At 39.0% G+C, this 115,343-nt stretch carries 94 protein-coding genes and 1 tRNA gene (1 of these 95 cut by a window edge); 60 read left to right on the top strand and 35 right to left on the bottom strand.

Going from position 1 to position 115,343, the window contains the following annotated elements; translation table 11 throughout:
* From nusA to VB797_RS06365, 4 genes are all read left to right on the top strand, one after another.
* Window positions 1-44: the 3' portion of a transcription termination factor NusA gene (gene nusA, locus VB797_RS06380; RefSeq protein WP_323236863.1), read on the top strand. The gene continues 1,276 nt to the left of window position 1, outside the view; the window shows 44 of its 1,320 coding nt (coding positions 1,277-1,320); its start codon lies beyond the left edge, outside the window; its stop codon occupies window positions 42-44.
* A 45-nt stretch (window positions 45-89) separates the two neighbouring features.
* On the top strand, window positions 90-353 hold the full coding sequence (locus tag VB797_RS06375; protein ID WP_323236816.1) for a YlxR family protein: 264 nt from the start codon (window positions 90-92) through the stop codon (window positions 351-353).
* A gap of 456 nt (window positions 354-809) precedes the next feature.
* Window positions 810-3,959, top strand: a complete 3,150-nt coding sequence (infB, locus tag VB797_RS06370) for a translation initiation factor IF-2 (RefSeq protein ID WP_323236815.1) — start codon at window positions 810-812, stop codon at window positions 3,957-3,959.
* A gap of 533 nt (window positions 3,960-4,492) precedes the next feature.
* Complete coding sequence (locus VB797_RS06365; protein ID WP_416350843.1) at window positions 4,493-4,696, top strand: hypothetical protein; 204 nt, start codon at window positions 4,493-4,495, stop codon at window positions 4,694-4,696.
* An 18-nt stretch (window positions 4,697-4,714) separates the two neighbouring features.
* Here VB797_RS06365 and VB797_RS06360 read toward each other — a convergent pair whose 3' ends face one another.
* Window positions 4,715-6,259, bottom strand: a complete 1,545-nt coding sequence (locus VB797_RS06360; protein WP_323236813.1) for a helicase C-terminal domain-containing protein — start codon at window positions 6,257-6,259, stop codon at window positions 4,715-4,717.
* 278 nt (window positions 6,260-6,537) lie between these two features.
* On the opposite strand from VB797_RS06360, the gene VB797_RS06355 reads away from it, so the two are divergent.
* Entirely contained in the window at window positions 6,538-7,497 is a 960-nt protein-coding gene (locus tag VB797_RS06355; protein ID WP_323236812.1) for a M48 family metallopeptidase, read from the top strand.
* Window positions 7,498-7,778: 281 nt separating this feature from the next.
* Here VB797_RS06355 and VB797_RS06350 read toward each other — a convergent pair whose 3' ends face one another.
* On the bottom strand, window positions 7,779-8,729 hold the full coding sequence (locus tag VB797_RS06350; protein WP_323236811.1) for an SDH family Clp fold serine proteinase: 951 nt from the start codon (window positions 8,727-8,729) through the stop codon (window positions 7,779-7,781).
* Window positions 8,730-9,132: 403 nt separating this feature from the next.
* Here VB797_RS06350 and lysS point away from each other — a divergent pair, with 403 nt between their 5' ends.
* From lysS to VB797_RS06335, 3 genes are all read left to right on the top strand, one after another.
* Window positions 9,133-10,656, top strand: coding sequence for a lysine--tRNA ligase (gene lysS, locus VB797_RS06345; protein ID WP_323236810.1), 1,524 nt, complete (start codon window positions 9,133-9,135; stop codon window positions 10,654-10,656).
* A gap of 104 nt (window positions 10,657-10,760) precedes the next feature.
* Window positions 10,761-11,456 carry a hypothetical protein gene (locus VB797_RS06340; RefSeq protein ID WP_323236809.1) on the top strand — a complete coding sequence of 232 codons (696 nt, stop codon included), beginning with the start codon at window positions 10,761-10,763 and terminating at the stop codon, window positions 11,454-11,456.
* A 75-nt stretch (window positions 11,457-11,531) separates the two neighbouring features.
* Window positions 11,532-11,990, top strand: coding sequence for a hypothetical protein (locus VB797_RS06335; protein WP_323236808.1), 459 nt, complete (start codon window positions 11,532-11,534; stop codon window positions 11,988-11,990).
* A gap of 353 nt (window positions 11,991-12,343) precedes the next feature.
* Here the strand turns inward: VB797_RS06335 and VB797_RS06330 are convergent, their stop codons facing one another.
* A complete protein-coding gene (locus VB797_RS06330) occupies window positions 12,344-12,928 on the bottom strand; it encodes a glyoxalase-like domain protein (RefSeq protein ID WP_323236807.1) in 585 nt (194 codons plus the stop codon).
* A gap of 205 nt (window positions 12,929-13,133) precedes the next feature.
* On the opposite strand from VB797_RS06330, the gene VB797_RS06325 reads away from it, so the two are divergent.
* Both VB797_RS06325 and VB797_RS06320 read left to right on the top strand, forming a co-directional pair.
* Complete coding sequence (locus tag VB797_RS06325; RefSeq protein ID WP_323236806.1) at window positions 13,134-13,772, top strand: sigma-70 family RNA polymerase sigma factor; 639 nt, start codon at window positions 13,134-13,136, stop codon at window positions 13,770-13,772.
* A 94-nt stretch (window positions 13,773-13,866) separates the two neighbouring features.
* The gene (locus tag VB797_RS06320) at window positions 13,867-14,955 is read left to right on the top strand and encodes a tetratricopeptide repeat protein (RefSeq protein WP_323236862.1); all 1,089 of its coding nucleotides are present in this window, start codon (window positions 13,867-13,869) and stop codon (window positions 14,953-14,955) included.
* A gap of 1,025 nt (window positions 14,956-15,980) precedes the next feature.
* Here VB797_RS06320 and VB797_RS06315 read toward each other — a convergent pair.
* On the bottom strand, window positions 15,981-16,829 hold the full coding sequence (locus tag VB797_RS06315) for a DUF2267 domain-containing protein (RefSeq protein WP_323236805.1): 849 nt from the start codon (window positions 16,827-16,829) through the stop codon (window positions 15,981-15,983).
* A 281-nt stretch (window positions 16,830-17,110) separates the two neighbouring features.
* The gene (locus VB797_RS06310; protein WP_323236804.1) at window positions 17,111-18,490 is read right to left on the bottom strand and encodes a sensor histidine kinase; all 1,380 of its coding nucleotides are present in this window, start codon (window positions 18,488-18,490) and stop codon (window positions 17,111-17,113) included.
* 1,075 nt (window positions 18,491-19,565) lie between these two features.
* On the opposite strand from VB797_RS06310, the gene VB797_RS06305 reads away from it, so the two are divergent.
* The 6 genes from VB797_RS06305 (at window position 19,566) to VB797_RS06280 (ending at window position 28,648) form a co-directional block, all read left to right on the top strand.
* The gene (locus VB797_RS06305; RefSeq protein ID WP_323236803.1) at window positions 19,566-20,141 is read left to right on the top strand and encodes a hypothetical protein; all 576 of its coding nucleotides are present in this window, start codon (window positions 19,566-19,568) and stop codon (window positions 20,139-20,141) included.
* A gap of 269 nt (window positions 20,142-20,410) precedes the next feature.
* Entirely contained in the window at window positions 20,411-20,956 is a 546-nt protein-coding gene (locus tag VB797_RS06300) for a hypothetical protein (protein WP_323236802.1), read from the top strand.
* A gap of 70 nt (window positions 20,957-21,026) precedes the next feature.
* Window positions 21,027-21,923 carry a molecular chaperone gene (locus VB797_RS06295; RefSeq protein WP_323236801.1) on the top strand — a complete coding sequence of 299 codons (897 nt, stop codon included), beginning with the start codon at window positions 21,027-21,029 and terminating at the stop codon, window positions 21,921-21,923.
* 182 nt (window positions 21,924-22,105) lie between these two features.
* Window positions 22,106-25,525, top strand: a complete 3,420-nt coding sequence (locus VB797_RS06290; protein ID WP_323236800.1) for a carboxypeptidase-like regulatory domain-containing protein — start codon at window positions 22,106-22,108, stop codon at window positions 25,523-25,525.
* A 348-nt stretch (window positions 25,526-25,873) separates the two neighbouring features.
* Window positions 25,874-28,090, top strand: a complete 2,217-nt coding sequence (gene ppk1, locus VB797_RS06285; protein ID WP_323236799.1) for a polyphosphate kinase 1 — start codon at window positions 25,874-25,876, stop codon at window positions 28,088-28,090.
* A 153-nt stretch (window positions 28,091-28,243) separates the two neighbouring features.
* A complete protein-coding gene (locus tag VB797_RS06280; RefSeq protein WP_323236798.1) occupies window positions 28,244-28,648 on the top strand; it encodes a response regulator transcription factor in 405 nt (134 codons plus the stop codon).
* Between the two features lie 264 nt (window positions 28,649-28,912).
* Here VB797_RS06280 and VB797_RS06275 read toward each other — a convergent pair whose 3' ends face one another.
* Window positions 28,913-29,080: a hypothetical protein gene (locus VB797_RS06275; protein ID WP_323236797.1), complete on the bottom strand. Its 168-nt coding sequence runs from the start codon at window positions 29,078-29,080 to the stop codon at window positions 28,913-28,915.
* 153 nt (window positions 29,081-29,233) lie between these two features.
* Between VB797_RS06275 and VB797_RS06270 the strand changes: the two genes are divergently transcribed.
* A complete protein-coding gene (locus VB797_RS06270) occupies window positions 29,234-29,800 on the top strand; it encodes a DUF2854 domain-containing protein (RefSeq protein WP_323236796.1) in 567 nt (188 codons plus the stop codon).
* A gap of 9 nt (window positions 29,801-29,809) precedes the next feature.
* Here the strand turns inward: VB797_RS06270 and VB797_RS06265 are convergent, their stop codons facing one another.
* The gene (locus VB797_RS06265) at window positions 29,810-30,067 is read right to left on the bottom strand and encodes a chlororespiratory reduction protein 7 (protein ID WP_323236795.1); all 258 of its coding nucleotides are present in this window, start codon (window positions 30,065-30,067) and stop codon (window positions 29,810-29,812) included.
* A 360-nt stretch (window positions 30,068-30,427) separates the two neighbouring features.
* On the opposite strand from VB797_RS06265, the gene VB797_RS06260 reads away from it, so the two are divergent.
* Both VB797_RS06260 and VB797_RS06255 read left to right on the top strand, forming a co-directional pair.
* Complete coding sequence (locus VB797_RS06260) at window positions 30,428-30,568, top strand: hypothetical protein (protein WP_323236794.1); 141 nt, start codon at window positions 30,428-30,430, stop codon at window positions 30,566-30,568.
* Between the two features lie 365 nt (window positions 30,569-30,933).
* Window positions 30,934-31,968, top strand: a complete 1,035-nt coding sequence (locus tag VB797_RS06255; RefSeq protein WP_323236793.1) for a PleD family two-component system response regulator — start codon at window positions 30,934-30,936, stop codon at window positions 31,966-31,968.
* 27 nt (window positions 31,969-31,995) lie between these two features.
* Here VB797_RS06255 and VB797_RS06250 read toward each other — a convergent pair.
* A tRNA-Thr gene (locus tag VB797_RS06250) sits at window positions 31,996-32,067 on the bottom strand.
* Between the two features lie 34 nt (window positions 32,068-32,101).
* Between VB797_RS06250 and VB797_RS06245 the strand changes: the two genes are divergently transcribed.
* On the top strand, window positions 32,102-32,386 hold the full coding sequence (locus VB797_RS06245) for a DUF3493 domain-containing protein (RefSeq protein WP_323236792.1): 285 nt from the start codon (window positions 32,102-32,104) through the stop codon (window positions 32,384-32,386).
* Window positions 32,387-32,471: 85 nt separating this feature from the next.
* On the opposite strand, the gene VB797_RS06240 is transcribed toward VB797_RS06245, so the two are convergent.
* On the bottom strand, window positions 32,472-34,133 hold the full coding sequence (locus VB797_RS06240; protein WP_323236791.1) for a DUF1565 domain-containing protein: 1,662 nt from the start codon (window positions 34,131-34,133) through the stop codon (window positions 32,472-32,474).
* A 590-nt stretch (window positions 34,134-34,723) separates the two neighbouring features.
* Here VB797_RS06240 and VB797_RS06235 point away from each other — a divergent pair.
* From VB797_RS06235 to VB797_RS06225, 3 genes are all read left to right on the top strand, one after another.
* Window positions 34,724-34,936: a DUF2839 domain-containing protein gene (locus VB797_RS06235; protein WP_323236790.1), complete on the top strand. Its 213-nt coding sequence runs from the start codon at window positions 34,724-34,726 to the stop codon at window positions 34,934-34,936.
* Window positions 34,937-35,840: 904 nt separating this feature from the next.
* The gene (locus VB797_RS06230; RefSeq protein ID WP_323236789.1) at window positions 35,841-36,188 is read left to right on the top strand and encodes a DUF1815 family protein; all 348 of its coding nucleotides are present in this window, start codon (window positions 35,841-35,843) and stop codon (window positions 36,186-36,188) included.
* 1,107 nt (window positions 36,189-37,295) lie between these two features.
* Window positions 37,296-37,793, top strand: a complete 498-nt coding sequence (locus VB797_RS06225; protein WP_323236788.1) for a thioesterase family protein — start codon at window positions 37,296-37,298, stop codon at window positions 37,791-37,793.
* A 162-nt stretch (window positions 37,794-37,955) separates the two neighbouring features.
* On the opposite strand, the gene VB797_RS06220 is transcribed toward VB797_RS06225, so the two are convergent.
* A complete protein-coding gene (locus VB797_RS06220) occupies window positions 37,956-39,152 on the bottom strand; it encodes a 1-deoxy-D-xylulose-5-phosphate reductoisomerase (protein WP_323236787.1) in 1,197 nt (398 codons plus the stop codon).
* A gap of 173 nt (window positions 39,153-39,325) precedes the next feature.
* Between VB797_RS06220 and VB797_RS06215 the strand changes: the two genes are divergently transcribed.
* The 8 genes from VB797_RS06215 to VB797_RS06180 all read left to right on the top strand — a co-directional run bounded on the left by VB797_RS06215 (window position 39,326) and on the right by VB797_RS06180 (window position 49,463).
* On the top strand, window positions 39,326-40,066 hold the full coding sequence (locus tag VB797_RS06215; RefSeq protein ID WP_323236786.1) for a class I SAM-dependent methyltransferase: 741 nt from the start codon (window positions 39,326-39,328) through the stop codon (window positions 40,064-40,066).
* A 38-nt stretch (window positions 40,067-40,104) separates the two neighbouring features.
* A complete protein-coding gene (locus tag VB797_RS06210) occupies window positions 40,105-41,064 on the top strand; it encodes a glycosyltransferase family 2 protein (RefSeq protein WP_323236785.1) in 960 nt (319 codons plus the stop codon).
* Window positions 41,065-41,199: 135 nt separating this feature from the next.
* Window positions 41,200-41,568, top strand: a complete 369-nt coding sequence (locus tag VB797_RS06205; protein WP_323236784.1) for an EamA family transporter — start codon at window positions 41,200-41,202, stop codon at window positions 41,566-41,568.
* 67 nt (window positions 41,569-41,635) lie between these two features.
* Complete coding sequence (locus VB797_RS06200) at window positions 41,636-43,027, top strand: DUF2079 domain-containing protein (RefSeq protein WP_323236861.1); 1,392 nt, start codon at window positions 41,636-41,638, stop codon at window positions 43,025-43,027.
* Between the two features lie 230 nt (window positions 43,028-43,257).
* Window positions 43,258-44,664 carry a DUF2079 domain-containing protein gene (locus VB797_RS06195; protein ID WP_323236783.1) on the top strand — a complete coding sequence of 469 codons (1,407 nt, stop codon included), beginning with the start codon at window positions 43,258-43,260 and terminating at the stop codon, window positions 44,662-44,664.
* Window positions 44,665-44,754: 90 nt separating this feature from the next.
* A complete protein-coding gene (locus VB797_RS06190) occupies window positions 44,755-46,014 on the top strand; it encodes a hypothetical protein (protein WP_323236782.1) in 1,260 nt (419 codons plus the stop codon).
* A 202-nt stretch (window positions 46,015-46,216) separates the two neighbouring features.
* On the top strand, window positions 46,217-47,470 hold the full coding sequence (locus tag VB797_RS06185; protein ID WP_323236781.1) for a hypothetical protein: 1,254 nt from the start codon (window positions 46,217-46,219) through the stop codon (window positions 47,468-47,470).
* Window positions 47,471-48,551: 1,081 nt separating this feature from the next.
* The gene (locus tag VB797_RS06180; RefSeq protein ID WP_323236860.1) at window positions 48,552-49,463 is read left to right on the top strand and encodes a polysaccharide deacetylase family protein; all 912 of its coding nucleotides are present in this window, start codon (window positions 48,552-48,554) and stop codon (window positions 49,461-49,463) included.
* A 408-nt stretch (window positions 49,464-49,871) separates the two neighbouring features.
* On the opposite strand, the gene gltB is transcribed toward VB797_RS06180, so the two are convergent.
* Window positions 49,872-54,551: a glutamate synthase large subunit gene (gltB, locus tag VB797_RS06175; protein ID WP_323236780.1), complete on the bottom strand. Its 4,680-nt coding sequence runs from the start codon at window positions 54,549-54,551 to the stop codon at window positions 49,872-49,874.
* An 843-nt stretch (window positions 54,552-55,394) separates the two neighbouring features.
* Between gltB and VB797_RS06170 the strand changes: the two genes are divergently transcribed.
* The 10 genes from VB797_RS06170 (at window position 55,395) to VB797_RS06125 (ending at window position 65,578) form a co-directional block, all read left to right on the top strand.
* Window positions 55,395-57,524 (top strand): phosphodiester glycosidase family protein, encoded by a 2,130-nt coding sequence (locus tag VB797_RS06170; protein ID WP_323236779.1) that lies wholly within the window; start codon window positions 55,395-55,397, stop codon window positions 57,522-57,524.
* A 335-nt stretch (window positions 57,525-57,859) separates the two neighbouring features.
* The gene (locus tag VB797_RS06165) at window positions 57,860-58,279 is read left to right on the top strand and encodes a phosphomannose isomerase type II C-terminal cupin domain (RefSeq protein WP_323236859.1); all 420 of its coding nucleotides are present in this window, start codon (window positions 57,860-57,862) and stop codon (window positions 58,277-58,279) included.
* Window positions 58,280-58,506: 227 nt separating this feature from the next.
* On the top strand, window positions 58,507-58,848 hold the full coding sequence (locus VB797_RS06160) for an iron-sulfur cluster assembly accessory protein (RefSeq protein WP_323236778.1): 342 nt from the start codon (window positions 58,507-58,509) through the stop codon (window positions 58,846-58,848).
* A gap of 336 nt (window positions 58,849-59,184) precedes the next feature.
* Window positions 59,185-59,562: a 30S ribosomal protein S12 gene (rpsL, locus tag VB797_RS06155; RefSeq protein WP_323236777.1), complete on the top strand. Its 378-nt coding sequence runs from the start codon at window positions 59,185-59,187 to the stop codon at window positions 59,560-59,562.
* Between the two features lie 352 nt (window positions 59,563-59,914).
* A complete protein-coding gene (locus tag VB797_RS06150) occupies window positions 59,915-60,043 on the top strand; it encodes a hypothetical protein (protein ID WP_323236776.1) in 129 nt (42 codons plus the stop codon).
* Window positions 60,044-60,242: 199 nt separating this feature from the next.
* Window positions 60,243-60,713, top strand: a complete 471-nt coding sequence (rpsG, locus tag VB797_RS06145; protein ID WP_323236775.1) for a 30S ribosomal protein S7 — start codon at window positions 60,243-60,245, stop codon at window positions 60,711-60,713.
* A gap of 147 nt (window positions 60,714-60,860) precedes the next feature.
* A complete protein-coding gene (gene fusA, locus VB797_RS06140; protein WP_323236774.1) occupies window positions 60,861-62,939 on the top strand; it encodes an elongation factor G in 2,079 nt (692 codons plus the stop codon).
* A 22-nt stretch (window positions 62,940-62,961) separates the two neighbouring features.
* Window positions 62,962-64,191 (top strand): elongation factor Tu, encoded by a 1,230-nt coding sequence (tuf, locus tag VB797_RS06135; protein ID WP_323236773.1) that lies wholly within the window; start codon window positions 62,962-62,964, stop codon window positions 64,189-64,191.
* 197 nt (window positions 64,192-64,388) lie between these two features.
* Window positions 64,389-64,706, top strand: coding sequence for a 30S ribosomal protein S10 (rpsJ, locus tag VB797_RS06130; RefSeq protein ID WP_015117212.1), 318 nt, complete (start codon window positions 64,389-64,391; stop codon window positions 64,704-64,706).
* Window positions 64,707-64,927: 221 nt separating this feature from the next.
* Window positions 64,928-65,578 carry an LON peptidase substrate-binding domain-containing protein gene (locus tag VB797_RS06125; RefSeq protein ID WP_323236772.1) on the top strand — a complete coding sequence of 217 codons (651 nt, stop codon included), beginning with the start codon at window positions 64,928-64,930 and terminating at the stop codon, window positions 65,576-65,578.
* Between the two features lie 146 nt (window positions 65,579-65,724).
* On the opposite strand, the gene pheA is transcribed toward VB797_RS06125, so the two are convergent.
* Window positions 65,725-66,624, bottom strand: coding sequence for a prephenate dehydratase (gene pheA / locus VB797_RS06120; protein WP_323236771.1), 900 nt, complete (start codon window positions 66,622-66,624; stop codon window positions 65,725-65,727).
* Window positions 66,625-66,852: 228 nt separating this feature from the next.
* Between pheA and VB797_RS06115 the strand changes: the two genes are divergently transcribed.
* Window positions 66,853-67,437, top strand: coding sequence for a DUF1997 domain-containing protein (locus VB797_RS06115; protein ID WP_323236770.1), 585 nt, complete (start codon window positions 66,853-66,855; stop codon window positions 67,435-67,437).
* Between the two features lie 251 nt (window positions 67,438-67,688).
* Here VB797_RS06115 and VB797_RS06110 read toward each other — a convergent pair whose 3' ends face one another.
* The 4 genes from VB797_RS06110 to VB797_RS06095 form a co-directional block, all read right to left on the bottom strand.
* Window positions 67,689-68,375, bottom strand: coding sequence for a ribonuclease HII (locus VB797_RS06110; RefSeq protein ID WP_323236769.1), 687 nt, complete (start codon window positions 68,373-68,375; stop codon window positions 67,689-67,691).
* 15 nt (window positions 68,376-68,390) lie between these two features.
* A complete protein-coding gene (locus VB797_RS06105) occupies window positions 68,391-70,493 on the bottom strand; it encodes an Rne/Rng family ribonuclease (RefSeq protein WP_323236768.1) in 2,103 nt (700 codons plus the stop codon).
* A gap of 563 nt (window positions 70,494-71,056) precedes the next feature.
* Window positions 71,057-73,651, bottom strand: a complete 2,595-nt coding sequence (locus VB797_RS06100) for a TIGR03960 family B12-binding radical SAM protein (protein WP_323236767.1) — start codon at window positions 73,649-73,651, stop codon at window positions 71,057-71,059.
* A gap of 179 nt (window positions 73,652-73,830) precedes the next feature.
* Window positions 73,831-74,157, bottom strand: coding sequence for an STAS domain-containing protein (locus tag VB797_RS06095; protein WP_323236766.1), 327 nt, complete (start codon window positions 74,155-74,157; stop codon window positions 73,831-73,833).
* Window positions 74,158-74,626: 469 nt separating this feature from the next.
* Here VB797_RS06095 and VB797_RS06090 point away from each other — a divergent pair, with 469 nt between their 5' ends.
* On the top strand, window positions 74,627-74,821 hold the full coding sequence (locus VB797_RS06090) for a hypothetical protein (RefSeq protein WP_323236765.1): 195 nt from the start codon (window positions 74,627-74,629) through the stop codon (window positions 74,819-74,821).
* A 296-nt stretch (window positions 74,822-75,117) separates the two neighbouring features.
* Here VB797_RS06090 and VB797_RS06085 read toward each other — a convergent pair whose 3' ends face one another.
* Window positions 75,118-75,474 carry a hypothetical protein gene (locus VB797_RS06085; protein ID WP_323236764.1) on the bottom strand — a complete coding sequence of 119 codons (357 nt, stop codon included), beginning with the start codon at window positions 75,472-75,474 and terminating at the stop codon, window positions 75,118-75,120.
* Window positions 75,475-75,716: 242 nt separating this feature from the next.
* Here VB797_RS06085 and clpS point away from each other — a divergent pair, with 242 nt between their 5' ends.
* Together clpS and VB797_RS06075 are read left to right on the top strand one after the other, a co-directional pair.
* Complete coding sequence (clpS, locus tag VB797_RS06080) at window positions 75,717-75,998, top strand: ATP-dependent Clp protease adapter ClpS (protein WP_323236763.1); 282 nt, start codon at window positions 75,717-75,719, stop codon at window positions 75,996-75,998.
* 125 nt (window positions 75,999-76,123) lie between these two features.
* Complete coding sequence (locus VB797_RS06075) at window positions 76,124-76,960, top strand: CPBP family intramembrane glutamic endopeptidase (protein ID WP_323236762.1); 837 nt, start codon at window positions 76,124-76,126, stop codon at window positions 76,958-76,960.
* 50 nt (window positions 76,961-77,010) lie between these two features.
* On the opposite strand, the gene VB797_RS06070 is transcribed toward VB797_RS06075, so the two are convergent.
* From VB797_RS06070 to VB797_RS06055, 4 genes are all read right to left on the bottom strand, one after another.
* Window positions 77,011-78,159 carry a WG repeat-containing protein gene (locus tag VB797_RS06070; protein WP_323236761.1) on the bottom strand — a complete coding sequence of 383 codons (1,149 nt, stop codon included), beginning with the start codon at window positions 78,157-78,159 and terminating at the stop codon, window positions 77,011-77,013.
* 335 nt (window positions 78,160-78,494) lie between these two features.
* Window positions 78,495-79,136 (bottom strand): pentapeptide repeat-containing protein, encoded by a 642-nt coding sequence (locus tag VB797_RS06065; RefSeq protein WP_323236760.1) that lies wholly within the window; start codon window positions 79,134-79,136, stop codon window positions 78,495-78,497.
* A gap of 105 nt (window positions 79,137-79,241) precedes the next feature.
* A complete protein-coding gene (locus VB797_RS06060) occupies window positions 79,242-80,648 on the bottom strand; it encodes a DICT sensory domain-containing protein (protein WP_323236759.1) in 1,407 nt (468 codons plus the stop codon).
* Window positions 80,649-80,758: 110 nt separating this feature from the next.
* Window positions 80,759-82,351 carry a photosystem II high light acclimation radical SAM protein gene (locus VB797_RS06055; protein ID WP_323236758.1) on the bottom strand — a complete coding sequence of 531 codons (1,593 nt, stop codon included), beginning with the start codon at window positions 82,349-82,351 and terminating at the stop codon, window positions 80,759-80,761.
* A 650-nt stretch (window positions 82,352-83,001) separates the two neighbouring features.
* Here VB797_RS06055 and VB797_RS06050 point away from each other — a divergent pair.
* The 3 genes from VB797_RS06050 to VB797_RS06040 all read left to right on the top strand — a co-directional run bounded on the left by VB797_RS06050 (window position 83,002) and on the right by VB797_RS06040 (window position 84,784).
* Window positions 83,002-83,397 (top strand): DUF1830 domain-containing protein, encoded by a 396-nt coding sequence (locus VB797_RS06050; RefSeq protein ID WP_323236858.1) that lies wholly within the window; start codon window positions 83,002-83,004, stop codon window positions 83,395-83,397.
* Window positions 83,398-83,655: 258 nt separating this feature from the next.
* A complete protein-coding gene (locus VB797_RS06045; protein WP_323236757.1) occupies window positions 83,656-84,117 on the top strand; it encodes a DUF4079 domain-containing protein in 462 nt (153 codons plus the stop codon).
* A 127-nt stretch (window positions 84,118-84,244) separates the two neighbouring features.
* Window positions 84,245-84,784: a hypothetical protein gene (locus VB797_RS06040; protein ID WP_323236756.1), complete on the top strand. Its 540-nt coding sequence runs from the start codon at window positions 84,245-84,247 to the stop codon at window positions 84,782-84,784.
* Between the two features lie 70 nt (window positions 84,785-84,854).
* Here the strand turns inward: VB797_RS06040 and VB797_RS06035 are convergent, their stop codons facing one another.
* The 3 genes from VB797_RS06035 to VB797_RS06025 form a co-directional block, all read right to left on the bottom strand.
* Window positions 84,855-85,289 (bottom strand): NUDIX hydrolase, encoded by a 435-nt coding sequence (locus VB797_RS06035; protein ID WP_323236755.1) that lies wholly within the window; start codon window positions 85,287-85,289, stop codon window positions 84,855-84,857.
* Window positions 85,290-85,298: 9 nt separating this feature from the next.
* On the bottom strand, window positions 85,299-85,751 hold the full coding sequence (locus VB797_RS06030) for a DUF3531 family protein (protein WP_323236754.1): 453 nt from the start codon (window positions 85,749-85,751) through the stop codon (window positions 85,299-85,301).
* 189 nt (window positions 85,752-85,940) lie between these two features.
* Window positions 85,941-86,864 carry a Sll0314/Alr1548 family TPR repeat-containing protein gene (locus VB797_RS06025; protein WP_323236753.1) on the bottom strand — a complete coding sequence of 308 codons (924 nt, stop codon included), beginning with the start codon at window positions 86,862-86,864 and terminating at the stop codon, window positions 85,941-85,943.
* Between the two features lie 270 nt (window positions 86,865-87,134).
* Here VB797_RS06025 and VB797_RS06020 point away from each other — a divergent pair, with 270 nt between their 5' ends.
* From VB797_RS06020 to VB797_RS05995, 6 genes are all read left to right on the top strand, one after another.
* A complete protein-coding gene (locus VB797_RS06020; protein WP_323236752.1) occupies window positions 87,135-87,809 on the top strand; it encodes an energy-coupling factor ABC transporter ATP-binding protein in 675 nt (224 codons plus the stop codon).
* Window positions 87,810-88,079: 270 nt separating this feature from the next.
* The gene (locus VB797_RS06015; RefSeq protein WP_323236751.1) at window positions 88,080-88,280 is read left to right on the top strand and encodes a hypothetical protein; all 201 of its coding nucleotides are present in this window, start codon (window positions 88,080-88,082) and stop codon (window positions 88,278-88,280) included.
* 179 nt (window positions 88,281-88,459) lie between these two features.
* A complete protein-coding gene (locus tag VB797_RS06010; protein ID WP_323236750.1) occupies window positions 88,460-89,197 on the top strand; it encodes a phycocyanobilin:ferredoxin oxidoreductase in 738 nt (245 codons plus the stop codon).
* A gap of 786 nt (window positions 89,198-89,983) precedes the next feature.
* The gene (locus VB797_RS06005; RefSeq protein ID WP_323236857.1) at window positions 89,984-91,393 is read left to right on the top strand and encodes an HlyD family efflux transporter periplasmic adaptor subunit; all 1,410 of its coding nucleotides are present in this window, start codon (window positions 89,984-89,986) and stop codon (window positions 91,391-91,393) included.
* A 91-nt stretch (window positions 91,394-91,484) separates the two neighbouring features.
* Entirely contained in the window at window positions 91,485-92,636 is a 1,152-nt protein-coding gene (gene devC, locus VB797_RS06000; RefSeq protein WP_323236749.1) for an ABC transporter permease DevC, read from the top strand.
* Window positions 92,637-92,804: 168 nt separating this feature from the next.
* Window positions 92,805-93,506: a DevA family ABC transporter ATP-binding protein gene (locus VB797_RS05995; RefSeq protein ID WP_323236856.1), complete on the top strand. Its 702-nt coding sequence runs from the start codon at window positions 92,805-92,807 to the stop codon at window positions 93,504-93,506.
* Between the two features lie 234 nt (window positions 93,507-93,740).
* Here the strand turns inward: VB797_RS05995 and VB797_RS05990 are convergent, their stop codons facing one another.
* Entirely contained in the window at window positions 93,741-94,553 is an 813-nt protein-coding gene (locus VB797_RS05990; protein ID WP_323236748.1) for a hypothetical protein, read from the bottom strand.
* A 165-nt stretch (window positions 94,554-94,718) separates the two neighbouring features.
* Between VB797_RS05990 and VB797_RS05985 the strand changes: the two genes are divergently transcribed.
* Complete coding sequence (locus VB797_RS05985; protein WP_323236747.1) at window positions 94,719-95,519, top strand: HAD family hydrolase; 801 nt, start codon at window positions 94,719-94,721, stop codon at window positions 95,517-95,519.
* A 9-nt stretch (window positions 95,520-95,528) separates the two neighbouring features.
* On the opposite strand, the gene VB797_RS05980 is transcribed toward VB797_RS05985, so the two are convergent.
* Complete coding sequence (locus VB797_RS05980; RefSeq protein ID WP_323236746.1) at window positions 95,529-95,690, bottom strand: hypothetical protein; 162 nt, start codon at window positions 95,688-95,690, stop codon at window positions 95,529-95,531.
* A 70-nt stretch (window positions 95,691-95,760) separates the two neighbouring features.
* Entirely contained in the window at window positions 95,761-97,455 is a 1,695-nt protein-coding gene (locus tag VB797_RS05975; RefSeq protein WP_323236745.1) for an NAD-binding protein, read from the bottom strand.
* Between the two features lie 1,037 nt (window positions 97,456-98,492).
* On the opposite strand from VB797_RS05975, the gene VB797_RS05970 reads away from it, so the two are divergent.
* From VB797_RS05970 to VB797_RS05960, 3 genes are all read left to right on the top strand, one after another.
* The gene (locus tag VB797_RS05970; RefSeq protein ID WP_323236744.1) at window positions 98,493-98,975 is read left to right on the top strand and encodes a hypothetical protein; all 483 of its coding nucleotides are present in this window, start codon (window positions 98,493-98,495) and stop codon (window positions 98,973-98,975) included.
* 164 nt (window positions 98,976-99,139) lie between these two features.
* Complete coding sequence (locus tag VB797_RS05965) at window positions 99,140-99,970, top strand: P pilus assembly protein, chaperone PapD (protein ID WP_323236743.1); 831 nt, start codon at window positions 99,140-99,142, stop codon at window positions 99,968-99,970.
* Window positions 99,967-103,038, top strand: coding sequence for a carboxypeptidase-like regulatory domain-containing protein (locus VB797_RS05960; protein WP_323236742.1), 3,072 nt, complete (start codon window positions 99,967-99,969; stop codon window positions 103,036-103,038). The genes VB797_RS05965 and VB797_RS05960 overlap by 4 nt, the downstream gene beginning before the upstream one ends.
* A 162-nt stretch (window positions 103,039-103,200) precedes the next feature.
* On the opposite strand, the gene VB797_RS05955 is transcribed toward VB797_RS05960, so the two are convergent.
* The 5 genes from VB797_RS05955 to ilvD all read right to left on the bottom strand — a co-directional run bounded on the left by VB797_RS05955 (window position 103,201) and on the right by ilvD (window position 112,122).
* Entirely contained in the window at window positions 103,201-104,271 is a 1,071-nt protein-coding gene (locus tag VB797_RS05955; RefSeq protein ID WP_323236741.1) for a GNAT family N-acetyltransferase, read from the bottom strand.
* Complete coding sequence (locus VB797_RS05950; protein ID WP_323236740.1) at window positions 104,252-105,265, bottom strand: glycosyltransferase; 1,014 nt, start codon at window positions 105,263-105,265, stop codon at window positions 104,252-104,254. Before VB797_RS05950 ends, VB797_RS05955 begins: the two co-directional genes overlap by 20 nt.
* A complete protein-coding gene (locus VB797_RS05945) occupies window positions 105,255-106,466 on the bottom strand; it encodes an aminotransferase class I/II-fold pyridoxal phosphate-dependent enzyme (protein WP_323236739.1) in 1,212 nt (403 codons plus the stop codon). The genes VB797_RS05950 and VB797_RS05945 overlap by 11 nt, the downstream gene beginning before the upstream one ends.
* A gap of 804 nt (window positions 106,467-107,270) precedes the next feature.
* The gene (locus tag VB797_RS05940; protein ID WP_323236738.1) at window positions 107,271-109,835 is read right to left on the bottom strand and encodes a sigma 54-interacting transcriptional regulator; all 2,565 of its coding nucleotides are present in this window, start codon (window positions 109,833-109,835) and stop codon (window positions 107,271-107,273) included.
* Between the two features lie 613 nt (window positions 109,836-110,448).
* Window positions 110,449-112,122, bottom strand: coding sequence for a dihydroxy-acid dehydratase (gene ilvD, locus VB797_RS05935; RefSeq protein ID WP_323236737.1), 1,674 nt, complete (start codon window positions 112,120-112,122; stop codon window positions 110,449-110,451).
* Window positions 112,123-112,437: 315 nt separating this feature from the next.
* Between ilvD and VB797_RS05930 the strand changes: the two genes are divergently transcribed.
* Together VB797_RS05930 and VB797_RS05925 are read left to right on the top strand one after the other, a co-directional pair.
* The gene (locus tag VB797_RS05930) at window positions 112,438-112,674 is read left to right on the top strand and encodes a DUF433 domain-containing protein (RefSeq protein WP_323236736.1); all 237 of its coding nucleotides are present in this window, start codon (window positions 112,438-112,440) and stop codon (window positions 112,672-112,674) included.
* Window positions 112,671-113,024: a DUF5615 family PIN-like protein gene (locus tag VB797_RS05925; RefSeq protein ID WP_323236735.1), complete on the top strand. Its 354-nt coding sequence runs from the start codon at window positions 112,671-112,673 to the stop codon at window positions 113,022-113,024. Before VB797_RS05930 ends, VB797_RS05925 begins: the two co-directional genes overlap by 4 nt.
* Before the next feature lie 326 nt (window positions 113,025-113,350).
* On the opposite strand, the gene VB797_RS05920 is transcribed toward VB797_RS05925, so the two are convergent.
* The 3 genes from VB797_RS05920 to VB797_RS05910 all read right to left on the bottom strand — a co-directional run bounded on the left by VB797_RS05920 (window position 113,351) and on the right by VB797_RS05910 (window position 115,177).
* Complete coding sequence (locus tag VB797_RS05920) at window positions 113,351-113,980, bottom strand: TenA family protein (protein ID WP_323236734.1); 630 nt, start codon at window positions 113,978-113,980, stop codon at window positions 113,351-113,353.
* A gap of 98 nt (window positions 113,981-114,078) precedes the next feature.
* The gene (locus VB797_RS05915; protein ID WP_323236733.1) at window positions 114,079-114,852 is read right to left on the bottom strand and encodes a pentapeptide repeat-containing protein; all 774 of its coding nucleotides are present in this window, start codon (window positions 114,850-114,852) and stop codon (window positions 114,079-114,081) included.
* Between the two features lie 181 nt (window positions 114,853-115,033).
* Window positions 115,034-115,177, bottom strand: a complete 144-nt coding sequence (locus VB797_RS05910; RefSeq protein WP_323236732.1) for a hypothetical protein — start codon at window positions 115,175-115,177, stop codon at window positions 115,034-115,036.
* Window positions 115,178-115,343: the final 166 nt, after the last annotated feature.

The following is a 115,343-nucleotide window of genomic DNA, read 5'->3' as shown; positions in this document are numbered from 1 at the left end:
AAGACGAGGAGGAATTTGAATCCGAGAACCAAAAAATTTATTAATAGCAATAATCCGCCATAATAGCTAAAGCTAAATAGTCAGTTAAAATGAACAAGAATTGGAGGCGCTGTATTAGTTGCCGAAAAGTCAGTTTAAAACAAGAGTTTTGGCGGATTGTCCGCGTGTTTCCTTCAGGAAAGGTACAATTAAATGAGGGCATGGGGCGTTCAGCCTATATTTGTCCAAATCCGAGCTGCCTGCAAGTTGCTCATAAAAAAAATAGATTAGGACGAGCGTTACGTACATCAGTGCCAGAAACACTGTATACAACATTGTGGCAGCGCTTATCTCAAAGCTATACCCTGCAATAAACTTTTCATAAAGCGATTAGATAGGGGGTTCTTTTCAGAATAATCTTAATTGATGCGGCTATGTCCGATAGTACTGTTGATTAAACGATCTTTTAGTAACATACGGTCAGTGCCAAAATTATAAATGAGTATTGACACATGACTCTGTTATATGATATGCACTTGCAAAACTTAGTCATTGTAGGCTTTCATGTGTTAAACCCAACAGAAACACCACCAAAACAAACAATTAAATATTGGCACCTACTTGGTAATGTTTGGGCGCATTCGTCCGGCGTTAGTCAACATTGTGCAAGCGTGGAGATGCCAGCTTTCCCACGGTCACATCTCTCTCTCCTAATGGTCAAAACCCTTTTCAAGTTGAAAACGGCAACCATTACACAGTAACTCAAGGATGGAGATGTCGCAAAAGCTGGCAACCATCCGTTAAAACTGTAAATTATAGGGGAAGAGTGGATGAACAACGGCAAAGTCAGAATTTACGAATTATCAAAGGAATTGAATTTGGAAAACAAAGAGCTATTAGCAATTTGCGACCAGCTCAATATTGCGGTCAAAAGCCATAGCAGCACGATCGCAGAATCTGATGCAGAACGTATTCGTTCGCAAGCGGAAAAACTAACGTCTACTTTAGCGTTGTCGAAAGAGCATGGTACAAGGGGGCATAATGATTCTCGCAACCATGCTTCTGCACCTAACAAACCACAAATCTTGGAAATTCGTAGCAAACCAAAACCACCAACCAACTCCAACAATTTAGCTAACCCTGAGAGCGCATCAAATCCGGCTGCGCCCCCCTTACCTTTTACTCCTGACTCTCCGATGGAACCAGTGGCACCAACTGCACCCGCTTCTCAAAATCAGTCTCAGAAACGAAATAACTCTTTATCCGTGGCGAATACGAATAACTTAGCATCCACCTCCTCCTCAGAATCAGATAAAACGGCTTTGAGCAAACCAGAAAAATCAGTTTCACCCAAATCTAAACCGGAAATACTAAACGCACCCGAACTGACTGCTCCACCTACTAGACCCGTGGCAGCAAAATCAAATTCCGGTTCGTATGATAGCGTCGCCGAAAAACCAGTTCTCAAGCGCGACAAAGACAAAGACAAAGACAAAGACAAAGACAAACTAAAACGGCAACAGAACAAACCCCCTGCGGACAAACCGGCTGCGGATAAGGTCGAATCGAACGCACCAGTCTCAAAAACTGCGCGTCCTACAATTTCGCCAGTATCAAAAACGGAAAAACCTCAAAAGCCGAGAAAAGTAGCGCCCGGTGGTAGTTCGGATGACGTACAGCGTCCGAGGAAGACAGTACGTCAAGATTCATCAGCTCCTCCGAGCGTATCGGCTCCACTAAGACCGCCATTAAGACCGGCTGCGGCGAAATCAGAAAATGTCGATCCAGATGATGACGACAAAGATAATGATGTAGTCGATGATGTCGTTGAACTCAAGCGTCCAACACCCCCTCGTTTGCCTAGAGGTCAGAAAAAGCGGTCTAAGCAAGAGGAAGCTCTCGAAGAAATCAAAGAAGCTGCCAAAGCTGGTAAGGTTGTCAAGAACAAACGTCTTAAACCAATGGTTGAAGACGATTTTGATGAAGACCTACTTAGCGAAGATGAAGCAGGCGATAGCATCAAAGCAGCAGTTAGCAACGCGATCGTTCGTCCTCCCAAGCCAAAAAGTTCCAGACCAGCAGCAGCAGCACCAACTCCTGCGGCACCAAGCAAAATTAAAAAGTCTGGGTCTCGCGACCAAAATCGTCGGCGCGGCGGTACAGGTGGCAACAATGCAGAAACAGAAGTCAAGAGCCTGCGTCCCGAAAGATTAACGGTTAGCGGTCCAATGACCGTACAAGAATTGGCGGATGCTTTAGAAACGCCAGATACGGAAATTGTGAAAATCTTGTTCATGAAGGCGATTGCTGTTAGCATCACTCAAAGTCTTGATACTTCGACAGTGATGATGGTGGCAAAAGAGTTAGAAGTAGAAGTTGATATTCCAGAACCAGAAGCCGAAGCTCGTAAAGTTACCGAGATGCTCGACTTTGAAGACATGGATCATCTCATCCGTCGTCCGCCTGTAGTAACTATTATGGGTCACGTAGACCACGGTAAAACCACTTTACTCGACTCAATTCGTAAAACTAAAGTTGCTTCCGGGGAAGCCGGAGGTATTACTCAGCACATTGGTGCTTACCACGTAGACATAGAACACGACGGTAAACAGCAGCAGATTGTCTTCTTAGATACTCCCGGTCACGAAGCATTCACGGCGATGCGGGCAAGGGGAGCGCGAGTTACAGATATTGCCATATTGGTAGTAGCTGCTGATGATGGCGTTCGTCCTCAGACAGTTGAAGCTATTAGTCACGCTCAAGCTGCGGGAGTGCCGATTATTGTCGCCATCAACAAAATTGATAAAGAAGCGGCACAGCCAGATCGAGTCAAACAAGAGTTAGGTCAGTATTCTTTGGTACCAGAAGAATGGGGGGGCGATACAATCATGGTTCCCGTTAGTGCCATCAGAGCAGAAAACCTAGATACACTCTTAGAAATGATTGTTCTGGTTTCGGAAGTAGAAGAACTGCAAGCGAACCCAGACCGTTCGGCAAAAGGAACGGTGATCGAAGCCCATTTGGACAAAGCAAAAGGTGCGGTCGCAACGCTGTTAATTCAGAACGGAACCTTACACGTAGGAGATATTCTGGTAGCCGGTTCCGTATTCGGAAAAGTCCGGGCAATGGTTGATGACAGAAGCGAACGAGTGGAAGCTGCAACTCCTTCCTTTGCTGTAGAGGTATTGGGCTTAAATGACGTACCTTTTGCAGGGGACGAATTTCAAGTATTCAAGAATGAGAAAGAAGCACGCTTACTTGCTAACGAACGAGCTGAGAAAATACGTCAATCCCGCTTGATGCAAGGAGGACGTGTAACCTTAACAAGTATTTCAGCACAGGCACAAGAAGGCGAGTTAAAAGAACTCAATTTGATCTTGAAAGCAGACGTGCAGGGTTCGCTCGAAGCTATTTTGGGTGCGCTGACACAAATTCCGCAAAACGAAGTACATATTCGGATGTTGTTATCTGCTCCAGGGGAGATTACCCAAACAGATATCGATCTTGCAGCAGCCAGTGGTGCCGTAATTATCGGCTTTAATACCACATTTGCTAGCGGTGCAAGACAAGCAGCAGACGAAGCTGGTGTAGATGTACGAGAATACAATATTATCTACAAACTCTTGGAAGATATCCAAGATGCATTAGAAGGTCTACTGGAGCCAGAATTAGTCGAAGAACCTTTAGGTCAAGCAGAAGTGCGTGCTGTCTTCCCAGTGGGACGCGGTGCCGTTGCTGGTTGCTACATTCAGTCCGGTAAGCTGATCCGTAACTGTAAAGTTAGAGTACGTCGCGGTAACAACGTCATATTCGAGGGTGTGCTTGATTCACTCAAACGGATGAAAGAAGATGCGCGTGAAGTTAACTCCGGTTACGAATGCGGTATCGGCGTTGATAAATTCAGTACGTGGGAAGAAGGTGACATCATTGAAGGTTATCAAATGGTGACTAAACGTCGCACTCTTACAATGACAAGATAGTGAGTAGACAACGGTGTAATAGCAATTGTCGAGCTTGGCAACTTAAGTGTTTTAATCTTTTAGTTGCCATAGCCTATAAGACTTCCCAAGTCAGAACAAAATTATTAATTTTTATATTATGTAGAGATTTTAGGCTTCGCCTTTATGTTTCTACATATTTTTATTTGTATATTTAAGTAGGTTGGCTTTAATACCAGTTTACCCAACCGTTACATAGTTGGTTTTATTTGTGCCGACTTACTTAGTTCCGACGAAGCAGGGGAATCAAGCCTAATCTACACTGAAAACCGTAGAATTCCTCAAAAATTTTGTTGATTTTAGTAGCAACGGTAACAGAAATATCCGTAACTTAACCACTACTTTAAAAAAATATTCTAGTTCAAGAAAATTGCAAAATATCTGATAGTAAGCCCGTATTTTCCATTAACACACAGCATTACGAGTATATTCAAATATAGAATACCTCTAAGTAATTAAACGAAAAGTAATTAAAAAAATTTTGTCCTAATTAAAATTGAATCAAGGAGTGAATAATTATGAGTATCACAGTTAAAAGCAATGGTAATTTAGAAGATAGTACTGACATTTGGCACAATCTCAAGCAGGCGATCGCAATTAGTTCTGGTTTTCAACGCTGGCAGCTAGAGCGGGTACAATCTTCGCATATTGAGCAATTGAGTTTAGATGAGCAGGTACAGCGGTATTTACGAGAAACCTTAGAAAATTTAGCCTACTAATCAATCAACAATCAACAATTATTCTTCCTTTGAACTAGAAAACAAACTTGGGTCTAAATAATTAATCCGTGCTAGGGGGCTGAGGGCAGCAAGAACCTGAGCGCCGTAACTGCGATAAATTACTCGACTATCAAGTAAAGCGACTACACCGCTAGAATCTCGTACTGGAGCAACAGCCCGCTGTAGTTCGTTTAAAGCTGTGGGTAATAAATATAAGCGGAACCAATCTTGATGAGAATGCTTGTAGTAACTCACCCTACCAGCTACCAAAGGATTCTCCAAAGATGGTAAAGGTAAAGTCGCAATAATTAGCATTTTTGGAGAAGGTAGAACTGTTTGATGTTCGCGCCAAAATTCCCAACCGCAGACTAAAATCCCATTTTCATCCAAGCAAGTTTTATCTACCTGCACCCGCGAACCAAATTCGGAAGCCAAAATTGCCCCTAACTGAGATTTCAGGGGTACATCTCCTACCAAAATAACCGTTAAACCTGGTGATGTGGCGCTCAAACATACCAGAGTCCGAACTTGATGAATAAAAACAGGTTTGAATTCTGGGGTATTAGGTAGAGGTAATTTATTAGGTATATAAAGTTGAATAGCTTGAGTTTGATTGTCCGAAGAGAACTTCAAGCAAGTCAAATCGCCCAATCCCAAGCGTTGACGAAATAATGTAGCTTCAGTCTCAGGTTCCAAGGCAGAACCAATCAATACTACAGGTTGTCGCTGCCAAATCGGCGCGAGAATTTTCCCTAATTCAATTGGGGCGCAATGTAAAGAAAATAAACCTTGACGGCGGCTAATAGTAGCCCAAAGTAAAGGAAGAGAAGGTGAAGTAGCAGCAATTTCATGTCTGTTTTTAAACAACTGCCAAAACTTTTTCCACGGATCGGGGAGGCTATTTAAATCTAAATTTGAATAAGTCCGGCATAAAATTTCTTCTTCTGGTTCCGATATCAAGTAACATTCGTAAGGATTTGCAGGATGTTGAAAAATCTCATGGGTTAACTGCACCCGATGAGTGCGAATTATCGAGGCAAACGAAGGACAAGCCAGCATTAGCTGTTCCCAATCGGCGGGTTGAATACTAACGGTAAGCTGTTCTCGTATCCAATCTTCCAGGTCATCTACACCGTCAATAATTGTGGGAATATTTGGAGGAAATTTATTGTCAGAACTCAACTGTGCTTTTAACCAATCTTGGGGAGAAGTGAGGAGAATTCCTTTGAAATCATCAAACGGTATATCGCCGACAATTATGGGTTTATTGACTTTTAACCAATGAAGTAACCTGGGAATTTCTACCTGTAATAGACGCTGCTGTACGGGTTGAGTCGCAACAATAATTACAGCCCCATGCCACATTAAAGCCGAGGCAACAAAACTAGTGCGATATTGTCCTTGATAACCACAAGCAGCCCCTACTTGAATTAACGCGCTACGTCCTACCCTCAAGGCGCGTGCTACCAACCGTGCCATCGTCAAATGATGCGGCCAAGAAGGAAAACCCTCCTGCGATCGCAGGAAGTTATGTAGCGATAAATGAACTTCTGCTTCAATCACGCGCTTTGAATCCCATACATGTAAGTTTTGAGTCAAATATGAAAATTAATTTTATAAAATTTAGTTTTAAACAGTTCTTATCCTCTTTTATATTATGTTGTTGGTTTTTAGGCAGCAGTGTTTACTACCTAATTGTTACACTACAGACGATTAAACACTTTTTTTGCATAGGTCAATCGACTATTACAAATTATGTAACGCAGTGGAAGCGCGGATGCACTATCCACTCGAATTAGGTTTAACCTATTGCGAACAAATAACTTATTACCTTAACCATAATGCCAACTTATAAAGGAATTTCCAGCGAAGCTTTTAAACATCCCCTGGATCGACAAGCCGAAGAAACCTTAAGAGGTTTACCAGGGTTTGATTTCATTGCCCGTAAATTTGTGGAATTCATCTACGAACGTCCGCAATTAGTTTATCTAATGGGGAATGCCATTGAAGTTGGCCCGCGACAATATTCCACTATCTATCAGATATTTCGGGAATGCGTCCGAGATTTGGATATTTATCCAGAACCCAAACTGTTTGTCGAGCAAAATCCTGTTGCCAACAGTTATGCTTTGGGACAGGAGCATCCTTACATCGTCATCAATACAGGGATTTTGGATTTGCTCAACGAAGCCGAAATTCGGTCTGTGCTAGCCCACGAACTGGGACATATTAAATGTGGTCATACTATTTTAATCCAAATGGCGATGTGGGCGATGAATGCCGCCTCTATTGTGGGGGAACTAACTTTTGGGATTGGTAACTTAGTTAGCAGCGGTTTGATTTATGCCTTTTTTGAATGGAGACGTAAAGCAGAATTATCTGCCGATCGCGCTGCATTATTAGTTACAGATGACCTAAATACGGTAATGTCGTCGATGATGAAGATTTCTGGAGGTAGTAATAAATATGCCCATGAATGCAGTTTACAAGAATTTATTCGTCAGTCGGAAAATTATCAAGCATTAGACGAAGACGGACTCAATCAAGTCTATAAATTCTTAATGTATAACGGCGCTCAAGGGGTAATGCTTAGTCATCCTTTCGCAGTCGAACGCATTCATTTTCTACGGGAATGGGCAGTATCTCAAGAATATCGGCAAATTAAACAAGGAAATTATCCTCAAGAATCTGATAGGAGTGCAGTAGATGTGACGCAAGTCAATCAAAACGAAGAACTCGAACAATTGCGGCGACAAATAGAAGAATTACAGCAAGAAATTAATCAAATTAAACGTGATTGATGAAAGTAAACAGATAGCTGGTTACGTTACTCAAGAAAGCCCCCCAATTTAACGGGGGGTTGGGGAGATATTAAATAGTAAATACAGTAGTTTGCAAATAAATGAGGTACATTCCCCTACTCCCTTATAACGATATGTCCTGTACCTCACTCAAATGAAATCGGCTGTAATCGCGATTAATTTGGAAAGCGATTTCTAAAACTAATAAACCCAATCCTTAAACCTATTTTTGCAAAATTTTAAATATTGTGCTTGGAGAAGCAATAACATGATTTAGATCGCTACTTTTTATCAAAGGGTAAGATATTTCCTTCAACCGCTTCATTCTTTCCATAGTCTGTAAAAACTGATTTTTGCGTAACTCTTTCCCGATCTGGGTTATTTCTATCTGAATTTTCTTCATCTTCCTCGTTTAATTTTTCTAGATTCAAAATTATTTCTGTAGCAGAGGGTTTACGTACCAAAGGAAATATAATTTCTTCTAAGTCAGACTCTAATTCTGTTGGTTCCCGAACGCAATCAAATAGTTTTTTGGCTTCTTCATAATCAATCACAAAGCTATGAGAAGGATAGTTATAAATTAGGTCTTTGATAACTTCAATACCTTCCGGCTTTAATCTTTGACCATAAGCTAAAGCAATATTCATCAATCTATTCATTTCACCCAATCTGAGCGGGTCAATTTGACTGGAAATCGGGGACAATAAATTAACAGCCATAGAACTAGCAATGTCCGCTGCTGTCTTAGTAGTAATCAGCGCTTGAGTCCCAGAAATTAAGTTTAACAAATAACTCTCAAACATTTCAAAAGCTTGGGAGCCAATTACAGACAAAGCTTGCTGGATATCTAATACAGACTCGCTTCTAAAGTCATCATCTTTGGTAACTTGGACATCAAGGGGACCTAATTCACCAAAGTCGGATATGACAATTTCATCTGCTCCCAATGCCAATAAAGTCCCAGCACTTTTGCAATAACCAAAGACAAATAAAGTAAACTTCTTATACTTTCTTTTGATATAACGGGCAACTCTAAAAGCTGCATCGGGGTCGCCACCGTAAGTAGTCATAATCAAGACTACATTATCTCTTTTTGGTGATGATTGTTTGATTTCATTAATTAACTTATCGGCGTTTAAATCTGTGATTTCAGCACTATATAGAAAAACATCAGCATTGAGTTCTTCTGAAACATACTCAACGCATCTAATTAATTGCTCTTTGTTTTCCATCTAATTAATATATAAATATCTATTTGTAACTTAGCCTGCATATTTTTTAGACATAAGTTATCAAATTATTGCTGAATTATTACGGATTTTAAAGATATAAAAAATACAATGTGGCGATTGAGTTAAATTATGTATATTACCTGCAATCCTATTTCTCCCCAGACTCTGGCTGGGAATGCTTTTTAGAAGGCTCTGCCTTCAGTCAAACCTAAATCAAATCAATACCTAAAAGCCCTTGTCTTTGTATAAATTTGTGGCAGTTAGAGAAGCTCCAATAGCTTAGTTAATTTCTTGTTCCCAGACTCTGGGTGGGAACGAGAAATTGAAAAAACCCAACTATTCTCAATGTACAATGCGGGCAGAGAACTATAATGAGATCTTGCCGCTCGTAAGTTCGTAAACCATGTCGGAAGAAGATATCCGTGCCACAAGGCTAGAAAAAGTAGAACAGTTACGACAACAGGGAATGAATCCCTATGCTTATAGTTGGGAACTAACCCATCATGCTGCTGAATTACAAGAAAAGTTTGCCGATTTAGCCAACGGTGAAGAAGTTGATTTTGAAGTAGCGATCGCCGGACGAATTATGACCCGTCGTGTCATGGGTAAGTTGGCATTTTTCACTTTGCAGGATGAAACTGGCACTATTCAGCTTTATTTGGAGAAAAAACGCATTTCTGAAAGTATGCCTGATATTGATGAGTCAGCTTTCCAAAATTTGAAGCAGCTTACGGATATCGGCGATATTTTAGGAGCTAAAGGAACTATTAAACGGACTGAAAAGGGGGAATTATCGGTTTATGTGCGGCAATATGCTGTCTTAACCAAATCCTTATTACCTTTACCCGACAAATGGCATGGGTTAACTGATATTACTAAACGTTATCGTCAGCGTTATGTAGATCTGATTGTTAACCCAGAGGTGCGACAAACTTTTCGTCGTCGGGCTTTGATTACTGCGGGAATTCGTCGCTATTTGGACGAGCGGGGATTTATTGAAATTGAAACTCCGGTAATGCAAAGTGAAGCGGGGGGTGCGGATGCACGTCCGTTTATCACTTACCACAATACGCTGGAAATGCAGCTGTATTTGCGGATTGCTACCGAACTTCATTTGAAGCGGTTAATTGTCGGTGGGTTTGAAAAAGTTTTTGAATTAGGACGAATTTTCCGCAATGAGGGCATTTCAACCCGTCACAATCCGGAATTTACCACTATTGAACTTTACCAAGCTTACGCCGATTACAACGATATGATGGATTTGACTGAAGGTATTATTACTACTGTCAGTCAAGAAGTTATCGGTACGCTAAAAATTAATTACCAAGGAACTGAAGTTGATTTGACTCCTCCTTGGCGAAGAGTCACAATGCATGATTTGGTCAAAGAATATTCTGGAGTCGATTTTAATTCTTGCCAAAATTTAGATGAAGCTAAAGCTAACTGTAAAGATGCTGGAATTGAAGACATAGATGATTGCCCTACCCTGGGTAAACTTCTAAATGAAGCGTTTGAACAAAAAGTAGAAGAAAATCTAATTCAACCTACATTCGTCACTGATTTCCCCGTTGAAATTTCACCTTTAGCAAAACCCCATCGTTCTAAACCCGGTTTAGTTGAACGATTTGAATTATATATGGTAGGCAGAGAAACTGCTAATAGTTTTTCCGAGCTTACCGACCCGATTGACCAGCGTCAGCGTTTAGAAGCACAAGCAGAACGAAAAGCTGCGGGTGACTTAGAGGCTCAAAGTGTTGATGAAGACTTCCTTACCGCTTTAGAATACGGAATGCCTCCTACGGGTGGCTTGGGTATCGGTATTGATCGCTTAGTGATGTTATTAACCGATGCGGCTAGTATTCGGGATGTTATAGCTTTTCCCCTACTCAAGCCAGAAAAGCCGATTGCTGAAAATTCCCCGGAATAATTTTTCCAGGTGCGTTTGGTATTGCCTAACGCACCATTTTTACTTTATATATAGTTAATGCAATCGGACTAAATCTAATTTTATGATGCGAGGGATATCATTTTTTGCAAGCAAAAGATATCAAAAATAGGCTAAAATCTTTAATAAGGGAAGCATCTATAGTAGACCCGAGTTTAGCAAGCAGATTAGATGAAATAGATCGTTGGGTAAAAGACTTAAAACCTGGTTCTTTGACTGCTAAAAAATTTGTAATTTTATTTTTAGAACAAGTAATAAGAGATGCTGAAGCTTGGTTGAGAGTCAAATCTTTACCGACCTACGAAGAACAGCAAGCAGCTTTTAATGCCTTGAAACCGAGTTTAAAATTTTGGTACAGCTACTTATTTCCCAAGTGGCTAAATGAGAATGATGCCAAATTTTACATTTGGAGACAAAAATTAATGTCTGGTGAATTCGCAGGGGAAGACATTGATTTTATTGCATCTGTAATAAATAACGTTCAACGTCGTGGAGGTACTGTTGTCAAAAGATATATTGCTGACCTCTCAATGGCAACTGATATAATTGTAAGTAGTAAGTCCGATAAATCTCTTTGCGTTCAACTTACTAGCTTAAGTGAAGAATTTTTTCAAGAAAAATCGAACAATTGGGAATCTACGTTGCGTTTTTGGAAGATAGATAAAGGATTGCTACTAAGTTACAATCCGGGTGTGACTGATTTTGTAGACAGAATAGTTAATGTAACGCTGTATAACAGCGACAATTTGGAAACGGGTATTTATTTAACATTTAATTTTTAATTAATTTGTAGCTAATTTTTAACGAAGCGTGTAAGTCAAGATTTTTTAGTACTTTGAGTCAGAATGGTTAAAGAAATGTCAATCGACACTCAGAAGAGATTAGATAAGTTTATAGAATCTGTAGAAGCAGCTCAAAAATTACAAAATGACATAGTTAGGTATGGATTAGAAGCAGCTTACTTATATGCTGAGGATGTTGATGGAGATTGGTTAGAAAGGTGGGATGAAGACGAACTTACACAAACTAATTTTGTAGAATCAGTTACTACTTTTTTGGAAAGTGATGATTGGGTAGCTGTCAGCGTGAGAAAGCAGTCACAAGGTAAATCACTGCAAGAAATAGCCACTCAATTAGAAGATTGTCTGAGACTTTCGGAAGCAGAAAATAGAGTATTTGCGATTAAAACTATGTTAGTAGAAAGTGCTAGCTGTCGTAATAATCGCAGTTTTGGCTCGGACGATACTGTTGATTTGTTGGATTTAGCAGAACATTTGGTTCAGAGGTTGGAGATAATTTTTCAAATTAGCCGGTAATGAGGTAATCAATTATCAATGAATAACTAAAGTTTATAGGTTGGGTTACACACGAAAATCAAATTTCGTTTTTAATGAACTAGATGTAGAAACCAGTCCTTCAAAGAAGTAAGGGCTGGTAGTTCATTAATATCCCGTTAGGCAATGTTGGGTTACAGCGCTCTTCTTAATTTCTTGTTGAACATCATTATTCTTCGTGCGCTTAACCCAACCTACGAACTAACTGGTTCCTAGCCTCTGGCTGGGAACCCCTATATGAGAGGCTCTGCCTCCAAATGAAGGCGAGGCAGAGCCTCGCTAAAATGCATTACAAGGTAGAACCTTGTAACGAGAGTAAACTCCTAATTCTTAACTTAATTCGCAACTTCGGCCATTTCAACAACACGTCCTTCGTAATCCTTAACTAAGAAAACCAATGGTTTACGATTGCGAATTTTGAATTTTAAGCCGCGTGTTTCTACTCGTAGTAAAATCATTTCCAGACAGTCACGATCAAAACATACGTGACGCTGTTGACTTTTGTTCCCCAAACTAGCCCCAGTAATCACGTGCAACTGAGTATTTTTCTTCAATTGATACCAAAGTCCTTCAGTCGCTGTATTCATTCTGCTGGGATAAGTCGGACTGCTACCTAAGTACATCGGGTCAATACCCGTTGCACCGATTGTTTGTTCGTAATTGTAATAATAGTGCAAAGGTACTTCTGCTGCCGGTAAATCTAACAGCCCTTCGTACAAATCTCGGGCAACTTCCAAATCCGACACCATAACAGTGTGTACCTTCGGAGCGCTGCTAAGGAACATCCACATTGCACCAGCATAAGCCGCTAGCAGCATCACCATGATGCCCTGGGTGGAGAACAAGCTGTCTAATGGTAGAAAAGAGCCTAAAGTAGTCGGAGTAAACAGGTAAGGTATCAAGTCAACTGGTATAACCATGAACAAATCAGTAAATATATAAGAAAACGAAGAAAACTGTTTTTGGCTGTTGTCAATTAAGACTTAAATAAAAAGTCGTGCTTATAGTGTATGAAAACTTTTAATCAAACATTTCGTACTAAATACATCAACACCAAGATATTATGCGATTAACAAAAAATATACATTTCTGAAATAATTCTAGCAACATAGATTAAAAAAGACTGTGCAAATTCCTCATTTCCCAGAATCCAACCATCCCTTAGTCAAGTCACTGTTCCATAAAAGCGACCAAGAACTGATAACTTTGTTTGGTCAGCATCCAGACGCTGGAAGGTATTTTACGGCGATTTTTTGCCGATACAGTCCAATTGTCTACACCTTGATTATGCATTCAGCGCGATCGCCAGTACAAGCCGATTATTTATTTGCGATGACCTGGAAGCATATTTACTACCAAGTAGGAGCAGTTAATCTCGAAAGTGCAGAACCAGGTAGCCCAGCTTTAACTTTACAAAACTGGCTGATTAACATGACGGCTTACTGTATCAATGAAACAGAAGTGCCACCGACCGAAAACATTCATTATTCCCTCAAGACCACTTCTCCACCGCTGTGGTGTTACGTCGAGCAAGCTTTAGACCAATTACCACCAATGTTAAGATTGATGGTCTTAATGGCTCAAACCTTCCACTGGAGTGAAACCAGAATTGCTGCTTATTTACAGGCTGAAGGAGAAGTAATTTCTCCAAATGAAGTAGCAAATTTTCTTCAACAAGGTTATCGTATGCTAGAAGAAAAATTACCAGCAGATGTCCGTGCCATATACTTAGGTGAAAATTTCCTTCAACCTGTATCTGCGTGAAAATACTTAATCAACTGGATAAATGCTGGTAATATTTAGCTTTTTTGTAAATTCTTTTACTTAAAATTCATTTTCACGGACAATTTATATGAATATGAAACAGTGGAATCTACTGTCCAAGGCTCAATCTCAACCATCAATATCCGGTATTTTTAGGAAGCAACTGCCTTGGATGCAACATGCTTTTTATTTTTTACTATTTTCTTTATTGTTAACTACAGCTGCTACTGCTACTGATATTACCGAACAACTGCATCAAGCGCCCATCGATGGAAAAGTTTTGTTGCGATCGCGAGATGAAGCCGATACTTTGCTGCGTTTGGGTGAACGACAAAATATTGAGGGAAACTCTGATAAAGCAGTTACATCATTATTGCAGGCATTGGAAATTTATCATTCAATCGGCGATTTGAATGCACTTGGTTTAACCTACGAATTTTTGGGCAAGGGTTATGTACAGTTAAAGCAGTATAAAAAAGCCGAAGATGCGATTCGTAGACGCTTGGCGATCGCTCGCGATACTAAAGACTTCCAAAGTCAGATTTTTGCATTAAATAACATCGGCACTTTATTGTTACAAAAAGGCGAATTCAGAACTGCTTCTCAAACTTTTGAACAAGCATTTATCATAGCTCAAAACATTGATAGTAAAGACGGATACGGACTCTCGCTAAGCAATTTAGGATTAACAGCAGCAAGATTAGGAGATTATAGTAAAGCGGTCAAACTTTACAAAAATGCTCTTAATTACCGCCGACAAGTTGGCGACCCTATCGGTGAAGCAAACACTTTAAATAATCTAGGTGAAGCCTACACTGTTATTGGTACTTATCAAGACAAGATTGGTACTTATGGTGCGGCATTAAGACTTGCTCAAACAGCGCGGGATAATGTCAATCAATTACGAGCAATTGATGGGTTAGTAGCTGCTCATGGTGCGGTAGGAAGATACAATCGGGCTTTTGACTTACTAGAAAAACGTCTTGCGATCGCCAAAGAGTTACGTAACCCCCAAGAAGAATTAAAATCCTTTGAATCCTACGCTCAACTCTACGAGAAGCTGGGTAAATACTCCACCGCTCGTAACTTTTACGAAAGAGCAATTACTTTAGCCCACAACCTCGAAGATAGTGCAAAAGAAGTGCTATTGCGCGATCGAGTTACTCAAATGATGAAGAAATAGCTACTATTCTTGTAGGGTGTGTGACTAGGGTGTTGACTTTGATAGTATTTCCCTATTTTTGGCTCATGCATTAACTGGTTCCCAGCCTAACTGGTTCCCAGCCTCCGGCTGGGAACCCATGACAGTCGGCTCTGCCGACCGTCAAAAGCCAACATAAAAACTGTATGAACTTTTAGCCCAAAAAAACCACAGAGTCAACACCCTAGTGTGTGACGCTTGAATAAATTTTGTAGGTGGTTACAAGACTTGTAGCGTCACGCACCATCCGGGTAGGTTGTGACTAGTACTCGACCACATTAATGAAAGCGGGATAAAGCATTCGTAGTGCGACGCTGCGCGAATCTGCGCTTACGCACACGCTCGTTACAACCAGCGAGCTAAAAGCAACTAGCGAGCGGGACGCTCGCACTACGCTAACTCCTCATAACTTATGTGGTGGAGTACTAGTTCTTTTCATTAATTTTGACGGCTTGTATTTCAGTCCTATTTATAGGACTTTCGCTATTAGACGGGGGTTTTCAACCTCCGACGGGTTGTGATAAAAACCAGTCAAATTTAATGCAATCGACCACTACTATTCCACCACATTAATGAAAGCGGGGTAAAACATTCGTAGTGCGACCATCTTGGTCGCTCGTGACCAATAGCGAGCTAAAACCAATCAGCGAGCGAGACGTTTGCGCTTCCCTGCGGGAACACCTTGCGGTGAACGCGCACATTTCGTGAGTCTGCGCTTACGCACACGCACTACCCAAACCTGTTACTATTCCACCACATTAATGAAAGCGGGATAAAACATTCATAGTGCGACGCTCTTCATAACTTAAGTACTCGTGCAAAATAAATTAAAGATTTCGTCTGGGGAAGGAATAGGGAGTAGGAAAGGTTCATATAACTCACGAGTAATTATATAAATAATTTTGCGTAAGTACTTATGTAGCTGAATATTTGAGAACCAAAAAATAAAGAGTTAGGAATTAATACAAACTCCTAACTCCGGTGGTTTTAACTCCTAACTTTTAATATTAAGCTTCTTGCCACAATTGAAGAATTTGATCGGGTAGAAACTGTTCAATTTCCTTAATTCTGTCTTGAGATAATTCGTCTTTAGTTGCTGAAAATACAGCTTTAACTACCATTTTTTCATCCACACCCTTCTGTAAACTGCCTTCTTGACGAATGCGGAATAAGAAAGTGTCAGATTTAATTTTTAGAGGTGGACGAACTTTACTTAAGAAAGCCACAATCGGGTTAGTGTCTTTCCATAAATCGGCAATTTCATTTTGTAGAGCTTTATCCTTGGTAGGTTCTGCTGGTTCGTGTAATTCTTCAGCGACACGTTCGGATGCTTCCGTAGTCATCATATCTCGCATGGTACGGAACACCACTTCACTGATATCTCTAGCGTCAAAGATATCATTCAAACTACCCTTAAGCATTACCTTTTCTAAGAAAGGCATATCTTTAGTTGCAATTTGAGTCGCTGGTCCTTTATCTAAAGCTTCGGGAGGATTTTCCTGCATTTTTTCAAGTAATTTTTTGCCTTTCTCGGTCAATTCTGCCTTTTTAAAACTAATTAAGTGAGGAAGAGGACCATCTTCAGCACCGAAAGTATTGGCAACTCTAATATCAACTTCATCAGAGTCTACTACACTGGGAACATCTTCCTGATTTGCATATGCATTCCCCGAAAATTCAGCTTTAATATATTGTTTTTGATTTAGATAATCTAAATGACCCAAAAAGTCACTTTGCGTTAATCCTCTACCAGTAAAATCGGTTTGGGTGAAGCCAACTTTGTGCATCTCCGAACCGCTATCATTAATTTTTTTGAGTATAATAAACGCAACATCTTCTCTTAAATTAATTGGCATTTAACCCTCCTGAAAGCTTTATTTTTATACATAGGTTGCTGCTGAGTAAATGATCATTGAAAGTAAAAGAGCAATTTGTAATTAGTTAATAGTCCACACCAAAAAGCAGTCAGGACAATTCGATCCTATCTGCTACTTAGCTTTTACATTCTGCAAGTACTTTAACGAACAGTTTTATTCTTCAAGCATTGTTAACAACATTAGTAGGTAAAGTTACTCATGTACATCTGTCACAAGAAATAAATTACATCTGCCACTTGAAACATTTTTATTGGGAATAATTAAGACTCTAGAGCAATTGGCAAAGTGACAGTAACTGTTGTACCTTTATCAAGAATGCTTTCAATTTGTACTTGTCCGCGATGATTTTCGATAATTGCCTGACAGATAGCTAGTCCCAAACCCGAACCCGCAGTATTTTTAATAAAAGTATTCCCAGATCCATGACTGCGTGCTGGATCTACTCGATAAAAACGGTCAAATAAACGTGGTAGCGCTTCAGATGGAATACCAATACCGTTATCCTTGACTTGCACTTGTAATAATAACCGACCGACAATTTCTACACGGCTTAATTCAACTTTCACTTTGCCATTTTCTGGGGTATAGCGTAAAGCATTGCTAATCAAATTCGTGAACAAACGTACCAATTGTTCCCAATTACCCGTAAGCGTAAACCAATCATCAAGTAATTCCGGATTAAGTTCAGTTTGCGGAGATTCAATTAATTTCAAAAAAAGGTTAATATTTTTTGCAACAGCCAGTAATTGTTGTTCTTCAACTACTTCCATTAACAAAGCATCTATAGGACAATCAGAAAATTCGTAAGCGATAATTCCGCTATCTTGACGCGCTAGAAATAGTAAATCGTTGACTAACTTACCCAGACGCTGCGTTAATCGTTCTACTACTTTTAACTGTTGTTGATAATGCTCTACATTAGCTCCTTGTGCTTGGGTTACTTCCAACTCATCCAAAGCAACTTGTACGTTAGTTTGAATTAGTGCGATCGGGCTTCTGAGTTCGTGAGAAGCATCTGCGGTAAACTGTTTAAGATGTTGATAAGATTCCCGTACAGGTTGCATTGCTTTCCCAGAAAGAAACCATCCGCTTGCTGCAACAGAAACTAACATCAAACCAATACCTAAAGCCAAATCAACAATTAACTCACGGCTAGGTTTTGTGACTTCAAACCAAGGATGACTCACCCGCAGATATCCTAAAACTTGCCTTCCAACCTGCACCCTTTGAGTAACTTGTCGCAATGCGATCGCAGAAGTTTCGTTGTCATCTCTAACCACACGTACAGTTTCACCCAGAGGATTGGGATGAATCGGAATATCTAAAGGTTCAGATAAAGTTGACCAAAGTAATTTACCAGTAGGGCTAAACCATTCTAAATCGATGCGGTCATCTTCCGTGGTATTGGTATTATCGCGAAAACTTGCTTCCACATTTACATAAAATTGAGTTTGATTCGATACAGCTTCAATAACTAGCGATCGCTCTACAACTTCCACAACATGGTTCAAGGTATCGTCAATCCGCTCAATCAAAGTATTGCGTACATATAGATACACTCCACTAGCGAAAAGCAGTAATAACACAGCTGTCACGGCAGTATACCAAATAGCCAGACGGCGACGAGTAGCTTGAAACATAATCTATCAGGTTAAAGGTTAAAGGTTAAAGGTCAAAGGTTAAAGGTTAATAGTTTTAGCACATAAATTCTTAACTCCAAATTCCTAACTCCAAATTCCTAATTCCTAACTCTTAATTCCTAACTCCTAACTCCTAACTCATTTAACTGCATGTATCATACTTAAAACATAATATATAGTCAGCCTCAGTAAAACCACTAAGTTATTTTTTTCTCTTTCGCCGCGTAATTCCATAATCTCACTGAAGGTGTCTTTTAGGAATAGAGGTTACATTCTTGATGTGAACCTGTCACGAAGCAACGAACAATATTAATTAAAGCTTTGATCGGCAACAGTTTCAATAAACTTTGTTGATTGAAAGTAATAAAAATGTATGGGAGTTCAGGACAGTGTGTTTATGGAGGAGTGAACAAACAATGATGTCAAGCTTTTGTAATTTTCATATTTAGGAAATAGTATATTCCATATATTTTTAATTGCGGAATATACTGGCAAAATTGCTATTGTTCATAAAGCAATATTTTATCTACTTAGTTAGTAAAATTGACGTTTTAAACTCCTTTCAGTTCCCTATCTATAACGGAAGCGACAGCATAAGTTAAGCGCAAAATCTAATTCATAGGCAATTTTATTAGAATTAACTGTTAATAAAAGTATTTCTAAAATCTCGTTTATGAATTGTCGCTGCATTAATTATTTACGTAAGCGAGATAGATAAAGAAGGTTTTAATTTAATCCGTAAAGGAGGTGATGTGTATAGAAAAAGTAATATTTTAATTAATTTGATTGTCTTCATAACAATCATATTCTTTCATTGTCCGGCTTACCAGGGAATATCTATCAAACCGTTTAATTAAAGTGTGAAGTTAAAGTTATGGGTTTTAAAGCCCTGCATTAAAAGTGCGGTACCGGAATATTGGCTCCACAAATTTAGGTACGTGTATTTTTATTCTAATAACTTCATTCTCCAGGTTTTATTCATCCCTTTAGCAAATTAATTTGGATAAGTCAGAAACAGAGAGTTTCTCAAACAAACAACATTTACCTTACTAAGAAACACAGAGGATATTTTTAAATGAAGAAGATTCTAGGCATTTTTGTAGCTAGTGCAGCAGCTTTAGGTAGCGCGATGATTTCAGCACCTGCTCATGCACAAACCGCAACTTTACCAGTACAGGTAGAAATCACCCCAGCTATTTTCCTACGTACATATTCCGAATTGAGATTTACAGTTAGTCCACAAGATTTACGAGGAGGAAGATCTGTAGACCAAGACGCAGGAATTTACAACGAGAAAGCAGGTATTACTCCTTTGGTAACGACTGCTCCTTCTGGTACCTCAACAGACACCGTTGCTAAAAGTATTCCTCGCTTGTATCAAGTTTGGGGTAATAATGTTACCGCTGACAATATTGAGATTGCTGCAAGTCAACCTACTTTGACATCTGGAACATCTGGAACTGGATTTCCTGGTTCGTCAGAGACAGTTACGATGAGTGCAACCAAAGGAACCCTCACTCCCGTTTCAATCCCTGGTGGTGGTGGTTATCAGGAGGGTTCAGCAACACTTAATTTCAAATTTGCAAATCCTAATACTACCTCGGGTACATACAGTGGAGGTGTATTAACAATCCGAGTTACTAATCCGTAGTTAGATTTACTATTAATAGTTCTGGTGCAGGCAAATGCCTGCTTCCAGAATCTTCTAAAAGCAAAGTATTTTACATAGTTGAAGATCGAAGTAAAGTGCAAAAATTAATTAAAATTATGTCATTAGTTATGATAATTATTTTCTGGTAGATTATTGAAAAGTCAACACTATTTTGAAATAAATAATCATAATTTATGACAGAAAAGAATAGTTAATCAAAGCAAATATTTCTTTGTTATTTATCTTAGAAAAACCTATTTTAACTCAAAATGGACTGTCGAACTTTTGTTAAATACTACCTTTGCGTATTTGTCACACTTTCATTTACTCCACAGCCAAAAGTTTTTGCACAATCGAATTCAATTGGATGTCAAGCGGAGCTTTATCAGCCATCTACTATTCAATTAACAGATACTCCTAAGCTAACAGCCACCGATATTATTGGTCTTAATAATGTGGAGCAAATTGGCTATCAAGAACAACCACTACCAACGACTTCACCTTATAAATCAAGTGCAACTAAAAATATCGCAAATTACTGGCAAATGAAAGTCAAGAAGTCCGATTTACCTATTTCTCTTGAAGATATAAAGTATAGATTAATACCTAGCTCTGAACCAAATAATCCCTTTAAACAAAATAAGTTTGAACCCAAACCTTTCGGCGTTATTGAGAGAGAAGCCTGCCCCAATGAAACTATTATAGTTTCAGGTGGAATTACCTTGGAATTTAAAGAACTATCAAGCTTCGTACCAGGCAAATTTAGAGGAGATATTCAGGTTTGCGTGCAGATCAAGGATAAACCTCAGTGCTAGTAAAACTGAAGTTTTCGGATTATTTTATTGTGAAATTTGATATTTGTTGTGTGAGGAAGTGAAATTCGTAATGTTGCAAAGAACAGCAAAAGCAATTGGATTAAGTTTAATCGGTTTGGCAGCTTGGGGAATACCAAGCGTAACAGCATTAGAGATGAGTATTAGCCCTCCTCGGATGGAATTAGATATTAATTCTAAAAAAGGGCGTTCTAATACCATAAAACTAACTAATTTTGATGACAAACCAGTACAAATTAGAGCATATGTAAAAAACTGGACGATGGATGAAAAAAATAAACTTCAAAATATACCATCCACCGAGCAATCTTTAGACCAATGGATTCTTTTTACTCCTTCTAAATTTACAATCCCGGCACGAGGAACTCAAACTCTACGCTTTGCTATTCGTCCTAAGATCGAACCTGCTGCTGGTGAACATCGTGCTGTAATCTATTTTGAAGAAATTCCTTCTAATACTGAATCAGGAACAGTTGGAACTAAAGCAGCTATTGGTGTCGTAGTCTATGCTTATTCGGGAGAGATAAAGCGAGTCGGTAACGTTAACTCTGTGACCGTTGATGCTCGACCAAATGCAATTAATGCAGTATTTGATGTTTCCAATAAAGGTAACGCTCATATCCGAATGGAAGGGCAATATGCTATTTGGCAAGCAGCTAAATATCCCGGAGCAAAAGCAACACAGTTTATCAAAGATGTTGGAGATTCTAATCAAAAACTACCTGCAAGTGTCGTCCGAGTTGGAAGTCTTAAACTACCACCAATTTTACCAAGTAAAAACCGTAAGTTGCTGCAAACTTTAACTGAGAAATTACCTCCCGGCAACTACGTTTTAGATATTAACGCCGAGTTAAGTGGAGTTCCAGTTGACCAAGGTATTCCTTTCACCGTGAAAGCTACAGCTAATACTTCTAAACCCGCATCACCTGCGACTTCTTTAAAGAAATAGTCTTTGTTTAGAGAAACTTGTTATATATTCGGGGTGAATTGATTTTTAAACACCCTGAATTAATTTACTGCTTTTTTAATCTTTACCCGTTGCATCTATCTGACTCTTTTTCTATCACTAATATTCATCGTTCACAGCCTAGATCGGGCTAAATATTGATAACTTTTAAATTTGTGCCAAGTATGCTCTACCTAGCCCTACCCCCAACACAGCCGCCAATTGTCAGTATATTAACTCCGCCATCTGCAACCCAAAATAATGGTTGTACGTTACAGGTTAAGTCCCAAAAATCTGACCTTGTAAATAACTTACTAGATAGAATACTGGCTAATTCCATTTCTACAAAGCCTTGTACTGCTGAAAATCAAAAATCTGAACTTTCTCAACTTAATACGCGAAATAAACCAGCTAAAGCTTTTGCCACAATTCCACCAGTTTCTACATCGGTAAAGCAAAAATCTATTACGGAAAGTTTGAGGGTTAATAAGCAAGCAGCAGTTGAAAGTAACAGATCTCCGAATCCTCTCGAAAAAGCCCCTTTAGAAAAACCCTCTACAGATGACCAATCCGGGAGTCAAAAGTCTGTTGAAAAGAATCCTATTGAAAAAATTATCGCGACGGTACAGCAATTAATTAACGTTTCGCTATACGCTTCAATTAACAACAGTATCGGCGATACTGTGGAGCCACAAATACAAAATTCTGCTGAAACAGCATCTAAATCTAACGCTTCTAATTCCGCAGAACCTACTGATAAACAAAATTTAGAAGGAACTTCCAGTAATGATACCAATCAAATTGCTGGGAATACAACTATAAATACAGCAAAAATTATTGCAGTTGTTCAAGAGTTGATCGCTGCTTCCATATCTGCTTCTTTAAATAATACTATCAAAGATTCTATTAATTCTAATATTCAAAAATCTGGAGAAATCGCTCTTTCCAATCCGGAAAAAGATAAAAAAGCAAATAATATTCAAATTTTAAAGCCAAAGCAAAATATTCAAGCCACAAATAATCAAAATAGTAATTCTTTACGCAATTCTTTAATAAATAAGTTGCGCGATAATGGCTCAATTAAATTAGCACAAATACCGGGTGAACCCTTTCTCGTTGGCGTTGTCATTAACGGTCGAGAAGTGGGGACTTTAGATATTATCGAAGAAAATAATACTCTTTTAATTCCTTTAGAAACTTTTGGTGAAATCAGCGGATTTTCTGTTAACAAATCTAGTGCTGGCATTGAAGCTAAAACTCCTTTAGGAACAATAAAATTTCCATCAAATATATTAAAACAAATCAATGGTTTAACTTACGTTAGTAAAGAGATACTTCAAGAAAAACTAGATATAAAATTAGAGTTAAATACAGCCGATTTAACATTACTTGCTGATTTACCTTGGCGCGGAGGTAGCAGAAAACCTCTATCTAGCGACCAGCTAAAACCGGAATTTTTTGCACCCAGTACAGGACTTTCTAGACTGCGACAAGAGTTAAATATTGATAGCACTTCTGGAAATACAAGCTTACAAAGTTATACTCTCCTAGATGGAAGACTTGCGGGTGGAACTTGGCGGGTGCAAATGAATAATGACTTTAACAATCAGCCAAATTTAACTGAATACTTTTTCTATAAACGTAGCGGTCAATTTCGCTATCAATTAGGTCGTCAAAGAGTTGGTTTGCATCCTCTTGTAAATGGAATCGATCTCACAGGTTTACAGTTTGGCTATAGTAATTTACCAGCAGATTATTTTCAGTCAACCTACAGCGCTAACGAACTTTTACCCAGACGTTCTCAATCGACACAAACATTTAGCGGTAGAGTCCCACCAGCAAGCGTCGTACAGTTAAGAGTGAGTGGAGTCACACTTGCTCAACAGCAGGTAGGATTTAATGGAATATACGAATTTGTAGATGTCAGATTACCTAGTGGTCAAAGTAGTGAAATTGAAGTTTTAGTTTTTGACCGTAATAATTTACGCGCTCCGATTGATATTAGAACTGTAAGAATTAACGCTTCCGATTTGCTATTACCAGCAGGAGGTAACGTCCAGTTAGGAGGCTTAGGTTTTAGCGGAAACTTAGTTCAAGATAGTTTATTTAGCGATTTTAATTCCACAGATGAAGGCAAACTTGTTGGTTTTTATCAACTACGTCAAGGACTATCCAAAAATTTAACATTAGAAGGTTCTCTGCAAGCAATTCCTAATTCTTTTCAAGGACAAGCAGGATTGATTTGGCGTTTAGCAAATCCCGTTGTTTTATCAGCAAGTGTAGGAAATTCTTTTGATAAAGTTGGTTATTCAGCAGATTTAGATATTGACTTCGATAAATTAGAAATAAATGCTAATTCTCAGTCATTACCACAAAATTATAGAGTCGGTAGAACAAGACAAGGAAGAATAAGTAGCATCAATGGAGAGCAATATAATCACAGTTTAGAAGCAAGATATCGCTTCAATAATAAACTAAATATAGGATTTGTTGCTCGCAGTCGTAAGGATGATAGCGATTCTAATGATTATATTTTACCTACTTTTTATGCGCGTCCGTTCTCTAACTTATCTCTAAGCGGTAGACCAGATATTTTTGGGGACTATCTGTTCAATGCTTTCTTTACACCAAGTCGCTCAACTCGATTATCTTTTAATAGTTACGGGGATGCATACATTTCAGATTTAACATATGACCTCAACCGTAATTATCAATTAAACTTCGGTTCTGAATTTGGTAGAAGCGCTCCGGCTCGTTATTCAGTAGGTGTCGGTCATAATCCGAACAACCTCAGAGACCTAAGCTGGAACGTCGGTTTGGCAATTAGCGATGGAGAAGTCGGACCGATCGCAGGTGCAAGTATGCAAGTACTACCCGGTCTATTTGCCAGACTTAATTATGAAGCTATACCTTCTAGAGGAATTAGTTTCGGTGGATTGAATGACGGTCGTTTCAGCCTATCGCTGACATCAGATATGTCCTTCGCTGGTGGTAAAATTGCTCCAGCAAGATACAGCGGTATCAGCAAGGAACGTGGAGCGATTTCCGGTCAATTGGCAGTGGAAGGTGGAAGAAAAGGCTTCGATTTAAGCGGTTCTATCGTCCGCATTTTCGATACTCGCAATCAGAATGTAGGCTCAGCACGAACTGATTCCAACGGTAATTTCCTTGTGGGTAATTTACCTGAAGGTGTCTATGTTGTGGAACTCGAACCCGAAGAATTACCTATTGAGCTTGCCATATCTAAAACTAGTTTAGTTGCAGAAGTTGCTTCATCAGGAGTAACCCGCGTCGATTTCCCAATTCGCACTGAGTATGGAGTTGCCGGAAAAGTGACAGATGCCTCCGGTCAACCTTTGACAGAAGTACGTGTCGAATTAGTAACGAATGCTGGTAAGCGAGTATTATCCAGTACAACCGACCGCTTCGGTCTGTATCGTCTTGATGGAGTTCCCGTCGGCAAATATATCTTGCAGGTTTCTCCCCTAGATACGCTAAATTCTAAAAATAACCTTCCCAAGCGACAGGTAGAAATTAACAATCAGTTCGTCTATAACCAAAATTTACAGTTACCCGTTTCCGCAGCAGCGAAGAAGAAACAGTGAGCAGTGAGCAGTTATTTAGTAATTGAGATTTAGTTAAATATTCAAGATTTACGTATTGTATAAATTAATTATGGTATGCGTTCACGATTGGAGGTCATCTTAGGTTTTGATAGTTTACGATATATCACATATGTAGGGGTTTAGCATTGCTAAACCCCTACAATTCTTGACATAAATGTTTGATGGAATATTTGTATTCTTCAGCTAGTCACTGATAACTGCTCACTGTTTACTGCTAACTGTTCATTGAAATTATTCTTCAGATAGAAGTTAAAGCTACATTTAATCTACTATATTGATAGTCGAATTTCTGTTCTCTCAGTCGCAACTGCCCAAACTTAGGTCATCATGGCGAAATCGAAGAAAGCTGCCAATCCGAAGAACTTATCAGACGCAAAATATTATCTCAACCGAGAGTTAAGCTGGCTAGAATTTAATAATCGGGTGTTGCATGAAGCAATGGATACCCGAACACCTTTATTGGAACGTCTCAAATTTTTGGCAATTTTCTGCAATAATCTCGATGAATTCTTCATGGTGCGAGTTGCAGGTTTGAGACAACAGGTGGAAGCTAAAGTTAGCGGTACTAGTTTTGACGGTCGCACTCCGCAACAACAATTAGAAGAAATTAGCTTTATCTTGCGTCCTTTAGTAGTTCAACAGCACCAGTATTTTGAAAAGAAACTGCGACCAGAATTAGCGTCTCATGGCATTCATCTTCTCGATTACATCAATTTAACTGAGAAACAGCGTAAATATTTAGACAATTACTTTGAGGAACAGGTTTTTCCTGTTATCACCCCACTCGGAGTAGACCCAAGTCATCCCTTTCCCTACATCTCTAATCTCAGCTTGAATTTAGCTGTTACTATTAAAAACCCCGAAACCGAAGAAGAACTTTTTGCCAGAATCAAAGTTCCTAAAGTGTTACCGCGATTTTTGTCTTTACCACCAGATTTAAGAATCCAAGAAAATGGTAAACCTTGCGTCTGGACTGGTGTACCTATCGAACAGGCGATCGCTCACAATTTAGAGTCTTTATTCCCAGGAATGAATATCCAGGAATACTATACTTTCCGCATTACTCGCGATGCTGACTTGGCTTTGGAAGAAGACGAAGCTGATGATTTGTTACTCGCGATCGAGCAAGAACTGCGAAAACGACGCGCTGGAGGAAATCCGGTCAGAATAGAGTTACAGTCTCAGACACCAAGCGCAGTCCGAAACAGATTATTGGAAGTTCTGGATTTATCAGAAAATGATGCTTACGAAATAGATGGTATTTTGGGATTGCGAGACTTAATGTACTTTCTATCACTCCCAGTTCCAGAATTAAAAGACCCACCTTGGAAACCCGTAGTACCTTCGAGCTTGCAAAGAATCAAGGACTCAACCTTCAATCCTGATATACAGCCAGTAGAGGAAGGAAAAGATTTTTTCACCGCGATTCGGGAAGGAGATTTATTAGTACATCATCCTTATGAATCATTCTCAGCATCGGTGGTGCGTTTTATTACTAATTCTGCCCATGACCCGGACGTGTTGGCAATCAAGATGACTCTTTATCGCACTTCGGGAGATTCACCAATCGTAAATGCTTTAATAAGCGCTGCGGAAAACGGCAAGCAAGTGTCCGTACTTGTGGAACTTAAGGCACGCTTTGATGAAGAAAATAATATTTACTGGGCTAGACGTTTAGAAAGTATGGGAGTTCACGTAGTTTACGGACTTGTCGGTCTAAAAACTCACAGCAAAATTGTCATGGTTGTGCGTCAAGAACAAGAACGCATCCGCCGTTACGTACATATTGGCACTGGCAACTATAACCCAAAAACGGCGCGAATGTATACAGATGTAGGACTATTCAGTTGCCGGGAAGAATTGGGGGCTGATGTCACGGATGTATTCAATTTTTTGACTGGCTATTCCCGACAAAAGGCTTATCGACAATTGTTAGTCGCACCAGTGAATATGCGCGAACGTTTCCTGATGCTGATTAATCGGGAAATAGAAAACGTTCAAAATGGTTTCTCTGGGCGCATTGTTGCTAAAATGAATTCTTTGGTAGACCCTCAAATCATTGCTGCTTTGTATGAAGCTTCCCGTGCAGGAGTACAAATTGACTTGATTGTACGGGGAATTTGCTGTTTGCGTCCGGGACTCGAAGATGTGAGCGAAAATATTCGCGTCATCAGTATTGTGGGTCGCTTCTTAGAACATTCCCGCATTTTTTACTTTTATAATAATGACGAGGAACAGATTTTTATTGGCAGTGCTGACTGGATGCCGCGTAATTTAGACCGCAGGGTGGAAGTCATAACCCCGATACTAGATTCAGATATTGCTAAAGACATACAGGAAATCTTAGGGATTATGCTTGCTGATAACCGTCAAGCTTGGGAACTACAGCCAGATGGTAGCTATATCCAAAGACAGCCCCGTAAAGACTCAACAGAAGCTCCTTCGCAAAAAGCATTGATGCAAATTGCCTTGAATAAAAGTATAAATGTTTCAAATTTAATGGGTCCGAAAAGGAATTCCTTATACCCGGTAGATTTGCCTTAACCCGATCGTAAATAAGCTTTTAACAGTTTTTAAGCTTAGCGATCGGAGATTTGTCATTAATGCATAAAGATTATTCCACCATAGGATAGAGTTGGTTGCCCTAAGTTATCCCATAAACTATAAAGGTTAGTGTACATTTATTCTATTTATTAAATGTTAATGTTGTCCTGTGAGCCTTCAACTTTAAGGGTTCTAGTAGTTGACGACCATGAACTCACTCGTTTAACCCTCCAGCTAGCTTTTTCTTGTCAGGAAGATATTCAAGTAGTAGGTTTAGCTAGCAACGGGAAAGAAGCCGTAGAGATGGTCAAAACCTGCTATCCCGATGTGATCGTTTTAGATTTGCAGATGCCGGTGATGGATGGCTGGAGTGCTTCGTGTAAAATTAAAGATATATCCCCCAGTACTCGAATCATTGCTTATTCTTCTGTGGAGGAAAAATATTTCCAGGAAACAAAAGCAATGAGTAATGTAGATGCTTTCTGTAGAAAAGATGCACCGACTAATCAATTAGTTGGTTTGATTAAACAATTGGGGCAAGGTAAAGCAAATTTTTAGTTGATAGAAAGAATGCTGTTGAATAAATATCAATTAGTATGTATTAAAACGTCAGTATAGGTATGAAAAAAGGCTTATACTGACGTAAATTGATTTTAAATTTTTTATTTAATAAAAATAAATTAATTAATGCTTTCAAGCAACATCAATATAAGCTCCTTAATCTAGGATTTTTGCATAATTGACCCCTAAATCAAAAGTATAGGGGTTATTTTTGCGATTAATTCCTTTATTAAATCACTACTTTTGTTGCTTGACTTTTATTTATGGGAAGGTGCGCTTGTACTCATCAAGCAGTTCATCCATTTCTTCTAAAGCTTGATTAACATCTATTCTCAAGGTTCCCAGATTTGGCTGTTCTAGCAGGCTAAGTAAATATTCGCGTTTGCTTTCAACTAGAGCAATTCTTTCTTTTATGGTTTGTACATCCATTGTTAGTAGCAGTTTTTAACTAAGATAAACTAAATAATACTTTTAAGTTAAACCAAAATAAGCGGTTATTCGATTTTATTTTATCAAAATATTACCTATTGTCGGCGATAATGAAACAATCGTTACAGTTGAATTTAAAATACGACTACAAGTATGCTAGGTAAAATTTCTTTAGGAACACTGGGTTTAACTGTCGGTGGAATTTTAACCATAATGGGGTTTGTAGCTTATGCTGACCACAATGCTACGCTTAATCTGATCGGTTTCTTTTATGGAATTCCCGTGCTGTTGGGAGGGCTTGCACTCAAAGCAAATGAACTCAAGCCCGTACCGTTTATTCCTGTGACACCAGAATCTGTTTTATCACTACGCAAGCAGAAAGCAACCGATACTCAAAATCAAGTCCGTCAAGATCTGACTCGATATCGCTACGGACAAGATGCTCATCTAGATAAAGCTCTAACTCATCTTGGTTTAGAACAGCTAGGAGAAGACTTTCCAGAAGTAGTGGCATTGCGGGAAATGGATATCGACGGCAATTATGCTTTAATTTTAGAATTTGATTCTCCGCAAGCACCCTTAGATGTTTGGCAGCAAAAGCAGCAAAAGATGACAGCGTTTTTCGGTCCAGGGGTAGATGTCAAAATCGCCCAAATAGGAGAGGAAAAAATTGAACTAGCATTGATTACGACTCCAGAAACGCGATCGCAGTCAAATTGATTCACCAACTTATTTTTCTAAACGCACTGCATACCACTGTAAATATTGTCCTGCTCCAATATCAAGTTCGCAACTAGTGTTAAGCAAATATTCTGCTCGGGATTGGAAATCAATTTTTTTTAAATCGTGTGGCAATTCTTCTTCTTTGAGTTGTTGCAAAGTCTGTTTCAACTTTTCCAACAACTCTGACGAAGTGAGAAACTTTTCCGGTTGGTTAGTTTCCAAGACGACGTAATCATCCTGTTGGTACATCAAGGAATTTGGCATTGGATTTTATCTATAAAAAAGTGAAATATTTTAGAATCGCTGTACTGTAGTTTTGTATCGTCATATCCCTGTTGAATATTTTAGCTACCTTGTGCAAAACATGAAGAAGCTTAAATATTTTATCAACCGATCGAGATTTGGAGAGGTACAATTCAATATTTATTAAATTATCTTATATGCTTAGTTTTTTTAAATACAGTTAAATTTTCTTAAGTACTGAACTGTCTTAGCCATTGTCTTTAGTAATTTTTATAGAAAATTGTAATTGCAAGTGAATATCTGGGAACTATAGATAGTAAGATTTTCTTTCCACCTGATTGTGGGCAGATACTTATATCGTTAACGGGGTCATAATTAGATATGAATTTAAATAGTCTACCAAAAACTTTGCTTACTACCGAACAGCAACTGATTGCACAGAATTATTGTTTACCTGCTCCTAAGCCATTAAAACAGCAAAGCGATCGTATTGGCTTATTCAAAAGTTCTTTTCCACCTTAAATTCCCTTCAATATTGCGATATAGCAAGTGAATTGTAAGTCATAAGTCGCTTCCAAAATAAATATAAAATCATAATTTTACTCCTGTCCTTTTTAAGACAAGTGCTGAAAATATTTTGCGAACAATTTGATTTTTGTTCAACAGAGTTGTCATTACGCTTTAACTAGTGATGATAATCGCGGATCGAAGACTTTACTAAAACGGTAAAGTAATACGTGCAACTAATGACAATACTGTGAAAAATATGGAAGTAGCCTAAGCATAGTTATCCCATTTTTTTTACGCGATACACCTCCAGTGTCGGCTTTGCCTATCGCGGATTTACTTTTAGCTTTACCACCTTAGTATTCTGTGGAATGCAACTCATGTCAGGCATAAGCCCAACTCCTATCCCTAGCAAACCTCCTTTAATTTTGGTGGCTGACGATGATAAAGCCATACGGACTCTTTTATGTGAATATATGGATCGTGAAGGATATCGCGTTGTAGATGTTGCTGACGGTCGAGAGTGTTTAGATGCGTATATTGCTTTAAAACCAGATTTAGTATTACTAGATGCATTAATGCCCGTAATGGACGGCTTTACCTGCTGTCATGAACTAATGCAGATTGCGAGGAATAATTTGGCAAGAGCATTAGCAAATTTTGATACTGAATCTTATGCAAGCACTAGCGTGATTTCTAAACTATGGGAACGTACTCCAATACTAATGATTACAGGCTTGGATGACCCAGATTCGGTAAATCGTGCTTTCGGATCGGGGGCTAGCGATTACGTTACTAAGCCTATTCATTGGGCAGTATTACGTCAGCGGGTACGACGACTATTACAACAAGCACAACTATATAAGCAGTTAGAAGCAGCTAACCAAGCTTTGCAAGAACTGGCTAATATGGATGGCTTAACTGGATTGGCTAATCGTCGTCGGTTCGATCAGTATCTAAATAATCAGTGGATGAGTTTAGCTGGTTCAGATCAGCCAATGTCGCTGATTTTGTGCGATATCGACTTTTTCAAACGTTTTAACGACAAATACGGACATCCAGCCGGAGACCTCTGCTTGCAAAAAGTTGCGGCTGTTCTTAACAGTGCTGCACAAAAGAATCAGGATTTGGTAGCGCGTTACGGTGGCGAAGAGTTTGCTGTAATTATGCCAAATACCCCCGCTCCTGGTGCGGTTCACGTCGCAGCTTTAATGCAATCGGGAGTTCGGGAGTTACAAGTAGAACACTTTGACTCTGACATTAGTAATTACGTCACTTTGAGTTTGGGGGTAGCAACCACCATTCCCAACTGTAAATCCTCACCAAGCGATTTAATTTTGACTGCCGATAAAGCTCTTTATCAAGCTAAACAAGAAGGTCGCAATCGGATAATCCTCAAACAGGTAAACTATTAGTTGAAGTTAAAAAACGAATCAAAATAAAGCCGACGGCGGGATTTGAACCCGCGACCTATTGATTACGAATCAATTGCTCTACCCCTGAGCCACGTCGGCATAAATAATCTCTAATTATATCATTATCAACTTCATGGTACAACCAAATCCCAAAAAAAGCACCAATAAACGTCAATTAAGTACAGAGCAATACGCTCGTCTCAAAGCAGAAGCAGCATCTCCCTATCGGGGTTTACGAAAGTTCGTTTATCTATCTTTTGGTGCCTCTGGATTAATAGGGGCATTTATTTTTGTCTTACAGCTATTAGCCCAGAAGACTGCCCTTGATATCGGGCTACCATCTTTAGCGCTTCAGTTGGGAGTAGTGGCTTTAATGGTTTTTCTCTGGCGTTGGGAAGATAGCCGTCAAGAACGTTGAAAAAATAAGCGCCGGACTATAAAAGTAGTCTTGGCGCTTTTAATTTTTCAAGAACTATTGAAGAGCTATTTGGGGAGTAATAGTTTTATTGCTGAACCGTTACTACGTAAGGTGAGGGAATTGCTTGGGCTTTTCCGGCGTTGACTAACGCTTGATAAACAAAAGCCGCAACTTCTGCTCTAGTGGCTTGACGGTTGGGATCTAATTGTGTGGCAGTTGGGTAGTTAACTACAAGCTGCTTTGTGGTTGCTGCTGCAACTGGTGCTTGCGCCCAACTAGGAATTTGTGAAGCATCGGTGTAAACAGACAGAACATTTTGATTGGTTGCAGTTAAACCTAAACCGTTAGCCAGAGAAACTAAAACTTGTACTCTGGGAATTTCCAGTTGTGGTCTAAAAGTATTGTTAGGATAACCAGCCAAAAAACCGCCTTTAGTCGCTGTTTGAATAGCACTATAAGCCCAAAAATTACTCTTGACATCGCCAAAATTGCTGGCTTGTCGTTGAGCTTCGGGCGAAAAAGCTTTGTTAATAATGGCGGCGAATTGAGCGCGGGTAACTGGTTCGTTGGGTTTGAAAGTACCATCGGGGAAGCCTGCGATTACGCCTTTAGAAGCTAAAGCTTCGATATAGCTTTTCGCCCAATAGTTTGGTGCGACATCTCGGAAAGCTGTAGCTCCACCGGGAAGAGGATTTACAGCAGCAGCGACAAACTCTACTTGTCCTTGAATTTTGCTTTCATCGATATCATTACCGATCGCCAAAATTTGACCTTGTGTGGCATTATTTACGTCATAACGCTTGTTATTACGGATTAAGTTACCACCGGCTTCTTCAGACGTACCTAAGTTAGGCTGAGCTTGAGAAATAGACACAATACCATCGCGGGTATTGTTTTGAATAACGTTTTTACGTAATACTGGCTTCGCTGAATTAGAGATAAAAAGTCCGTCTACGTTTTGCAAGATTTGGTTTTCAATAATTAAAGGTGTAGAGTCTCCACCGATAGCTAAACCGAATCCTGTGTCTTGAAATAAGTTGCCGCGAATCTCTCCTTGTGCAGATTTGGCGACAGAAACACCATTACCTGTATTTTGAATAAAAATATTCCCGGCAATTATTGGATTAGCAGTACCAGTAACAAAAATACCTTCTCGCTTATTATTAGTAAAAGTACTATTTGTAACCTTGGGATTAGTTGATTCTATCCATACACCAGTACCGCGAGATTCTGGATTTGTAACGGTAACACCAGTAATAACGGAATTATTTTGAGGAAGAATAGTCACGTTTTGAGCGGCAAAAGTACGGCTGGTATATTTACCGCTGCCAGTAATTAATATTGCTTGTCCTTTACCAGCTTCATCTCCCCGTAGCGTTACTGATTGCGGGATTGTTAATGGAAATTGTTCTCCTGTTTCACTACTGTAGGTACCGGGAGCGAGTTGAATAACGGTACCCGGTTGTACTTGTCGGAGAGCAAAAGTAATAGTTTTATACGGTGCAGCTTCAGTAGTACCGGCACCAGTCGCGTCTGTACCAGTTTGTGGATTTACATAAATTATGCTGCTTGCTATGGGATTTTGTGCGATCGTTTGAGCGCTACTTTGTTTTGTGGCACTCGCATCAACTTCTACTGGTAGTAGCATCGAACCACTAGAAACTATAGCCAAAGCAGCGATAGAGAAAGTAAATCTTAAGTTAAGGCAAGAATTATTGCCAAAAATGGGAAAGCCCTTATATTTCATCTTTAATTTGCGCGTATGATGTGCTATGCAGTGCAGTAGGTCGGAAAGCCCAGGCGGCATTAAAACTCATGCAAAACTATACCTGATGAACAGCACAGAATCAGCATAGTTCCAACACCTATTAAAAGATTGTTCTCGGTATCAGATTAACACCATTAGTAAAATTAGTTTTGGAGACTTTATGATAGCCGTGTTTTTTTGAGCTTCGACTTATACAAAAGTTTTAATTGTTACATTTGGCTTAAGTATTTTTAAGCTTTTCAAAAGAAAATTGAGCTTTGTTTGACTTTTAGTTAAAAGGCTGAGGTTAATAATTTGTTTATCTCGAAAAAAATAATTTTAATTTAAAAACCAAATTCAAATATAAAATTGATTTGTATGACAATATTTTTGCGATATATCAAAACATCTAAAATATCATATTTTGTGAACAGGCAATAAAAAAACTTTTTAACTAAGTTAAGTCGGTACAAATAAACCGCTTTACAAGAAAGCTACATTTCTTTATAAAATATCTAGTTAAATATGGTTATATAAGCGCTAGGATAAGCTATAGCAGATATTTTGTACGGCGTATCTCAATCTCAATTATGGGCGAAGCAAAACGGCGCAAAGCTTCACTGGGGAGAGATTATGGTCAATCTTCTCGTATTCTCCCCTGGGTTGCGATCACTAAAAAACAAGCTGAAGAGTTCGTCAGTTGGACTACTCGCGGAGCCTGGATTGGCATCTTTATAATGGTTGCTCTTTGGGTGACGGTTCGTTTTATTGGTCCTGCTTTCGGTTGGTGGCAAGTAATCTGAAGTATAGTAATTATTCATTTTCAGTGATTTACTGAAGATAATTATTATTGCTAAATGGTCGAAATCGTGTCGCAAATAGCTGCGACACGATTTTGTATTTCAATAAGTAAATAAAATATTTATAGTTAAAACTATTCGGTTTTCAGATTGATCGCTCTGAAATAGTAGCTGTTAGATTACTGATTTAGTTTGATTTTTTGTTTTTCTGACTACAAGTTTATGTAGCAAAACATACATTTTAATTAAATTTTAAGAATAATAATGCCGAATTGGCACAATTACTTTTAATTATTTAGCTATCCTTGAGTTTTAGTTTTGACATTAAGGTAATTAAATGTACGAGTTAGACAAGTTACAGTAAGCTATTGAAGTGATGTTAAATTTAAAGCTTTTTGTAAGGAATATTTTTTGCCTTTGCCAGAAGCAACCAATTTCATTAATTTCCTTTTGTACCAAGGAAAACAGTCTGCTATTGTTAAATGTACATAGATTAACTGCAATATTAGCAGCAAGAAAAACAAGTAAAACGCCAATCAAGCGATTAAAACCAGCTTTTTTGGTGCTTAATAGCCGATAAGGATATTATTTTTGGCTTTTTGGCAGTTGACTTGTACTGAATATGAGTTAATGTGATAGCGGATTTAGATTGTCGGTATCTACCCTGACCTCGACAATTTAAATACGAAGTAAAATTTAACCAACCTGTCGGAAATTTTTTAGTTGCAAAGTGAATATTATGATACGGTACGACTTGCCTACATGAACTACCATTTTCAAGGTAGCGATTTCTTAGATTTTCTTAGTTGAGGATGATTGTAATGTTTAGTTTACAAGATCATTTGATGGGAAAATCTAAAAAAAATATAAAAGAGACCAAAATAATTGTGGTGTTTGGAGGATAAAAGTGTTTCTAAGATTAGCGCAACAACACCGGCAATTCGTTCAAGACTTGGTAATGAACTTACAAGCCTTAGCGATTGTGCTTGAGAGACGAGGATATCCTGCGTCTTGCTATACTTGTGGCGACCAAATGAACAGTGCTTCATTTATGGTTAGCTTGGGAGAAAATCATCTGATTCGGTTTTTAGTATCCGATTACGGTATCACTTGGACTGAGATGCGTGATGACCGCGAGCTAATGAAGTTGGAAGGTGCGGAAGCAGTTAACCAGCTACAGGAACTTGCGAATTTAATTAAGCATCCACCAATGGAAACTTCTACTGGTGTCAAAACTCTTGTAAAACGCTGTTAAGCTTAGTTTTTACAAGGTAGCCTCGATCAAGGTAATGCAAGTACTTGTTCAGAACGAAAAAACGGCAATATTTTAAGTTTATAGTTTAATTTTTTCCAAACCATTAACTAGATACTTGTCATAGTCCGCATCGGACGTTGGTTGCTGAACTTGTTGCTATATCTATAGTTTGTCAAAGTAAAGCGCTGAGGTTTTATTTTGGCAGTATTGATGTAGAAAATAGAGAATAGAGCCATTGTAATTTTTATGAAGGCGAAATGTAATTGAGGCTACCAGTTCTAATTATTAATATTTGGGCATTTATAAAAATGCACTTCTAATTTTATAGGTATAACTACAAGTTATTTACTTGTAAGTAGCATAATGTATAATTTATATTTAACTGTATTAACATTTTACTAATAATTCTTTAATTCTGGAGTAATTACTGAAATTTATTTTGGCTTGAGAAAAGGATTGCAGCAGCAATGAGAGCGGCTTTTAGTCCACACCTCTCAAACTGCGATCGCGCTTCTCCCAAAAATATATTTCGCAATTTTTTATCCGAGTAACTACAGATAAAACTAGTCATTTAAAGTGAATTGTGCTATACACATTGGCGCTGCGTAATTGGATTTACACAATCTTATTGTATTCTATACTACTCTTTAAATCAATTATTTTATACATAATTTTTTGATTTTCTCGAACCTTCTCATATTCATAGACTTCTACAGGTCTATTTCGGGCAATGTTTAAAACGGAAAATTTGATAAAAATCTAATTTGAATCTAGTTTGAAAAGTTAAAGGAATATTAAGAATTAAGAAACTATTAAGTAAGTGGATCAAATTAAATGTAAAATTCCACCTTGCCTCCGGCTTCCCTCTCCTTGATAAGGGGATTGAGGGTGAGGTTTTATCTTATACTTAATAGCGTTTATCTACTTATACTTAAGGTCTCGTTGCGGAAAATAATTAATCAATTGGGTACATTAGCGATCGCTCAAACAGTCTTGTAATTATAATCGTGAGAAGACAACGAGTAATCCTGTAAAAGCTAGCAGGATTAGTTATTGTGTTATGGCAAATTAGTAAAGTAAGTCACCAAGCATCTGTGAAGATTTAAGATGTCCGAAGAAAAATCACAAAAACCACAGTTACCTCCGACTGGGGCGATCGATAATCAATATTTGCACGCATCTGAGAACTGGTTTGAATATCGAGTAAGAGTTCAACCTCATCATACTGATTATGCAGGCGTGGTATGGCATGGTACTTATATTGCGTGGATGGAAGAAGCAAGAATAGAATGCTTACGTTCAATTGGAATTGAATATACAGATTTAGTCGCTTTAGGCTGCGAGTTACCCGTGGTAGAAATGTCAATACGCTACCATCAGATGCTCCAGTTGGGTAAAGCTGCTGTAGTCAAAACTCGTATGGAAGAAGTAACGGGTGTTCGCATCAACTGGGATTATGCGATTCAATCAATCGACGGACAACATTTATATGTCAGTGCCAAAGTTACCTTAGTCGCAATGGATAGGGAAAAAGGTAAAATAATGCGTCAGTTACCTCCTGGAATGAAAGAGGTTTTAGCAAGACTTTCTGCATCGAAAAAGTAAATTGGGAATTGGGAATTGGGCATTGGTAATTGGGAATTGGGCATTGGTAATTGGGCATTGGGGATAGTTAGTTAGAACTTATCTTTCCCCTTGTCACCCCATCACCCCATCACCCTATCCCCCCATCACCCTATCCCCCATCACCCCATCTTCCCCTGTCCCTTACCGCATTGAAACTACTGTCGGTGCATTTTGTAGACTTTGTGCAGCCTCTAAAGCTGCTTGCCTTGCCCATTTATCGGCTGCTAAAATGTCATCTAAATTAGGATTTGAATGGTTGTTTTGGGAATGGCGATCGCAAACTTTTTCGATGCAGGGGGGAATATCTAAAAAGTGAATTTTCTCTTCTAGGAATAAAGCTACAGCTTGTTCGTTGGCAGCATTTAAGACTGCTGGCATTGAACCACCAGCCCTTCCGGCAGCGTAAGCTAATTGCATACAAGGGTACTTCTGATGATTGGGTTCGCGGAATGTTAAGGAACCAGCTTTAACTAAATCTAAACGTTCCCAATTGGTGAAGATACGTTCTGGGTAAGATAAAGCATACAGTAAAGGTAAACGCATATCAGCCCAACCCAACTGAGCCAAAACTGAAGTATCTTGCAATTCAATTAGTGAATGAATAATGCTTTGAGGATGAATCACAATCTCAATATCGTCGTAATCTAAACCAAATAAGTAGTGCGCTTCAATTACTTCCAATCCTTTGTTCATCAAAGTTGCCGAATCTACGGTAATTTTACGCCCCATTGACCAATTAGGATGTTTAAGCGCATCAGCAACCGTTACATCGGCTAATTTTTCAACATCCCAATCGCGGAAAGCCCCACCGGAGGCTGTAAGTATAATCTTACGCAAGCTGCCTTCTGGAATACCTTGTAAACATTGGAATATCGCAGAATGCTCGGAATCTGCGGGTAATAATTTTACCCCATGTTTTTCGATTAAAGGTAAAACCACTGGTGCGCCAGCAATTAAAGTTTCCTTATTTGCCAAAGCAATATTTTTACCAGCTTTGATCGCAGCGATGGTAGGTAACAGCCCAGCACAGCCCACAATACCCGTAACTACAGTGTCCGCATCTTGATAACGAGCAACTTCAATAACACCAGCTTCCCCCGATAGTAAAGTTGGTTGGGGTTGAATGTCTTTTATTGCTTCTTTAAGTTGTGGTAATTTATCTTCATCACAAATTGCCACTATACTCGGTCGAAACTGCCGAATTTGAGATGCTAATAATTCTACGTTGCGCCCTGCGGCTAATCCCACAATCCTGAACTGTTCGGGACATTGACTAACAATATCTAAAGTTTGAGTACCGATTGAGCCAGTAGAACCAATAAGAGTAATAGCTTTCACAATTTTTATTTATCAGTGACAGACAACCTTACTATAAATTGTCTGGGGCTTGAATAGTAGGGATAAGGAGACAAGGGAGGTGGGGAGATAGGGGGATGGGGAAGAGGGTGAAGATAAATAACGTTTAAGTAAACAAAGATTAATTTACAAAATAAAGGTATGGAGAATAGCTAATGGAAAAAGATTTTTACCTACAGTATGCATCTGTAGAAGATAAACATTGGTGGTTTGTAGCACGTCGTCAAATTATAGAACAAGTAATTCTAAAATTAAATTTACCAAAAAATGCTCAAATCTTAGAAGCTGGTTGCGGTACTGGTGGTAATTTACAAATGTTATCCCGTTACGGAAAAGTTTCGGCGATGGAATTGGATGAAATTGCTTGTCAACTCGCGAATCAACGTCAAGTAATTCAGGTAAAACGGGGTAGTTTACCCGATAATATTCCTTTTAATTCGCAGTATGACTTAATTTTAATACTGGATGTTATAGAACATCTTGATGATGATTTATCAGCGCTCAAAGCTTTGTATTATAAACTAAAGCCTGGAGGATATTTATTAGTCACAGTTCCAGCCTATCAGTTTTTGTGGAGCGAACACGATGAAATCAACCATCACAAGCGTCGCTACCGATTAACAGGTTTAAAACAAGTGGTGAAGAACGCAGGTTATAAAATAGGCTATGGAAGTTATTTCAATACTGTTTTGTTCCCGGTAGTTGCGATCGTCCGGGGTTTAGCAAAATTACCGAAACAAAACAAAAATCAACCTAGTAGCGATTTGGTATTACCATCAAAACCAGTTAATCAAATTTTTAAATGGTTATTTGCCAGCGAACGTTACTTAATTAATAGACTTTCTCTACCTTTTGGTGTATCTATTTTATTATTAGCACGAAAACCACACATATAAATGGTAATTGGTCATTGATAATTGATAATTGACTCTAAATGACTCAACCAATAGTTTCGATAGTTATCCCAATTTATAATGAAGAAGAAAATATATCCGAACTTTATCGTCGTCTACAAAGTGTTCTCGAACAGTTAGATAGCGAGACAGAATTAATTTTTATTGACGATGGTAGTCGGGATAATTCTTTAAATTTAATGCGCGAAATTTACGAGCGCGATTATCACTTTAACTATATAAGTTTAGCTCGTAATTTTGGTCATCAAATAGCCGTAACGGCTGGTTTAAATTTTGTTCGCGGTCAAGTAATAATTGTGATGGATGCCGACTTACAAGACCCGCCAGAACTGATTTCACCAATGATTGAAAAGTGGCGAGAAGGATATCAAGTTGTTTACGCTCAGCGTCTATCTCGTAAGAAAGAAACTGTGTTAAAAAGGTTTACAGCTTATGCTTTTTATCGGATTTTAAGACGTTTAGCTGATGTAAATATACCTCCAGATACTGGCGATTTCTGCTTGATGGATCGGGAAGTAGTTGATATCCTGAATGCAATGCCAGAACGCAATCGTTATATACGGGGTTTACGTGCTTGGGTAGGTTTTCGACAAACAGCAATAACATTTGAAAGAGATCCACGTTTTGCTGGAAAAGTCAAGTATTCTCTGGCTAAATCTTGGGCATTAGCTATTAATGGAATTATTTCTTTTTCCAGAGTTCCTTTAAAGCTTGCGACTTATTTAGGAATGCTTTCGGCAATAATGGCTTTATTAATGATATTTTTAGTTTTATATTGGCGTTTGTTTGATTCTGCCTCTCCTTTAATTGGCTACACTTTGATTACAATTTCGCTGTTCTTTTTGGGTTCGGTGCAGCTATTTTGTATCGGTATTTTAGGCGAATATATTGGTCGTATTTACGAAGAAGTTAAAGGTCGTCCGATTTATACTGTAAAAGAAATTAGAGGAGTTGCAAATAGGACAAGAATCAAAAGTTAGGAGTTAGGAGTTAGGAGTTAAAAAGTAGAGTATGTTATTGCGGAGCGCAACGTTCCATAATATTTCTTTACTATCTATATAGCTAATAATAAAATAAACCAATCCAAAATCTAAAATCCAAAATCCAAAATCCATATGTCTTGGCAAGAATTTTGTTTGCTACTTTTGTCGGTTTCTGCAAGCGTAATGGGACAATTATTTTTAAAAATAGGTGCGGTAAAATTAGGTAGAGTTGATGCTGCAAATGCTGTTAAACAAATTTTTGGAATTATTACAACTCCGGAATTATTGATAGGTTTAGCCTGTTATGGTATTGGCGCTATTGTTTATATTTTGCTACTTACTAGAGTTAATTTGAGTGTAGCTGGACCCTCGGCATCTTTGGTTTACGTTTTTTCAGTTTTACTAGGCTTTTTTATTTTTAAAGAATCTATCCCTTTAACTCGTCTTATGGGTTTAAGTTTGATTGTTTGTGGAGTCATCTTAGTCGTTTGGCAAAAGTAGTAAATAAGGTTGCGAATCAATTATGAATTTAGAAATTGAGGTAATAGAAGATTTAAAATTAGAACTTATGGGACGCAAGTTTAATCAATTAACTGTTGTTAGTTGGTTGATTGCTATAAGTACTTTAGTTTTATTTGCTTGTAGCAGTTTGCGACACATCTTGTTTGAATCTACTGCTTTCGATTTAGGAATATTTGACCAAGCAGTTTATTTAATTAGTAGAGGAGAACCACCGATTTCTTCTTTCCTAAATTTTCATATATTAGGGGATCATGCTACTTGGATTTGGTATCCTTTGGCTTTGTTATACAAAATCTACGAGAGCGTTTACTGGTTATTTTTTCTCCAAGCTCTTGCATTAGCATTAGGTGCGTTACCTACATGGTTACTCGGACGTGAAGCCGGATTACCTTCAAATCAAGCTTTCGCAATTCTATTTGTATATCTTCTTTATCCGGTTGTATTTAATGTTAATTTATTTGATTTTCACCCGGAAGTGATGGCTTTACCCGCACTTTTAGCCGCAGTATGGTTTGCACGACAAGCTAAAATTGCTTGGTTTAGTATTTCTATAATTTTTATTATAGGATGTAAAGCTGTTCTATCGTTGACGATCGCGGGGATGGGTGTTTGGCTGATTTTTTTTGAGAAGCGACGTTTGTGTGGTGCGATCGCGCTTGGTACTGGTATTGCTTGGTTTTTAATTAGTTCGCAGGTAATTATTCCCTACTTCCGTGGTCAAGAACTCTCATATATCGGACGTTACAGTTATCTAGGTAACTCGATTTTAGAAATTGCTCAAAACTTAATTTTGAAACCAGGTATCGTTTTAGAAAAAATATTTTCAGTAGAGAACTTATTCTATTTAATTTTATTGCTATTACCAGTAATTTGGGGGCTTTCATTTGCTGGAATAACACCTCTAGTTGGTGCAATTCCCTGTGTAGCGCTAAATTTATTAGCTGACTATCAACCTCAAAAAGATTTAGTTAATCAATACTCTTTACCAGCACTACCGTTTCTTTTATTAACAGTTATTGCTACATTAGCAGCAGGTAAGGGATGGTTGAAAAAACCACGTAAGATTATACTTTGGTCATTTATTGTTTTTTTAGCTTTAGCTAAATATGGATATTTTTGGTCAATTTATTTGGATACTTTGGATACTTGGAAAGCCACGCGAGAAGCTGTTAGTCAAGTTCAAACAGAAGGCGGTGTTCTTACTACGGCAACAATTGCGCCTCATTTAGCTCATAGAAAATTAATTGAATTAACAAACGCAGATTTACCACTAACAGATGTAACTAAATATGATTATATATTGCTCAATCTCCGCCATCCTGGTTGGTTAAGTAATCTGGATTTCGTCACTGGCTTAATAAGTCAACTCAAAGATAATCAAAAATTTAATTTGCAATATCAGCGCGATGATGTTTTTCTATTTATAAAGCGCTTTTAATTTTCTCCAATTAAAAAAAATAGATCGTTTTCAAATAGAGATGATTGAAAAGAATCTAGGATTTAGCAAAAAGGCGAAAGCGTCTTCCCGCAGGGTAATCTAAAATGTAAAATTCATATGACTTGGCAAGAATTTTGTTTGCTACTTTTGTCGGTTTCTGCAAGCGTAATGGGACAATTATTTAAAAAAATAGGTAATTAAATAAAAACTGAGGCTAAAGGTTAGTTAATATGATAAAAATACAAAATCAACATACTGCAATTGCTTGGATGGTTAGCATTAGTATGTTAATTCTTTTTGCTTGCAGCAGTTTACGACATGCGCTGTTTAAATCAACAGCTCTTGATTTAGCTGTATTTGACCAATGGGTTTACCTTGCTAGTATCGGTAAACCACCGATTTCATCACTTTTGGGTTTTCATCTGCTAGGAGACCATGCAGCTCTAATTTTATATGCGATCGCTTTACTATACAAAATAATTCCTAACGTACATTGGCTGTTTGCAGTACAAGCAATTGCTTTATCATTAGGAGCGTTACCAATATATGCCTTGAGTTTACAAAGCCGCTTATCTCCAATTTATGCAAGAGCAGTTGCTTTGTCTTATTTGCTTTATCCAGCGTTATTTAACAGCAATTTTTTTACCGATTTTCGTCCAGAGTCAATTGCAGTACCAGGGTTACTTTGGGCAATATGGGCAGGAATTGCAGGTAAAACTTGGCAACTGATAGCAGCTGTAGTTCTAGTTTTGAGTTGTAAAGAAATTTTGAGTTTAACCGTAATTGGACTGGGGATTTGGTTTTGGTTAGTTGCGGGTAAACGATTATATGGTTGGGGATGTATAGTACTTGGGACAGTTTGGTTTATAGCTACAATCGGTTATCTAGTGCCAATGCTTAGAGGAGGTCAAGCTGGAGGTGTAGTTTTTTATGCAACTCTAGGTAATTCACCTTCAGAAATTCTATCTAATATATTTACTAATCCAAGTTTAATTTTTAGTAAATTCTTTCTCAGAGATACAGTTTTTTATTATTTTCTACTTGTAGCGCCAGTAATTATTGGATTACGCTGGCAACAGGTCATGATATTATTACCAGCATTACCAATGCTTTTATTAAATATACTCTCAGATTATTCCGCACAAAGAGATTTAGTTCATCATTATTCATTAACGATTTTTCCTTTTATTATCGTATGGCTATTATGCTCTATACATCAGTATCAACAACGAAAAGAAAGACCTTGGCTGACTTCTAAATTATTAATTACCTGGTCATTAATTGCTTTTTTAGCTTTGGCTAAATATGGATATTTTTGGTCGCGTTATCTAGACACTTTAGACACTCTCGAAGCCACGCGAGAAGCTGTTAGTCAAGTTCAAACAAAAGGCGGTGTTCTTACTACGGCAACAATTGCGCCTCATTTAGCTCATCGAGAATTAATTGAGTTAACAAATGCCGATTTACCTCCAGCAGATTTAACTAAATATGATTATGTATTACTAAATCTCCGCCATCCAGGTTGGTTAAATAATCGGGATTTCGTCACTGGCTTAATAAGTCAACTCAAAGATAATCAAAAATTTAATTTGCAATATCAGCGCGATGATGTTTTTCTATTTATAAAGCGCTTTTAATTTTAAACTTTTTCCGGTCAAAAAATTAGATCATTTTCAACTAGAGGTGATTTAAAAGAATGAAATCATAACTTTAAAATCTAAAACACCATGAGTAAATTTAAAAAATATTTAGAGAATGCTTTAGTTTTTGCTACAGTAATGTGGTTTTTCAGCCGATTAGTAATTGTTGTAGCGATGTTGCTAATTGCTCCTTTACTAAAAGCGCCTACAAACGGTGATGCTGCTACATTTAGTTTAGATGTTTTCTATGCTTGGGATAGTGGTTGGTATGATTCAATAGCCAGTTCTGGTTATGAATATATTAACGATGGAAAACAACATTCTGTCGCATTTTTCCCTTTATTTCCCTTGTTAACTCATCTGTTAATGAACTTCGGTTTTTCTTTTAAAGTCGCAGGTTTATTAATTAATAATTTAACCTTCTTGGGTGCTTTAATCATTTTATATTTATGGGTAGATGAATATAGTGGTAAAAGCCGAGCTAGATGGGCGACAGCAGCTTTAGCTTGGTGCCCTTTTTCGCTATTTGGAACTGTAATTTATACTGAAGGGTTGTTTTTATTATGTACTACAGCTGCTCTACGAGCTTTCTGTAAAGGACAATATATTGGTACAGGTTTTTGGGGAGCATTATCTACCGCAACGCGAGTTCCAGGAGTTACTCTTATTCCGGCTTTTTTGTTCTTATCTTGGAAGCAAGGTAAAAATATTAAAGCATATATTGCCAGTCTATGTGTTGCTAGTGGTTTACTTTTGTATAGCTTTTATTGTTTTGTGAAATTTGGCGATGCTTTAGCATTTGTTCATGCACAAAAAGGCTGGCGTGACTCAGCCGGTTTTGCTTGGCAAGGTTGGGTTAAAATGCTGATGCAAATTTTATTTGGTCCGATTAATGTAAAGTCAGAATATTTAAAAGATCCTTTATATCCGCTTCTTTTTACATTATGTATTGGTATTTTTTATCTATTATGGCAATTTCGTCATAAATTAAGTTCTAAACAATTGAACTACGCTTTCTCTGTACTAATCTTATTAATGTGGTTATTAGCAGGAGATCCATTCATTAAAAGCGTATTTATTTTCGGGGGTTTATATCTATTGTGGTGGTCGCGGGCAAAAATTCCCCTTGTTGCTGTAATATATGGACTTTTTTCTTATATTTTAATTTTCAACACAGGTCTTACTGCTTCTGTTGAACGTTACGCCTACGGCATTATATCGCTATCGTTTGCATTTGGCGAATTCCTTCATTCTCGCCCTTTTGTAGGACGTTTTACTATGGTTTTTTTCGCCATCCTGCTTGCTAGTTTAGCTGTGAGGTTTGCTCAAAATGTCTGGGTATCATAAGTAAAACTTAAGTTAATCAAATAAATCTTTGGCTACTTTTTATGTCGTTTTTTTAGCAAAGTTATATTAGGTTTTAATTTTAATTTAAAAAATAAGCTCTTAGTTTCCAACTAGGAGATAATCAAAAATACTCAAATAGAATAAAAAAATAAGTATCTTGTTATTGAAATCCTGAAATCATAAAGATATAATCCAAAATCGAATGGCTCAATCCAAATTTTTACATAACGATTTGATTTTCCCTACAACAATGTGGTTTTTCAGCCGATTAATAATTGTTGTAGCCATGTTCTTAATTGCTCCTTTAATACCTATTCCAGAAAATGCTCAACCCCCGGCTTTTGGCTGGGATGTTTTCTATGCATGGGACAGCATCTGGTATCACCGTATTGTTGTAGTTGGTTATGAATTTATCAATGATGGTAAACAATATTCTGTGGCGTTTTTTCCACTTTTACCATTACTAACTAAAGCAATTATGTACTTTGGTTTACCTTTTAAAGTGGCAGCCGTATTATTAAATAATTTTGCATTTTTAGGTGCTTTAATTGTCCTCTACTCTTGGGTAAAAGAATGTTATGGCGTAAGTGCGGCACGTTGGAGTACTGTTGTTTTGGGGTGGTGTCCTTATTCTCTTTACGGAAGCGTAATTTATACTGAAGGATTATTTTTATTATTTAGTACCGCAGCTTTACGCGCTTTTGATAAAAAGCAGCATATCTCGGCAGCGATTTGGGGAATATTATCCACAGCAACCAGAATCACTGGAGTCATGTTGATTCCGGCTTTTTTGTTCGTTGCTTGGAAACAACACAGGGGTGTAAAAGCTTATCTGGCTAGTTTTGCTGTAGGATCGAGTACGTTGCTTTATAGTTTGTATTGTTTAATAAAATTTAATGACCCTTTAGCATTTGTCCACGTCCAAAAAGGTTGGAGAGATTCTACGGGATTTGCGGCTCAGGGCTGGTGGAATATGTTGATGCAAATTTTCAGTTCTCCGCTATTACTTGGATTAATAGTACTCAGCGGTTTTTTATTATGGCGTTTTCGCCAACAGTTAATTAATATAAAGTTGCGCGGTGTATTCTATTTTTTATGGTTATTGTTATGGTTGGGTATCGGTGAACCGTTATGGTCAGCAGCCGGAAATCCATTTGATAAAATTCCTTTGGTTAAGATAGCTATTGTCTTTGGTGGACTTGGTTTATTATGGTATTCGCGAGCTAAAATTCCTTTGGTAACAGTGGTTTACGCCTTTTTCTCCTATGCCTTAATACTTAATACCGGACTTACAGCTTCTGTGGAACGCTACGCTTATGGTATTGTTTCCTTGTCTTTCGCTTTGGGGCTGTTGCTGAAAGATTATCGTGCTTGGGGTTTTGCGATCGCGGGATTTTTCGCTGTTTTATTAGCAAGTTTAGCTGTACTGTTTGCCCAGAATCAATGGGTAGCTTAAAAAACTGTTAATAAATAAATATTTTGCTGGCTTACTAAAAACGATGTTTTATTGTATACTCTCAGCTGTGCAGCTATTAAGAAAGCAGATTGCTTTTTCCTATATGGATTTGGCTTCAATTAATAAAGACGCAGCTATAATCGACTTTTTCACTCAAAAAATAAAATTCTGCGTTCCTCTCGGTTTAATTTAAATGAAAGCTATCTTCATATTTAGATTAGTCTTTTACACTTCGTAATCGAGGTCAATTTACTGAATAAATTTCGTACATTAAATAAACTATGTCAATACAATCGTGTTATTAGAAGTTATATATCCAGCAACTACTTTAGTATTAAGAAAAGACTAAAATATTCTGAAAAATAAAATATTATATGTATTTTGTACAACAAGAATATTATTTCTAAAATGCTTAAATAAGTTGATATCAAAAGTATAAGTCTAGAGGAATATTTTCAGATATTAAATTCAGTGTTTATACTGTCTGCATTTAAAGATGTATTTGTCATCATTAATATGTTGTAAATTTAATTTTTATACTGAAGCTTATGTATAAAATATAGATTGCTAAATTTGTTTGTAAATAATAAAACAAATTATTCTAGTATTAAATTAAACATTGCTACCGGATTTCAAATATTCTCATAAAAATAACAACATTGCATTTGAATTGCTTAGCGAGCATTTAGATTAGACGCAAGGCTATCTTTAAAGCAGGTGAAACCAAATTACCCCGCGCAGCGTCTTATCGGAATACTCGCTTACAAGGCAAGTATTATTGGGTGAAAATTTTAACCTTTTCTTTAATGGACAAATTATTTTTTAAAGGTAAAATTAACCTCGTTTGTTGTAACTATACAGTTACGTGTATTGCATCTGCTTATTACCTGTAGTTCCTTATTGTTTCGGCTTTTAAGTAAATATAAATACATCCGTCTCCAAAGGCGAACTTCTGTAAACCTGTATTTAATTTTTCAGGATTACTGAAAATTGATCCGGTAATAAAGAATATAGAGAAACTGTGTTATAACATACCGTCATGACCGTAAGTGGCGGTTCGATAGTGAAGGAGCCGTGTTTGGTGGAAAATAAGAAGTCGTTAGCTTTACCCCAAGGAATATTAATTGCTCTGACTGCTTTATGCGGTAGTTTTGTACTTGGTTTAATGTTACCTATCAAGTGGGATTCTACGAATGCAAGTAGCAAACAGCAAATAAAAGTTGAAGATATAACAGCAAAATCTGGTTCGTTTTCTCAGATCAAAGAATTTAAGGGTGCAATGCTCACCAGTTGGCAAGATGTTGCGGTATCTAAAGGTGTTTTTCATACAGTACCAAAAAGCTTTCAAGGAAAAATAATTAAGCAGGCAAAACTAGCTCCTAACGATAAGTTAATTGCTCTTACGTTTGATGATGGACCTTGGCCTGGCTATACTGCTCAAATACTGGAAATTTTGAAAAAAAATGATGTCAAGGCGACGTTTTTTGTTGTTGGGCAAGTTTTAAAAAACTATCCCGATTTAGGCAAGCGAATAGTCGCTGATGGTCATACTATCGGCAATCACACTTGGCATCATTGGTATCATTTTTTCAACCCGCAAGCTGCTGCTTTAGAAATTGACCGTACTTCAGACCTGATTTATCAAACCACAGGCACTAAAACTACTTTGTTTCGTCCGCCTGGTGGAATGCTGCATAATGGCTTATCTGCTTATGCGAAAGGTAAAAATTATACGGTGGTAATGTGGTCTGCTGATTCTATGGATTACGCTCGTCCTTCGGCTCCTACTTTGGTGAGTAAAGTTATGAAGCAGGCTACTCCTGGTGGTATCGTCCTGTTGCATGATGGTGGTGGTCCCCGCAAAAATACTGTTGCTGCTCTACCAACAATTATTAGCAACTTGAAAAAAGAAGGTTATCGTTTTGTAACTATTCCAGAATTGCTAGAGCATGAGGAGAAGTCTCAAAAAACGGTGACTGCACAGAAGAAATAGTTATTATTTGTTAATCTTGTTACTTTGTCACGATTGACTAATTAATATTTCTATTAATTGATTTTTAAATCTAGAATTGCGTTTGAATGGCTAATAAATCAAGGGTACGGCATTTGTCGTACCCTTATTGATTGAGGGGTTTTTAGCGTCCGGCTTCAGATCTGAATTTAAACCGACTTGTACTAGTGGTCCAAATCATTAGTTATGAAGGGTAGAGGTAGTGCGAGCGTCCCGCTCGCTAATTGATATCAGGGAGCGAGACGCTCCCACTACGAAAATTTTATCCATCAAAATTAATGTGGTGGACTACTAGTAGTTCACCAAGAGAAGTTTGTAAGGGAATTTTATTTCCACTACTCCCTACTCCCTAACCTTAACCAGCGATGTTGGGTTGGTTGAGTACTATATCTAAACCGAACTCAACTGTTTTGTTCGAGAATCCGCTTCTACACCATCAGCTTCTGATGGTGGAACTAATTGCCAGAATTTTGGTAAAAACTCTTGCCAGTTATCTAAAATCATTTTGGCTTTCGCTGATTCGGTACGCTCATAATGAAGCATAATCAAATCCTTAAGCTGCTTTTCCCCACCCTCAGTCACTACTCGCTGTATCTTGACTATTTCCGGGTTGACCAATTGAGGGAAATCGCCCTCTTCATCTAAGAAATACCCCAATCCCCCGGTCATCCCCGCTGCTACGTTGCGCCCCACTCTACCCAATACCACCACTACACCCCCGGTCATGTATTCGCAGCAGTGGTCTCCGGCTCCTTCAATTACCGCCGTACCCTTGGAGTTACGCACCGCAAACCGCTCTCCCGCTTTCCCCACGGCTAACAGCATTCCTCCTGTCGCACCGTACATACAGGTGTTGCCAATTATCGTGTTTTCCGACGGCTCGTATTTGGCTTGGAGCGGCGGTTTAATTACAATTTCCCCACCATTCATTCCCTTACCTACATAATCGTTGGCTTCTCCTAACAGCCTCAAATTCATTCCCCGCAGGTTAAAAGCCCCAAAGCTCTGTCCGACGCTGCCCGTAAAGGTAAGGTCGATCTGCCCCCCAAACCCATCATCGCCATACTTGGAGGCGATCGCACCGGCAATCCGTGCGCCGATGGTTCTATTGGTATTCACTGCACTATAGGTTTTATTCACCACTCCATGTCCGTTAATCGCCCGCTCAACTTCCGCATCTGCCAGTATTTCGTCATCCAATACCGCACCGTTACCATGCACCGCTTCGTGCTGCAACCAGTCGCGATTTTGCTTTGTATCGGGTAATTTCAACAAACAGTCCAGATTCAGCGATCGCGTTTTGGTCAATTCCACCGAGCGTAAGGCAATCAAGTCAGCCCGTCCAATCAGTTCTGATAATGAACGATAGCCAAATTTTGCTAACAGACTGCGTACCTCTTCGGCAATAAAATAAAAGAAATTCACTACCTGTTCCGGCGTTCCGGGGAACCGTTTACGTAACTCTTCTTTCTGAGAAGCTACGCCCACCGGACAGTTATTCGTGTGACAGATCCGCGCCATAATGCAGCCTTCCGCAATCATCGCAATCGAACCAAACCCGAACTCCTCCGCTCCCATTGTGGCACCCATCAACACATCCCAACCGCTCTTCAATCCCCCATCTACTCGCAAAATCACCCGATCGCGCAAACTGTTTTCCATCAACACCCGATGCACTTCGCTCAATCCGAGTTCCCACGGAGTTCCGGCGTGTTTAATCGAACTCAATGGTGATGCCCCCGTACCGCCATCATGACCGGATATCTGGATAATATCCGCATTCGCCTTAGCTACACCCGCTGCGATCGTACCGATGCCAATTTCTGCTACCAGCTTCACCGAAACCTGAGCGAGGGGGTTAACTTGATGCAAATCAAATATCAACTGCGCCAAATCTTCAATCGAATAGATATCGTGGTGCGGTGGTGGAGAAATCAAAGTTACACCGGGCTTCGACTTTCTCAAAGTGGCAATATATTCGCTCACCTTCTTACCCGGTAACTGTCCCCCTTCCCCCGGCTTAGCACCTTGAGCCATCTTAATTTCAATTTGCTTGGCGCTCATCAGATACTGCGGAGTCACCCCAAACCGTCCTGATGCCACCTGCTTGATCGCACTCGTTGCCCTGTCACCATTCCGCAACCCATGCAAATGCGGTAAAGTAGCCGATCGCCCGCTATCATCCACATCATTTAATATCCCGAACCGCACCGGGTCTTCTCCACCTTCCCCAGAATTCGACTTACCGCCCAACCGATTCATGGCGATCGCCAAAGTTTCGTGTGCTTCTCGCGACAAAGCTCCTAACGACATTCCCCCAGTACAGAACCGCTTGACAATTTCTGCTACCGACTCCACTTCCTCTATAGAAATGGACTGGCGATCGCTTTGAAAATCCAATAAATCCCGCAGTGCCGTAATCGGTCTGTGCTGCAAATGTTGCTGATAAACCTCATAATGGTCGTAGCTTTTACTACCCACAGCCTGGTGTAGCGCCTTCGCCATTTCCGGACTATTCATGTGATATTCGCCACCGCGACGATACTGCACAAAGCCGAGATTTTCTAGTTTCTTAGCAGTCACCGGGAAAGCCTTGCAGTGAATCGATAGTACTTCGTGCTGCAACTCAGTGACGCTCAAACCGCCAATCCGCGAAGTAGTACCCCTAAAACCCAAATTTAACAGATCGCCGCCAATGCCAATCGCCTCAAAAATCTGCGCCCCTTGATAGCTACTCAGCAGCGAAATGCCCATCTTCGACAAGATTTTCAGCAACCCATTTTCAACCGCCGTCATATAATTGGCGATCGCTCGTTCCAAACCAATCGCCTCAATTTTACCGCGCTGCATAAACTGCTGAGTTTTGGGGTCAGACCACCAGCTACTCACGGTATCCAAAGCCATATATGGACATACAGCCGCCGCACCAAAACCGATCAAACAAGCAAAATGATGAGTACTCCAACATTGGGCAGTATTAACCACCAAAGAAGTATCCATCCGCAGCCCATTCGCAATCAAATGATGATGAACCGCACCCACCGCTAACATTGGCGGAATGTAGGTATGGTCTGCGTTGATTGCGCCGTAGTTAGATGGGGAATTGGGAATTGGTAATGGGGAATTGATCCGATCGCTCAATATCAAAATCTTCGCTCCATTTTGCACTGCTTCCACAGCTTGCTGCTGCAAAAACTCGACGGCCGTCTTCAAGCCTTCGCTGCCGCTATCGATAGAAAATACCGTCGATAACTCTACTACATTAAAATCCGATTGTTGGATTTCAATTAACTGAGCGGCCGTTAACACCGGCGTATCCAGCTTGAACCGCCGCGCATATTCGGCTTTGGGGTCGAGTAAATTACCCTTCCCACCCAACTCCACAGCAAGCGACATCACCAGCTTTTCCCGTAAAGGATCGATAGGAGGATTAGTCACCTGAGCAAACCGCTGCTTAAAATAGTCGTACAGCAAATGGGGCTTAGCAGAAAGTACCGCCAAAGGAATATCATCCCCCATACAAAAAGTCGGTTCCTTCCCATCGATCGCCATTGGTTGAATAATCATTTCCACATCTTCAGTGGTATAGCCAAAAGCAATCTGATGCCGCAGTAAAGCCTCTCTATCTATTTCTTTTAGTTCGGAAGTTGCCCCACGTCCGTTACCATTTCCGTTACCATTCAACCCATTCCCATTCTTAATTGTTCCCTGCTCCCTACTCCCTAACTGCTTCCTTCCCCGCAACCATTCCCCATAAGGATGTTTTTTCGCAACAGAGAGCTTAATTTGCCAATTCTTCAAAATAGAATGGTTTTGCAAATCTACCGCGATCGTTTGTCCGGGTCCCAAGCGTCCCTTCTCAATAATATTTTCTTCAGGAAACTCAACTACACCAGCTTCCGAAGCCACCACAATATAGTCATCCGCAGTAATGCAGTAACGCGCCGGTCTCAAACCATTACGGTCTAAACTTGCCCCCACCGTCACGCCATCGCTAAACACCAACAGCGCCGGACCGTCCCAAGCTTCCTGCAAACCGCTGTAGTATTCATAAAAGTCCACAACCTCCGGATATTTACTTAGAGCAGGCTGATGGTTATAAGCCTCCGGAACCATAATCATCGAAGCTTCCAAAGGACTGCGACCCGATCGCACCTGTAGCTCAAACACATTATCCAAAGTAGCCGAATCGCTAGAACCAACACTGACAAACGGCTTTAATTCATCTATACGTCCCTGCCAAACCGGATGATTCAAAGTGGCTTCCCTAGCCTTCATCCAGTTGATATTACCCAGCAGCGTATTAATTTCGCCATTGTGACCCAACAACCGCATCGGTTGAGCTAGGGGCCACTTGGGCATAGTGTTAGTGCTAAAACGGCGATGGTAGACCACAAAACTAGTTTTATAAGCCGGATTTTTGAGATCCAGATAAAAATCTGCTAGCACCGCCGATCGCACCATACCCTTGTAGACAATCGTGCGAGCCGAAAGCGAACAAACGTAAACATCATCATCGAGGCGATCGCAATTTTGTATAGCCTTGGAAATTAAACGGCGGGTAATATAGAGCTTTCTTTCTAATTCATCCCCAGTCACTTGTGCGCTGAGAAAGATCTGCTCGATTTGCGGTTGATTATCGCTTGCCTGTACCCCCAACACGCTCGAATCTACAGGAACTACACGCCATCCCAGCACCGTCAAATTTTCAGAACGCGCCACAGTTTCCACAGTCGAGCGAGCAACTTGGGCAGCTTGGGCATCGCGGGGTAAAAACAGCATTCCCACAGCAGTATTTTGGGTCGTAGCACCGGGGAGTAGCAATTCCCAAGGTATCGCGCTCAAGATCCCCGCACCATCCCCAGAATCGCGGTCAGCACTACAGCCACCCCGATGTTCTAAACAAGTTAAAGCAATCAACCCTTTTGCTAAGATTTCATGACTTTCTACATTTTTACGATGAGCAATAAAGCCCACACCACAAGCGTCTCTCTCTTCAACCAACCACTTTTGACCTAAAAAAGTATCTGAAGTAATGTTTTTATCTTGATTCATTTGCTGGTTATTCATAGAATGTCCCCCGATAAAGCTAATTTTTTTGATAAAAATTCCTTCACAAAGAAGGAAATAGAGAAAACTAAGTTGTCATCTCCTGAAAAGTTTGGTGCAACTAGTATCCCCACACCAACTTTTCGCAAATGTCGAGGAAAAAGTTTAACTCCGGGCTTGTTTTTTTTCGCGCCCGCGTTCAAGTTATCCCGCTATTTTTTATGTTTTTATGCTGAGTTTGATCGACCTTCTTTACGTATCGCTGGTTTTCTATTTATATCTTGAGGCTATATATTCTCTCAATCAGTCTGTCTAAAATGCAAGTTTTTTTTACTGCGTGCAGCTATTTATTGCCGATCCGAAACAAAACTTCTATGTAATCGTTCATTACTTTCAATATTGTTTCTGCTAATTTGGTGCTTAATCTTGCAGCGTATTACATACACTAGTTGTCCATTTGCAATTCCCGATTATCTTAACTAATTGTTGATTTTTTGTGTCGCAGTATACCCACACTTGAAGGCAACACCCTTTACAAATGTTATTAATGTCTGTCACACCCCGCACGAGTGGCGGAAAGTTGATGCGGGGATACTCCTTGCACCAAACTTTTCAAGACGTTGAAGAAAAAAAGATAAAACATTGCAACTTATCTTTTACAAGCAAAAACTCCTATAGTTATCTAGCAAAAGAAACTGTTTACTGACGCATTATTTACAATCAGTTTGCGTAAATTACTACTGTCATGATGCAGGCAAATCACAGAAGGCTAATTATACACTATCACGTTAAAGAACTTTGGGTTTGATAATTGTTTCGATGTAAAAAAATCATTTTTTTTGAGTAACTACTTAACCGAATATTATGTTCAAAAAGCTTTCTTCCAGTCAAGAAAAAATCCCTAGTGCTATAGGTAATAAAAATGATAGCTCTTTTGAAAAATTTGCTACAAAAAATATACCCGCACCGATATGGCGCGATCACGCTACACTGCGCTATTGCTTTTTTGCTAAATTTACGGTATTCTCAGCCCTTGCAATAATTTTAAATCTGACAGCTAGTTCCATTGCTAAAGCTGAGCCTGCAAATAATATTAAACTGATGCCGCAGTCAAATCAACCATCGGTCGTATCGACTTCCAAAGGATCATTTTTCTCTGGCACTCAAATATCTGTTAACGGTCGCTCTTTTCGGGGAACTTGGCTGCAACCAAAGCAAAAAGGCAAAGCATCAATAAGCACTTATCTAAGTGATGGAGCGCTGCGATCGATAGGGGTCGATTTATTAAATAGTAACAGTCCGCAACTGCAACCAGTACAGTGGTTTTCTGCGTTATCCAAGCCACAGGTATTAAATGGTTTCCTGGTGCAGGGATATCGCTATTTAGATATTACAAAATTTGCTCAACAAGCAAAATGGCAAGTAGAAACAAAAGGTAATATCTTAGAAATTTCTACACCGATCACAAAAGTCGGAAATATTAATCTAGACAAATCATCTCAACAACGGGTAATTGTAGATTTAGACCGTCCCACACCTTGGAAACTAAATCCGGGCGCTTTAATTAAAAAACCCGAACCCATACCTCAACTGCCAACATCTAAACCCGATCTCCTAGAAGATTCTCAAAATGTTGTCATAGAAACGAATACTCCTGCTGCCAAACCACAACTACCTGCAAGAGAGTGGACAATTACCATTGATGGAGTTGCAGACGGTAATTTAGTACAGCGTTACACTCCCGCACCGCCAACTCAACCCATATTAAATAATATTCTCAACAAGATACCGCTACCATTTTCTCCACAACCAACTCCAGAACCACTTATTCAACAAGTGGAAGTAGTCAACAATCAAACTATCATTCGACTTGCAGTTCCCTTCGGCTTAGCTCCTCGCATCAGCACAACAAGCGCACCGCATCGTTTAGTTATTGATGTACGTCCGGATGCTTTAGTCGAACGCTCAATCGATTGGGCTACAGGATTGCGCTGGAAACAGCAGTTTGTGTCCTTGGGTAAGGAAAGCTTTCCGGTAGTATGGCTAGAGATTAATCCCCGCACTTCCAAAGTCAAAGTTAGACCTGTCACGACCAACCAAGATCGACAAGAAGGTACCGCACCCCTAATTAATACCGCTCAAAAATATCTAGCAGCCGCTGCAATCAACGGTGGTTTCTTCAATCGTAAAAACCGCTTACCCTTGGGTGCAATTCGTCGGGATGGTCAGTGGCTCTCCGGCCCGATTCTGAACCGAGGTGCTGTTGCTTGGAATGATGCCGGACAATTTTACATGGATCGGCTTTCTCTACAAGAAACTTTAGTTATTCCTAATAATCAAAGCCTGCCAATTTCTCATCTCAACAGTGGATACGTACAGCAAGGAATAGCGAGATACACTTATCTGTGGGGAGAAACTTATACACCCCTTACTGACAACGAAATTATTGCGATCGTTCAAAACAATCAAGTTACCCAAAAGTATGCAGGGAAGCAAGCTGGAGTTGGGGCTGTACCGATTCCCAAGAACGGCTATCTACTAGCTTTTCGCGCTGGTGCCGTCAATGAGGCCGCAAAATTATCGATTGCAACTCCTATAAGCATTGTCAGTTCGGCTGTCTCTCCACAATTCAACCGCTATCCCCAGATTCTAGGAGCGGGACCATTGCTAGTCAAAGACAACCAAATTGTTCTTGATGCCGAAGCTGAAAAATTCAGTAAAGCCTTTGCCGAGCAAAAAGCTATTCGTAGCGCCGTTTGCACTACCTCAAACGGAAACCTCATCATTGCTGCGGTGCATGACCGCGCCGGTGGGACTGGACCAAACTTGACAGAACACGCCCAATTAATGCAGAAATTAGGCTGCGTCAACGCTCTAAATTTAGACGGTGGTAGTTCAACAAGTCTTTATTTGGGAGGACAATTGCTCGACCGCTCCCCCGACACCGCCGCCAGCGTTCATAACGGAATTGGGATTTTCTTACCACGTCCCTGAGAGGGGGACAAGGGGAGATAATTCGCAATTCCCAATTCCACTTAGTAATATTTACTGTATTAGTGATTCCGTACTTTTACGTAACAAACGGCATAAATCACTAATAATTAAAAAGTTTTTAAAGCTTGTGAAAAGCTGGCTTTACAATTTATGAAGACTTTGTGTAAACATACCATTCTCGCGACCTGTTGATTACACCGTAACAATTGACTTTGGTATGTTTGGCTAAGGTGGACTCAATTGCAGACAATTACGGTTGCAATATTACGCTACTTTTTCCCAACAATAGTTAAGAGTACTAGCGGATTTTTTTTATGTCTTCAAACGAGGTAATTATGGCTCAATTCCAAGAAACAGCAGAAACAAGCGCACTGACGCGACCCCCATCTGTTACTCCTAGAGGCGTTGCTGCAACTGAGTTACGCCCTTGGGGTTCTTTTACAATTTTGGAAGAAGCACGCGGTTATAAAATCAAGCGTATTGAAGTTAAGCCTGGACATCGCTTGAGCTTACAAATGCATCATCACCGTAGCGAACACTGGATTGTCGTATCTGGTACTGCTAGAGTCACCTGTGGCGACGCAGAAATCGTATTAAGCAATAATCAGTCTACCTACGTTCCACAATGCACCACACACCGCTTAGAAAACCCTGGCGTAATTCCCTTAGTATTGATTGAAGTGCAAAACGGGGAATACCTAGGAGAAGACGATATTGTGCGTTATCAAGACGACTATGCTCGTGCGGAAAAATAAAATCAGGGATAGCTTGCCAAAAGCCGATAACTCTTAAGAAAGTCATAACTTTCATTTAAAAATATATTGTGTTCGTCGTTTAAACCCCGCATGGGAACTTCCTGTTCTCGGCTTGATTTCCGTGCGGTACTTCTTTTGAAAAACCTGGTTCTTTGATTATGCGATCGCAATTTCTGTAAAATAATTAATGTGAATTTAAAATCAAAAATTCAATATCTTGTTTTTTCATGATCAAAATTTCTCAAGCAGCAGCGGATGAAATACAGCGATTAAAATCAAAGCAGAAACAAAAAAATCTTCTATTTAGCTTAGCCGTCAAACCCGGTGGTTGCTGCGGTTGGTTTTACGATATGGCTTTCAAAGACGAACAAACATTCACTGATGGCGATCGCGTTTTTATCTGCAATAATATTCAAATAGTCATCTCCACCGAAACCTTAGAGCATATTCGAGACTTAACTATAGAATATTCTGAAGACCTAATGGGCGGCGGTTTTCGATTTTACAACTCCCAAGCAAATAGCGTTTGCAGCTGCGGTAATTCTTTTTCAGTGAGCAGCGAGCAGTAAGCAGTTAACAGTCACTAATGCCAATCAAAATTTTTACCGCTTTTAATTCAGGTTGGAAACCCCGGATTTATCCTTGGACTATTATCCCTAGGCTGTTGACTTTGGTAGTATTTTCATGACTATTCATGCAAATTTTGTGCTTATATCTTGTACCTTGTTCTCAGTCAGAGACTGGGAAAAAATTGCATGAGGCTCTGCCTCAATCAATGCCCAAAAAATCACAACATTAAAAAAATCTAAAAATCCCCCCAAAATTTTTTATAATCTTTTAGAAAAAGAGATATAATTAGGATTTGTTAAAAGTTAGACAATCAACAGCTTGATATGCTGTAACTCATGCCAACAATACAGCAATTAATTCGTAACGAGCGTTATAAAGCGCGTCAGAAAACAAAGTCCCCGGCTCTGAAACAATGCCCTCAAAGGCGGGGCGTTTGTACAAGGGTTTACACAACAACTCCTAAAAAGCCCAACTCCGCTCTCAGAAAAGTAGCAAGGGTAAGATTGACTTCAGGATTTGAGGTTACGGCCTATATTCCAGGAATCGGTCATAACTTGCAAGAACATTCAGTAGTGATGATTCGCGGCGGTAGGGTAAAGGATTTGCCTGGTGTGAGATACCACATCATCCGTGGAACCTTAGATACCGCCGGAGTTAAAGACCGTAAGCAAAGTCGTTCAAAGTACGGAACGAAGCGTCCGAAAAAAGAATAGTTATTGCTGTTCAATTTGCCGCAGAATACATTTGTCGGTCGCCAAAAAATGCACTCGTATAGTTCGTATAACCGGACAAGAGCGCTTAGTGCCGTTGAAAGTTAAAGTTCTGCTTCCCATTGAAGGCAAAAGATCGAAGGTTCTAAAAGTCGAAAGTAGTTTACAACACTTGAATGTGTTTGTAATTTGTCCTTGTAGTTTGCATCGTGTTTTGTTAGTAAAGCTGCGATCGCGGTCTTGCTAACAACTACACGACAAGTATGATTGTAAGGGCATGACGGTAGACCGGAGGAAAATACTCGAACTATAAGACGTTTTGGATTTCAATTTAGATATCAATATATAAGTGATAATGCTTGAAGGCTATGGTTGGAGCGATTTATTCAACTATTTAGATAAAGAGCGTTCTCAGTATACTGATAAAGTTGAGAAAGTCCACGGCAACAGCGAGTTTAACTTTTTGATTAGTTCGGGTTTTTAGATTCTATGCAATTGCTTGCTTAGAATTAGGAAGTTAGTGTTCCAATCGTTCTTAATTATCTACGACCACAGGCGCAATTTCGTCTAAAAGTTGCAAAACCGACGGTCAGATGTAAAAGAAATCGGAATACATACTATATAATTCCCGGAGTATGAAAAAGATTTATCTGTAGTTGCTCTAATTGAATTAAAGGTTAAGTATGTCTCGTCGCGGTGTTATTCAAAGGCGTGCAGTTCCGCCTGATTCGGTTTACAACAGTCGCTTGATCAGTATGACAATCAGGCGAATCATGCGTCATGGCAAGAAATCTCTTGCAGCGCGGATAGTTTATGAAGCAATGAAAATCATTGAAGAAAGGACTGGTAACGACCCTACAGAAGTTTTTGAAAGGGCAATACGCAATCTGACCCCATTGGTGGAAGTAAAAGCTCGGCGAGTTGGTGGAGCCACTTACCAAGTACCAATGGAAGTTCGTTCGGAAAGAGGCACAACCCTCGCGCTGCGTTGGCTGGTGCAGTATTCCCGTCAGCGTCCGGGTCGAACAATGGCTTCTAGACTGGCAAACGAATTAATGGATGCGTCTAACGAAACAGGTAGCGCAATTCGCAAACGGGAAGAAACACACCGAATGGCAGAAGCAAACAAAGCTTTTGCACATTATCGTTACTAAGTTAAAGGTAGATATATTGCCTTCGTGGGTCGGTGGTATATCATCTTTATTGCTATAAATATGACGGTTTTAGGTTCATAGTATAGAAACTTCTCGTTTTGGTAATATATCAAGATATCTGTACGACGAAAATCATAGGAGGCAGTCGTGGCACGTACCGTCCCGCTAGAAAGAGTACGCAATATGGGTATTGCAGCTCATATTGATGCGGGTAAAACAACAACAACAGAAAGAATACTGTTTTACTCCGGCATCATTCACAAAATAGGTGAAGTTCACGAGGGAACTGCCGTCACCGATTGGATGGCACAAGAACGGGAACGGGGAATTACTATTACTGCTGCTGCAATTAGTACCAGTTGGAAAGACCATCAAATTAACATTATTGATACCCCCGGTCACGTGGATTTCACTATTGAAGTTGAACGTTCTATGCGGGTATTGGATGGTGTAATTACGGTTTTATGTTCTGTGGGCGGCGTGCAGCCTCAGACTGAGACTGTTTGGCGACAAGCAGACCGTTATAAAGTACCGAGAATTATCTTTGTCAATAAGATGGATCGCACGGGCGCAAACTTTTATCGGGTTTACGAACAAGCACGCGATCGCCTGCGGGCTAATGCCATTCCCATTCAGTTGCCTATCGGTAACGAAAGTGAATTTAGCGGCATTATTGACTTGGTAAAAATGCGTGCCTTTGTTTATAACAACGACCAAGGCACCGATATTGAGGAAAGCGATATACCGGGCGAAATGCAGGAGATAGCTCTTGAATATCGAACCAAACTTATCGAAGCAGTAGCTGAAACCTCGGATAGCTTGATGACCAAGTATTTCGAGGGCGAGGATTTGACCGAAGAGGAAGTAAGTCTTGCCTTACGCACGGGTACAATCGCTGGAACTATGGTGCCGATGCTTTGCGGTTCGGCATTCAAAAATAAAGGCGTACAGTTATTACTTGATGCAGTAGTAGATTATCTGCCGTCTCCGTTGGATGTACCTCCAATTCAAGGTCTGTTACCGAACGGTGAAACTGTTGAAAGACACGCTGATGATGAATCTCCTTTATCGGCTCTGGCTTTCAAGATTATGGCTGACCCCTACGGTCGTCTGACATTTATTCGAGTTTACTCTGGTGTGCTAAAGAAAGGCAGCTATGTGTACAACTCCACCAAAGAGAAAAAAGAACGAATTTCCCGCTTGGTGTTAATGAAAGCAGATGACCGACAAGATGTCGAGCAACTATCTGCGGGAGACTTAGGGGCTGCGGTGGGCTTGAAGTATACCTTGACAGGTGACACGCTTTGTGATGAAGGTTCTCCAGTGATTCTGGAATCGCTTTATATTCCCGAATCAGTAATATCTGTAGCGGTTGAACCCAAAACCCAAAACGATATGGAGAAATTAGGCAAAGCACTGCAATCACTTTCGGAGGAAGACCCAACCTTCCGAGTCAGCGTTAACCCCGAAACCAATCAAACAGTGATTGCGGGAATGGGGGAACTGCACCTAGAAATTTTAGTAGATAGAATGCTGCGAGAATTCAAGGTAGAAGCTAACGTTGGTGCGCCGCAGGTTGCCTATCGGGAAACAATCCGCAAACCAATTAACGGAATTGAAGGTAAATTCATCCGTCAGAGCGGTGGTAAAGGTCAATACGGTCACGTAGTTATAAACTTGGAACCTGGAGAACCCGGAAGCGGTTTTGAATTCGTTTCTAAAGTTGTTGGTGGTTCGATACCGAAAGAGTATATTGGACCTGCCGAACAAGGAATGAAAGAAACCAGCGAATCCGGTATTATAGCTGGGTATCCGTTAATTGACGTTAAAGCAACGTTGGTTGATGGGTCTTATCACGATGTAGACTCTTCGGAAATGGCTTTCAAAATTGCCGGTTCAATGGCGATGAAACAAGCGGTAATGAAAGCTTCACCAGTGCTTTTAGAACCGATGATGAAACTTGAGGTAGAAGTACCCGAAGATTTTCTTGGGGATGTCATAGGAGACCTCAACTCTCGTCGCGGTCAAATTGAAGGCATGGAGTCCGAAGAAGGCTTAGCCAAGGTAACTTCTAAAGTGCCATTGGCAGAAATGTTTGGTTACGCAACTGTTATTCGGTCAAAAACCCAAGGTCGGGGTATCTTCTCGATGCAGTTTAGTAACTACGAGGAAGTGCCTCGCAACGTGGCTGAGGCAATCATCGCGAAAAACAAAGGGAACGCATAGTTAGAAAAGGAAACGAGGATACATGGCACGCGCAAAATTTGAAAGAAATAAACCACACGTTAATATCGGTACTATTGGCCACGTTGACCACGGTAAAACCACGTTGACAGCAGCCATCACCATGACTTTATCCGCCTTGGGTCAGTCTGCGGCGAAGAGGTACGATGATATTGACAATGCACCTGAAGAAAAGGCACGGGGTATTACGATTAATACTTCCCACGTTGAATACGAAACTGATTCTCGTCACTACGCTCACGTAGACTGTCCCGGACACGCTGACTATGTGAAAAACATGATCACTGGTGCAGCCCAAATGGACGGCGCTATTCTTGTCGTGTCTGCTGCTGACGGTCCCATGCCCCAAACCCGCGAACACATTCTCCTAGCAAAGCAGGTTGGTGTACCCAGCCTCGTAGTCTTCTTGAACAAGCAAGACATGGTGGATGATGACGAATTATTGGAGTTGGTGGAGTTGGAAGTCCGCGAGCTTCTTAGCGACTACGATTTCCCCGGTGACGATATTCCTGTAATTTCAGGTTCTGGTTTGCAAGCTTTGGAAAAAATGATTGCTAACCCCACCATGAAGAAAGGTGAAGACCCCTGGGTAGATAAAATCTACGATTTGATGGAACAGGTAGATGCTTACATTCCTACTCCCGAACGTGCTGTAGATAAGCCCTTCTTAATGGCAGTAGAAGACGTATTCTCTATCACTGGTCGCGGTACTGTCGCAACTGGTAGAATCGAACGCGGAAAAATCAAAGTTGGTGACCAAGTTGAACTGGTTGGGATCAGAAATACTCGCGCCACCACCGTAACTGGGATCGAGATGTTCAAGAAGAGTCTCGATGAGGGTATGGCTGGAGATAACGCGGGAGTACTACTACGCGGTATGCAGAAAGAGGATATCGAACGTGGCATGGTAATAGCAAAGCCCGGTAGTATCACTCCTCATACTGACTTTGAAGGCGAAGTATACGTTTTAACAGAGAAAGAAGGCGGTCGTAAAACCCCATTCTTTTCCGGTTATCGTCCTCAATTCTACGTGCGTACCACCGATGTAACAGGCTCGATCAAGTCCTTCACTGCCGATGATGGTAGTGAGGCTGAGATGGTAATGCCTGGAGACCGCATCAAGATGACTGTAGAACTGATCAGCCCCATTGCGATCGAACAAGGAATGCGCTTTGCAATCCGTGAAGGTGGTCGTACCATCGGTGCTGGCGTAGTTTCTAAAATCGTTAAATAGTTGAACGTGGATTTCAACTAAACAACGAGCAGAGATGATATAATGCATCTCTGCTTTTTACCTGTCTTATCAGTTGGAAAGAGAAATAATCAAAATCCGGAAAGTGACTTTTTTGGCTTTGATTTGACTCGTATATATTTGATATACATTTCCAATTCTCCCCCGTACAAACAACCAGAACCAGGAAAACTGAACAAATGGCTACTTTACAGCAGCAGAAAATTAGAATTCGTTTAAAAGCTTTTGACCGTCGCTTACTCGATACATCTTGCGAAAAAATAGTTGATACCGCAAATCGTACCAATGCAACAGCCATTGGACCAATACCTTTACCTACAAAACGCCGTATTTATTGCGTACTTCGTTCTCCTCACGTAGATAAAGATTCGCGAGAACACTTTGAAACCCGCACCCATCGACGCATTATCGATATTTATCAACCTTCCTCTAAAACCATTGATGCTTTGATGAAACTAGACTTACCTTCGGGTGTGGACATTGAAGTCAAGCTTTAATTTATTGATTAATTGTAGTTATTAGACAACTATCAATCGATAAAAAAACAATTGACATCATATACCGCAGTGTTAATAAATATTGATTCACCCCTTAGAAAAATTTCTAAGGGCTTTTTATTCGCGCCTCAAAACGAGTTTACGATAAAATATAAAGAAAATAGGGTTTTTTCGACAAAGAAATACTTTTATGTATAGCAAAAATATTAATTACGGTAAATATGACATCCTCTTCTAAAATTGCAGTTCGCGAACTACCTTTGTTTCCGTTACCAGATGTAGTTCTATTCCCTACCAGACCATTACCCCTACATATCTTTGAATTTCGCTATCGAATCATGATGAACACGATTTTAGATAGCGATCGCAGATTCGGGGTATTAATGGTTGACCCAGCCAAAGGTACGGTCGCTAATGTTGGCTGTTGTGCGGAAGTTATTCATCATCAACGTTTAAAAGACGATCGAATGAAAATGCTAACTCTAGGACAGCAAAGGTTTCGCGTTTTAGAGTATGTTCGTGAAAAGCCTTATTTTGTTGGGCTAGTTGAGTGGATTGACGATGAAGAATCAAACTTAGATTTACGACATGAAGCATCTCAAGTAGAACAGCTATTGCGTGATGTTGTCAGACTTAGTGCCAAGTTAACTGAGCAAAATATCGAACTACCGCAAGATTTACCAGATTTACCTAAAGAATTATCTTATTGGGTAGCAAGTAACCTTTACCGTGTTGCTCCAGAGCAACAATTATTATTAGAAATGCAAAACACTGCCGCTCGTTTAGAAAGAGAAGCAGAAATTTTAACTTCTACTCGCAATCATTTAGCGGCTAGGACTGTTCTTAAAGATACATTAAATCAAACGTTGTAATTGATGATTAGTGATTGATTATTGATCAGTAATTAAACAGAATTTATTAAACATAAATTTTTTGTTTTAAGTGAGTTTGGTATTTTAATCCAAACTTTACTAACCTTTAACCTGATAATATAGGAGTTAAATTATGAGTTAAAACATCAAAACAGCGATTCTGTTGATAAAACATTATAGCTGCCAAAAATTTTGAGGATTTCCGTGTAATTGGATAATTCAGCTAAAGCAGATTGCATTTTTGCTGAAGAAGCATTTGCTTCTAAATCTATAAAAAACAAGTATTCTCCCAGAGAACGTTTTGTTGGACGCGATTCGATCCTGCTAAGGTTAATGTTTTGCTGGGCAAAAATTTGTAAAGTTTTCACTAATGCACCAGGGTTATTTGCTGGGATGCTAAATGCTAATGAAGTATAAAAATCTGTATCTTTTAACACTTCATGATTAAGATCGCGATATGCGGTTTTGCCGGAGTTTTGTATATCGCGCTGACTTATTACCCAAAAACGAGTGTAATTTTCGGGGTAATCGCTAATACCTTTTGCAAGTACGGGTAGATTATATAATTGCGCGGCTCTATGTGATGAAATAGCAGCTGTAGCTTCAGTATTTTCTATTTGTTGCAGTGCTTCGGTTGTAGAATTAGTAGGAATTAACTGTACTTCAGGGAGAAATCTCTCCAGCCATTTTTGACATTGAGCCAATGCTTGCGGATGAGAATAAACAGTTTCGATACTATTTAAGTCTTGAGAACAGGAAATTAATGTGTGAATAATAGGCATAACCATAGCTAGCTGAATTTGCAAGTTATTTAGCTGCCACAGGGTATCTAAGGTGATAGTAACTCCTCCTTGAATAGAATTTTCTACAGGTACTACTGCTAAATCAGTCTGACAATTAGATACAGAATCAAGTGTTTGAAAAATACTTGAATAAGGACGCAAGTAAGCTTCTGTATTAGTGGTTTTAGTTAGCCAATTGACGTAATATAAGGCTGCTTGTTCTGCATAAGTACCCGCAGGTCCCAAATGTGCGATTGATATCATGTTTTTATACTTAGTTACTTGTGTTGGCTTGAAACTGAAATCTTTTTGGTTCTAATATGTTGTTAATATTTAAAATACCAAACAAAATACCAAATTTATTACCTTAAATAGATACTACAAGTAGCAAAAATTTTTATAATCAGTAAAGAGTGTAGAGTTTTCACAAAAATAAAAATCTATATTTTTGTTAAAAAAACCTAATTATCGACAAATTATTGTTGCTTAACTATGGCTACTAAATTTGAAGCCTGTCAATCTGTAGAAATTCCCGTTCCATACCAGCCTATTCCAATTAAGCATTACCTACGTCAACCCGAGCGTTTGGTTAATGCATTAGTTGATTCTAGTCGGATTGAGCAGTTAAGTCCGGAAGTTTTCCGTTTAAAAATGCGCCCTTTAAGTTTTATCTCATTGAGTATTCAACCAATTGTAGATATGAGAGTATGGGCTTTGGCAGATGGAACAATACTTTTGGAATCAGTAGGTAGTGAAATTCGCGGAATAGAATACATTAACCAACGTTTTCAATTAGATTTAAAAGGTCATTTATCAAGCTACGATCGAGAAGGAAATACTTACCTTAAGGGCATAGCAAATTTAGAAGTCAAGGTAGAATTGCCGCCACTTTTCTCTTTTACTCCTAAATCAATATTGGAAGCTACTGGTAACGGCTTACTTAAAAGCGTATTAGTTACAATAAAGCAAAGATTATTACATCAACTGTTAGTTGATTATCGGCATTGGGTAGAATCGCATTCCCTAGATAGCTATCCTGACGATAGCAATGATTTTACGGTTTTAAAACCTGAATAATACTGCTTGATGGTATTTTTAATATTTTGGTTTTTCAGTACCTAGATTAAGAAATGAAAAATTAGAATAAAGCTTTGAAATACTTACTTAAGGTAAATTCGATAAGTTTTTGAGCCTGAAACTATTACCCAATATACTTATTAGAAATATCTGGTGGGGTGAGAAGTCGGGTTTTTGCAACATTTGTCTTATGTTACGATATTTAATCCTAAAAACCCGACTTGTGATGACTGTGGGTTAATCTTTATTCCCTACTCCCTGTTTAGTTTCTGCCCAATTTGACAGGGACGGAAAGATTTACGATGCAAGCGCGAGGAACCGTAATTTTGTAATGCTAATAAATGTTTCTGACTACCGTAACCCTTGTTTCTGACTAAATCGTACATTGGATATTTTTGTGCAAGGCGAATTATTAGTTGATCGCGCCAAACTTTAGCAACAATACTGGCAGAAGCTATTGTCAGTAACCGAGAATCTCCTTTAACTATTGTTTCTTGCGGAAGTAATAAGTCTTTTATCGGCTGATTCCCATCAATTAAACAAAGTGCAGGCTGTACCTTCAATTTTAGAACAGCCCGCTTCATTGCTAAAAGTGATGCTTGCAGGATATTAAAAGAGTCTATTTCAACCGTAGTTGCAAAACCAACTTTCCAATCTATCGCAATATCAAAAATCGAATTAGCTAACTGATTTCTTCTAGAAGCAGATAGCTTTTTACTATCTTTAATCTTGGTTGTGAAGAGTTCGGGCAAACTATTAATATCTGGTAGAATGACGGCTGCTGCTACCACTGGACCAAACAAAGCACCTCTCCCCACCTCATCTACACCTACAATTGGTCCTTTCGTATTGCGATACGTAGAAAATTCTAGCCAATTTTGCTCGAAGGGGAGTGTTCGCTTGTCGATCGGAGCGATAACTTGCCTAATTTCTACCATAATGGCGATTAAATCCTAATTATTCACAGAAGAACGACGACGACGGCGACGTGTGTCTGCTATTTTGGTTTCTGCTTCGTTATTGTCTATAGTTTGATTTGATTCTATTGGTTCCTCTTCGATTTCTTGTTCGATTTCTTGTTCGACTTCTTGTTCGATTTCTTGTTCGATTTCCTCTTCTATTTCCTCTTCTATTTCCTCTTCTATTTCTTTCTCGACTGTAACTTCATTACTTATTCTTACCTTTTTGGGGATGGGAGTAAGCGAGTATGATTCTTCTTCCTCAGTGCTTACTTCATCTTCACCAGGTGGAACAATATTAATGATTACAGATTTTTCATTTTTAAAATCTTTGTCAAATTTCTTTAAAGGTGTAACGCCCATTAAAGCGTAAACATCTTGTTCCTCGGGTGTCATTTCTACCGAAACAATTTCTGGCGGTTCAAGTACTCCTTTAACCGATTCTACTCTAGTTCTACTAGTACGTTCGGGTCTTTCAGTCCATCCTTTGCTTAAACCTGATGGACTATCAGATCTTCTTGTCAGTTCTGGTTCGGAATCGCTGTCTAAGTCATCATTGATTAACGTTAACGGATTTCCATTAGTCCGTGGCTCATCTTTATCAGTTACTCCATTAACTCCCCCCACGCGACGACGACGACGACGTTTACTACTATCGTCGCCTAATTCTTGATAGCTGGGATGATTTAGCAGGTTTAAGTTGGCAAAATCCGCTTCTCTTTCGTCCCCTGAGTCTGCGTATTCACTAACTACTTCCCTCGGCTCGCTTAAACGAGGAGCAGACAAACGCGGTTCTCTTTGGGGTAAAGGTACTACACGTTCTGGTAATTCTGTTGATGGTGGTGCAATTCGGGATTCGTTTTCCCCCGGTAGATGTACAATATGTCCTAAACCACCGCAGGTAGGGCAAGTTTCTCCAAAAAGCTCGTAAATATTTTGACCTTGACGCTTGCGGGTCAGTTCCACCAAACCCAATTCGGTTAACTGAGCAATTTGCGGACGGGCTTTATCTGCTTTTAAGGCCTTGTTAAAATGTTCGAGAACCTGTAGTTGGTCTCGCCGTGATTCCATATCAATAAAATCAACGACAATTACTCCGGCAATATTACGCAAACGCAACTGACGAGCTATTTCTGTTGCGGCTTCGCAGTTTGTCCACAATACAGTTTCTCTAGCAGTTGCCGAACGGGTAAACGAACCAGAGTTGACATCTATTACCGTTAGCGCTTCTGTTGGCTGAATAATAATATAGCCACCCGAAGGTAAATCTACTCTTGGCTTAAGAGCTTCCTTAACGGCGGCATTAATCCGGAAATATTCTAAAATCGCAGTGCGATCGCGGTGATGGTCAATTAATAAGCCTTGCGGTACTTGTCCGCCGCTCCAGTTCTGTAAATACTGCTTTACCCGCTTCAACCCGGTACTAGAGTCTACTACAATCCGGTTGACATCGGCACCATACATATCCCGCAAAACACGCTGGATAAAGTCGTCGTCTCGGTTGAGCAAAGCTGGAGCGCGACAAGATTGGGCTTGCTCGCCAACTGACTCCCATTGCTTCTGTAGCAATTCTAAATCTTCAATAATTGCTTCTTCGGGCTTTCCTTCTGCTTCGGTACGGATTAACAAACCCATTCCTGCGGGCTTTATCAATATTGCTAAGGCTCGCAAACGATTGCGTTCGTTTTCGTTCCTGATCCGACGGGATAAGTTCACGCCTCGTCCGTAGGGCATCAGCACTACGTAGCGCCCCGGCAATGTAATGTTTCCAGTGAGTCTTGGTCCTTTCGTACCCGTCGGCTCTTTCATTACCTGCACCATGACTTTTTGTTGTGGTGCTAATAATTCCGTGATTGCCGCTGACGAGCGCCTAAGTCTTAGTGGTCCAAGGTCAGTTACATGAATAAAACCATTCCGTTCGGGGTCGCCAATATTTACGAAAGCTGCATCTATCCCAGGTAGTACATTTTCTACTATTCCTAAGTAAATATCACCAATTTGGTGATGACCAGTAGCTACAACAAGTTCTTGTATTTGGTCTTCAGAGAACACCGCAGCAATTTGATGCTGTTCGGCGATGATAATTTGTTTCGGCATTCAATTTCCTCAAAAATTGGCAGCTCAAATATTCGGGGAGGGGTTGTTTTCAATCTACCCAGCCTTCCCCTTGCAAGACGCTGCTGTAATAAAATTGCACTTACAAAGCTCAAATAAACACGAGCTATTCACACTGTCATTGCGTTTACGCAACCTACGAATTCCAGAACGGTTGCATATAAATTAAATCGCCCGTTCGTGGTTAATTTGCAATCCCTTACCCGTCACCACTGATGTTAGGTAAAGGTCGTTACGTTATAAATCATCAAATGCGGAAGAAGAGATTGAACGAAGCACTTACAAGTCAGGACTGATTCACCTTCGTAACCATAAAATTTGAGAGAGCATTCTTTTATCCGCCGATGCTTCATCTGGGATAATCACCCAGCATTTTGCACACTAGTATAGAAAGCTTTAGCACCCGCACATGGGGTTAGTGAATCAGTTCGTTCCGTTGCAGCGCCAGAAAAATTCTCTTCATCTAATTCTAACGCAAGGTCGTAAAAAATCAATTCCGAGTTGATGTTAAATTCAAAGGCATCATAACTATAGTTGCCCTAAAATTATTCAACTGCCAAAATTAGCTTGCTCCGATGTATATGCAGCAGATCGAATTCTGTTGTCGTTACAAATTCAAGCATAAATGGAATTTGTTCCGGACGCAATAATGTACCATCATTGCGACAAGATCCCACATAACGCAATCGAGCAGCATTACTCGGAGTCAGTTCTTGTTTACTTTCGATAAATTCTAGCTCAAATAAACGTTCGCGCAGATTTACCGTTTTGATTTTGCCTTTTTTGGTTTTATGCTGTATCCAAATTTCTTCTTTGGCAATGATAGCATCAACCCAAGAAAGCCATTCAGATGAACTTGCTTCTCTACTACAGCTTACAGTTATCAAATACTCAGCTTTTTCAAGAACTTGAGATGCGCTGTTTGATTTTACATCTAAGACTACTACATCATATATAGGTATACCGTTCGGTAATGAAGAAATCAAATCGTTTCGGAAAGTATCGACATCAATCACGCGCGTTAGTTCAAAATCTACAATTTCACTGTTGCTAGTAGCTCCTAACGTTAAAGCGTTTGCTATCGATATCCTTGGTTGTGGATTATACCCACCGCTAAATGATACTGGTAATCCCGCTCGCCGCACGGCTCGGTCAAAAACTCTCATCAAATCTAAATGACCGACTAATGCCATATCATCCTGCTTCCCAAACCATACTCGTAATCGTTGAGCCTTGGTAGTATTGGGAACAAAATCTCCAGCAAATTCCGGAATCGGCGGCGGTGGAACTACGATATTATGACCAAAATCGGTGCCGCAAACGCCACAATGCGAGCAGCCATCAAAGGAACAATCAGGAACGGTGGCTGATAATAAGGCGCGTTGCAAATCTTCCTTAAGCCACTTTTTATCTATTCCCGTATCTATATGATCCCAAGGCAACGGGTCATTGAGGCGTTCGTCTGCGCTGCCTTCCATCAAATTCCATTCACCACAAAGCACTTGGCGATATTTCCAGTCTAAACCAGCTTCGGCGATCGCAATTTCCCAAGCTGCAAAAGCTTTATCTAAATTGTCAAACCAGGAATCCATACCCGCACCTAATTCCCAAGCACGACGCACTACGGTAGCTAAGCTTCGATCTCCTCTACCGACGAAATCTTCCATTGCCGAAATCCGCACGTCAGTGAAATTAGCTTTGACTGCCCGCATCTTCCGAAATTCTTGCCGCAGCAACTCTTGCTTGCGCTTAAACTCGGTGGTCGAAACTGAGTGCCATTGAAATGGTGTATGAGGTTTGGGCGTAAAGTTGGAAATTGTTAAGTTAAAGTTCAAAGGTCTTCTACCCTTTGCCCAACATTCCCGCTTTAGCCAGCTTACAGTTTGAGCGATACCGAGTACATCAACATCTGTTTCGCCAGGTAAGCCAATCATAAAATATAGCTTTACCTTAACGAAACCTTGTTCCCAAGCTGTTTTTACCCCCCTTAACAATTCTTCATTAGTCAAGCCCTTATTAACAATATCCCGCATCCTTTGAGTACCGGCTTCTGGAGCAAAAGTCAATCCGCTTTGCCGCCTTCCGCCCAAAATATTGGCAATATTTTCATCAAATCTATCTACTCGTTGGCTGGGTAAAGAAAGGGAAATATTTTCGTCTTTGAGACGATTCCTAATTTCCATTCCTACCGAACTTAAAGCTAAATAATCGGAACAGGAAAGGGACAACAAAGAAAATTCATTGTAGCCAGTTTGACGCATTCCCTCAGTTATTGTTTCTATAACCGTATCGGGTTCTACATCCCGCGCCGGACGAGTTAACATTCCTGGTTGACAAAATCTACAGCCTCTGGTACAGCCGCGCCGAATCTCTATAGTTAAACGGTCGTGTACGGTTTCTGCTACAGGAACTAACCCGATGGAATAAGCTGGTATGGGAGTAGCAACCCGCCGTATAATCCGTTCGGGTACATCTGGACGGTTGGGATGAACCGAACCATCGGCAGCCATATCGTAAAATTGCGGTACGTATACGCCAGGTATTTGTGCCAGATCCAGCAATAATTCTTGTCGGCTTAAATTTGCTTTTTTACCTTCTTCTAAAACTAAACCGATTTCCGGCAATAGTTCTTCACCATCTCCCAGAGCGACAAAATCCAAGAAGTCAGCATAAGGTTCGGGGTTGGATGTCGCGGTTTGGCCACCTGCAAAAATTAAAGGATAATCTCCGACCATCCTTTCTTCCCAACTTAAAGGAATTCCAGCTAAATCCAACATTTCCAAAATGTTGGTAGCTCCTAATTCGTAACTCAGGCTAAAACCCAAAATATCAAAATCAACTAGACTCCGCTTTGACTCTACTGCAAACAAAGGTGTTTGAGTTGCTCTTAGTTTTGCCGTTAAATCCGCACCTGGTAAATAAGCGCGATCGCACAGCTGACGGGGCTGAACATTCAATATATTGTAAAGAATGATATGCCCTAAATTAGAAGCACCAACTTCGTATACTTCTGGATAAGTTAACACCCAGCGTATCGTCGCCGTATCCCAAGGTTTATGTTTTGCTAAAAGCTCATTACCCAGGTAACGGGATGGTTTTGAAATATCCGACGTAATTAATTTATCTACTGCAACAGCCACTATGCTATTTTCTAGCTACTTTTAAGTACTTACAGCTACTCACTTCTAAGATTAGCATTGATTTGTGGTTGTGATATCAAAATTGGATTGCTTTTTTATCTAAATTTGAGCAAACGCTCTTAACTTATTTTTACCGCAGCTAAAACCGGGTTTTTGTTGGGAAATATACTTAGATGCTATTAGCTGCTTAAAATTTTGTTATTCTCAAAGATTTCAAAGACTTTATCTAATTGAGTCAGTTCAAAAATAATTCTGTGAGAGGGAGAAACGGAGCAGAAACAAAGACGTTGTTCTAATTGCTTCGCTTTTTTTACTCCGGAAACTAATGCCATTAACCCTGCACTGTCGATCAAATCAACTTTTTCCAAGTCTAACAATACAATCGTATTACTAACTTGACTAAGTGCTGCATCCAACTCTTGTTCGAGTTTCACGGCATTCACAGCATTTAAAGACTCTTGGGGTCGAACAATAGTAATTTTAGGATTATCTAGTATCGCTTGCATAGTTAGTTCCTAATTTAAATATTTTTTCTTGGGGGATGGATGTATTCGACCATAATCTTTTTTTTATGGCATCGACCATTCGTATTACCTCTCTTTGTAGAATCTTTATTGCTACACTGGTTCTCCTTAAAGATTGTCAGAATACTCAAGGTAACTGTAGCTAAATATACTTTTTTATAATTCAAGTTCAAAAATAATCTATATAACCAGCATGACTGCTTGCTGGGTAGGTCAAAAAATATCTATAAGTTTTAGCTATTAAGCAAAGCGGACTAATTGTCGCAAGCGTTAATTAAACACAAACAATCCTTATTTTTTCCTTAATCATTGGCTTGTTTCTCCTGAAGATGACAAGCGACTTGTCTGCTATATATGTGATCCAAACACTATTTATGGAGTGATTTGGATCACGCTTTATACTTAAAAACATCTGGGATAATTGGTATTAAATACATAATGGTTGCCGACTATGAAAACTAAGTACGCGATTCGTCAATTAGTTGAAAGGGCTTTGTTTATCAAGAAATTAACTCCTGAGATAGAAAATGAAATTAATTCCGAGCTTACTCAAATGGGTTACATTTCGGACGTTGATTATGAAGCATTAGAGCTTTTAATGGCAGAAATGGACGCGGGCAGAGTTAAGCTGGTTCCCAGTCTTTAATAGTATTGTTATTATCAAGAAATTTACTTTTCCCAATATTGAAAATTGAAGTTGAGATCGGCTATTTTTGTCAATGCTGATTAAACATAATCCTCTACGGTGTTACAACAGGCTTGGGTATTATAGAGTTTGTCCGCCTTGAAATTTTTTTATTGAGATAATAATAAGTTTATTTTTATTCATACGGTATTGAGTGCGATTGGCTGCGCCGAACTCGCTTCAATTTTTAATCGCACTCGTCATTCTTGGTCTTGAAAAAATATGAGAAACCGATCTGCTAATCTTCTCAGTACAACCTAATGCGATCGCTTATCTTGATTCGCTTGCCAAAATTGCTCAATAAACTGATAAAGCTGTTGCGATCGCGTTCGAGATAATTCAGGTTTTGGTTCTTTTGCTAAAATTTGACTGTATAGCCCAATTACTTGTGTATCTAAAGCTGGTTGAAACAAGTTTGTTGACCATAGCAAATCGTTCGCAGTCCGCAAATCGTGTACTTGCAGTGATTCGCACTCCTCAGTAACGAGCAATAAAGGACGCACCCAAGACAAATCTCGTTCAGCCACTATTTGAATAACCTCTGTATATAGCCTGCTGTTGCCATATTCTAGATAAACTATTTGTCCAACTTGAAAATTTGCTTTTATCTCCATATTTATGCGGGTTTAAAGCAGTTCGCTAAGAAATACCTATATATACACTTACTTTATTGTAGCGAATGGGTAAGTCTTACAACTAATTGACACTAGGAAACCTTTGAGCGATCGGCGCGACCGTCCGGGCGATCGCACTATCGTAATTAGTGCTATACAATATTTAAAGCAACTGTTAAGTAAAGTTGAGAAGAAAAGCCTGTTAGTTGTAGTAAACAAAAGATGATTTTAGCATAATAACCGTGTCAGTCGAAACATTACAGAAACCCTCAACAACCCGTAAACCCGCTCCTCGGTACCGTGTTTTGCTCCATAACGACGATTACAATAGTATGGAGTATGTGGTACAGACACTAATTACCACAGTGCCGAGTCTCAGCCAACCCCAGGCTGTCAGTATCATGATGGAAGCCCACACGAATGGATTCGGTCTAGTAATTACTTGCGCTCAAGAACACGCCGAATTTTATTGCGAGACTCTAAAAAATCATGGGTTAAGCAGCACGATAGAACCGGAAGATTAAATTTAGTGAAACTGTTCGTACCAAGTTGCCGTCCGTGTTAAAAGCATGGTAAGGAGACAAGATCTAAAGTATATTTTTGAGTATATTTTTGGTTGTCGAATCTTTACCGATATAAATAGCTTGGTATGAAAATTAACTTAGTTAGTTTAGCTCAGCGCCCTGCCCCCATAAGGTTGGGCTGCTTTATTTTAACTTTATTGGTGCCGTGGTTGCCTTATGCGGCAGCGATTTATATTACAGTAAAGGATGAAAATACCCGCACTATTTTAACAATGGGTATTTTAGCGGTTGAGTTTTTATTTTTACTGCCTTGGTGGAGCAAATATATCCATCAACAATCCTCAGCATTTAGTCATTATGGTTTAGAGTTCACCCGGAAAAATGGAGTAGAGTTACTGCGTGGTGTGGCAATTGGACTAATCAGTATTTTAATCTTATTTGGTTTACAAGGAATATTTGGTTGGTTAGTTTGGCAACAACCTAGTTTTTCCGTACTGCAATTAGTTCTGGAAGGGTTAATTAGCGGTTTGGGTGTAGCTTTCGCTGAAGAATTATTCTTTCGGGGGTTTATATACGATGAATTGCAGCGAGATTACAATCCGAAAATAGTAATCAGCGCAGTTGCGATTATTTTTGCCGTACTGCACTTTATTAAGCCACTATCAGAAATTATTCGTACATCACCTCAGTTTTTCGGATTACTATTATTAGGTTTGGCTTGTGTATGGGCTAAACGCAGTTGTAGAGGACGTTTAGGCTTATCGATCGGAATTCATGGGGGTTTAGTTTGGGGTGTTTACATTATCCAAGTAGGAAAATTGGTGAAATATTCTGGCACAGTTCCTCAATGGGTTACTGGTGTAAATAATAATCCTTTAGTTGGGATAATGGGTTTATTAGGTTTAACATTGTTAGCCTTGTGGACGTACCAGAAACAGTTGAAAGTAGGGAGTAAGGAGTAGGGAATTGGTAATTGGTAATTGGTAATTGGTAATTGTGTTATTTTTTTCTTCTATTCCCTATTCAAAGGTAAGCTGATATAACCCCATTTATCGCCAACTTTAACCCATGCCTGTGCTAGTTTCGGATAAGCCGCATTTTGGTATGACAATAAATCGCTTGCACGGTCAAATTGTGGGGAGATTACGATTTTACCTCTGCGATTAATATAGCCCCATTTGTTTTCAATATTTACTTTTGCCAAACCTTGGGAAAATATGCCAGCATCGTCAAATTGTGGTTTGATAACAACTTGACCTTGCTTATTTATATAACCATATTTACCATCTATCCATACTGATGCGAGTCCATCAGAAAAACTGCTAGCTTCTAAAAAAGATGGTTTGATCTGAAATTTACCCGTGCTATTTATATATCCCCATTTGCTATTATTACTTGCTAATGCTAATCCTTCGGAAAAACTCCATACTTGTTCAAATTGAGGCTGAATAACTAATTTTCCTTGAAGATTAATGTAGCCCCATTTTTTATCAACTTTAATTGGTGCCATATCTTGATTAAAAGAACCGGCATCATTAAATTGAGGCTCGATCGCAAAATTTCCACTTTTATCGATATAGCCCCATTTATTACCCAAATTAACAGGTGCTAACGCTACCTTATCGGCAACCTTGCTTTGCTTATCTATAGCAAAAGACATCGCATTGTCAAATTGGGGCTTAATCGCAAATTTACCAGCTTTGTTAATATAACCCCATTTATTACCCAACTTAACGAGCGCTAGTCCTTGAGAAAAATCCTTAGCTATATCAAATTGAGTTTTAATGGCTAAAAGACCTTTTTTATTGACATAACCCCATTTTCCGCTCATGTTCACCCATGCTAACCCTTCGGAAAACTCTCCAGCAGCATCAAACACAGGTGGGATAATAACTCGACCAGTGCGATCGATATATCCTTCACGGTAGCCAATATATACCGGAGCTAAATCTTCTGAAAATTTGCTTACAGATGTAAACTTTGGCTGAATTATAAAGGTAAAATTGGTATTTTTACTATTCCTTAAACTTTCGGATAATGAATTATTAACCTTAGAAAAAGCCGGTGATACAGATATTAAACAAGAAATTACGGCTAAAGTAGAAATTGCGATTAATCGGTTGCGAGCTACTGAAAAAGTTGCCTTTGATAATACAACCATAAAATTGTGTCAAATTTATCTAGATTTTAATACTGGCATTGACCAGTTAGATCGAGGTTAATAATTTTTTTTGATTTCAAATTCATTACCTAACCTGTTTCGATCACGTCCAAAGTTGCTCGAATGTTCCTTGATAAGGAAATCACCCTGAGATATTACTAAACAATCAAAGGGTGAAATCTCTTCGCGATCGCGCTTTCAATATCAACGAGGGTAAATTTTTGATTTGAATGATAATAATATAGAGACGGAATATTTAACAATACCTTTATAGGGTATTTAAAGTATTCTTTTTTTACAGTGAATCAACTCAAACTTTAAATTTATTTGGAAATTTATTTCGCAACCTTTTGAACTATCGTTCCGACTAAACAAGCGTTATCAAAATTTGCGCCGCTTAGATTTGCGTCGTCTAATCCCGCACACAGTAAATTTGCGTTTGTAAAATTTGTTCCAGAAAGATTAGCCTTACGTAAATCGGCTTCTTCTAAGTTGGCTTCGTTCAATAACGCTCCCTGTAAATCTGCACGGCTTAAGTCTGCACCTTTAAGGTTAGCACCCGTAAGATTAGCACCGCGTAGATCGGCACCCCGTAAGTCAACACCTTGCAAGTTAACGTTAATCAAATTACTACCACTTAAAAAAGCACCAGCAAAAGAAACCTCACTAAGTCTAGCACCCATGAAATTAGCGCCGCGCAAATTGCTACCTCGTACATCAGCACCAGTCAAATCTGCTTGCATCAAATTAGCCCCCATCAGGTTTGCTCGCAAGTCAGCTTGTTGCAGGTTTGCACCCATTAAATTCGCTCCTTCCAGATGAGCTCCTTCAAGTTTGGAGTTAGCAAAATTTGTGCCAATTAGACAAGCACCAGCAAAATTTACTCTACTTAAATCACTTTGAGATAAATCTTCATCTTCTAGATTTACTCCGGCTAACTGCTTCAATTCACCTGACTTAATAGCTTCAATATTCATATATCTATTTTTTTAGTATCCACGATAATTAATATATTTGAATTAAAAACGACTAGACGCAAAGAGATATTAAAAAAAAGTTGCTCTTTGCGTCCATTAATGAAATTATGATCTATCAAAACTACCGTAAGTTTTTATTTCACTAAATTTGATCGTATCTTCTTGTTTATAATCGAGCAACCACATCCCAGCACTTAACTTTGGTGTAATTACGGGTAATTCCAGCCCTTGATGCAAACCCATAACTAACAAAGTTAAGGTTTCTACTAGTTTAGGGTCGAAATGACGCGATTGCTGTTGTCTACATTCTTCTAAAGCTTCAGAAAGTATTTCTTCCTTGGTTAATCCGGAAGAAGCTTTTTCATTGACTTTATGTTGAAATTCTGATACTAAACCTAAAATTCTCGACTCTAAAGGAATTTCGTCCCCTGCTAAGCCTGCTGGTTCTCCACTACCGTCCCACCACTCGGATTGATGGGTAATTATTTGTGCTACAGCCCGCAACTTGGGCATAGTACGCAAAGTTTGCGTCCCCGGTACCAAAGGACAACTTAAAGCGCAACTGGGTGCATCTTCTTGGTAGCGTGTGGATGTTCCGGGAGCCAAAACACTTTCGGCTGTTTGCAGAGGATGTATGCGATGTAAAAAGGCTGCGAGCCGCAATCTTTTCATCTGCCATGCTGGCAAATCTAAAAGCTGTCCTACAGTTTCTGATAAAGCGACAACTTCTGTAGCTGCCATTGGGTTAGCAATATCGGTAGCATCAAGAATTTGTGCCATCCGTAAAAATGCCTGAATTTCATTAGAAATTAAGTTTCTATCTAAAGTTTGATGCCGACTACCTACGGGAACGGAAATATTTATCTGCTCAGTCTGTAAATAATCTACTACCGTAGAAACTACGGTGGCTAAATCATCTGATGTGACAACTGCTGGCTTAATTTTCTGGTGATGTTGGCGCAGTTTTTCCGCTAGTTGGGGATTATAGCCTTGAATATGATTGATCGCGAGCATTGCAGTTTCCCGTACCAAGTCTGGCTCAAATGTCCACAAACCGTAAAACTTGCGCTCTAAATCGGATGCTGGCTGTCCTGATAAACCATAATCAGCTTCTGATAATTCTTGACAAATTACCATTGCCGTGTATTTAGGCGATAAAATAATTAAATGCCATTCTTCGCCAACCGGATCTTTTGGGTCTATAGCCACCAGGTCTACGTTGGGCAGGTTGTTGGTGGGATGTTCCAACCAGCCGCTATCGGTGGCCGCCATAATGGCAATTTGTTGCGAATATTTAGCAATATCTGCATACCGATTAGCTTCTTCTAAATACCATTTGCCTTGTTGAAAAGCTGTGATAACTAAAGGTTTACTATCATCATCTAATATATGGTCTTCTAAAGCATGACACAGAGCGACCAAAGTATTCTTATAGTAAACGCCGTATCCGATGGGTCTTTTGCTATCTTGGTGGGCTGATTGTAGCCTTTGGAGTATTGAGCCTTCTAACATTTGATTTTATTAAAATAATCGCCAATGGATTGCAAGATATTTTTATCCCCTACAGATGTAGAGTAGTTTGTCTAATATAGTAGGACGAACTGAAACGTCCTACTAGTCTTCTATGATACGCCCACTAATGGTTTTGGTTTTGTTTCAATTGGGGCGGAAAGTGCTTCTTCTAAGTCAGCACAGCCAAGTTTTGCTTCCAAAATTTTCATAACTTCACGTCCGAAGTCACCCGGATTTTGTCGTGTAGCCTGCAAACAGACTTCACCAAAAAATGAACCAAGGGGTTCCGGATTCCATAGTAGCTTTCTAGCATTCCACGGGGCTAGCAGCATTGGATTATAGCCTTTATTAAGGATACCTTCTTTAAAAGCGTATTCTTCTAAATGAGTATGTGGCTGCAATCCAATAAAGAAAATCGCCGGTTCAACTTTATCTACTCCGAAAATTCGTTCTAATTCGCGATGATAAGCAATAGTTTGACGGATAGTTTCGGGACGTTCGTCTATTACATTAAAAGAATAGTTAACGGAAACCAAATCGTTAAAACCGGCTGCTTTCAAATCGCGGCAGTTTTCCAAAACGGTTCGCAGATTATAACCCATCCGCATTTTTCGCACCAGTTCTTGAGAACCGCTGGTTATACCGATTTCAAAATAGTTCATGCCGGTTTTTACCATTAGGTCGCACAGCTTGGGAGTCAGGTTATCAGCACGGATATATGCTGCCCAATTAATGTCCTTCATTCCGGAATCAATGATTTTCTCCAACAGTTCCACAGCATCATCCATAAATTTTCGCGCTGGGATAAATTGAGCATCGGTAAACCAGAATTTACGAATTCCTCGGTCATAAAGCTGCTGCATTTCCGCAACGACTTCCGCAGCCGGATTTATTCGCACCTGTTTCCCTTCCACCACCGTATAAACGCAGTAGCAGCAATTGTGAGGACAACCGCGCTTAGTCTGTACACCGATATAAAAGTCTTCTTCTTGGAGATAATAGCTAAATTCCGACCAGATATTTTCAATATAGTCGTAATTACAGGCAGCTTTTTCAACTGGTGATGGCTGTTCATGAATCAAGCGCTGACGAGGTTTAGTTTCTCCTACCACATAACAACGTTCGTCCCGAAAATCTCTACCACTCAAAAGTTTTTCTAATAAAGTTTCCCCTTCACCGACGGAAACAATAGAACCTTTGGGTAAACTGCTGCTCAACTGTTCGTAATAAACGCTAACTGCACCACCACCGATGATGACGCGGACATCTTTGTTATATCTCAGAGCGCGTTTTAGCCCGCGTTTGATTAATGCCGAATTCCGCCAAAGTTCCGTATAAAAGCCTTTGAGCATTTGAACACCGCCCAAAGCACCATGCAACTTCACAAAGGGATTTTTGGCGTAGAAAATTTCAAAAGAATACTGTAAAGGATTGCCACCTCTTCCACCGACTGGAGCAAAAATGTGAATATCTCGCCAAGAATAAATTAATAGCGTTGGTTTAAATTCATCAATACAGGTATCCAGAGCAGATTTATAGTCTAAAGGTGGTACCGTTCCCAAATCAAGAATCCGCTGTTCGACATTCGGAAACAGCTTATGGACATGATCTGCAAGGTAAACTACCCCAATAGGAAAAATGGGATTACAAGGAAGGCGAACGTAGAGAACTTTATTTTCCATATTTAATGTTTCAACTTCCATCTTGCTGTTTTCAAATAAAAAATCGAGCGATTATATCCGCTTTAAAGCTACGTATTTAAATAAATTTTCGCTTTTTCTTGCCGTCGAAAGGCGCAAAGCCCCTTTAATTCTATATACTATTATGAAAATTCACTTCATATAGCTTTACGATAACATCCACTTCGTTTCTCAGACCCATTTGCTCCATACAACGTTGAACTTGATCTGGGGGTCTATTGCCATAGAATTCCTTAAACCTATACAGGTAGAGGAAAGCGCTTACAACGTGACAAAGAAAAAAAATATTCTCTCAACTTATAACTAGCTTCCTTGCTCCTAATTACTTGTGCAAATAACAATTGCTACTTTTTCTTTTGATATTCACGATAATTAGTTGCTTATAGAAGGCTCGATATATCAATACTCCAAAGTTTGTCAAACTGGGTTAAATAATTGGATAAATTTCATCAAAATATTTTTACGATTATCTATTAATGTATAATTGCAAAAAAGGCATAAAATTTTACAAAAGTTTCATATTTGGAATATATCTTAAGGTAGAAATAGCATACAAATAGCCAGTTGGTATTCAAGGTTACAGTAGGCGGGGATCGTCCGTGCTAATTTTGCTAATGTAAGATAGAATTGTGGCGACAAGCTCCCCAGCAGTTATGGCTCAAATATTAGATCCTTTACCTCCCGATCCAAAGGGAAAATTTCTCTGCTGCTACGTTAATGCCACAAGTAAAATACAGGTGGCTCGCATCTCCAACATTTCTAACTGGTATTTTGAACGGGTTGTTTTTCCCGGACAAAGATTAGTTTTTGAAGCACCCGAATCAGCTCAATTAGAAATTCATACGGGGATGATGGCAAGTGCAATTTTATCGGATACTATTCCGTGCGATCGCCTTGCATTTGACGAAGCAAATAGTTCTGATTTGCAAGTAAATTTAGATAATCCCAATAGTGATTCCATCGATAAAAATTCCTTTGTGTCCTCAATCAGTTCAAAAATCGGAGATACAACAAAACCATTAACAATCGTTGGCTTTACATCTATATAATCAAAATAACCAAAATTTTTTTTTCTCTATTTTTGGGTCGCTCAATCAGTGACCCGTTTTTATTTGTTAAGAATTGTATAATTTTAGATTTTAGATTAATCTACGGGAAGACGCTTGTGCGTCAATAGATTTTAGATCGCGAGATAGGAGTTAGGAGTTATATTTCCCCTTGTCCCCTTGTCTCCCCATCCCCCCATCCCCCCATCTCCCCATCCCCCCATCTCCCCATATGTCCCAAAGCAATCTACAATCCTAAATATGGATCTACCTTCATTTATTTGGTTGTGGAAAATCGCGGCGTGGTCGATGGGTTTGTCGTTACTGGCTTATTTACTATTAGCGGTGACGGGTATTTGGATGTTTCGTACTAGAACATCCGAAAATCCCCGCTTTATCTCGCTGCTTCCAGGGGGTTATGGCGGACTACGCATACTCCACTATGTAATGGGTATCACTATGGTTTCTTTGGTGATACTGCTTCTCGGTATTGGTATTGTCGGTACTTTAGGTGAATATGGTTCTTTAGGACATTCGCAACACTTAGGTGCTGGTCTAATTACGGTGTTATTAGTTTTAGTATCTGCTGGAAGTGCGAATCTGATTCGTACTGGTTGGGTTTGGGCTAGACGCATTCACGTTAGTACCAATATCGTTCTATTTCTTGTATTTGTGTGGGTTTCTCTAAGTGGTTGGACTGTAGTGCAAAAGTATTTACCTTAATTAGGTTAAAGGTCAAAGGTCAAAGGTTAAAGGTCAAAGGTCAAAAATATTTAATTAATCGCTACTATGTAATTGAAAAATGATTGACGATTTTAGTTAATCTTGCCATTTCAATTCACAATTTCCAATGGAAACTTCTTCTGTTTTTCGGCTATCTCCTTTAATTAGGATTACGCTTTTGAGTTTGTATGTAGCACTAACGTTACCGTTACCTTTCTTGGCTGATTTTACAAATGCTCCTGTACCACCTGGATTACTTTGGGTTGGTATTAGCTGTGGATTTGTAATTCTATACGCGGTTTTGACCGAACGGGTGATTTTAAATGAAGAAGGAATTCAGGTTGCTTATGCTGCTTGGGTACCAAAGTTTTTTCGTAAAGGCTGGTGTTTACCTTGGTCGGAAGTACAACAGTTAAAGCCACGTACTACGGGGCAAGGTGGTATAGTTTATTATTTTGTGAGTCAAGACCAAAAAGCTTATTTACTACCGATGCGTATAGCAGGATTTGCTCGTTTTGTAAGAACTGTACAAGAAAAAACGGGCATTGATACCACGGATGTTTACCCTTTATCGCAACCGTGGATGTACTTAATTTTATTATTATTTACGTTACTAATGTTTTTGGTTGATGGTTGGACAATTTTAACTGCTATGACAGTTAGTTAGGAGTGAGGAGTTAGGAGTTATGAATTATTTCTCCTTGTCTCCTTGTCTCCCCATCTCCCCATCTTATTTATTATCCGAGAAATTCTATAAACTGCTCTGGAACTAGACGAACTTTGCCGGATTTTAAGGTTTCAGTATCCATCCAAATTGCTGTTTTTTGTCGTTCTCCTTCGTTGAATGCGATTTGTTGCTGTTGGTAAAATTTGGGGTGTACGAAGTCGCATTCGTAAAGTTGAATGATTTCGTGACCTGGCTTTCCTTGGAAGGTAAATATGTTTTCTAAACAGGCTAGATAGCGAATGTTGGTTATTTCGGCTTGAATTTCTTCTTGAAATTCGCGCTGGAGGGCTTGTTTACTAGTTTCGCCAAATTCAACACCGCCACCCATTGCGCGGTAGAATTTGTCTTTCTTGACTGGATCGTAGCCTTCGGAAAGAAAAGTGCGGTTATTGTTATCTCGGATTATTCCTAGAGCAAGAACGCGGATTTTACCTTCTTTATACATTTATTTTTCCTAATTATCGTAAATAAACGAAGGACGACTTTCACTATCTTCAATTGACCAATCTGTATTTTCGCCGCCAATGTAGACTTCATCAATGGTGACGTATTCTTGACCAAGCTGAGTGAGAGCATTGAGAAGAATATCAATGGCGATCGCATCGGAAGTTCCTAAATCAAGCCAACACCGCGCCCAATCACCGTTGTATTCAAATTCGCCCATATTGTGCATCAACGATAACAAGCTATTTTGATAACCATCTTGGTCATAATTTAAATAGCTAATATCAAGTCCAGTGTCCTGCACTTGGAGATTTTCAGCATTGAAAGCACCTAATTTACCCAAGTAAAACCAGGAATTAAAAAGTTCTTCTACAAACTGCTTTTCACGCTCGGAAGGAACCGTGCTAAACCTCAGCCAAATCCAAACATCAAAAGGATTAATCTCACGGAATTCTATCTTCATTCGATTTTAATATCCAGGTTACTTCTACACAAAGTAATTTTAGAAGAACTAATGGGTAATGGGTAATGGGTAATGGGTAATGGGTACGAATAACCACGAACGATAAATTTATAAATCCTTACTTATCACCAACTTTTTCCCAATTACCAATGCCCAATTCTCAATTACCAATTACCAATGCCCAATTTCCTATTTAAGACTTTGTGTTGTTCTTTGCTGTTCGCTTTCGATTTGTTTTACTACACTTGCGGGTAGTTGGGATTTTTTTGCTAATGCTTGGTTAAAAAGAGCAAGTGCTTGTTGCATCATTTGCGGGTCTTGCTGTTTTTTGGCTTGTTCGCGGAGGATTTGGGCTTTGAGATAATATAGTTCTGGATTCTCGGATGCTACTTTTAAAGCGCGGTCTACGTATGCTAGGGCTTGGGGATAATTTTTTAAGTCGCGGTAGGCGATCGCGATACCTCTATTTACTAAATATTCGGGACCTGCGTTTTGCTCTAATCTGTCAATTGCTTGTTGGGGATTGGTAAAAGGTAGATTCACCGCCAGCATTAAATCCATATAACCCTTGATTAAGTTAAGTTCTGGGTCTTTGGGAGAAATGGCTTCGGCTTTGTCTAAATACTTATAAACTTCTCCTAAGCGGCTTAGTGCTTTCGGCACACCACTAACCTTACCTTCGCGAGTCAGGATTGCTGCTCCTTCTAGAAAATGACCTACTGCTGCGTATAAATTGCCACGCAATGGGTCTGAGGAAATTAATTTTTCTGCTGTATCTAAAGTCTTTGTACTGTAAGCTTCTAATGTTTTATTATCTTGCTTGAGATAAGCTAAAGATGCCTGCATGGCATAAGCTAGAGGTTCGTTTGGCTCGTTTGAGATTGCCTGTTGGAGGTACTTTTGTCCTGTTTGATAGTTACCTCGCTCGAAGATTGCTTTAAATGCAGCTTCGGTGTTGTCGCCAATATTGCGCGGTTGAGTGCGAGGAAATGGGTCTGCGGCTATAGTTGGATTTATAAATACATTTAATGCTATTACAGTTGTAAAAGCAGTTTTAACAAAATCTGCAAATTTTTTAGAGGTAGTTGCTCTTGAAGAAAATTTTTTAGTCATCTTAAACCTAAGAATTATTACTGTTGAATGGGTTTTATATCTTACTTATAATTACTTAAACTGTTTACCCATATCCTGTGTAGATTCACATCCAGTATTGATAAATAATTTGACTGAGCAAATTTGCAGCGGTTCCCAGGCTTTATTGTGACTAATATTAGCAAACTTGTCTGCCACAATAAATTAAGAGGCTTATTGAATGGTATATCGGTAAATGTAGCAAAGCTTATAGTTAATTAATAAATGGCTGATTTTCAGTAATCTTAACCAATGCTTCATCTTAGAAATTTAATTTATCATCCAACAGCTAGTCATGATTCAATTCTCAAATCAATTAATTTAGATTTAGCACCCCAACAGCTAGGTTTAATTATCGGACCGAGTGGTTCTGGAAAAAGTACGTTGCTGGAAATTTTATCTGGATTAGCGGAACCGACATCGGGTTCGCTGTTTTGGCGAGAACGGGAACTTTTAGCCGAGGACATACAGCAGTTAGCCGGTTTAGTATTTCAATTTCCGGAGCGTCATTTTTGCGGGGGTACGATTTTAGAAGAGTTACGTTTAGGACATCCGGAATTAGGGGTAGAGCGAGTTAGAACCGCATTAAGCGAAGTCGGATTAGAACATTTATCTTTTTCAACCCCACCCTACGCTTTAAGTGGTGGACAGCAAAGACGTTTAGCTTTAGCAGTACAGTTAATTCGTCAGCCAAATTTATTATTATTAGATGAACCTACAGCCGGTTTAGACTGGTCGATGCGTCGTCAACTGGTAAATTTATTAGCAAAATTAAAAGAACATTGGACTTTGTTGGTAGTTACTCATGATGCAGGAGATTTATTAGCGATCGCCGACAGTTGCTGGACTCTCAATCGTGGAGAATTGGAATCAATTGATCCAGAAAAGTTGAAGGCTAAAGTCAAGGAGTCGGAAGCAACGGTTTGATGGAATAGGGAGATGAGGGACAAAATATCATTTTACAGTTAACATTTCACTGAAGAATTTTCCTCATTTCTTTTTTTCAAAAGCATAAAATTAACAAAAATATATTATACAGAGTAGCGCTTTGCATCCTATTTTGGTAATGGTGGATTTAGCTCATAGATTTTGAGTGGAACCGGAAAAAACTAAAAGCTCTCTCACTTAAAATTAATAGAGAATTAATCCCCACCTAAAAGCTATAATTTGATTGAATTTAAAGAATTGTGAACCGATATGTCAACTCTTAAGCAAATTGAAGCAGTTATTCTTACACTTTCATCAGATGAGTTTCACCAACTTAAGCAATGGTTCTTTGATGTTGATTATCAGCGATGGGATGAGCAGTTAGAGCAGGACATTGCAGACGGTAAGCTGGAGGCTTTAGCTGAGGAAGCAATCTCTGAGTTCAAAGCAGGTCATTGCCGAGAAATTTGATGCATTATACGACGCGAAGATTTTGGAAATGTTATGATGATTTGCCCGCAAACACTCAGGAAACAGCAGACGAGTGTTATGAACTTCTCAAAAGCGATCCGTCTCATCCATCACTACAATTGATAACTAATAACTCATAGCGGTAGACTGACTATTAAATAGAATTTGTTGGTTTAAATATGTCGTCTGCAACCAAATCTTCGCTCCGCGAGCAACAACATCCCCTCATACGTCGGTTAGCTGATAGCATCGAAAAAGTTTGGCATCAACATTTGGATTTATCTCCTTATCATTTACCTGCGGAGTTGGGTTATGTGGAAGGTAAGTTAGAAGGTGAAAAACTTACTATTGAAAATCGCTGTTACCAAACTCCTCAGTTCCGCAAGCTACACATGGAATTGGCAAAGGTTGGTTCAATGCTGGATATTTTGCATTGCGTGATGTTTCCTTATCCGGAATACGATCTACCGATGTTTGGTTGCGATTTGGTCGGAGGTAGGGGTCAAATTAGTGCTGCGATCGCCGATTTGTCTCCGCTGAATATGAACCGTACTTTACCATCTAGTTACAATACCCAACTTGGTGCGCTACCTACGCTCAATTTCTCCCAACCTCGCGAATTACCTGAATGGGGAGAGATTTTTTCTGAGTTTTGCATTTTTATACGTCCTGGTTCTCCTGAAGAAGAACAGATGTTTCTCTCGCGGGTTGAAAGTTTTTTAGAAATTCATTGTCAAAATGCTATTGCTGCAAAAACCGTTTCATCTGAAACAGCAAGTAAGCTGCTGGAAGGACAATTAAATTACTGTACTAAACAACAGCAAAACGATAAAACTCGCCGCGTGTTAGAAAAGGCTTTTGGTTCGGAATGGGCTGAAAATTATATGACAACTGTTTTATTTGATATGCCTTCTTAAATAATTTATGATAATTTCACCAACCCGGTTTTTTGATAAAGCCGGGTTTTTTCGTACCAATTTTCTGTTGATTCCAATTCAAAAGCTCAGCTTGTAAACTATATTTTGAAGGCTCTCCTCCAATATTTACAACTAATAGAATATGTAATTTGTACTGAGATTAAAATAGTTATCTAAGGATGTAGATGATTCATTTACAATCAAGTTATTTAACCATCTTTATCGTATTAGTCATCTGTAGATTCTGTTACGTTTTAATATGGACTGTGAATGTAGAATTTATTTAGCTTAAGTAAAATATAGTTATAGAAAACTAATAAATTTGCTATACGAAGTATTAGGAAGTTAATATCCAGCAGTACTTCTTTATTTTATTTGCAATTATTATTCTTTAGGCAAATATAACTATTGATATGAATAAGTTATAAATTTAGTTCAAGCTTAGTTTTGCTGCTTTACTTTTACTCAAATAGACAATAATACGGAGTTTAAATACTTGAATATTTCATCAAAAACTGTCATTTAAAACAAAAGTTGAGAAAAACATCAATATCATCTGGCTAGGACAATTTAATCATCATGCAACTTACCCACTATGACAATTCCTGATTGAATAAACAGCAATTATACAGCAGATGTAATTTTTTATTTTTTTACTTCATCTAGCTTCTTTAAACTTATTTTTCGAGAATAATTGATGATTTTTAGCAACTTTAATGCTGGAGGTGGAATTATTTATTACGATTATTTCCGCTCTGCAAAATTAAAAGTATGGAGCAACATACCATGTCAAGGGTGAGTGAGAAACCAGTCCCAAGGGAGAAACCACCTGGTAAATCGATACTTTGGTGGGGTATTGCAGCAGCAGTACCGTTAGCAATTACTGCTGGAGTACTAACTAAAGCGAGAATAGAGCAAGGGGCTAATACACAGGTACCAGTCGCACCTGTAGTAAGTAGCGTGAATGCAATTGGACGTTTGCAACCTCAAGGAGAAGTAATTAAACTTTCTGCACCAACGGGGATACAAGGTACATCGAGGGTAGATCAACTGTTGGTGAAAGAAGGACAAAAGGTAAGAAAAGGTCAAGTTATTGCCGTTTTAGATAGTTTTGCGGGTAGTCAAGCTAACTTAGAACAAGCAAAAGCCAAAATTCAAGAAAGCCGTGCAAATCTAGCTATTGTCAGAGTCGGTTCACCGCGAGAAATTCAGGCTCAACAAGCAGTGATTGCTCGCATAAATGCACAGTTAGATGGTGAACAAAAAGCTAACGATGCAACAATCGCTCGTTTGCAAGCACAGTTACAGGGAGAAACTATTTCTCAACAAGCAACGGTAAATCGTTTATCTGTGGAACTAGAAGGACAACAAGATTCTCTCAGAGCAACAGTAGCGAGAGTCCAAGCAGAAGCTAAAAATGCTCAAGTCGATGCTCAACGTTACGAACAACTATATAGACAAGGTGCGATTTCTCAACAAGAACGCGATCGCAGACAGCTGACTGCACAAACTGCAACTCAGCAATTAATCGAAAGTCAAGCTAGTCGTAGACAAGTAATAGCCAGCTTGCGAGAACAACTTGCTCAAGCGACAGCAGATAGAGGAAAAACCATCGCAATTCTACGACAACAGCTTATAGAAGCAAGAGCAAATCAAAATAAAACCCTGATAACTTTACAAAAACAAATAGAAGAAGAGAAAGCAAATTTAGAGAGACTTCAAGAAATTCGTCCTAGTAACGCTCAAATGGCACAAGCTCAAGTTGGTAGTGCGATCGCGCAAATGAGAAAAGCCGAAGCGGATATGAAGTTGAGTTATGTAATCGCACCAATTACCGGAGAAATTTTAGAAATACATACCAAAGCAGGAGAAACGATGAGTGCTGAGGGTATTGCTGAAATTGGACGTACTGACGAAATGATTGTTGTAGCTGAAGTTCCCGAATCGGGTATTGGTCGAGTACGTCTGGGACAGTTAGCTTCCATAGTTAGTGATAATGGAGCATTCAGCGGCAATCTACAGGGGACTGTATCTGAAATTGGTAGAAAAATAGGTAAGAAAGATGTACTAAATAATGACCCTGCGGCAGATGTAGATGCCAGAGTTGTAGAAGTCAAGATTTCTCTATCCGAACAAGATGCACAGAGAGTAGCAGGTTTAACCAACGCTAAAGTGATTGCTACGATTCAAATTTAAAAGGTTAAAGGAGAAAGGTCAAAGATTAAAGATTAAGACCCAATTCCTTACTTCTAATCCAAAATTTAAAATCTAAAATCCAAAATTTTATATGGCAAAACTACCTTTAGCGTGGTTACAACTTAAGCGTGAAGCGGCTCGTTTAGCAGTAGCATTAGCAGGAATTGCTTTTGCGGATGTTTTAATGTTTATGCAGCTTGGTTTCCGCGATTCTTTGTATTACAGTAACGTTCGTTTACACAATAGTTTAGAAGGAGATATTGTTTTAATTAATCGTCAGTCGAGTGCTTTACTGTCGATGAAAACTTTTTCTCAAAATAGACTTTACCAAGCTCTAGATTTACAGCCGGTAGAGTCGGTTTACCCAATATATATAGACTATACAAGTTGGAAAAATCCCCAAACTGGTATTCCTAGAAATCTTTTGGTTATAGGAATGAATCCCCAACATAATGTATTTAATCTTCCCGGTGTTCAAGAAAATTTAGACAAAATTCAATTACCAAATGTCGTTTTATATGACCGTTCTTCTCGACAGGAATATGGAACAATCACGGCTCAGTTTGAACAAGGGAAAAATGTTACGGCAGAGGTTAGAAGAAAGTTAGTCAAAGTTGGAGGATTATTTACTCTTGGTGCTTCATTTGGAGCAGACGGAAATTTAATTACCAGCGATGTTAATTTTCTGAGAATTTTTGTCAATCGTCAGCCCGGATTAATTGATATTGGTTTAATTAAATTAAAGCCTGGTGCAGATGCAAAAATTGTTGCTCAACAGTTGAAAAGCTATTTAAATACAGATGTTAGCGTTTTAACAAAAGAAGAATTTGTTGATTTTGAAAGAAGCTTTTGGGCAAGCAGTACGGCAATTGGTTTTATTTTCACTTTGGGAACAATCATGGGTTTTATTGTCGGAACTGTGATTGTTTATCAAATACTTTATACCGAAGTTTCAGATCATTTAGTTGAATATGCCACTCTCAAAGCAATTGGATATCCGCACAATTACTTTTTAGTTGTAATTCTTCAAGAAGCCCTGATTTTGGCTGTTTTGGGATATTTACCAGGATTTGCTGTTGCTTTATTTTTATACCAACAGGCAAGAGCGGCTACTCTTTTACCAGTTTTCATGAGTAGCAGTAGAGCAATTACGGTACTAATTTTAACTATTCTGATGTGTTTTACTTCCGGTACAATTGCCGTTAAAAAGTTGAAATCAGCCGACCCAGCGGACATTTTTTAATCAATGATCAATTATCTATAAGAAAATTACTCCGAACACGGATTAAGTGGATGACACTGATGACACTGATTAATAACTCTGGTGGTATTAGCTCGTCACTTCTCACTTCAATCCAAAATCTAAAATCTAAAATCCAAAATCCAAAATCCTATAACTAATACATTTATGATGAGTAAAGAACCTGTTATTTCCATTCAATATCTTAATCACTATTACGGAAAAGGTGAGCTAAAAAAACAAATTTTGTATAATATTAATCTGGATATTTATCCGGGTGAAATTGTTCTAATGACTGGTCCTTCTGGTTCGGGTAAGACTACTTTACTTAGCTTAATTGGTGGCTTACGTTCGGTACAAGAAGGAAGTTTGAAATTCTTGGGGGAAGAACTTTATCGAGCTAGTCCAAAAAAATTAGTTAGCACCCGACGTAATATTGGCTATATTTTTCAAGCACATAATTTACTAGATTTTTTAACAGCTAGACAAAACGTGCAAATAGCAGCGGAATTAAATCAATCTATTTCTCAAAAAGAAGCGATCACTCAATCCGAAGATATTTTAAAATCAGTGGGTTTAGCAAATCGAGTTGATTATTTTCCTGACAATCTTTCTGGTGGTCAAAAACAAAGAGTAGCTATTGCTCGTGCTTTGGTAAATAATCCCCCATTAGTACTCGCTGATGAACCGACAGCAGCTTTAGATAAACAGTCTGGAAGAGATGTTGTTGAAATAATGCAGCATCTTGCTAAAGTACAAGGAACTTCTATTTTATTAGTAACTCATGATAGTCGTATTTTAGATATTGCTGACCGAATTATAAATATGGAAGATGGTGTTTTAACTAGTGAACGGTTAACAGTGAGCAGTTAAGTGTTAATATCCGAAATAATTTTGGATTAAATCAGTCAAATTTTATGCATCTAAAATCAGTTGTAGATGAGTAAAGATATTTTTTGGATATCAAATCATGTATTATTCCTAACAGCTTTAGATTACCAATGTAATCTTTTCCTACTCCCTATTCATTAAAAATATAGTTACAGTATCTAATGTGGTAGATGAAAAAGATAACTGTTTGTCGCTAATTCTCTCCAACTAATTTTGTTATTTATTAGAATGATTGACGATGCCGCTATTACCAGGACGACTAGTACGAAAAGTTACATTCACACCTTCGTTTGATTGTTCTAATACTAGTAAAGGTGTTGGTTTGGCTTTTTGATCCCAATGCATAAAAGCAATTCTACCTTGGATTGTGGGCTGCCAGGTATCATGGTCTTCTGCGGGACTTAGGTAAGTTTCAACGCAGTCAATCAATTGACTAATGGTGACTGAAGTTGCTTGTGTAGGCAATTTCATCAACCGAATTTGAATGCGAAATAGTACTCGCTTACCATTATTTGTCGCAGCACCAGTTTCATACTCGACATCAAAGGTTTCATCTACCTGTCTTCCACTGCTATTAGCAATTCCTACAGTTCCTTTTTGGTCGTGGTTGGGACGTAGTGCTTGAGAAATTTTTTCTTTAATTTTGATTTTTATCTGGTTAACGATCGCAAAGTGAAAAACTTCTTCTTCCATTCGCATTCGCAAATAATCGAGGTTGAATTCTCGCGAGTTAATTAAATCGGGGTTTGTTTCCATTTTTCGCATGGTTTGGAGTGATAGCTTTAGTTTTTTCTCTAACTCTCGTGTGCGAAATTTTTCAAATTTAAGTTTTTTCTCTAGCTGACGGATTTGGATTTTGCCATAAATGATCAACGCAATCACCATCAAAGTAAGTCCTCCAGATATCATTATTGGTAATGGAAGTGATTGAGCATCTGGAGTATTCGTAGCTGGAGCTACCTCTTGAGATGTCTTTGTTTTCGCTGTGTTCGCTGGCTTAGATTGAGCAAGAAGGATTAAAGTTGGCATAATAAGCACAATCAAAATTGGACTCCTGATTGTTAGGATGCCCAAATTCGCGGCTTCATTTTGCGATATGATTATATTTTCTTGGAAAAATTTATAAATTGACTAGAAATCAACTAGAAAGTAACTTTTAATTCTGTCTTTTTTCCTCCAAATTCCCCAATCTAAATGTCCTTATCACTTCCTCAGCCTCCTTACAGCAACTGCTTGACCAAAATCCGTCTTGTGGCTACAGATATGGATGGGACTTTAACTACAAAGGGTAAATTTACTCCCGCATTGCTGCAAGCTTTACAAAATTTAGCAGCAGCTAAGATCAAAGTGATAATTGTTACCGGGCGCTCCGCTGGTTGGGTTAGCGGTTTAGCGTATTATTTACCAGTGATAGGGGCGATCGCCGAAAATGGCGGTTTGTTTTATCCTTTTCAAAGCGATCGAGCGGTTGCGATTACGTCGATACAAGATTTAGATAAGTATAGAAGAGATTTGGCGGCTGTTTTTCAGCAATTACAGCTTGATTTTCCGCAAATTCAAGAATCTTCCGACAATCGTTTTCGCATCACCGATTGGACTTTTGATGTTGCGGGTTTAGATAGCGCTGCATTAAAAACACTTTCACACCAATGTGAGGAATTAGACTGGGGATTTACTTACAGCAACGTTCAATGTCATATCAAACCTTTGAAGCAGGATAAAGCTGTTGGTTTATCGCAAGTGCTGCGAGAATATTTTCCCGAATATAGCTTAGATGAAGTTGTAACTGTCGGTGATAGTCCCAATGATGAAAGTTTGTTTGACAAGAATTATTTTGGTGTATCCGTGGGTGTTGCGAATGTACGGGAATATATTGATAAGTTAGAACATAAACCCGTTTATATTACCGAGAATTCAGAAGGTGAAGGTTTTTGCGAGTTAGCTAATTATTTGTTGCAGGCTAAGAGCGGGGAATTGCATTCCTTAGCAGACTGATAAAAAATCTTAGTTTGCGATCGCCTTCATATTCCGCAATATCTTCTGAGCGTAGTCGAAAATCTTTGAACTAGTTATCAACGAACAGGGAATAGTTAATGGTTCGACAAGCTCACCAACCAGTGAGGAGTTAAGAATTAACAGTTTAATTATCCCCTTTTCTCTCCCCATCCCCCTATCCCCCTATCTCCCCATCTCCCCATCCCCCTATCCCCCTATCTCCCCATCTCCCCATTCCCAATCAATAATTGACAGCATCAATCTTAGGAGTATAGCGCCACAATTGATACAGGCGAGTTGCGGGCATTGTTAAATACAGCATATCCCCACCGCTTAAACAGGTTTCGAGTAATTCCCAACCGTGGATGGTTTGGGAGTTGGTTTCTACATATAAAGGTACAAAATCTGCGGACATGGCTGCTTCTTTGACTTTCTGACCGCAAAATGGGTGTGAAGGTGTAATTATTGTCGCAAAGGCTACCCATAAGCTATCGGCGGTGATGCCGTTGCCGAGAATTCTGCCGCCCAAGGCAGCAGCGGCAAATGCTGGAGCAGCAAGCTCTGCGGGACTTAAGACTGCCTCGAAGTCAAATACTTCCTGTGCCATGCGGGCAAAGTCAGGCTCTGCATAATTTACTACCACGGTAATTTTCGATGATAATCCCTTGGCTTTGAGAGCAATTTCGATATTGGTTGCATCGTTGCCAGTAACGGCAATCAAAGCGGCTGCGGTGGCAACATTACAAGACTTAAGAGTTTCTGGAAAACTAGCATCACCATGAATTGTGGGAATACCCAAACTGCGAGCGGTATTTACAAATTTACCGTTGCTGTTGGGTTCAATGACTACAACCTCCTGTCCGCTGTCATGGAGTTGCTGAACAATTTTGATCCCAATACCACCCAAGCCGCAGACAATATAGTGATTGCGTCGGGGTACTCGTGCTACATCCCAAAACTGTTTAAAACGGGTTCCCAGTACAAAATCGTTGAGCAAAGCATACCAAATACCAAATATCGCTGCACCAACCAGCATCATGACGACGGTAAATAGCTTGATACTTGTAGGAGCTTGTTCGACTACTTTTTCGTTACCACCTGCCCCAGTAATCATACCTACAGAAAAATACAGGGCATCAATTACAGACATATTCAAGTCGGTAGAGACATAAGTAAGAGTTGCGATTGAAATAATTATCATTAGCAACATTGCTCCTACCAACACCGACTGAGCGTGATGTCTAAATTGCCGTAAATTCGTGATGACTTTGAGTAATTTTGTAATCAGTGACTTGCGAGTAGTACGGACTTGGGGTTGAGTACCGACAATGAGGCGATCGCCCTTTTGCAGTTCTTGTCCAGACATGACTGCTGATACTAGATCTAAATCACCCTCCACGGGTAAATAATAAATCAGCATTCGCGATCGGTCTTCCCATAATTCATCGAGTTTGCGACCGTTCCACGGGTGGAAGGAATGAATATACTCTTCGTGTATGGGCCAAGTTTGTTTAAATAATTTTATTTGTCCGATCGCTTTATTCCCTAATGCTGCAAAACTAAATACGGGTGCAGCCAAACCCGCAACACTCATACTTAAATGGTCGGGTAAAGTATAATCTAAACGTTCGCCCAAACTAGTATTAAAAAAGCGGTTGATTATCCGAATCCGGGGATTTAATACTCGCGCTTGCATTACAATCCATAAATTTAATGCATCATCACCTCCAGCAATGACTAAAGTGTTCGCTTGTTGAACTCCTGCGGCTTTCAGAGTACTAGCTGCGTGTAAATCACCAACAATTACATCTCCCGCTCTTTCACCAGAAATAGCTTGATGATGGATACCGACAACTAAGGCTCCCTGCTGTCTGAGCAAACGAAAGATTTTATATCCAGTGCGTCCTAAACTACAAACAATAATTCGGGGTTTCATATAAAAGCAGCATAATTGGTACGGAAAGCTGCATTAGAAAAGCGTTTATTCACATTTTGGCTCACCTACACCCACAAGAACTGTAGCTGAACTAACGATATTAAAAAGTAATCAGAAGTTAGACAAAATTAATTGGGTGTAACTGTTTTGGAAAGACGAAACAACGATGGCATTAACACCTATAACCTTTTATAAATCTAAACTTACTTTTTAACGGATATTGATCTTTTTAAGCAAACGCTAAAAAACAAAAGTAAAAATCCTGTTTTTACCTAATCACACACTATTCAAAAAATATATAAATAAAATAAAGTCATTTGATGTCATTTTGAAATCTGAGATTAAAAGCGTCATAATTGTTACAATTAATCTTCGTTAAAGAAATAGTATTCAAATTGCTTGATTTTCAATGTGATATAAACACCAAAATACTGTGATTTAAATCACAACCTTGCTTTTTTGATCTCCTTTTGTTGCTAAAAATAAATCATATATAGAGCAGATTAGCAAGCCTAAAATCTAATAAATTAGCGCCTATATAGCCTGTTAGACATGGATTACAGCTTTATTGTATAAGGCATACTGTTATTCTAATTCGGCCGTTTTGTTAATAGCAAATGGCTGATATTTATTTTTATTAGTTGCGTCTTTACACGTATTTTAAACTCAATTTATTATGCAATTTCCGTGTAATTAACGTGTCATAAACATGAAACCAAAGATATAACTTACAGCAAGGGGTAAGGCTATAAAAATTATTATGAAGTGTTATACGCAGATGTGAAGTTCTAACTCTACTTTTGAACTTGCCATTTCTGTGTTTATTAGTATTGTAAATACTAAATACACGTAACTATCTATCCACAACCTAAAAGTATTTCTGCACTTTTGATAATAGGAGCCGTGTTAATTCTGAATACGGCTTGAGATTAAAAGAGCTATTCTTAGAGGGAATTTTTGGGATAGATCAGCACTTTATGAGGATTTTTAAAGCATTACTTATATAAAACAAACATTAGTAAATTAACAACAAATCCATGCTTAATCGCAAATTAATCATTTCCGCCATCATGTTTAGTGGTACTTTTTTTGGAGTATCTTTTTCAGCCCAAGCTGTTCCAGCAAACCAGGATGTTTTCTTTAATGGTACTTATGCCTCTGGGTGTCAATTTAATAGCAAAACAGATGGTACTGTCACTCCTAATGCATTATTCAGTGCTACTTCTTTAGGTTCTACTGCAACTTATAATGGCGCGACTTCTGGAGAGGTTAAAGTTATTTGTAGCAGTCTATTAGGCGCTGTAGTAACAGCCTCTGAACCCGAAGCTGTTACCGCACCAACAGGGGCTACATTTTCTGTAAAGGCTTCATTATTAGACGGTCTTCCCGGTACCACTGGCAAGGTAATTACTGGTAATGCTGAAAGTACAATTAAGGTAGATATGACTGCAACTAGTGCTTCGCCAATTCCCACGGGAGATTATAGATTTAAAGTAATTGTCACTGCAACTCCTAATTAATTTGTAAGCTTGAGAATTGTCGGCTTGACTAAGTTGAAAGACGTTGCGTAATTATCATTTAATCAGGGTGTATTTACCGTCATTATTGAGCAGTAATTGAATATCTCTTCATTATTTAATTAAAGCTCTAATCTTTATTATAAATTAACAAAATCACCCTGTATATGTTAAATATTCTGCGTAATCTATTTCCATACTTTTGTTTTGGAAGCATCACTTTATCAAGCGTTCTATTAACCCATAACAGTGTTAATGCTCAAGTTGGAGCCTCACCTATAGTTATTGAAGCGCAAGCAGTGCGCGGTCGTTCGGAATCAATAATTAATATTAGTAATTCTAGCGATGAACCAATTAGAGTAAGTATTTTTGCAGCACCTTTTACTTATAATCAAGAAGGGAAATTTCAAATATTATCTTCTAGCGATTGGGACTTGAGTTCGTATTTGCAATTTTCACCCAGAGAACTAACTATTTCACCCAAAAGTTCGCGTAAAATTCGTCTACTAACTCTGTTAGATCCAAATTTACCTGATGGCGAATATCGTGCTGTTGTTTTTGCTGAAAGTCTTGTCAAAAATAATAGTACAAACGCAAAAAATGTCGGAATGATTACTAGAGTAGGAACGACAGTATATATTCAAAAAGGTAATCAAACACCATTATTAGCAGTTAGCAATAGCAGCTTTGACGAACAACAAAACCAGTTACGCTTACTCGTGCAAAACCAAGGTTCTGCTTCTGTACGTACTGCTGTATCTTGGGAATTGAAACAGAATGGAAAAGTTATTCGTAAAGGTAATACTCAACCAGCAACTATAATTTCATTTAGTAAAAGAAATCTTCTGATTGAATCTTTATCCGAAAAATCTTCACTTTTACCTCCAGGACAGTACGAACTTAGTGGCAAACTAATTTGGAAGCAGAATGAAAAATCTCAAAGTTTATCGTTTCAAGTTCCAGTAAATATTGGTCGGTACGTCGGGGAAGCAAAATGACAGATGTCGCGACACCAGCCTTAGATTATCTTCCACAGTCGCAGCAGTTTCTATCATCTAAAACATCTGTTTCTACCCAGAAACCAAACAGAAATGATGGTATTGATAGTTTTGATAACAGCACTGCTGCACCTCCAGAGTTCATGCAAATGGAATTAAGTTCAAGTATCAAAGAGGAAAACTTTAGTACAAAAGAAGTTAAACACAAAATTAAAAAGAATCAAAGCACTAGAGCTAACTTAATAACTCAACTCAAAAACTCCAAAAAATTAGAGTCTCCAGTCTCTACAAACTTTGAGACTTACAATCAAACACCAACTCCAGCAAAAGCTTTACCTGTTTTTAATAACTCAAAAATACAGCCATCTCCAGCCTCTACAGAAATTAATATTTCTCAAACTCCAATCCCTACAAGTTCTGAACTCAAGGGTGAAAATTCCCTTGCGACTCCCTCTAATAAATCGAAAATACAACCGTCTGCAACACCAAATACGAATAGTATTGATACCAGTCCAACAGCACTTTCCTCATCGTCCCAATTTATAACTTTTCCTGTGGGAGTTTTAAATGGGACACGGAATCTGAGAAAAAGTATGTTAGTACGCGGTAGAGAAGATGGTTCTCAGGTCATAGAATTTGAAAACTGGCTGCTGCCATACAATGAAGTTCTCAACATCCTGGGCTTTAATGCTCAAAACTTACCAGATGGACGAGTAGAATTGCGATCGCCTACTGTTACTACTCGAATAAATCTAGACGAGCTAACCTCCGATCCTAAATTAGGACTAGTATTTTCTATTCAAGACTTAAAAAAATACTTTGGAGTTGGTGCTGAGTTTGATATGAGAGAGTATGCTATCCGTCTCGATATTCCACAGTTAAACCGCCGTTTTTTTGACAAAATTGATGAGACACCTGTAAATTTAGAAGGTTTACCAAGGTTAGAAGCGCCCAAATTTTCTTTATCTTCTGTGTCTCAACGGTTAACAGTTCAAGGTGGTGAAAATCAATCGACAAACTGGCAAGGTGATGTTAGTGCTATTGGAACAGCTTTCGGTGGTAGCTGGTTTTTACGAACCGAACGATTACAATTCCAAGATCAGCAAAGATGGAATTTAGCCGAAGCTCAATTTTTACGACAAACAGAAACTGCGGATTACATTGTGGGTTCTCAGAGTCCCTTTTGGTCGAATATGGGAAATAGTGGTAGTTATTGGGGTTTTACTACCATTCAACGTCAAGGCTTTGCACCATCAGAATCTGCATTCAACACGTTACCAGAGCAGCGTCTGCAAGCAACTCAACTAGGAAGAACTGTGACAGGACAGGCTGAACCGGGAACCTTGGTGCAGTTAGTAGAAAGTTTTACTAATCGCTTAGTTGGTGAAGTCTTAGTAGATAGTAATGGTACTTACGAATTTGATAATGTTGCTGTTAAAGGTGAAATTCCCTTTACCCAATATCAAGTTTATCTTTACCCTCAAGGTAGACTTACTGCTCAACCGCAAATTCGAGAAGTTACTTTGAACAGTGTTCCCGGACAATTACCCAAAGGTGCATCAGCTTTAGTGATTTCAGTTGGAGCAGAACGTCAATTTACTGACAGCTTACTCGGTAAATTTACAGATTTTCGCGGTGGAGTTACACAACGTTGGGGAGTATCAGAAGATTTAACATTGGGGTTGGGTGCCGTTCAGAATGGTTCAGTACGGGGGTTAACAGAAATTTATTGGCAGCCACGTAAATTTCCTTTATCAGTGGCACTTTCGAGCTTGACACCGGGAATTACAGGCGAAAAAAATCGTGATTGGCGTTTTAATAGCGATATAACTTTTATACCTTCTACAAATTTCCGGGCGAACTTTAGCAGTAACTTTCTTGGCAGTCGTTTCTATGCTAATTGGCAGTTAAAACCGGATCTATCTGTATTTAGTGTCCTCGACAGTCAACAACCTGCAAAAGTTGGGGCGCGATTTATTCGCAGTCGTGGCAATGCTTTCACCTTTGCGAATCTAAGTGTAAATACAGAAAATCAATGGCAATGGAATTTACTACAAAGATTAGGACAAATAGAACTCTTCTCCGATGGAAGCGAAACTGGAACTAACTCTGAATTAGCTTATTATTTCAGTAACAACAGATATACAAACCAAGGACATGCTTTGGTTTTAGGTTATGAGACAAACTTGAACTCGGGTGATGATAATGATTTATTGAGTTTAAATTGGCGATATCGCTCAAAAAAAGAAATTTACAATGGTAGTCCTGTTTGGGAAACTGAATTAGGTTATGGAATTGGTTCTCAAGGCTCTGGTTTACTTGCCTCTGTTAGCACTTCTATTTTTCCAGGAGTGAAATTGCGAGGAAGATATCAAGGTGCTTCTTTAACATCGGATAGGTCTGCATTTCGCTTAGAATTTTTACCTAGTCTTAACTTGCAAGGTGGATTAAGAGGTAATAACAGACGCGATCGCAGTTTGCGGACTGAAGGTGGTATCTTGCTTCAAGCTTTTTTCGATCAAAATGCTAATGGTAAGCGCGACTCAGGTGAAAAACTATATCGAGATAACTTAAACTTGCTGATTTCGCTTAACAACCAAGCTTTAAGTTCAACTAAGCTAGAAAAAACAGGTAATTGGACTTCGCTTAATTTATCTCCGAACAAATACCGTCTCGATTTAGATCCCGCAGGTTTCCCCTTTGATTGGCAAGCTTCAATACCAGCTTATGCTGTAGAAGTTGTCGCTGGTAGTTACACCCCAGTTTCAATTCCCTTAGTTCCGGCTTACACTGTTTCAGGAGTAGTAAAGGACAAACAAGGAAATGCATTAGCTGGTGCAACAGTCGAAGCAATATCTCAAACTGGAAAGAAATATTTTTCAATTACCAATAGTGCTGGCGTTTACTATCTAGAAAACTTAATGCAAGGTGATTACAATTTACAAATTAACGGTCAAACATTATCCCAAAATATAATTAAACTTAATTCTACTTCTCAATCTTGGAAAAAACTGAACATTAATCTAGAACAAAGTGTTTCCTCAAACAAAAATACAGAAGAATTATAAAGTGCCGGCTGTTTATAAATAGTTAAGCGTGCATTGTCTATATATTTACCGTTAAGTTTAGTTAGATCATTTTTAAGTATTTCGTGTTTCCAATATAAACCAAATATTAAATTGAGTTTGTACAGCTACTCAATGACTTAAAACTTATAGCTTAATCTACGTCTAAGTACCGTTTGAACGATAAGCAGGGAAGAAACTTGAATGAAATAATTTATCAACTCCAGTATTCAAAGATTCTGCTCGTAGATGAGTTAGGTAATTATATTTTTCTCGATCTGGAATCAATCGCAGCGCAAACCAGTCATGTCTTTGTTTGGAAAAACCGGTCTTGAAGTGATACAGACTGTCCTTTGTACCTCCGACACCACTTCCTATGTGCATTAATTCATTACCGCGTTGCTTTGCCCAATATCGAACGTAATCTAATAAATAATTGAAGGGAGATTGCTGTAAAAATTTGTTTTTAGTCCCACCTAAATGGGCTTGAACTATTCCACCACATTCAAAAAGTATACAGGCTGCGGCAATTTCTGAGTCTAATTCTACTATGCATAAATGAATATTTTCATTTAAGTTAAGTAAATCGGAAAAATATTCTTGGTCAAAGTAATAAGATTTTTTTGCTGCTACGCGATTCATGGTTTCTTCATAAATCACTTGAAAGTTTTCGACGTGTTCGACTAAGTTTACCATCCTAGCAGTAAATCCAAGTCGCTTACACTTGTTGATTGTGCTTTGATGACCTTTTCTGGTATTAGCCCAAATTTGTGACTCTGAAAGTTTTAAATCGATGGAAACTGTTTCACCAATTTTATTCATTGTGTCTTGCGAAAATATTTGATTCGATCTATTACCTAAAATAGGATGTAGCCGAAAAAATGCCGAACATATACCCTTTAATTTTAAATAATTATTTAATTCCTGAAAAGCAAAATCTGTAAAACTAGAACTATTAATAGCTGCTTCACTTAATAAAACACCAGGATAACCATATGGAGATATTGCATCAGAAAAATCTTGTGCGTTTGAACCTAATATATCGTTACAAGAACGAAGTAAAAAAGGTAAAAAAAATATTTTTTCATTGTCGATAATTACAAAAGCTTGGCTTACCGTGTGAGTTCTTTTTGCTTCCAAATGAACATATTCTGGTAAATGATAAACATCGTAGCGTAGTTTTCGTAAAGTTTGCAACCACAGAGGGTTTTGGTAATCAATTACTTGAATATTCATGGGTGAGCAGTTTAAGTTTCTGCTTTCTAAGCCGCCATTTGCTGCGATTAATTCTTAAAAGAATAATTCTCTTAATCAACTTGGAAATTGCTATACAGCTAATCAACGGATGACTAACTAAAGTTACAAATAACTTATGAATGTATTGTTTCTTCTGAAACTTGGTTCCCTCTTTTTGATAAATTGAAAAACAAGTTAAATAACGATAAATTTCTTCCGATTTGATTATATGGTTGTATTCAAGATTCAAATATTCATTTAAAAGCCCGTAACATTTAATCACCTCTGTTGACTGCTGTATCTTTCTCATTCCGCTAAATAAACCGTTGCTATGCACCCGATAAACTCCCATCAACTCATTGATGTAGCCGATTTTGCCATGTCTTGCATTTAAAATATGAAGTACCCAATCTCCGCAAACGGTATCGTAGTACCAGTCAGGAAATCCATCAAATAAACCTCTTCTATATAAAGTTGAACAGGTTGGGATAAAGTTGCTTTTTAAAATGTTTTCTAGATCGGAAAATTGACTTGGCTCAAAATCGTTATATCTCCGAGGTAATGCAGTTTGATCCTCAAAATTTATTGTCACGTCATGAAAACAAATTGCACATTCAGAATGACTATCCAAAAAATCTACTTGTTGCTGTAGCTTGTAGGGAGAAGTCCAATAGTCATCACCATCTAACAAAGCAATGTACTGACCCAGGCTTGCTTGAAGCGTTTGTACAAAAATCTTTTGACCGTAACAGCCTAAATTTTCTTCAGGTAATATCAAGCGAATTTTATCTGGATACTGTTTTTGATAGTCAATCACAATCTTCCGCGTTTTATCGCTAGAAAAATCTTCACCTATGATGATTTCATAATTAAAATTCACTTCCTGCAACAGTATACTTTCTATGGCTTGTGCAATAAATTTTTCATGATTAAAAGTAACTAGAGATACACTTACTTTGATCTGATTTTCTTGAGATTGCGTATTAGCATGCACAAACATTTTGGTAGAGCATTTCATTGGTTATTTTTCCCCCTGTAGTTGCAAGCCTTAAAATCTGACAAATTTTACTAATTTCTCTTTTTCCTATTGCCGTCCCTGTAGGTAATGCTAGTATTCGCGCTGCTAAATGTCTGGTATTTGTTAACATCAAACCCATATCGGCAATTCGAGAACGATAGGGTTCCATTTGATGACAACCTGGATAAAAGTAACGTCTTGCGAGAATGTTTTCTGCCCACAAAATTCGGTAAAGTTTGTCACGGTCAATTCCAGTTATTGACTCATCTATGTCTACGATGACGTATTGATAATTACATCGTTCCTTTTTGTCGTAAGCTATTAAATTTACCCCTGGAATGTTTGATAATTCTTGTTGATATTGTTTGTAATTTTCAATGTTTATATCAATAAAATCATCTATACTTTCAAGTGATGTCAACCCCATAGCGGCGGATACTTCATTCATTTTTCCGTTAATTCCTATGTCGTCAACACAATCGAAATCGCTAAAACCAAAGTTCTTCATTAAACGAATTTTTTTAGCTAATTCCGAATCGTTTGTAACAATTGCACCTCCTTCAAAACTGTTGCAAAATTTGGTTGCATGAAAACTAAATACTTCTGCGTTCCCAAAACTACCTATCATCTGTCCTCTATAAGAACATCCAAAAGCATGAGCGGCATCAAATAATAGTTTTAAGCTGTAGCGACGAGCAATTTCTTGAAGTGCTTCTACATTACATCCCCGTCCCCATAAATGTACTCCCATTATTCCAGTAGTTTTATCTGTAATTAATGGCTCAATTTTTTGCGGATCTATGTTATGAGTATGGGGGTCAACATCACAAAAAATAGGCTCAATTCCTTGCCACTGTAAAGCATGAGCGGTAGCAATAAAAGTAAATGAAGGAATGATGACTTCACCTTTGAGTTCGCAAGCTTTAATGGCAATTTGTAAACCGACAGTTGCATTACACGTAGCAATGCAGTGTTTCACTCCTACTAAAGAAGCTATCTCTTGCTCAAATTCTTGTACTAAAGGTCCGTTATTTGTCAGCCATTTTCGATCTAAAACATCGTTAATACGCTGTAGCAAAATCTGCCTAGAACCAATGTTCGGACGACCTACGTGTAATTTTTCTGAAAAAGTCGGTAAACCGCCAAAAATAGCAAGTTCGCTAATTTTTTTTTTCATATTATTGCCTTTAATACAAGCCCAAATTCAGACATATGTTGTCTCGTTTGTGGGGATATCAAATATTTTCAACCTTCCCTCAAGCGTTTCAGGATATGTCTTGAGTTGGCAATTAAAGAATAAGGCGTTTAAAGACAAATTAGGTGAGAAAATGTTTACTTTATAAAGTATTTATGATACCTAATGTAGTCCTGTTTCTGCCTAATATACTGAGAAATAAAACGTAAAATTATTTTTAATCAATTGAGAATCAATTAATAATTAGACAGCTATTTTAGCTTGAAAGTTTACTTTAAACGTTTCCGCTTTTTAAAGGGGATAACAAATTTGATGACAATTAAGTCAACAAAATTAAAACCTATCTAGCCGTAGAACTTAGCTCCGATTTAATAGAACACTTAACGATAGACCAAAGCTATATGCATTTAATACAATTTCCAGGACTTAGCTTTCTTACTATTAGTTCCTTAGTATCTGCATGACATAAACGACTAATTTAAAAATACGATTAACCAGTTAAACATTTACATACCAAGTAAGCTAGAAGTGATTTTTATAAGTCTTAGAATACTCATTGCTTGCAATGAATTTATAATTTATTTTCTTTAGTATAAATAGAATCACATAAATTTTACGTAGCAAAGATTAAATTTTGTTAAAGATATAAAACTATTTTATCAAATAGATGTGAAGATGAACATCTTTGTCAGTCTTTGTTTAAAGTGGAAGAGCCTTTCACTGCTATCTACGATACCGGGTAATACCCCTCATTCAAATTAGCCACTTTTAATGTTGATATCTAATTTATACAATAATTATCCACATACTTACTGTTAAGGTGATCGCTGCGAAGTGTTGCCAAAACAAACAGCGTAAAGGTTGACGAGCGATTTTTTGGGTTAATAATATGGTAAATAAAGTTGAGAAAATCAAAGTAGTACCCTGTAAAAAAGCGATGACTGCGGGGTGAGCTACTAATATTGGTAAGGAAGCACCATCAAAACCAAAAGTAGCAAAACTTACTGGTAATATCCGTCCTGCTTCGTTCAAAGCTAAACGTAAGTAATGGGCTAAACTACCACCTAATACTGATGGTAAATAACCATAGGCAAGTTCTAGAAAAGGTTTAGGTTTAACTATATTTCGGTTTTGAGATTTTGTCTTTTTTAAATAGCAATTTAAGCGATAAAAAATTTGCATTAAACCATAGGCTATAAAAGGAATGGTTGTGGGGATAATTAAACAAAGTATTGATAAACCCGAATGCTGCCAAAAATCAGTTAAATCCCATTCTAAATTCATCACTTTTTTGATTTCAGGTAAGCGATGAAGATACACTCCTCCTAAAAGTAGAAATAACAGCGCTACTTCATAACTATGAGGAACATGAGTTGTCCACAGTTCGATACCGGGGGGACGTAAATTAAACTCAACTGAGCGATGGGGACAGGCTTTAAGACAAGTCATGCATAACACGCAATCTCGATTATCTTGCAACTGTGCGGGATGAGAATATAAAGGACATCCATTTGTTTCCATTCCTTCACCTTTTTGTGGGCCACCTTTGTAACATTGATAGGTTGTACAAGTAGCCGAACAAATACCTTGCTGCGCTCTTAATTCTGTCATTGATAACTTAGCAAACAACCCATTCATGCCACCGATAGGACATAAATACCGACACCAAAACCGCCTTTCAAAAATAGCAGAGCAAATCATTGCTCCAGCGGTAATTAATAACAGCAAACAAGCACTCAAATAGGCAGTATTTTCTAAATTCCAGAGTTCTTCCCATAGAAAAATTAGAGCAAACATGGTGAATAGAAACCATCCACCCCATTTTTCAGCTTGGTGTCTCGGCCAACTTTGAAGTTTTCTGGGAAACAGCCATAATGATAATTTCTGGGTAACTTCACCGTAAATCATGAACGGACAAAACGCGCACCAAATCCGACCTAAAAACGGGAATAGAAGTAGGAAAAAAGGCCACCACCAAGCCCAAAATAGATTTAATCCAAAATTTTGATCTCGCGTTTGCGGACCAAGAAATAAAATAGCAATAAGAACGGCAAATCCAATTAAAGTAACACCATAATTGATGCGATCGGGATACCATTCACTGCGAAGAAACTTTCTTAACTGTGGATAACCATTTAATAAGTTGAAGCGAAAACGTTTTTTCTTAGTATCCGCAGACCAAAAAATTTCTTCCGTTAATTCCGTTGCTCCATCAGCTTGGACAATAGCTCTTTCCACCAAGCTTTTCAATTCTTTTAAATTACCGGGAAAATCGTAAGACTGCAAACGACGTAAAGCTTCCGGGGTTACTTGCGGTTTGCGAATGCCTTCAGAACGAGCGTAAAGACTAATATAATATTCAACTTGAGCTTTGATATCCGTTTTCCGCACCCGCACGGGTGGAGCTTTGATAGTTTTATCAACCACTCGTTTAATTAATGGCTGAACTTGTTCTGAAATAATTAGAATGCGGGCTTTACTAGTATAAGATTCTGCTTTAGGTTCTCCTTGACGAGTAACAGGCTTATAACTACGAGTTTCGATAAATTCAGCTAACTTTGGTAATAATTCCGGTGGTGTTTCCTGAATATTATTAAGAACTAAAGTACCTTCATCCAACCATGCAATTAAACCCGGTTTACCACCAGCACGTCCAAATAAATCCGCACCGCTAACCTGTAAAATACTGCAATCGATCTTAATAATCGGTTGACGGCGAAAATCAGAACCAAAATGAATCAAAGCCGCGATATTATCTTTTTCTAAACCAGGTTCGCCAAATATTAGTATAGATTCGCGAGTGTCGGCAGCTTCACGGATTTGTTCTCGCAACTTGACAGCATAACGACTTGTCCCCACAACTCCCCGTTGCGCTTTAGTAACTAAATACGGACGTAAAGCAAGAGAACGATCTTGTTCGTTAGTAAGTGCGGATGTTAGCTGTGCAACTTCTTGAGCTAATCCACGAGAAATAGCTCCTTGAATTTGGGGATATTGTGCGATTAATTCTTTAAATTTTGTCGCAGCTACTACCCAAAAACGGCATTCACTCAAAGTTGTCATCGAACATTTAGTTAACTCATCCAACACCAACTCTTGCAAATTAATCACCGCACCGGGAAGCAAACCGCAAGAAGCAGCAGGATTATTTTTATTTTTACTATCGCTTTCGAGCTTACCTTCTAACAATATATAGAGTGCTGCGGGTGGAGTTTCTTCTTCCACAAAACGCTCGTTTGCTGGGATAACTTTTTCTTCAATAAGGTTGGTGATCGCGTTTATTGGTTCGGGATCGAGTATTCCTAAAGCCGTGCGTTCTTGTAGCCAGATTAGTTTTTCGGAGGTGTTCATGGTGTTTCCCTCGGTGCTGGGAATTTCAGGGGGTGGTTAGGCTGGATTAAAGTATTATCGGGATTTCAATAAAAATTAAACGGAATATCTGGCGGTTGAAACCGCTACTACACAAGCAAAGTCCCTTCGGGTTCGGCAGTCCCCTCAACGGAGGGAACCTCCGCACGGGGCTGCTCTCACCACCTGCGTGGACTAGTAAATTTAGAACCCGCGTAGGCGGTGAATCTAGTTGGTGGTGTCGGTTTCCGTCCCGCCAAACTAGTGAACCCGGAGGGGTTTTGTCTGTGTAGTCGCGGTTGAAACCGCCGGATAGAGTATTAAATTAGACATGGATCTGTGCTTCAGGAATCGTTAAATTTTTAACTTTTCAAAGCGATCGGGATGTACTTATTATTGACTTGTTATCATGTTTAGTTTGAAATAACCTTTCCCTCTACATTTATTTCCTCAGCGTTCCTCCGCGCTTACCTTTGTGTTCCTCTGCGTTAAAGAATACAAATACAAATTGCAATTTAGATTTAGCTTGGGAAGGAGAGATGGGGAGACAAGGGGACAAGGAGAGAGGGGAAAAAATTCTTAACTCCTCACTCCCAATCTAAAATCCAAAATTGTTCTAATCCGTCACCGCACCCAAACTACTAGAAGAAACCAACTTAGCGTACTTAGCCAAAACACCTTTCGTATAACGGGGTTGGGGTGGTTTCCATTTAGCGCGACGCTTAGCTATTTCTTCCTCAGATACTTCTAATTGCAACAACCGCGCACTGGCATCAATTGTTATACTATCTCCTTCTTCCACCAAAGCTATAGTTCCACCGACAGCAGCTTCCGGAGCAACGTGTCCGACTACCGTTCCGTAACTTCCACCGGAAAAACGCCCATCAGTAATTAAACCTACCGAATCTCCCAAACGCGCTCCAATTATGGCAGCGGTGGGAGCTAACATTTCTCGCATTCCCGGACCTCCTTTGGGTCCTTCGTAGCGAATTACAATCACGTCTCCGGCGACGATTTTACCCGAAAGTATGGCATCTAAGCAGGCTTCTTCGGATTCAAATACCCGCGCTGGACCTGTGATTTTGGGTGTTTTCACGCCGCTAATTTTCGCGACTGCTCCCTCGGTAGCTAAATTACCTTTGAGTATAGCTAAATGTCCCTGTTTATACATGGGATTATTCCACGGGCGAATCACGTCTTGGTCGGCGCGTGGTTCTTCGGGGATATCTGCTAAAGCTTCCGCGATAATTTTACCAGTGATGGTCATGCAGTCGCCGTGCAGTAAGTTATGAGCAAGCAGCATTTTCATGACTTGAGGAATGCCGCCAGCTTTATGTAAATCTACGGCTACATATTTACCGCTTGGTTTTAAATCGCACAATACTGGCACGCGAGCGCGGATAGTTTCAAAATCATCAATAGTTAATTCCACACCCGCAGCATTAGCGATCGCCAAAAAGTGCAGCACTGCATTTGTAGAGCCACCAATTGCCATAACTATGGAAATGGCGTTTTCTATGGATTTACGAGTAATAATTTGGTGGGGTAGAAGTTTGTGGCTTATTGCTTCCACCAAGACAGTCGCCGATTTTTCCGTACTGTCGGCTTTTTCCGCATCTTCTGCTGCCATTGTAGAGGAATAAGGCAAGCTCATACCCAAAGCTTCAAAAGCCGAAGACATGGTGTTAGCAGTATACATTCCACCGCAGGAACCCGCACCGGGACAAGCATTCTTCTCAACTGCTAAAAGTTCTTCTTCCTTAAGATTACCAGAACTGTATTCTCCCACCGCTTCAAAAGCACTGACAACAGTTAAATCTTCACCGTTGTAATGTCCAGGTTTGATAGTACCACCATAAACAAAAATTGCGGGAATATTCATTCTGGCGATCGCAATCATTGCTCCCGGCATATTTTTATCGCAACCACCGATCGCAAGCACACCATCCATACTTTGTCCGGTGCAAACGGTTTCAATGGAATCAGCAATTACTTCTCGCGATACTAGGGAATACTTCATTCCCTCAGTACCCATCGAAATCCCATCGCTAATCGTAATTGTACCGAACATCTGCGGCATCGCTGAAGCATCGCGAATGCCTTGCTCGGCTCTTTGCGCTAAGGTATTGATACCCATATTGCAGGGTGTAATAGTACTAAAACTATTGGCAATACCGACAATCGGCTTATTAAAATCTTGATCTCCAAAACCAACCGCTCGCAACATCGCTCGATTTGGCGATCGCTGCACCCCTTGCGTTACAACTCGGCTTCTCAAATTATCTGACATTTTCATTCCCTCTGCGCCGTTATTTATCATCGAGGCGCTGAATATCAGTAGATTATCTCAAAATACCAGAAACTATTAACTGGTAATAGATGAGCATGAAAACTTATTAGTTTGTCCGCAGTCTAATTAAACGGAATAGAAAAGCATTCACTTTATTTTGCCAGATTTACATTTTGTAACACAAACCTACTTAATTTATATTCACTTCAATCCTGACTTGATGCCAACTTCTAAAACCTTCGTCAGGAAAGTGCGATCGGGAGCAGCTAAACTATATAAAATAAGTAAATGTATGCTTTACCAAAGCCAATATTTATGAATAACGACTTTCTACAACGCATTACTTATAATCCAGACATTTGCCACGGTAAACCTTGTGTTAGGGGACTTCGTTATCCTGTAGAATTTATTCTTGAATTACTTAGCTCTGGTATGACAATCGATGAAATCTTGGCAGATTATGACGATTTAGAACGGGAAGATATTTTTGCTGCTCTGCAATTTGCCGTTCGTCTTAGCCAAGTTAAAAGTATACATAAAATTGCTTCATGAAATTTATTGTCGATGCTCAATTACCCGTTCGACTCGCTCGATTTATAGAATCTACTGGTTACGATGCAATTCATACAAAAGATTTACCTAATAAAAATGCGACACCGGATACAGAAATAAATGCTATATCAATGCGAGATGAACGTATAGTAATTACCAAGGATTATGATTTTTTAAATTCTTTCTTGACTATGCAAGAGCCTTATAAATTACTACTTATTACAACAGGAAATATTAATAATTTAGAGCTAGAAGCACTATTTGCCACAAACTTGCGATCGCTGGTTGAATTATTTGAAGGTTACTCTTACATTGAAATGACTCTTGATTCAATTGTTGTTCATTTGTAAGTTTCAATGTGTGGATTTGCCGAAGTATCGCATCAAATACCAATTACAAATTTTAAATTCCTAACTCCTCACTCTAGCCCTGTCAAGGTGGCATTGAAGTAGGCTTAAAAACGCTAAAAATAAGAAAGAGAGCTATTTTATTGCATTAATGCTCGTATTGAATCTCATCTTTTTCTCAAGCTTTTTATCAATAAACTGAGATTATTGATAAAAAATGAGTCCTTCGGGAAAAGAAAAAAAGCAATCATAATTGAAAATCAACGTTTTTTCAGGGCTTCCAGGATATTTTCAGCCACCTTGACAGGGCTACTCCTCACTCCTCACTCTTAACTTCTTCCCCCTTCCCAAGCTGCTTGGAAAAAGTCTAATTCGCATGACATTGCATACCTATAAGCAGCAGCGACTGTTGCAGTATGACTTCCATGATTATCAAGAAGATTTGCAAGTTGTTCCGTTAAAGGTTGAAAATCCGCACCACTGTAAGTACGAATCCAGTCTGCATATTGATGATTTGGAATCCCATCTCGCGCCAATTCCGTTCCTAAAAAAGCATATAAACTCATACAGGGAGACATAGCAGCAGCAATTAAACCAATATCACCACCCCAAGCAGTTGCTAATAAAAAATCTGTGTAGCGACGAGTTGCATTACCCGGTTGCTGTAATTGTAAATTTACATCCCACTCGCGAGCATAACTTTGGTGTAGCTGCAATTCTGTTAACACCCCACCAGCTAAATTATGAAACGTGGTGAATACAGAAAAATCTGGAGCTTTAGCAGCAGCAATACTGTAAGCGCGGGCAAAAGATTGCAAGAAAAAAGCATCTTGTCCCACATAATAAGCGAATTTCTGCCGTTCTAAATCACCATCTGCAATTCCCCGAACAAAAGGATGCTGCAAACAACATGAAGCCAAATCGTGATTATCTTTCCACAATTCTTTAGAAATAGACATTTAATCAATTATCAATGAACAATTATAGTTCCATAGCTCTCAACTCTTAATTTCTAACTCATAACTCCTAACTCCTAACTTCTTTTCCCCCTTCTCAACTAAAACGGTAGAAACTGAAGTAACACAGAACCAATACTTCCTACAAAGTCCATTAAAGTAGGTTTTGCTGGACGAACTTTTCCTTCTACAGGTGCTTGTATTTCTGCAATAAATACCTGTGCTGTTTGTAAACCAGTAGTGTTTTTCTGGGATGTAAAGAGTTTCTCTGCAACTTGAGCATCTTCAAAAGCACCTTTGCTATCTAACATATGATAGCGAGCAATACCGCGAGCTAGGTAAGCTCCTGCATAATCGGGTTTAACTGCGATCGCTTGATTAAAATATTCTGTTGCTTGCTGTAAATTACCTTTTTCTGCTGAAGCTACACCCCAAGCATAAAACTGTTGTGGGTTGGCAATTTCTGAGCTTATCCCAGTTGCTCCTTCTAAGTTAGCGGTTTCGACAGCGACATCTGTTAGCTGTGCATTTACAAGATAAGTGTTTCTTAAATCGGCACCTAATAAATTTACACGACTGAGTTTCGCACCGCTTAAATTCGCACCGAATAATCCAGCACCGCTCAAGTTAGCATCGCGCAAATCGGCTCCGCTCAAGTTTGCACGACTGAGATTTGCACCGCTCAAATTAGCACCGCGTAAATCCGCTCCAGATAAATCGGACATTACCAAACCCGCATTACTTAAATCGCAGTTTGGACATTGCTTGGTTGCTAGCAACTGTCTAACGTGTTCGGATTTTGCTGCTTGGACTGTGGTACTGAAACCCAAAGTTGAAACAAGTACGATTGTAGCTATAGCGAATTGGTTTTTCATATGGAGTTACTCAATAGTAGTAGATTCTGACTACCCAGCTTAACCTAGAAAAATCAATACCATCACCATAAAACTACTAAGTAATAACCCTACTATTAAAAACCTCCCCCGACATCGGGAGAGGCTTAATTTCGGCTATATCAACTATTATAATTATCAATCAATAACGCAAAACTGATGTTTAGCGATCGCGTTTTTGCGCCATAGTCCAAATTTCGTTTGGTATATTTTCCTGAATATTACGGTTAAGAGAGAACAAACCTACTTGCGTACATAAATGAAGGGTAAACGTTAACCCAATCGACACCAAAAGCTTCTCCCACATATAATTCCCCTGAGCAAACTATAAACGTATCCGTATTTTTGCTTTAGTTATAACTCATCTTTTTTAAAAACTAAGTGAGAACCGAGTCAACATATTGCGATCGAGGTCTTAGAATGGAGTGACTCTTGTCACGACAAAGGTTAAAGGTCAAAGGTCAAAAATTAAC

The organism is Rivularia sp. UHCC 0363 (assembly GCF_034931125.1).
GTDB lineage: Bacteria > Cyanobacteriota > Cyanobacteriia > Cyanobacteriales > Nostocaceae > Rivularia.
This window is presented reverse-complemented; position numbering and strand designations above follow the sequence as displayed.

Coding starts and splice junctions, on each gene's coding strand:
- VB797_RS06160 (WP_323236778.1), top strand. CDS start 58,507: ATGATCAAAATTTCTCAAGCAGCAGCGGATGAAATACAGCGATTAAAA.
- rpsJ (WP_015117212.1), top strand. CDS start 64,389: ATGGCTACTTTACAGCAGCAGAAAATTAGAATTCGTTTAAAAGCTTTT.
- VB797_RS06200 (WP_323236861.1), top strand. CDS start 41,636: ATGGGACGCAAGTTTAATCAATTAACTGTTGTTAGTTGGTTGATTGCT.
- VB797_RS06125 (WP_323236772.1), top strand. CDS start 64,928: ATGACATCCTCTTCTAAAATTGCAGTTCGCGAACTACCTTTGTTTCCG.
- VB797_RS05910 (WP_323236732.1), bottom strand. CDS start 115,177: ATGTGGGAGAAGCTTTTGGTGTCGATTGGGTTAACGTTTACCCTTCAT.
- VB797_RS06055 (WP_323236758.1), bottom strand. CDS start 82,351: ATGGAAGTTGAAACATTAAATATGGAAAATAAAGTTCTCTACGTTCGC.
- VB797_RS06225 (WP_323236788.1), top strand. CDS start 37,296: ATGTCCGAAGAAAAATCACAAAAACCACAGTTACCTCCGACTGGGGCG.
- VB797_RS05960 (WP_323236742.1), top strand. CDS start 99,967: ATGACAGATGTCGCGACACCAGCCTTAGATTATCTTCCACAGTCGCAG.
- VB797_RS06245 (WP_323236792.1), top strand. CDS start 32,102: ATGGTACAACCAAATCCCAAAAAAAGCACCAATAAACGTCAATTAAGT.
- VB797_RS05920 (WP_323236734.1), bottom strand. CDS start 113,980: ATGTCTATTTCTAAAGAATTGTGGAAAGATAATCACGATTTGGCTTCA.
- VB797_RS06265 (WP_323236795.1), bottom strand. CDS start 30,067: ATGCCAAATTCCTTGATGTACCAACAGGATGATTACGTCGTCTTGGAA.
- VB797_RS06305 (WP_323236803.1), top strand. CDS start 19,566: ATGAAGAAGATTCTAGGCATTTTTGTAGCTAGTGCAGCAGCTTTAGGT.
- VB797_RS06030 (WP_323236754.1), bottom strand. CDS start 85,751: ATGAAGATAGAATTCCGTGAGATTAATCCTTTTGATGTTTGGATTTGG.
- VB797_RS05915 (WP_323236733.1), bottom strand. CDS start 114,852: ATGAAAAACCAATTCGCTATAGCTACAATCGTACTTGTTTCAACTTTG.
- VB797_RS06320 (WP_323236862.1), top strand. CDS start 13,867: ATGAAACAGTGGAATCTACTGTCCAAGGCTCAATCTCAACCATCAATA.
- VB797_RS06010 (WP_323236750.1), top strand. CDS start 88,460: ATGTCGTCTGCAACCAAATCTTCGCTCCGCGAGCAACAACATCCCCTC.
- VB797_RS06150 (WP_323236776.1), top strand. CDS start 59,915: ATGCTTGAAGGCTATGGTTGGAGCGATTTATTCAACTATTTAGATAAA.
- VB797_RS06270 (WP_323236796.1), top strand. CDS start 29,234: ATGCTAGGTAAAATTTCTTTAGGAACACTGGGTTTAACTGTCGGTGGA.
- VB797_RS06275 (WP_323236797.1), bottom strand. CDS start 29,080: ATGGATGTACAAACCATAAAAGAAAGAATTGCTCTAGTTGAAAGCAAA.
- VB797_RS06115 (WP_323236770.1), top strand. CDS start 66,853: ATGGCTACTAAATTTGAAGCCTGTCAATCTGTAGAAATTCCCGTTCCA.
- VB797_RS05980 (WP_323236746.1), bottom strand. CDS start 95,690: ATGGGGAGAGAAAAGGGGATAATTAAACTGTTAATTCTTAACTCCTCA.
- VB797_RS06375 (WP_323236816.1), top strand. CDS start 90: ATGAACAAGAATTGGAGGCGCTGTATTAGTTGCCGAAAAGTCAGTTTA.
- VB797_RS06040 (WP_323236756.1), top strand. CDS start 84,245: ATGGAAACTTCTTCTGTTTTTCGGCTATCTCCTTTAATTAGGATTACG.
- VB797_RS06185 (WP_323236781.1), top strand. CDS start 46,217: ATGGCTCAATCCAAATTTTTACATAACGATTTGATTTTCCCTACAACA.
- VB797_RS06065 (WP_323236760.1), bottom strand. CDS start 79,136: ATGAATATTGAAGCTATTAAGTCAGGTGAATTGAAGCAGTTAGCCGGA.
- VB797_RS06240 (WP_323236791.1), bottom strand. CDS start 34,133: ATGAAATATAAGGGCTTTCCCATTTTTGGCAATAATTCTTGCCTTAAC.
- rpsG (WP_323236775.1), top strand. CDS start 60,243: ATGTCTCGTCGCGGTGTTATTCAAAGGCGTGCAGTTCCGCCTGATTCG.
- VB797_RS06355 (WP_323236812.1), top strand. CDS start 6,538: ATGCCAACTTATAAAGGAATTTCCAGCGAAGCTTTTAAACATCCCCTG.
- VB797_RS06075 (WP_323236762.1), top strand. CDS start 76,124: ATGAAAATTAACTTAGTTAGTTTAGCTCAGCGCCCTGCCCCCATAAGG.
- VB797_RS05955 (WP_323236741.1), bottom strand. CDS start 104,271: ATGAATATTCAAGTAATTGATTACCAAAACCCTCTGTGGTTGCAAACT.
- VB797_RS06020 (WP_323236752.1), top strand. CDS start 87,135: ATGCTTCATCTTAGAAATTTAATTTATCATCCAACAGCTAGTCATGAT.
- VB797_RS06045 (WP_323236757.1), top strand. CDS start 83,656: ATGGATCTACCTTCATTTATTTGGTTGTGGAAAATCGCGGCGTGGTCG.
- VB797_RS06260 (WP_323236794.1), top strand. CDS start 30,428: ATGAATTTAAATAGTCTACCAAAAACTTTGCTTACTACCGAACAGCAA.
- VB797_RS06025 (WP_323236753.1), bottom strand. CDS start 86,864: ATGACTAAAAAATTTTCTTCAAGAGCAACTACCTCTAAAAAATTTGCA.
- VB797_RS05945 (WP_323236739.1), bottom strand. CDS start 106,466: ATGAAAAAAAAAATTAGCGAACTTGCTATTTTTGGCGGTTTACCGACT.
- VB797_RS06095 (WP_323236766.1), bottom strand. CDS start 74,157: ATGCAAGCGATACTAGATAATCCTAAAATTACTATTGTTCGACCCCAA.
- rpsL (WP_323236777.1), top strand. CDS start 59,185: ATGCCAACAATACAGCAATTAATTCGTAACGAGCGTTATAAAGCGCGT.
- lysS (WP_323236810.1), top strand. CDS start 9,133: ATGTCGGAAGAAGATATCCGTGCCACAAGGCTAGAAAAAGTAGAACAG.
- gltB (WP_323236780.1), bottom strand. CDS start 54,551: ATGAATAACCAGCAAATGAATCAAGATAAAAACATTACTTCAGATACT.
- VB797_RS05930 (WP_323236736.1), top strand. CDS start 112,438: ATGAATAACGACTTTCTACAACGCATTACTTATAATCCAGACATTTGC.
- VB797_RS06350 (WP_323236811.1), bottom strand. CDS start 8,729: ATGGAAAACAAAGAGCAATTAATTAGATGCGTTGAGTATGTTTCAGAA.
- ilvD (WP_323236737.1), bottom strand. CDS start 112,122: ATGTCAGATAATTTGAGAAGCCGAGTTGTAACGCAAGGGGTGCAGCGA.
- VB797_RS06295 (WP_323236801.1), top strand. CDS start 21,027: ATGTTGCAAAGAACAGCAAAAGCAATTGGATTAAGTTTAATCGGTTTG.
- VB797_RS06315 (WP_323236805.1), bottom strand. CDS start 16,829: ATGCCAATTAATTTAAGAGAAGATGTTGCGTTTATTATACTCAAAAAA.
- VB797_RS05970 (WP_323236744.1), top strand. CDS start 98,493: ATGCTTAATCGCAAATTAATCATTTCCGCCATCATGTTTAGTGGTACT.
- VB797_RS06190 (WP_323236782.1), top strand. CDS start 44,755: ATGAGTAAATTTAAAAAATATTTAGAGAATGCTTTAGTTTTTGCTACA.
- VB797_RS06300 (WP_323236802.1), top strand. CDS start 20,411: ATGGACTGTCGAACTTTTGTTAAATACTACCTTTGCGTATTTGTCACA.
- VB797_RS06005 (WP_323236857.1), top strand. CDS start 89,984: ATGTCAAGGGTGAGTGAGAAACCAGTCCCAAGGGAGAAACCACCTGGT.
- VB797_RS06310 (WP_323236804.1), bottom strand. CDS start 18,490: ATGTTTCAAGCTACTCGTCGCCGTCTGGCTATTTGGTATACTGCCGTG.
- VB797_RS06170 (WP_323236779.1), top strand. CDS start 55,395: ATGTTCAAAAAGCTTTCTTCCAGTCAAGAAAAAATCCCTAGTGCTATA.
- VB797_RS06280 (WP_323236798.1), top strand. CDS start 28,244: ATGTTAATGTTGTCCTGTGAGCCTTCAACTTTAAGGGTTCTAGTAGTT.
- VB797_RS06255 (WP_323236793.1), top strand. CDS start 30,934: ATGTCAGGCATAAGCCCAACTCCTATCCCTAGCAAACCTCCTTTAATT.
- VB797_RS06070 (WP_323236761.1), bottom strand. CDS start 78,159: ATGGTTGTATTATCAAAGGCAACTTTTTCAGTAGCTCGCAACCGATTA.
- VB797_RS06090 (WP_323236765.1), top strand. CDS start 74,627: ATGAAAACTAAGTACGCGATTCGTCAATTAGTTGAAAGGGCTTTGTTT.
- VB797_RS06015 (WP_323236751.1), top strand. CDS start 88,080: ATGTCAACTCTTAAGCAAATTGAAGCAGTTATTCTTACACTTTCATCA.
- devC (WP_323236749.1), top strand. CDS start 91,485: ATGGCAAAACTACCTTTAGCGTGGTTACAACTTAAGCGTGAAGCGGCT.
- VB797_RS05995 (WP_323236856.1), top strand. CDS start 92,805: ATGAGTAAAGAACCTGTTATTTCCATTCAATATCTTAATCACTATTAC.
- VB797_RS06235 (WP_323236790.1), top strand. CDS start 34,724: ATGGGCGAAGCAAAACGGCGCAAAGCTTCACTGGGGAGAGATTATGGT.
- infB (WP_323236815.1), top strand. CDS start 810: ATGAACAACGGCAAAGTCAGAATTTACGAATTATCAAAGGAATTGAAT.
- VB797_RS05990 (WP_323236748.1), bottom strand. CDS start 94,553: ATGCCAACTTTAATCCTTCTTGCTCAATCTAAGCCAGCGAACACAGCG.
- VB797_RS06205 (WP_323236784.1), top strand. CDS start 41,200: ATGTCTTGGCAAGAATTTTGTTTGCTACTTTTGTCGGTTTCTGCAAGC.
- VB797_RS05925 (WP_323236735.1), top strand. CDS start 112,671: ATGAAATTTATTGTCGATGCTCAATTACCCGTTCGACTCGCTCGATTT.
- VB797_RS05965 (WP_323236743.1), top strand. CDS start 99,140: ATGTTAAATATTCTGCGTAATCTATTTCCATACTTTTGTTTTGGAAGC.
- ppk1 (WP_323236799.1), top strand. CDS start 25,874: ATGGCGAAATCGAAGAAAGCTGCCAATCCGAAGAACTTATCAGACGCA.
- VB797_RS06060 (WP_323236759.1), bottom strand. CDS start 80,648: ATGTTAGAAGGCTCAATACTCCAAAGGCTACAATCAGCCCACCAAGAT.
- VB797_RS06105 (WP_323236768.1), bottom strand. CDS start 70,493: ATGCCGAAACAAATTATCATCGCCGAACAGCATCAAATTGCTGCGGTG.
- VB797_RS06035 (WP_323236755.1), bottom strand. CDS start 85,289: ATGTATAAAGAAGGTAAAATCCGCGTTCTTGCTCTAGGAATAATCCGA.
- VB797_RS05975 (WP_323236745.1), bottom strand. CDS start 97,455: ATGAAACCCCGAATTATTGTTTGTAGTTTAGGACGCACTGGATATAAA.
- VB797_RS06290 (WP_323236800.1), top strand. CDS start 22,106: ATGCTCTACCTAGCCCTACCCCCAACACAGCCGCCAATTGTCAGTATA.
- VB797_RS06085 (WP_323236764.1), bottom strand. CDS start 75,474: ATGGAGATAAAAGCAAATTTTCAAGTTGGACAAATAGTTTATCTAGAA.
- VB797_RS06195 (WP_323236783.1), top strand. CDS start 43,258: ATGATAAAAATACAAAATCAACATACTGCAATTGCTTGGATGGTTAGC.
- VB797_RS06050 (WP_323236858.1), top strand. CDS start 83,002: ATGGCTCAAATATTAGATCCTTTACCTCCCGATCCAAAGGGAAAATTT.
- VB797_RS06330 (WP_323236807.1), bottom strand. CDS start 12,928: ATGGTTATACCAGTTGACTTGATACCTTACCTGTTTACTCCGACTACT.
- VB797_RS06215 (WP_323236786.1), top strand. CDS start 39,326: ATGGAAAAAGATTTTTACCTACAGTATGCATCTGTAGAAGATAAACAT.
- VB797_RS06110 (WP_323236769.1), bottom strand. CDS start 68,375: ATGGTAGAAATTAGGCAAGTTATCGCTCCGATCGACAAGCGAACACTC.
- VB797_RS06335 (WP_323236808.1), top strand. CDS start 11,532: ATGTCAATCGACACTCAGAAGAGATTAGATAAGTTTATAGAATCTGTA.
- tuf (WP_323236773.1), top strand. CDS start 62,962: ATGGCACGCGCAAAATTTGAAAGAAATAAACCACACGTTAATATCGGT.
- VB797_RS05985 (WP_323236747.1), top strand. CDS start 94,719: ATGTCCTTATCACTTCCTCAGCCTCCTTACAGCAACTGCTTGACCAAA.
- pheA (WP_323236771.1), bottom strand. CDS start 66,624: ATGATATCAATCGCACATTTGGGACCTGCGGGTACTTATGCAGAACAA.
- VB797_RS06165 (WP_323236859.1), top strand. CDS start 57,860: ATGGCTCAATTCCAAGAAACAGCAGAAACAAGCGCACTGACGCGACCC.
- VB797_RS06210 (WP_323236785.1), top strand. CDS start 40,105: ATGACTCAACCAATAGTTTCGATAGTTATCCCAATTTATAATGAAGAA.
- VB797_RS05940 (WP_323236738.1), bottom strand. CDS start 109,835: ATGAACACCTCCGAAAAACTAATCTGGCTACAAGAACGCACGGCTTTA.